115 protein-coding genes, 3 tRNA genes and 6 pseudogenes (2 of these 124 running past the window's edge) are annotated in these 110,584 nt (G+C 60.2%); 60 read left to right on the top strand and 64 right to left on the bottom strand.

The genetic code is table 11. From position 1 onward, the window contains the following. Positions 1–118, top strand: partial view of an RNA polymerase sigma factor SigJ gene (gene sigJ / locus V1278_RS18620; RefSeq protein ID WP_334363376.1) — the end only. It extends 770 nt beyond the left edge of the window; only the last 118 of its 888 coding nucleotides appear in the window; its start codon lies beyond the left edge, outside the window; it ends in the stop codon at positions 116–118. Between the two features lie 11 nt (positions 119–129). Here sigJ and V1278_RS18615 read toward each other — a convergent pair whose 3' ends face one another. Beyond that, positions 130–801 carry an O-methyltransferase gene (locus V1278_RS18615; protein ID WP_334381839.1) on the bottom strand — a complete coding sequence of 224 codons (672 nt, stop codon included), beginning with the start codon at positions 799–801 and terminating at the stop codon, positions 130–132. A 91-nt stretch (positions 802–892) separates the two neighbouring features. Between V1278_RS18615 and V1278_RS18610 the strand changes: the two genes are divergently transcribed. Then, the gene (locus V1278_RS18610) at positions 893–1,558 is read left to right on the top strand and encodes a TetR family transcriptional regulator (protein ID WP_334381838.1); all 666 of its coding nucleotides are present in this window, start codon (positions 893–895) and stop codon (positions 1,556–1,558) included. Here V1278_RS18610 and V1278_RS18605 read toward each other — a convergent pair. The 5 genes from V1278_RS18605 to secE all read right to left on the bottom strand — a co-directional run bounded on the left by V1278_RS18605 (position 1,531) and on the right by secE (position 4,619). Then, the gene (locus V1278_RS18605; RefSeq protein WP_334381837.1) at positions 1,531–2,490 is read right to left on the bottom strand and encodes a 2-hydroxyacid dehydrogenase; all 960 of its coding nucleotides are present in this window, start codon (positions 2,488–2,490) and stop codon (positions 1,531–1,533) included. The genes V1278_RS18610 and V1278_RS18605 overlap by 28 nt on opposite strands. A 128-nt stretch (positions 2,491–2,618) precedes the next feature. Then, positions 2,619–3,311 carry a 50S ribosomal protein L1 gene (gene rplA / locus V1278_RS18600; protein ID WP_057843562.1) on the bottom strand — a complete coding sequence of 231 codons (693 nt, stop codon included), beginning with the start codon at positions 3,309–3,311 and terminating at the stop codon, positions 2,619–2,621. Between the two features lie 6 nt (positions 3,312–3,317). Further along, complete coding sequence (gene rplK / locus V1278_RS18595; protein ID WP_028349072.1) at positions 3,318–3,746, bottom strand: 50S ribosomal protein L11; 429 nt, start codon at positions 3,744–3,746, stop codon at positions 3,318–3,320. Positions 3,747–3,876: 130 nt separating this feature from the next. Next, on the bottom strand, positions 3,877–4,407 hold the full coding sequence (gene nusG / locus V1278_RS18590; RefSeq protein WP_028349073.1) for a transcription termination/antitermination protein NusG: 531 nt from the start codon (positions 4,405–4,407) through the stop codon (positions 3,877–3,879). A 20-nt stretch (positions 4,408–4,427) separates the two neighbouring features. Beyond that, positions 4,428–4,619 carry a preprotein translocase subunit SecE gene (gene secE / locus V1278_RS18585; protein WP_028349074.1) on the bottom strand — a complete coding sequence of 64 codons (192 nt, stop codon included), beginning with the start codon at positions 4,617–4,619 and terminating at the stop codon, positions 4,428–4,430. A 359-nt stretch (positions 4,620–4,978) separates the two neighbouring features. Between secE and V1278_RS18580 the strand changes: the two genes are divergently transcribed. Next, positions 4,979–5,164, top strand: coding sequence for a hypothetical protein (locus V1278_RS18580; RefSeq protein ID WP_334381836.1), 186 nt, complete (start codon positions 4,979–4,981; stop codon positions 5,162–5,164). Positions 5,165–5,256: 92 nt separating this feature from the next. On the opposite strand, the gene V1278_RS18575 is transcribed toward V1278_RS18580, so the two are convergent. Continuing rightward, a tRNA-Trp gene (locus V1278_RS18575) sits at positions 5,257–5,332 on the bottom strand. Positions 5,333–5,480: 148 nt separating this feature from the next. Here V1278_RS18575 and V1278_RS18570 point away from each other — a divergent pair. After that, entirely contained in the window at positions 5,481–6,704 is a 1,224-nt protein-coding gene (locus tag V1278_RS18570) for a serine hydrolase domain-containing protein (protein WP_334381835.1), read from the top strand. A gap of 119 nt (positions 6,705–6,823) precedes the next feature. Here the strand turns inward: V1278_RS18570 and V1278_RS18565 are convergent. Beyond that, positions 6,824–7,535, bottom strand: a pseudogene (locus V1278_RS18565) (SDR family NAD(P)-dependent oxidoreductase). On the opposite strand from V1278_RS18565, the gene V1278_RS18560 reads away from it, so the two are divergent. Continuing rightward, positions 7,447–7,650: a hypothetical protein gene (locus V1278_RS18560; protein ID WP_334384340.1), complete on the top strand. Its 204-nt coding sequence runs from the start codon at positions 7,447–7,449 to the stop codon at positions 7,648–7,650. The pseudogene V1278_RS18565 and the gene V1278_RS18560 sit on opposite strands and share 89 nt — an antisense overlap. A gap of 31 nt (positions 7,651–7,681) precedes the next feature. Here V1278_RS18560 and V1278_RS18555 read toward each other — a convergent pair whose 3' ends face one another. Continuing rightward, positions 7,682–8,392 carry a histidine phosphatase family protein gene (locus V1278_RS18555; RefSeq protein WP_334381834.1) on the bottom strand — a complete coding sequence of 237 codons (711 nt, stop codon included), beginning with the start codon at positions 8,390–8,392 and terminating at the stop codon, positions 7,682–7,684. Positions 8,393–8,530: 138 nt separating this feature from the next. Here V1278_RS18555 and V1278_RS18550 point away from each other — a divergent pair, with 138 nt between their 5' ends. Then, positions 8,531–9,316, top strand: coding sequence for an SDR family NAD(P)-dependent oxidoreductase (locus V1278_RS18550; protein ID WP_334363386.1), 786 nt, complete (start codon positions 8,531–8,533; stop codon positions 9,314–9,316). Between the two features lie 17 nt (positions 9,317–9,333). Here the strand turns inward: V1278_RS18550 and V1278_RS18545 are convergent, their stop codons facing one another. The 3 genes from V1278_RS18545 to V1278_RS18535 are packed head-to-tail and all read right to left on the bottom strand — an operon-like array spanning position 9,334 to position 12,599. Beyond that, entirely contained in the window at positions 9,334–10,245 is a 912-nt protein-coding gene (locus V1278_RS18545; protein WP_334363387.1) for a DMT family transporter, read from the bottom strand. Between the two features lie 5 nt (positions 10,246–10,250). Next, the gene (locus tag V1278_RS18540; protein WP_334363388.1) at positions 10,251–11,309 is read right to left on the bottom strand and encodes a phosphotransferase family protein; all 1,059 of its coding nucleotides are present in this window, start codon (positions 11,307–11,309) and stop codon (positions 10,251–10,253) included. Between the two features lie 57 nt (positions 11,310–11,366). After that, positions 11,367–12,599 (bottom strand): acyl-CoA dehydrogenase family protein, encoded by a 1,233-nt coding sequence (locus tag V1278_RS18535; protein ID WP_334363389.1) that lies wholly within the window; start codon positions 12,597–12,599, stop codon positions 11,367–11,369. Between the two features lie 207 nt (positions 12,600–12,806). Between V1278_RS18535 and V1278_RS18530 the strand changes: the two genes are divergently transcribed. The 3 genes and pseudogenes from V1278_RS18530 (at position 12,807) to V1278_RS18520 (ending at position 14,283) form a co-directional block, all read left to right on the top strand. Further along, positions 12,807–13,499: a TetR/AcrR family transcriptional regulator gene (locus V1278_RS18530; protein ID WP_334363390.1), complete on the top strand. Its 693-nt coding sequence runs from the start codon at positions 12,807–12,809 to the stop codon at positions 13,497–13,499. 7 nt (positions 13,500–13,506) lie between these two features. Continuing rightward, positions 13,507–13,716 (top strand): annotated as a pseudogene (locus V1278_RS18525) (IS481 family transposase); the annotation flags it as partial. 240 nt (positions 13,717–13,956) lie between these two features. Further along, positions 13,957–14,283, top strand: a complete 327-nt coding sequence (locus tag V1278_RS18520; protein WP_334381833.1) for an antibiotic biosynthesis monooxygenase family protein — start codon at positions 13,957–13,959, stop codon at positions 14,281–14,283. A gap of 10 nt (positions 14,284–14,293) precedes the next feature. On the opposite strand, the gene V1278_RS18515 is transcribed toward V1278_RS18520, so the two are convergent. Both V1278_RS18515 and V1278_RS18510 read right to left on the bottom strand, forming a co-directional pair. Further along, positions 14,294–14,686 (bottom strand): RidA family protein, encoded by a 393-nt coding sequence (locus V1278_RS18515; RefSeq protein ID WP_334363392.1) that lies wholly within the window; start codon positions 14,684–14,686, stop codon positions 14,294–14,296. Between the two features lie 94 nt (positions 14,687–14,780). After that, positions 14,781–16,007 (bottom strand): CaiB/BaiF CoA transferase family protein, encoded by a 1,227-nt coding sequence (locus V1278_RS18510; protein WP_334381832.1) that lies wholly within the window; start codon positions 16,005–16,007, stop codon positions 14,781–14,783. A gap of 237 nt (positions 16,008–16,244) precedes the next feature. Between V1278_RS18510 and V1278_RS18505 the strand changes: the two genes are divergently transcribed. Both V1278_RS18505 and V1278_RS18500 read left to right on the top strand, forming a co-directional pair. Next, the gene (locus tag V1278_RS18505) at positions 16,245–16,502 is read left to right on the top strand and encodes a type II toxin-antitoxin system Phd/YefM family antitoxin (protein WP_334363395.1); all 258 of its coding nucleotides are present in this window, start codon (positions 16,245–16,247) and stop codon (positions 16,500–16,502) included. Continuing rightward, positions 16,499–16,882, top strand: a complete 384-nt coding sequence (locus V1278_RS18500; RefSeq protein ID WP_334381831.1) for a type II toxin-antitoxin system VapC family toxin — start codon at positions 16,499–16,501, stop codon at positions 16,880–16,882. Before V1278_RS18505 ends, V1278_RS18500 begins: the two co-directional genes overlap by 4 nt. A gap of 100 nt (positions 16,883–16,982) precedes the next feature. Here the strand turns inward: V1278_RS18500 and V1278_RS18495 are convergent, their stop codons facing one another. From V1278_RS18495 to V1278_RS18485, 3 genes are all read right to left on the bottom strand, one after another. Beyond that, positions 16,983–19,355 carry an ABC transporter substrate-binding protein gene (locus V1278_RS18495; RefSeq protein WP_334381830.1) on the bottom strand — a complete coding sequence of 791 codons (2,373 nt, stop codon included), beginning with the start codon at positions 19,353–19,355 and terminating at the stop codon, positions 16,983–16,985. A gap of 318 nt (positions 19,356–19,673) precedes the next feature. Then, positions 19,674–20,048 (bottom strand): YbaN family protein, encoded by a 375-nt coding sequence (locus V1278_RS18490; protein WP_334381829.1) that lies wholly within the window; start codon positions 20,046–20,048, stop codon positions 19,674–19,676. Positions 20,049–20,197: 149 nt separating this feature from the next. Then, positions 20,198–20,271: transfer RNA gene (locus V1278_RS18485), tRNA-Gly, on the bottom strand. Positions 20,272–20,644: 373 nt separating this feature from the next. On the opposite strand from V1278_RS18485, the gene V1278_RS18480 reads away from it, so the two are divergent. The 9 genes from V1278_RS18480 to V1278_RS18440 all read left to right on the top strand — a co-directional run bounded on the left by V1278_RS18480 (position 20,645) and on the right by V1278_RS18440 (position 28,647). Next, entirely contained in the window at positions 20,645–21,040 is a 396-nt protein-coding gene (locus V1278_RS18480; protein WP_334381828.1) for a YciI family protein, read from the top strand. 217 nt (positions 21,041–21,257) lie between these two features. Next, positions 21,258–21,992, top strand: a complete 735-nt coding sequence (locus V1278_RS18475; RefSeq protein ID WP_334363401.1) for a Crp/Fnr family transcriptional regulator — start codon at positions 21,258–21,260, stop codon at positions 21,990–21,992. Positions 21,993–22,370: 378 nt separating this feature from the next. Further along, on the top strand, positions 22,371–23,648 hold the full coding sequence (locus tag V1278_RS18470) for a tyrosine-type recombinase/integrase (RefSeq protein ID WP_334381827.1): 1,278 nt from the start codon (positions 22,371–22,373) through the stop codon (positions 23,646–23,648). A gap of 3 nt (positions 23,649–23,651) precedes the next feature. Next, positions 23,652–24,122: a hypothetical protein gene (locus V1278_RS18465; RefSeq protein ID WP_334381826.1), complete on the top strand. Its 471-nt coding sequence runs from the start codon at positions 23,652–23,654 to the stop codon at positions 24,120–24,122. Positions 24,123–24,300: 178 nt separating this feature from the next. Further along, positions 24,301–24,447, top strand: coding sequence for a hypothetical protein (locus V1278_RS18460; RefSeq protein ID WP_334381825.1), 147 nt, complete (start codon positions 24,301–24,303; stop codon positions 24,445–24,447). Positions 24,448–24,457: 10 nt separating this feature from the next. After that, positions 24,458–24,619, top strand: coding sequence for a hypothetical protein (locus V1278_RS18455; protein WP_334381824.1), 162 nt, complete (start codon positions 24,458–24,460; stop codon positions 24,617–24,619). Positions 24,620–24,802: 183 nt separating this feature from the next. Next, a complete protein-coding gene (locus tag V1278_RS18450; RefSeq protein WP_334381823.1) occupies positions 24,803–25,000 on the top strand; it encodes a helix-turn-helix transcriptional regulator in 198 nt (65 codons plus the stop codon). Positions 25,001–25,062: 62 nt separating this feature from the next. After that, positions 25,063–25,383, top strand: coding sequence for a hypothetical protein (locus tag V1278_RS18445; protein ID WP_334374551.1), 321 nt, complete (start codon positions 25,063–25,065; stop codon positions 25,381–25,383). Between the two features lie 3 nt (positions 25,384–25,386). Continuing rightward, on the top strand, positions 25,387–28,647 hold the full coding sequence (locus V1278_RS18440) for a bifunctional DNA primase/polymerase (protein WP_334381822.1): 3,261 nt from the start codon (positions 25,387–25,389) through the stop codon (positions 28,645–28,647). A gap of 137 nt (positions 28,648–28,784) precedes the next feature. On the opposite strand, the gene V1278_RS18435 is transcribed toward V1278_RS18440, so the two are convergent. Beyond that, the gene (locus tag V1278_RS18435; RefSeq protein ID WP_334381821.1) at positions 28,785–30,527 is read right to left on the bottom strand and encodes an adenylate/guanylate cyclase domain-containing protein; all 1,743 of its coding nucleotides are present in this window, start codon (positions 30,525–30,527) and stop codon (positions 28,785–28,787) included. Between the two features lie 268 nt (positions 30,528–30,795). On the opposite strand from V1278_RS18435, the gene V1278_RS18430 reads away from it, so the two are divergent. Then, on the top strand, positions 30,796–31,773 hold the full coding sequence (locus tag V1278_RS18430; protein ID WP_442894635.1) for a Bug family tripartite tricarboxylate transporter substrate binding protein: 978 nt from the start codon (positions 30,796–30,798) through the stop codon (positions 31,771–31,773). A gap of 461 nt (positions 31,774–32,234) precedes the next feature. Next, positions 32,235–32,789 carry a hypothetical protein gene (locus V1278_RS18425; protein WP_334381819.1) on the top strand — a complete coding sequence of 185 codons (555 nt, stop codon included), beginning with the start codon at positions 32,235–32,237 and terminating at the stop codon, positions 32,787–32,789. A gap of 276 nt (positions 32,790–33,065) precedes the next feature. Here the strand turns inward: V1278_RS18425 and V1278_RS18420 are convergent, their stop codons facing one another. After that, the gene (locus V1278_RS18420) at positions 33,066–34,508 is read right to left on the bottom strand and encodes a DUF1254 domain-containing protein (protein ID WP_334381818.1); all 1,443 of its coding nucleotides are present in this window, start codon (positions 34,506–34,508) and stop codon (positions 33,066–33,068) included. Between the two features lie 511 nt (positions 34,509–35,019). Between V1278_RS18420 and V1278_RS18415 the strand changes: the two genes are divergently transcribed. The 3 genes from V1278_RS18415 to V1278_RS18405 are packed head-to-tail and all read left to right on the top strand — an operon-like array spanning position 35,020 to position 36,282. Then, entirely contained in the window at positions 35,020–35,205 is a 186-nt protein-coding gene (locus V1278_RS18415; RefSeq protein WP_334381817.1) for a helix-turn-helix transcriptional regulator, read from the top strand. Beyond that, complete coding sequence (locus tag V1278_RS18410; protein ID WP_334381816.1) at positions 35,202–35,396, top strand: hypothetical protein; 195 nt, start codon at positions 35,202–35,204, stop codon at positions 35,394–35,396. The genes V1278_RS18415 and V1278_RS18410 overlap by 4 nt, the downstream gene beginning before the upstream one ends. Before the next feature lie 43 nt (positions 35,397–35,439). Beyond that, positions 35,440–36,282 carry a hypothetical protein gene (locus V1278_RS18405; protein ID WP_334381815.1) on the top strand — a complete coding sequence of 281 codons (843 nt, stop codon included), beginning with the start codon at positions 35,440–35,442 and terminating at the stop codon, positions 36,280–36,282. Positions 36,283–36,500: 218 nt separating this feature from the next. Here the strand turns inward: V1278_RS18405 and V1278_RS18400 are convergent, their stop codons facing one another. Both V1278_RS18400 and V1278_RS18395 read right to left on the bottom strand, forming a co-directional pair. Next, positions 36,501–37,436, bottom strand: coding sequence for a hypothetical protein (locus tag V1278_RS18400; protein WP_334381814.1), 936 nt, complete (start codon positions 37,434–37,436; stop codon positions 36,501–36,503). Positions 37,437–37,811: 375 nt separating this feature from the next. Continuing rightward, positions 37,812–38,090, bottom strand: coding sequence for a DNA -binding domain-containing protein (locus V1278_RS18395; RefSeq protein ID WP_334381813.1), 279 nt, complete (start codon positions 38,088–38,090; stop codon positions 37,812–37,814). A 513-nt stretch (positions 38,091–38,603) separates the two neighbouring features. On the opposite strand from V1278_RS18395, the gene V1278_RS18390 reads away from it, so the two are divergent. Both V1278_RS18390 and V1278_RS18385 read left to right on the top strand, forming a co-directional pair. Next, positions 38,604–39,401, top strand: a complete 798-nt coding sequence (locus V1278_RS18390) for a hypothetical protein (RefSeq protein WP_334381812.1) — start codon at positions 38,604–38,606, stop codon at positions 39,399–39,401. Between the two features lie 28 nt (positions 39,402–39,429). Then, the gene (locus V1278_RS18385) at positions 39,430–39,819 is read left to right on the top strand and encodes a hypothetical protein (protein WP_334381811.1); all 390 of its coding nucleotides are present in this window, start codon (positions 39,430–39,432) and stop codon (positions 39,817–39,819) included. Positions 39,820–39,941: 122 nt separating this feature from the next. Here V1278_RS18385 and V1278_RS18380 read toward each other — a convergent pair whose 3' ends face one another. Next, on the bottom strand, positions 39,942–40,622 hold the full coding sequence (locus V1278_RS18380; protein ID WP_334381810.1) for a hypothetical protein: 681 nt from the start codon (positions 40,620–40,622) through the stop codon (positions 39,942–39,944). 149 nt (positions 40,623–40,771) lie between these two features. Here V1278_RS18380 and V1278_RS18375 point away from each other — a divergent pair, with 149 nt between their 5' ends. Beyond that, the gene (locus V1278_RS18375; protein WP_334384209.1) at positions 40,772–41,134 is read left to right on the top strand and encodes a hypothetical protein; all 363 of its coding nucleotides are present in this window, start codon (positions 40,772–40,774) and stop codon (positions 41,132–41,134) included. A 624-nt stretch (positions 41,135–41,758) separates the two neighbouring features. Here V1278_RS18375 and V1278_RS18370 read toward each other — a convergent pair. The 5 genes from V1278_RS18370 to V1278_RS18350 all read right to left on the bottom strand — a co-directional run bounded on the left by V1278_RS18370 (position 41,759) and on the right by V1278_RS18350 (position 43,997). Continuing rightward, positions 41,759–42,214: a hypothetical protein gene (locus V1278_RS18370; protein WP_334381809.1), complete on the bottom strand. Its 456-nt coding sequence runs from the start codon at positions 42,212–42,214 to the stop codon at positions 41,759–41,761. Between the two features lie 7 nt (positions 42,215–42,221). Then, complete coding sequence (locus V1278_RS18365) at positions 42,222–42,659, bottom strand: hypothetical protein (RefSeq protein WP_334381808.1); 438 nt, start codon at positions 42,657–42,659, stop codon at positions 42,222–42,224. Continuing rightward, positions 42,656–43,390: a TIGR04255 family protein gene (locus V1278_RS18360; protein ID WP_334381807.1), complete on the bottom strand. Its 735-nt coding sequence runs from the start codon at positions 43,388–43,390 to the stop codon at positions 42,656–42,658. The genes V1278_RS18365 and V1278_RS18360 overlap by 4 nt, the downstream gene beginning before the upstream one ends. A 155-nt stretch (positions 43,391–43,545) precedes the next feature. Further along, positions 43,546–43,767: a hypothetical protein gene (locus V1278_RS18355; RefSeq protein WP_334381806.1), complete on the bottom strand. Its 222-nt coding sequence runs from the start codon at positions 43,765–43,767 to the stop codon at positions 43,546–43,548. Further along, positions 43,767–43,997, bottom strand: a complete 231-nt coding sequence (locus V1278_RS18350) for a hypothetical protein (protein WP_334381805.1) — start codon at positions 43,995–43,997, stop codon at positions 43,767–43,769. Before V1278_RS18350 ends, V1278_RS18355 begins: the two co-directional genes overlap by 1 nt. Before the next feature lie 669 nt (positions 43,998–44,666). Between V1278_RS18350 and V1278_RS18345 the strand changes: the two genes are divergently transcribed. Continuing rightward, the gene (locus tag V1278_RS18345; RefSeq protein WP_334381804.1) at positions 44,667–45,212 is read left to right on the top strand and encodes an ATP-dependent DNA ligase; all 546 of its coding nucleotides are present in this window, start codon (positions 44,667–44,669) and stop codon (positions 45,210–45,212) included. Here the strand turns inward: V1278_RS18345 and V1278_RS18340 are convergent. Together V1278_RS18340 and V1278_RS18335 are read right to left on the bottom strand one after the other, a co-directional pair. Further along, complete coding sequence (locus V1278_RS18340) at positions 45,125–46,423, bottom strand: AlbA family DNA-binding domain-containing protein (RefSeq protein ID WP_334384208.1); 1,299 nt, start codon at positions 46,421–46,423, stop codon at positions 45,125–45,127. The genes V1278_RS18345 and V1278_RS18340 overlap by 88 nt on opposite strands. 715 nt (positions 46,424–47,138) lie before the next feature. Beyond that, positions 47,139–47,224 (bottom strand) — tRNA-Tyr (locus V1278_RS18335). Between the two features lie 206 nt (positions 47,225–47,430). Between V1278_RS18335 and rlmB the strand changes: the two genes are divergently transcribed. Continuing rightward, positions 47,431–48,258 (top strand): 23S rRNA (guanosine(2251)-2'-O)-methyltransferase RlmB, encoded by an 828-nt coding sequence (gene rlmB, locus V1278_RS18330; RefSeq protein ID WP_065748092.1) that lies wholly within the window; start codon positions 47,431–47,433, stop codon positions 48,256–48,258. A gap of 56 nt (positions 48,259–48,314) precedes the next feature. Here rlmB and V1278_RS18325 read toward each other — a convergent pair whose 3' ends face one another. After that, on the bottom strand, positions 48,315–48,689 hold the full coding sequence (locus V1278_RS18325) for a hypothetical protein (RefSeq protein WP_334363404.1): 375 nt from the start codon (positions 48,687–48,689) through the stop codon (positions 48,315–48,317). Between the two features lie 32 nt (positions 48,690–48,721). After that, positions 48,722–49,168: a hypothetical protein gene (locus tag V1278_RS18320; RefSeq protein ID WP_334363405.1), complete on the bottom strand. Its 447-nt coding sequence runs from the start codon at positions 49,166–49,168 to the stop codon at positions 48,722–48,724. 258 nt (positions 49,169–49,426) lie between these two features. Here V1278_RS18320 and V1278_RS18315 point away from each other — a divergent pair, with 258 nt between their 5' ends. Beyond that, positions 49,427–51,067, top strand: a complete 1,641-nt coding sequence (locus tag V1278_RS18315) for an alkaline phosphatase family protein (RefSeq protein WP_334381803.1) — start codon at positions 49,427–49,429, stop codon at positions 51,065–51,067. Positions 51,068–51,189: 122 nt separating this feature from the next. Here the strand turns inward: V1278_RS18315 and V1278_RS18310 are convergent, their stop codons facing one another. Continuing rightward, positions 51,190–52,383 carry an alpha/beta fold hydrolase gene (locus V1278_RS18310; RefSeq protein WP_334381802.1) on the bottom strand — a complete coding sequence of 398 codons (1,194 nt, stop codon included), beginning with the start codon at positions 52,381–52,383 and terminating at the stop codon, positions 51,190–51,192. 219 nt (positions 52,384–52,602) lie between these two features. Here V1278_RS18310 and V1278_RS18305 point away from each other — a divergent pair, with 219 nt between their 5' ends. From V1278_RS18305 to V1278_RS18295, 3 genes are all read left to right on the top strand, one after another. Next, on the top strand, positions 52,603–53,583 hold the full coding sequence (locus V1278_RS18305; protein WP_334381801.1) for a Bug family tripartite tricarboxylate transporter substrate binding protein: 981 nt from the start codon (positions 52,603–52,605) through the stop codon (positions 53,581–53,583). Between the two features lie 92 nt (positions 53,584–53,675). After that, complete coding sequence (locus V1278_RS18300; protein WP_334363410.1) at positions 53,676–53,888, top strand: hypothetical protein; 213 nt, start codon at positions 53,676–53,678, stop codon at positions 53,886–53,888. 155 nt (positions 53,889–54,043) lie between these two features. Continuing rightward, the gene (locus V1278_RS18295; protein WP_334381800.1) at positions 54,044–54,319 is read left to right on the top strand and encodes a hypothetical protein; all 276 of its coding nucleotides are present in this window, start codon (positions 54,044–54,046) and stop codon (positions 54,317–54,319) included. A gap of 62 nt (positions 54,320–54,381) precedes the next feature. On the opposite strand, the gene V1278_RS18290 is transcribed toward V1278_RS18295, so the two are convergent. Then, positions 54,382–54,606 (bottom strand): hypothetical protein, encoded by a 225-nt coding sequence (locus V1278_RS18290; protein WP_334381799.1) that lies wholly within the window; start codon positions 54,604–54,606, stop codon positions 54,382–54,384. Positions 54,607–54,971: 365 nt separating this feature from the next. Between V1278_RS18290 and V1278_RS18285 the strand changes: the two genes are divergently transcribed. After that, entirely contained in the window at positions 54,972–55,721 is a 750-nt protein-coding gene (locus tag V1278_RS18285; RefSeq protein ID WP_334381798.1) for a hypothetical protein, read from the top strand. 147 nt (positions 55,722–55,868) lie between these two features. After that, a complete protein-coding gene (locus V1278_RS18280) occupies positions 55,869–56,825 on the top strand; it encodes an alpha/beta fold hydrolase (RefSeq protein ID WP_334381797.1) in 957 nt (318 codons plus the stop codon). A 13-nt stretch (positions 56,826–56,838) separates the two neighbouring features. Here the strand turns inward: V1278_RS18280 and V1278_RS18275 are convergent, their stop codons facing one another. From V1278_RS18275 to V1278_RS18260, 4 genes are all read right to left on the bottom strand, one after another. Then, positions 56,839–57,465, bottom strand: a complete 627-nt coding sequence (locus tag V1278_RS18275; RefSeq protein WP_334381796.1) for a methyltransferase family protein — start codon at positions 57,463–57,465, stop codon at positions 56,839–56,841. A 13-nt stretch (positions 57,466–57,478) separates the two neighbouring features. Continuing rightward, complete coding sequence (locus V1278_RS18270) at positions 57,479–58,531, bottom strand: NAD-dependent epimerase/dehydratase family protein (RefSeq protein WP_334381795.1); 1,053 nt, start codon at positions 58,529–58,531, stop codon at positions 57,479–57,481. Between the two features lie 33 nt (positions 58,532–58,564). Beyond that, a complete protein-coding gene (locus V1278_RS18265) occupies positions 58,565–59,077 on the bottom strand; it encodes an Mpo1 family 2-hydroxy fatty acid dioxygenase (protein WP_334363416.1) in 513 nt (170 codons plus the stop codon). A 331-nt stretch (positions 59,078–59,408) separates the two neighbouring features. Next, positions 59,409–60,386, bottom strand: coding sequence for an AraC family transcriptional regulator (locus V1278_RS18260; protein ID WP_334363417.1), 978 nt, complete (start codon positions 60,384–60,386; stop codon positions 59,409–59,411). A 151-nt stretch (positions 60,387–60,537) separates the two neighbouring features. Here V1278_RS18260 and V1278_RS18255 point away from each other — a divergent pair, with 151 nt between their 5' ends. Then, positions 60,538–61,611 (top strand): class I SAM-dependent methyltransferase, encoded by a 1,074-nt coding sequence (locus V1278_RS18255; protein WP_334381794.1) that lies wholly within the window; start codon positions 60,538–60,540, stop codon positions 61,609–61,611. 266 nt (positions 61,612–61,877) lie between these two features. Here the strand turns inward: V1278_RS18255 and V1278_RS18250 are convergent, their stop codons facing one another. The 6 genes from V1278_RS18250 to V1278_RS18225 all read right to left on the bottom strand — a co-directional run bounded on the left by V1278_RS18250 (position 61,878) and on the right by V1278_RS18225 (position 68,067). After that, on the bottom strand, positions 61,878–63,026 hold the full coding sequence (locus tag V1278_RS18250; RefSeq protein WP_334381793.1) for a CapA family protein: 1,149 nt from the start codon (positions 63,024–63,026) through the stop codon (positions 61,878–61,880). A gap of 24 nt (positions 63,027–63,050) precedes the next feature. Then, on the bottom strand, positions 63,051–64,058 hold the full coding sequence (locus tag V1278_RS18245) for a ribonuclease Z (protein WP_334381792.1): 1,008 nt from the start codon (positions 64,056–64,058) through the stop codon (positions 63,051–63,053). 134 nt (positions 64,059–64,192) lie between these two features. Next, positions 64,193–65,167: a Bug family tripartite tricarboxylate transporter substrate binding protein gene (locus V1278_RS18240; protein ID WP_334363422.1), complete on the bottom strand. Its 975-nt coding sequence runs from the start codon at positions 65,165–65,167 to the stop codon at positions 64,193–64,195. A 61-nt stretch (positions 65,168–65,228) separates the two neighbouring features. Further along, positions 65,229–65,924: a HoxN/HupN/NixA family nickel/cobalt transporter gene (locus V1278_RS18235; RefSeq protein ID WP_334381791.1), complete on the bottom strand. Its 696-nt coding sequence runs from the start codon at positions 65,922–65,924 to the stop codon at positions 65,229–65,231. A gap of 1,229 nt (positions 65,925–67,153) precedes the next feature. Continuing rightward, on the bottom strand, positions 67,154–67,456 hold the full coding sequence (locus V1278_RS18230; RefSeq protein WP_334381790.1) for a hypothetical protein: 303 nt from the start codon (positions 67,454–67,456) through the stop codon (positions 67,154–67,156). Further along, on the bottom strand, positions 67,456–68,067 hold the full coding sequence (locus tag V1278_RS18225) for a hypothetical protein (RefSeq protein WP_334381789.1): 612 nt from the start codon (positions 68,065–68,067) through the stop codon (positions 67,456–67,458). Before V1278_RS18225 ends, V1278_RS18230 begins: the two co-directional genes overlap by 1 nt. A gap of 81 nt (positions 68,068–68,148) precedes the next feature. On the opposite strand from V1278_RS18225, the gene V1278_RS18220 reads away from it, so the two are divergent. The 3 genes from V1278_RS18220 to V1278_RS18210 all read left to right on the top strand — a co-directional run bounded on the left by V1278_RS18220 (position 68,149) and on the right by V1278_RS18210 (position 68,968). Beyond that, positions 68,149–68,349 carry a hypothetical protein gene (locus V1278_RS18220; protein WP_334381788.1) on the top strand — a complete coding sequence of 67 codons (201 nt, stop codon included), beginning with the start codon at positions 68,149–68,151 and terminating at the stop codon, positions 68,347–68,349. Positions 68,350–68,360: 11 nt separating this feature from the next. After that, positions 68,361–68,651 carry a hypothetical protein gene (locus tag V1278_RS18215; protein ID WP_334381787.1) on the top strand — a complete coding sequence of 97 codons (291 nt, stop codon included), beginning with the start codon at positions 68,361–68,363 and terminating at the stop codon, positions 68,649–68,651. Positions 68,652–68,809: 158 nt separating this feature from the next. Then, entirely contained in the window at positions 68,810–68,968 is a 159-nt protein-coding gene (locus V1278_RS18210; RefSeq protein WP_334381786.1) for a hypothetical protein, read from the top strand. A gap of 31 nt (positions 68,969–68,999) precedes the next feature. Here the strand turns inward: V1278_RS18210 and V1278_RS18205 are convergent, their stop codons facing one another. After that, entirely contained in the window at positions 69,000–70,007 is a 1,008-nt protein-coding gene (locus V1278_RS18205) for a hypothetical protein (RefSeq protein WP_334381785.1), read from the bottom strand. Between the two features lie 179 nt (positions 70,008–70,186). On the opposite strand from V1278_RS18205, the gene V1278_RS18200 reads away from it, so the two are divergent. Together V1278_RS18200 and V1278_RS18195 are read left to right on the top strand one after the other, a co-directional pair. Beyond that, positions 70,187–70,555: a hypothetical protein gene (locus V1278_RS18200; RefSeq protein WP_334381784.1), complete on the top strand. Its 369-nt coding sequence runs from the start codon at positions 70,187–70,189 to the stop codon at positions 70,553–70,555. A gap of 14 nt (positions 70,556–70,569) precedes the next feature. After that, complete coding sequence (locus tag V1278_RS18195; RefSeq protein ID WP_334381783.1) at positions 70,570–70,878, top strand: DUF4236 domain-containing protein; 309 nt, start codon at positions 70,570–70,572, stop codon at positions 70,876–70,878. 98 nt (positions 70,879–70,976) lie between these two features. Here the strand turns inward: V1278_RS18195 and rhuM are convergent, their stop codons facing one another. The 3 genes from rhuM to V1278_RS18180 all read right to left on the bottom strand — a co-directional run bounded on the left by rhuM (position 70,977) and on the right by V1278_RS18180 (position 73,737). Beyond that, entirely contained in the window at positions 70,977–71,996 is a 1,020-nt protein-coding gene (gene rhuM / locus V1278_RS18190) for a RhuM family protein (protein WP_334381782.1), read from the bottom strand. 1,307 nt (positions 71,997–73,303) lie between these two features. After that, positions 73,304–73,507 (bottom strand): hypothetical protein, encoded by a 204-nt coding sequence (locus V1278_RS18185; protein WP_334381781.1) that lies wholly within the window; start codon positions 73,505–73,507, stop codon positions 73,304–73,306. Then, entirely contained in the window at positions 73,507–73,737 is a 231-nt protein-coding gene (locus V1278_RS18180) for a hypothetical protein (protein ID WP_334381780.1), read from the bottom strand. Before V1278_RS18180 ends, V1278_RS18185 begins: the two co-directional genes overlap by 1 nt. A 344-nt stretch (positions 73,738–74,081) precedes the next feature. Here V1278_RS18180 and V1278_RS18175 point away from each other — a divergent pair, with 344 nt between their 5' ends. From V1278_RS18175 to V1278_RS18150, 6 genes are all read left to right on the top strand, one after another. Then, positions 74,082–74,318, top strand: a complete 237-nt coding sequence (locus tag V1278_RS18175) for a hypothetical protein (protein ID WP_334381779.1) — start codon at positions 74,082–74,084, stop codon at positions 74,316–74,318. After that, positions 74,311–74,502, top strand: coding sequence for a hypothetical protein (locus V1278_RS18170; RefSeq protein ID WP_334381778.1), 192 nt, complete (start codon positions 74,311–74,313; stop codon positions 74,500–74,502). The genes V1278_RS18175 and V1278_RS18170 overlap by 8 nt, the downstream gene beginning before the upstream one ends. Positions 74,503–74,548: 46 nt before the next feature. Then, a complete protein-coding gene (locus tag V1278_RS18165) occupies positions 74,549–74,797 on the top strand; it encodes a DUF3551 domain-containing protein (protein WP_334381777.1) in 249 nt (82 codons plus the stop codon). Positions 74,798–75,650: 853 nt separating this feature from the next. Then, positions 75,651–75,797: a hypothetical protein gene (locus V1278_RS18160; protein WP_334381776.1), complete on the top strand. Its 147-nt coding sequence runs from the start codon at positions 75,651–75,653 to the stop codon at positions 75,795–75,797. A 249-nt stretch (positions 75,798–76,046) separates the two neighbouring features. Continuing rightward, positions 76,047–76,241, top strand: a complete 195-nt coding sequence (locus V1278_RS18155; protein ID WP_334381775.1) for a hypothetical protein — start codon at positions 76,047–76,049, stop codon at positions 76,239–76,241. A 636-nt stretch (positions 76,242–76,877) separates the two neighbouring features. Next, positions 76,878–77,111, top strand: coding sequence for a hypothetical protein (locus tag V1278_RS18150; RefSeq protein ID WP_334381773.1), 234 nt, complete (start codon positions 76,878–76,880; stop codon positions 77,109–77,111). Positions 77,112–77,210: 99 nt separating this feature from the next. Here V1278_RS18150 and V1278_RS18145 read toward each other — a convergent pair whose 3' ends face one another. Continuing rightward, a complete protein-coding gene (locus V1278_RS18145) occupies positions 77,211–77,675 on the bottom strand; it encodes a hypothetical protein (RefSeq protein WP_334381771.1) in 465 nt (154 codons plus the stop codon). A gap of 959 nt (positions 77,676–78,634) precedes the next feature. Here V1278_RS18145 and V1278_RS18140 point away from each other — a divergent pair. The 4 genes and pseudogenes from V1278_RS18140 to V1278_RS18125 all read left to right on the top strand — a co-directional run bounded on the left by V1278_RS18140 (position 78,635) and on the right by V1278_RS18125 (position 80,627). Further along, positions 78,635–79,411, top strand: a complete 777-nt coding sequence (locus V1278_RS18140; protein WP_334381769.1) for a BA14K family protein — start codon at positions 78,635–78,637, stop codon at positions 79,409–79,411. Positions 79,412–79,495: 84 nt separating this feature from the next. Beyond that, positions 79,496–79,654, top strand: a pseudogene (locus V1278_RS18135) (SOS response-associated peptidase); the annotation flags it as partial. Between the two features lie 520 nt (positions 79,655–80,174). Continuing rightward, complete coding sequence (locus V1278_RS18130; protein WP_334381768.1) at positions 80,175–80,351, top strand: hypothetical protein; 177 nt, start codon at positions 80,175–80,177, stop codon at positions 80,349–80,351. Positions 80,352–80,402: 51 nt separating this feature from the next. Beyond that, complete coding sequence (locus tag V1278_RS18125) at positions 80,403–80,627, top strand: hypothetical protein (protein WP_334381766.1); 225 nt, start codon at positions 80,403–80,405, stop codon at positions 80,625–80,627. A 487-nt stretch (positions 80,628–81,114) separates the two neighbouring features. Here V1278_RS18125 and V1278_RS18120 read toward each other — a convergent pair whose 3' ends face one another. Together V1278_RS18120 and V1278_RS18115 are read right to left on the bottom strand one after the other, a co-directional pair. Next, entirely contained in the window at positions 81,115–81,282 is a 168-nt protein-coding gene (locus V1278_RS18120; protein WP_334381765.1) for a hypothetical protein, read from the bottom strand. A gap of 101 nt (positions 81,283–81,383) precedes the next feature. Further along, positions 81,384–82,187, bottom strand: coding sequence for a DUF1236 domain-containing protein (locus V1278_RS18115; RefSeq protein ID WP_334381764.1), 804 nt, complete (start codon positions 82,185–82,187; stop codon positions 81,384–81,386). A gap of 100 nt (positions 82,188–82,287) precedes the next feature. Between V1278_RS18115 and V1278_RS18110 the strand changes: the two genes are divergently transcribed. Then, entirely contained in the window at positions 82,288–82,626 is a 339-nt protein-coding gene (locus V1278_RS18110) for a hypothetical protein (protein WP_334381762.1), read from the top strand. A gap of 44 nt (positions 82,627–82,670) precedes the next feature. On the opposite strand, the gene V1278_RS18105 is transcribed toward V1278_RS18110, so the two are convergent. The 5 genes and pseudogenes from V1278_RS18105 to V1278_RS18085 all read right to left on the bottom strand — a co-directional run. After that, positions 82,671–83,186 (bottom strand): hypothetical protein, encoded by a 516-nt coding sequence (locus V1278_RS18105; protein ID WP_334381761.1) that lies wholly within the window; start codon positions 83,184–83,186, stop codon positions 82,671–82,673. 14 nt (positions 83,187–83,200) lie between these two features. Then, the gene (locus tag V1278_RS18100) at positions 83,201–90,808 is read right to left on the bottom strand and encodes a beta strand repeat-containing protein (RefSeq protein WP_334381760.1); all 7,608 of its coding nucleotides are present in this window, start codon (positions 90,806–90,808) and stop codon (positions 83,201–83,203) included. A 167-nt stretch (positions 90,809–90,975) separates the two neighbouring features. Further along, positions 90,976–92,151, bottom strand: a complete 1,176-nt coding sequence (locus V1278_RS18095; protein ID WP_334381759.1) for a helix-turn-helix transcriptional regulator — start codon at positions 92,149–92,151, stop codon at positions 90,976–90,978. Between the two features lie 15 nt (positions 92,152–92,166). Continuing rightward, positions 92,167–93,315 (bottom strand): helix-turn-helix transcriptional regulator, encoded by a 1,149-nt coding sequence (locus tag V1278_RS18090; protein WP_334381757.1) that lies wholly within the window; start codon positions 93,313–93,315, stop codon positions 92,167–92,169. 1,133 nt (positions 93,316–94,448) lie between these two features. Further along, positions 94,449–94,767 (bottom strand): annotated as a pseudogene (locus V1278_RS18085) (methyl-accepting chemotaxis protein); the annotation flags it as partial. 319 nt (positions 94,768–95,086) lie between these two features. On the opposite strand from V1278_RS18085, the pseudogene V1278_RS36995 reads away from it, so the two are divergent. The 3 genes and pseudogenes from V1278_RS36995 to V1278_RS36985 all read left to right on the top strand — a co-directional run. Further along, a pseudogene (locus V1278_RS36995) lies at positions 95,087–95,242 on the top strand (SDR family NAD(P)-dependent oxidoreductase); the annotation flags it as partial. A gap of 1 nt (position 95,243) precedes the next feature. Beyond that, a complete protein-coding gene (locus V1278_RS36990; RefSeq protein WP_442894652.1) occupies positions 95,244–95,471 on the top strand; it encodes an SDR family NAD(P)-dependent oxidoreductase in 228 nt (75 codons plus the stop codon). Then, positions 95,420–95,686: an SDR family NAD(P)-dependent oxidoreductase gene (locus V1278_RS36985; protein WP_442894164.1), complete on the top strand. Its 267-nt coding sequence runs from the start codon at positions 95,420–95,422 to the stop codon at positions 95,684–95,686. The genes V1278_RS36990 and V1278_RS36985 overlap by 52 nt, the downstream gene beginning before the upstream one ends. Before the next feature lie 230 nt (positions 95,687–95,916). Here the strand turns inward: V1278_RS36985 and V1278_RS18080 are convergent, their stop codons facing one another. Then, positions 95,917–96,300 carry a YybH family protein gene (locus tag V1278_RS18080; protein WP_334381756.1) on the bottom strand — a complete coding sequence of 128 codons (384 nt, stop codon included), beginning with the start codon at positions 96,298–96,300 and terminating at the stop codon, positions 95,917–95,919. Positions 96,301–96,681: 381 nt separating this feature from the next. Between V1278_RS18080 and V1278_RS18075 the strand changes: the two genes are divergently transcribed. Together V1278_RS18075 and V1278_RS18070 are read left to right on the top strand one after the other, a co-directional pair. Then, positions 96,682–98,934 carry an adenylate/guanylate cyclase domain-containing protein gene (locus V1278_RS18075; protein WP_334381754.1) on the top strand — a complete coding sequence of 751 codons (2,253 nt, stop codon included), beginning with the start codon at positions 96,682–96,684 and terminating at the stop codon, positions 98,932–98,934. Positions 98,935–98,996: 62 nt separating this feature from the next. Then, on the top strand, positions 98,997–99,818 hold the full coding sequence (locus V1278_RS18070; protein ID WP_334381753.1) for an SDR family NAD(P)-dependent oxidoreductase: 822 nt from the start codon (positions 98,997–98,999) through the stop codon (positions 99,816–99,818). Positions 99,819–100,722: 904 nt separating this feature from the next. Here the strand turns inward: V1278_RS18070 and V1278_RS18065 are convergent. Genes V1278_RS18065 through V1278_RS18050 form a run of 4 tightly spaced genes read right to left on the bottom strand, consistent with a single transcriptional unit; the run spans position 100,723 to position 104,483 of the window. Next, positions 100,723–101,535, bottom strand: a complete 813-nt coding sequence (locus tag V1278_RS18065) for a methyltransferase domain-containing protein (RefSeq protein WP_334381752.1) — start codon at positions 101,533–101,535, stop codon at positions 100,723–100,725. An 18-nt stretch (positions 101,536–101,553) separates the two neighbouring features. After that, positions 101,554–102,366, bottom strand: a complete 813-nt coding sequence (locus tag V1278_RS18060; protein ID WP_334381751.1) for an ABC transporter ATP-binding protein — start codon at positions 102,364–102,366, stop codon at positions 101,554–101,556. Then, positions 102,360–103,343, bottom strand: a complete 984-nt coding sequence (locus tag V1278_RS18055; RefSeq protein WP_442894651.1) for an ABC transporter permease — start codon at positions 103,341–103,343, stop codon at positions 102,360–102,362. Before V1278_RS18055 ends, V1278_RS18060 begins: the two co-directional genes overlap by 7 nt. A gap of 51 nt (positions 103,344–103,394) precedes the next feature. After that, complete coding sequence (locus V1278_RS18050; RefSeq protein ID WP_442894650.1) at positions 103,395–104,483, bottom strand: ABC transporter substrate-binding protein; 1,089 nt, start codon at positions 104,481–104,483, stop codon at positions 103,395–103,397. 226 nt (positions 104,484–104,709) lie between these two features. On the opposite strand from V1278_RS18050, the gene V1278_RS18045 reads away from it, so the two are divergent. Continuing rightward, the gene (locus V1278_RS18045) at positions 104,710–105,750 is read left to right on the top strand and encodes a LysR family transcriptional regulator (RefSeq protein WP_334381748.1); all 1,041 of its coding nucleotides are present in this window, start codon (positions 104,710–104,712) and stop codon (positions 105,748–105,750) included. A gap of 71 nt (positions 105,751–105,821) precedes the next feature. After that, a pseudogene (locus V1278_RS18040) lies at positions 105,822–106,388 on the top strand (transposase); the annotation flags it as partial. A gap of 233 nt (positions 106,389–106,621) precedes the next feature. Here the strand turns inward: V1278_RS18040 and V1278_RS18035 are convergent. The 4 genes from V1278_RS18035 to V1278_RS18020 all read right to left on the bottom strand — a co-directional run. Further along, positions 106,622–106,939, bottom strand: coding sequence for a hypothetical protein (locus V1278_RS18035; protein ID WP_334381747.1), 318 nt, complete (start codon positions 106,937–106,939; stop codon positions 106,622–106,624). A gap of 96 nt (positions 106,940–107,035) precedes the next feature. Beyond that, a complete protein-coding gene (locus V1278_RS18030; RefSeq protein ID WP_334381745.1) occupies positions 107,036–107,386 on the bottom strand; it encodes a hypothetical protein in 351 nt (116 codons plus the stop codon). Between the two features lie 726 nt (positions 107,387–108,112). After that, positions 108,113–109,477, bottom strand: coding sequence for an HlyD family type I secretion periplasmic adaptor subunit (locus V1278_RS18025; protein WP_334381744.1), 1,365 nt, complete (start codon positions 109,475–109,477; stop codon positions 108,113–108,115). A gap of 22 nt (positions 109,478–109,499) precedes the next feature. Beyond that, positions 109,500–110,584, bottom strand: partial view of a type I secretion system permease/ATPase gene (locus V1278_RS18020; protein ID WP_334381742.1) — the 3' portion only. 736 nt of this gene lie beyond the right edge of the window; the window shows 1,085 of its 1,821 coding nt (coding positions 737–1,821); the start codon falls outside the window, past its right edge; its stop codon occupies positions 109,500–109,502.

Raw genomic sequence — 110,584 nt, 5'->3', positions numbered from 1 at the left:
CTATCTCGATGGCGAACTCGACCTCACCTTGAGCATGGCGATCGATGGCGAAAGAATCGCCGCGATCTATGTCGTCCGCAACCCCGACAAGCTGCGCCACGTGCCGCGCCCCAGTTGAATGCGGATCGGTCAGCAGGAACCGATCCGCATGGATAGCTCGACGTCCTCGCCGAATGGCGTGGACAGATAGCCGCCGGCCGACGCGCGCACGCGCGCCAGATAGTCGGGGCTGTCGTCGGCATTGTCGGCGACGATTAAGGCGCCCGGCCGAAGGCGGCTCTCGACCAGGCTCAGGATTTCCGGATAGAGCGCTTTGGCCCCGTCGAGCAGCAGCAGGTCGAGCGTATCGGGGAGCTCGACGCTGAGCGTCTGCAGGGCGTCTCCCTCCCGAATCTCCACGAGGTCGATGAGCCCGCCGGCCATCAGATTGTCGCGGGCTCGCGTCACCTTGGACTGCTCGAACTCACTGGTGATCAAGCGGCCACCGCCATTGTCCCGCAATGCTGCGGCGAGGTGCAGGGTCGAGATGCCGAACGAGGTCCCAAACTCGACGATCGTTCGCGCGCGAGAGCTTCGCGCCAGCATGTAGAGTAGCGCGCCGGTTTCTCGCGAGACGGCGAGCGGAGCATTCTTCAGGCGCCCGTAGAGGTCGCGGTAATCGGTCTCGCTGCGCATCATGCGCGCGCGAGCTTCGTGCGAGAGATCGGCCACGGCAGCCTCGGTCTCTGCTGAGGCCGCGTCGGCCTCTTCGAACAGGCGATCCAACAGGGGCGCAAGCGGGGTGGTGGTCAGCGTGGTCATGCAGGTCTCCGGTCTGGGTGAGCGCGTCGTTGCGCCGGACCAAAATACGACTAATCATTCGCGTTATCTAATCGCATTCCCGCCGCTCCTGATGACCGATCGTCGAAGTCCTTCAGTTTCCTCGCGAAAACAGCCCCAGCAGGCCCGCTCGACCGAGCTCGTCGCGGCGATCCTGGGTGCTGCTGTTCAGGTTTTGGAGAAGGAAGGCGCGCAACGCTTCACGACGGCGCGGGTGGCCGAGAAGGCCGGCGTCAGCGTCGGATCGCTGTATCAATACTTCCCGAACAAGGCGGCGATCCTCTTCCGCCTCCAGAGCGACGAATGGCGGCAGACGACCGAGCTGCTGCGCGGCATCCTTGAGGACGTCCGGAGACCGCCGCTCGAACGGCTGCGTACGCTGGTCCACGCCTTCATCCGCTCGGAATGCGATGAGGCCGCGGTGCGTGTCGCACTCGATGACGCTGCCCCGCTCTACCGCGATGCTCCGGAGGCGCACGAAGCGAGGGCGTCGGGGGACCGCACTGTCCAGCTCTTCATGCAGGAAGCGCTGCCCGAAGCCTCGGAGGCGACGCGTGCACTGGCCGGTGAGCTGATCACAACGACGCTCAGCGCGGTGGGAAAGCAGTTTTCGGAAAGTCCTCGAATCCCTGCCGAGATCGAGACCTATGCCGACGCCATGGCGGATATGTTTTGCGCCTACCTCAAAGGGCTCGCGCACCGCGGAGACGATCAGGCGGAGCTTGACGTCACGGGGTGAGCGAGCGGCTTACCGGCAAAGAACGCCTCAAGATTGGCCAACACGCAGTTCTGCATCGCCACATGCGACTCCAGCGTATGGCCGCCGATGTGCGGAGAGAGCACGACATTGGGCAGCGCCGTCAGGGCGTCCGGCGCATGCGGCTCCTTCGCATAGACGTCGAGGCCTGCGCCGGCGATGGTCTGATCGGTCAGTGCCGCAATCAGCGCAGGCTGGTCGATCACCGAGCCGCGCGAAATATTGACGACGTAACCATCCTTGCCGAGCTTGCGCAGAATATTGGCATCGACGACGTGATGGGTATCGGCGCCCGCCCGCACCGCGACCATCAGGACACTGCACCATTCGGCCAGCGCATCAAGCGTCGGAAAATATTGATAGGGAACGTCGTGCTGGCGACGGCTGAAATAGCCGACCTCGGTCTCGAACGCGGCCACCCGCGCCGCGATCTTGCGGCCGATTTCGCCCATGCCGTAGACGCCGATTTTTCGGCCAAGCATGCCCGCCTGCGGTCGCATCATGGGCGAAGGCTTTGCGGCCGCCCAACTTCCGCCCCGTACGTAATCGTCCGCCACCAGTAACCGCCGCGTAGCCGCCAGCATCAGCGTGACCGCGATATCCGCGACCGACGCCGCATTGGCGCCTGGGCTGTGACCGACGGCGATCTTCCGTTTCGCCGCCGCCACCAGATCGACGCCGTCATAACCGGTGCCGTAGCAGATGATCGCGCCCAGTTTCGGCATCATGTCCATCGCGTCGCCACGAAGCGGCGTGCCGCCCGCCGTGATCAGTGCTCTGATGTCCGCGAGTTGCTCGGCGGAGAACACCTCATTCGGCGCCTTGCCGGCGGCGTTCAGCAATTCAAAGCGTTCGCCAAAGCGCTCCATCTGGGCTTTCGGGAAACGCGAATAGATCAGGACTTTCTCGGGCATTGTTCTTCCTTCTTGCCAAGTCCTTGCCAAGTCCGACGGGGCGACGATTACGCAAAAGCGACATCAAACGCAAAGGGCGGAATCGGTTGCCCGATTCCGCCCCTGCAATTCACTTAAACCGCCACGAACTAGCCGAGCAGCGTGCCCGGCTCGACCTTGACGCCCGGGCCCATGGTGGAGGAGACCGCTACGCGCTGGATGTAGGTACCCTTGGCGCCGGCCGGCTTTGCCTTCGCCACCGCATCCGCAAGTGCCTTGACGTTCTGCACCAGCTTTTCTTCGGAGAACGACGCCTTGCCGACACCGGCCTGCACGATGCCGGCCTTCTCGACGCGGAATTCGACCGAGCCGCCCTTGGCGCCCTTCACGGCTGACGTGACGTCCATCGTCACGGTGCCGATCTTCGGGTTCGGCATCATGCCGCGCGGGCCGAGCACCTTACCGAGGCGGCCAACCAGCGGCATCATGTCGGGGGTTGCGATACAACGGTCGAAGTCGATCGTGCCGCCCTGGACCTTCTCGACCAGGTCTTCGGCGCCGACGACGTCAGCACCGGCAGCCTTGGCTTCGTCCGCTTTGGCGCCACGGGCGAACACGCCGACGCGCAGCGTGCGGCCGGTGCCGTTCGGCAGGTTGACGACGCCGCGAACCATCTGGTCGGCGTGGCGCGGGTCGACGCCGAGATTGATCGCGATCTCGATCGTCTCGTCGAACTTCGACGTGGCGCGTTCCTTGACCATCTTGATGGCATCCGCGAGCGGATAGAGCTTCTCGCGGTCGATGCCCTCACGGACCTTCTTCAAACGTTTTCCGATTGCCATGGTCCGTTACCCCGCAACTTCCAGACCCATCGAACGGGCGGAGCCCTCGACCATCTTCATGGCCGACTCGACGGAATCGCAATTGAGATCCTTCATCTTCTTCTCGGCGATCTCGCGCACCTGCGCGCGTGTCACCTGGCCCGCCTTGTCGCGGCCCGGAGCTTTCGAGCCGGACTGGATTTTGGCAGCCTGCTTGAGGAAGTAGGACATCGGCGGCGTCTTCATCTCGAAAGTGAAGGAACGGTCCGCATATATGGTGATGATCACCGGGATCGGGGTGTTCTTTTCTTCCTTCTGCGTCTGCGCGTTGAACGCCTTGCAGAATTCCATGATGTTGAGGCCGCGCTGACCAAGCGCGGGGCCGATCGGGGGAGACGGATTGGCCGCACCCGCCGGCACCTGAAGCTTCAGGTATCCGGTCACTTTCTTTGCCATGTATCGCTCCTGTTGTGCCGGCCGGGGCCGGCGGTTTCAGGGTCCGTGGTTCGGTTGAAGCGCGGTTGGCGACCGCCCTCATCCTCCCACGGCCTTAGTTGACGCGAAGACAAGCTTCGCGCCGCTCCGATCAGACCTTCTCGACCTGACCGAATTCCAGTTCGACGGGCGTGGCGCGGCCGAAGATCGACACCGCGACCTTCACGCGCGAACGCGCTTCGTCAATTTCCTCGACCACGCCGGAGAACGACGCGAACGGACCATCGGCCACGCGGACGTTCTCGCCGATTTCAAACGACACCGTGGCCTTCGGCCGCTCAACACCTTCCTGCACCTGCTGCAGGATGTGCATCGCCTCGGATTCGGAGATCGGCATCGGCTTGTTTTCGGCGCCGAGGAAGCCCGTCACCTTTGGCGTGTTCTTGATGAGATGGAACGCCTCGTCGGTCAGTTTCATCTTCACCAGCACGTAGCCCGGGAAGAACTTGCGCTCCGCATCGATCTTGCGGCCGCGGCGCACCTCGGTGACCTTTTCGGTCGGCACCAGCACCTGGTCGAACAGTTCCTCGAGGCCGCGCTGCTTCGCCTGCTCGCGGATCGATTCCGCCACCTTCTTCTCGAAATTCGAGTAGGCGTGAACGATATACCAGCGCTTGTCCATCGTAAGGGTTCCGGTGCTCATCATTGGACGCCCAGCAGGAAGGTGACGACGTAGCGGATGATCAAATCCGACAGGAAGAAAAAGATCGAAGCCAATGCGACCATCACGAAGACCATGATCGTCGTGATCGTCGTCTCGCGGCGCGTCGGCCAGGTGACCTTGGCGGTCTCCGAGCGCACTTCCTGCAAGAATTTGAACGGGCTGAAAGCCATCGTTGGTTACCGCGTCCTTCGTGAGACGATTGCGATTTAAAGCGAATTCAAACAGCCCTCTAGTGCCCAGCCCTCTCTCGAAGGATGAGCCGCCAAGCGGGCTCGATTGTTCGGGGGAATTCAAAGCCGCGCCGGATATCCGCATCTCAACGGGCCGGCAGCAGGTGGCGGGTATCTACTGCCGCCCGGGCAAAAGGTCAAGGTACGGGGTGCCGCGGCCCCTGTTCGGCTGGCTGAACGGGACGGAGCCATTGGTTAACCCGCCGGTACCGTGTCGGCTCAAATGCACCCAAGGCCGCCACCCTGATTTTAAAAGCTCCTGGATATCCTGTTTGCTCCACTGGGATAGTGAGACGACCATGGCACTGTTGGGCCAAGACTGCGAAAGACCTTCGGGCGAGACCGCCTGGACCATTCTCGACGCGGCACACGACCTCGGCGACACCGTTACCGTCGATGCCTGCCGGCGGGTGATCGATGCAGACCTGCGCGGCGACACGCCGGCCACCTCGGACATGGCGGTCCTCTCCGCGTTCTTCGGCTAATAGCCGGGCAGCGCCAGGGAAATCACCGCGGATTGATCGATCCGCGAAGGATCGCCGGCCTGTCGAAAATCAGCTTAAGTATTTGATTTAGCTGGCAGGAGTGGCAGGGCTCGAACCTGCGACCCCCGGTTTTGGAGACCGGTGCTCTACCAATTGAGCTACACTCCTGCAGGGAACCGCCGCATGCGTCGGTTCGTGCCGTTTCAAGCATAGGGCATGCCCCGATTGCAAGGGCGAAGCAGCCTACCGCCCTATCCAAAGCACGCCTTCTGCGCCAGACTTGGTCACCACAACAACAAGCGCAACGGGAGAGACCATGAACGCGCAGACCGCCGCCCGGCAGACTTCCGCCCCCCAGACCCCTTCGCTCCCGCAGGCCAAGCCCGAAACCATCGGCCTCTCGAGCGTCCGCCTGCAGCGGATGTCGGACGCTTTCAAGCGCGAGGTGGACAAGGGAACCCTGCCCGGCGCCACGGTGATGGTGGCGCGGCGCGGCCAGATCGGCTGGTTCGATGCGATCGGCCGCCAGAGCCCGGTAGCCAGCGCGCCGATGGCGCAGGACAGCATCTTCCGTATCTTCTCGATGACCAAGCCGATCGTCTCGGTCGGCATCATGATGCTATTCGAGGACGGCCACTTCATCCTTGGTGATCCCGTCGCCAAATTCATTCCGGAGTTTGCCGACCAGAGGGTCGGCATCGAGAATAACGGCAAGCTCGACCTCGTGCCGGTGGAGCGGCAGATGACGGTTCAGGACCTGCTGCGGCATACGTCCGGCCTGACCTACGACCACACCGGTAACGGCCTCGTCCAGCAGCTCTATCAGCAGTCGCGGCTGCGCAGCCGCAAGATCACCAACGCCGAGCACGCGACCATGATCGCCGGCATGCCGCTGATCTGCCAGCCCGGCGCGGAATGGAACTACAGCCGCTCGACCGACGTCCTGGGCCGGATCATCGAAGTCGTCTCCGGCAAGTCGCTCGGCGCGTTCCTGACCGAACGCATCCTGGCACCGCTGCAGATGGCCGAGACCGCTTTCCATACCTCAGAAGCCAACGCCGGCCGCCTCGCCGAACCGTTCGCGAATGATCCGTGGAATGGCGACAAGGTGCAGCTCTTCAACATGCTGGAGAAGCCCGCGATGGAATCCGGCGGCGGCGGGCTGGTCTCAACCACCATGGACTATGCGCGGTTCTGCCAGATGCTGCTTAACGGCGGCGCGCTCGATGGTAACAGGATCATCGGCCGCAAGACGCTGGAATTGATGGCATCGGATCATCTCGCCCCAGGCGTGAAGGTCTCTTCGCCGCTGATGCCGCCCGGTCATGGTTTTGGCCTCGGCTTCGCGGTCCGCACTCAAAGAGGCATCGCGCCGTTCCCGGGATCGCTCGGCCAGTTCTTCTGGAGCGGCATGGCCGGCACGTTCTTCTTCATCGATCCCGCGGAAGACCTGTTCACGGTCTTCATGATGCAGGGGCCCGGCCAGCGCGAATACATCCGCAACATGCTGCGGGATCTGGTGTACGCGGCGGTAGAGTGATTTCTCGTGCCCCGGACGCGATGCGTCGCTGAGCCGGGGCCTACCACCTTCGCCGCGGTTCGCATGGGTCCCGGCTCTGCGGAGCAGCGCTGGCGCTGCACCGCGTCCGGGACACGAGATCAACTGATCGTCGCGCCGCCGTCGATCACGATGGTCTGCCCCGTCATGAAGTCGCCGGCCTTCGACCCCATCAGCACCGCAGCGCCCGCGATTTCGTCCGGCACGCCGATGCGCAAGAGCGGCGAGCGCGCGGTGGAAGCTTTCAGCGTCTCCGGATTGTCCCACAGCGCTTTCGCAAAATCGGTCTTGATCAGGCCGGGCGCGATGCAGTTCACGCGGATATTGTGCTTGCCGTATTCGCAGGCCAGATTGCGCGCGAGTTGCATGTCGGCCGCCTTCGAGATCGCGTAGGCGCCGAGCACGGTCGACCCCTTCAACCCGCCGATCGAGGAGACGATGATGATCGAGCCGTCCTTGCGCTCGATCATCTGCGGCACCACCATGTTGATCAGCCAATTGTTGGCGACGATGTTGTTGTCCAGAATCTTGCGGAACTGTTCATCGGAGATGCCGCCGAGCGGGCCGTAATAGGGATTGGACGCGGCGTTGCAAACCAGCACGTCGATCTTGCCGAAGGCGCGGTTGGACTCGTCGACGAGATTTTGCAGGTTTGCCTTGCTGGAAATGTTCGCGGCGATCGCGACCGCCGTCCCCGTGCCGAACTTGTCGTTGATTTCCATTGGTGACCTGGTCGCAAACATCCTGCTTGCGCGAGGAGATCACGACCTTCGCGCCGTGCTCGGCCATCCGCTCGGCGATGGCGCGGCCGATGCCGCGCGTCGAGCCGGTGATGACGGCGACTTTCCCGGTCATATCGAACAAGCTCATGTCTCTCTCCCCGATGTTGATCCAGCGCGATGCCGGTTTCGTCTTCAATTCGAACTAAGCAGCCTTTGCGGTCCTCAACAACTTGAGGCTTACGCGAGTTTGGTCGACGGCGGCTCGACCTCCGGCCCGGCCGGCTGATGCATCGCGTTGTGCGAGGCATCCGCGATCCACGGCTGCTGGTTCACCATTGGCAGCCGCCAGGCATTGTGGCCCGCGGTTGAAAGATGATCGAGCCGCGTCACCGAGCAATTGTCGATATCGAAGGCGAGACCTTTCTCCGGCTGACCGCCGAGCGCAAACCCGACCGCAGCCCTGATCGTGCCGCCATGCGCAACCACGATGATGTCCCTGCCCGCCTGTTCGGCATTGATGCGTTCGATCGCGTCGCATGTGCGATTGTACAGGTCCATGAAACTCTCGCCGCCGGGCGGGACCTCGTCGATGTCCGCAAACCAGTGACTGCCAACAGGGCGGCCGGCAAGGAACGCCACGCGATTCAGGCCCTGCCACTCACCGAGATGCTGCTCGGCAAAGCCATTTACGTGCGGCATCTTCGAAGGCTTCGGAAAGCCGGCGGCCCAGATCGCATGCGCAGTCTGATGCGTGCGCTTCAGATTGCTTGCATACCAGACGGCGTTGCGCGGCAGGATTTTTCCGACCGCCTCGAACACGATGCGATCACTGCAGTCGCAGCCGAGATCCTTCTGCCCGTAAATGCAGCCGTTATCTTCGCGAACCGGCGCATGGCGGATCCACCACCATCGCGTCGTGACTGTCGTCGACTTGCCTGGATTGGACATCGCAACGTCCCTTCAATACTGTTCGTTGTCGCTGTACGTCAGAGCACGCATCGTCTCAAGTGACTTGGCGTTTGAAATCTTGTTTGAATTCCGCAACGCGGCACACGCCGACACGCATAACACTACAGGGAGAAGCTCATGGGCCGCCTCGAAGGCAAATCCGTCATCATCACAGGTGCCGGAAGCGGCATCGGACGCGCAGCATCGGTGCTGTTTTCCAAGGAAGGGGCGAAGCTCGTCATCGTCGACCGGACCGAGGGCGTAAAGGAAACCGCCAAGCTCGTCAGCGATGCCGGTGGCACCGTCGAGGCCGTGATGGCGGATGCCGGTTCGGAAGCCGATGTGAAGGCGTTCATCGACAAGGCGGTTTCGAAATACGGCCGGCTCGATGCGATCTGGGCCAATGCCGGTGTCAGCGGCGGGCTGGTGCCGCTGGCCGAGCAGACCGTCGAACACTGGCAGGAAGTTTTGCGCATCAATCTGATCGGGCCATTTCTCGCGATCAAGCATTCGATGCCGCACATGATCAGGCAGCAGTCCGGCTCGATCGTCTGCACCGCTTCCGTTGCAGGGCTTAAGGCCGGCGCCAGCGGTCATCCCTATGGCGCGAGCAAGGCCGGCGTCATCAGCCTGGTGCAGACCACGGCCTATTCGCTGTCCGGCACCGGCGTGCGCATCAACGCGGTCTGCCCCGGCCTGATCGAGACCGGCATGACCAAGCCGGTATTCGACCGCGCCAAGGAGCGCGGCACTTCCGACAAGATCGGCCAGCTCAATCCCCTGAAGCGCGCCGGCCAGCCGCACGAGCTCGCCGCGATGGGCCTGTTCCTCGCCAGCGACGAGGCTTCCTACGTCAACGGCCAGGCGATCCCAGTCGATGGCGGTCTCACCGCGTCGATGCCGTATACGGGGAAGCCAGTCTGATGTTTGTCGCATCATGATCACAACCCGTCGGGCGGCAGGCCCGATGACTCTGCTGCCAGCGCACGGTGACGGATGCGCTCGCGGTAGAAGGCGTAGAGGCCTGACAACACGATGATCGAGGCGCCCAGCACCATCATGGCATCGGGTACATCGCCGAACAGGAGATAGCCGAGCAGCATCGCCCACAGCAGCGCGGAGTAGCGGAACGGCGCCACCGCCGAGATGTCGCCCGAGCGCAGCGCCGAGATGATGCATTGATAGCCGATCAGCAGCAGCACCGCGGCCAGCGCCTGCAGGCCAAGGGCGCTCGCCGATGGCGGCGTCCAGCCGCCGAGCGGAACGAGGATGGCCCCGCCGGCCGCCGTCACCGTGACGGTCGTCAGCAAGGTGATGAACAGCGACGGAATCTTCGCCGGAATTTTCCGCGTTGCGAGGTCGCGCAGTGCGCAGAACGCCACCGACACCAGCGCGAACAGCGAGTACTCGCTGAAGCCTGCCAACCCCGGCCGCACGATGATGAGCACGCCGACGAAGCCTGCAACAATCGCCGACCAGCGCCGCCAGCCGACCGGCTCGCCAAATATCACTGCGGCGCCGAGCGTGATCGCCAGCGGCAGCGCCTGGAAGATCGCCGAGGTGTTGGCGAGCGGCAGATGCACGAGCGCTGCCATGAACGAGATCGTGCCGCCGATCTCGCCGATCACCCTGAGCGCCACCGGTTTTTGCACCAGCGTGCGCAGCGGACGCAACGCACCCTGATGCCAGGCGAACGCTGCGACCAGCACGATCGCGAACAGCCCGCGCACCAGCATCACCTGGCCGAAGTTCATCTCTGACGACACCGCCTTGGTGATGGAGTCGTTCATGGTGAACGCCGCCATGGACACCGCCATGAGCAGGCTGCCGCGGATATTCGGAGAGAGTGCCAATTCCGTTAGGTCGCGCCGGCTTTCTGAGCGTATTCCCAGGAAGACTTCGACAGCGGCACGGTGCGCGCCGCCGACTCCAGCGCCTTGGCGTTCGCAGCGGTGCCATCGCGAATACGTCCGGCGATACCCTGCGTAATGCCGGCGAGGCGGAACATGTTGTAGGCGAAATACCAGTTGAGATCGGGCACTTCCATGCCGGTGACGTTGCAGTAGATCTGCGCCGCCTCCTCCACGCTCGGAATGTTCAGCGCCTTGAGATCGGCTTTTTCCAAGCCCGGCATGGTCCACTGCATCAACAGATAAGTGAAGTCGGCCATGGGATCGCCGAGCGTCGACAGCTCCCAGTCCAGCACCGCCTGCACCCGCGGTTCCGTCGCGTGGAAAATCATGTTGTCGAGGCGGTAGTCGCCGTGAACGATCGAGACGCGCTTCTGTTCAGGTACAGTTCGCGGCAGCCATTCGGCTACTTTTTCGAATTCCGGAATGTGCTGGGTTTCCGAGGCGCGGTATTGCTTGGTCCAGCGGTCGATCTGGCGCGCGAAATAATTGCCCGGCTTGCCGAAATCGCCAAGCCCGATCGCTTCCGGATTGAAGACGTGGAGCTTCGCCAGCGTCTCGATCTTGCTGGTGAAGATCTTGCGCCGGTCGTCCGGCGTCTGGCTCGGCAGTGTCGGGTCCCAAAATACCCGGCCGTCTTCCATCGACATGATGTAGAAGGCGGCCCCGATCACGGCATCGTCGGTGCACAGCGCGTAGGCCTTCGCGACCGGAAAGCCCTGCTTGCCGAGCGCTGCAATGACGCGGAACTCGCGGTCGACCGCATGCGCTGACGGCAGCAATTTGCCGAACGGTTTTCGGCGCATCACGTAGGATCGGGCCGGCGTTTCGAGCTTGTAGGTCGGGTTAGACTGGCCGCCCTTGAACTGCAGGACCTTTAGCGGCCCCTGGTAGCCCTCGACATGCTCGCGCATCCAGCCGTCGAGGCTCGCCTCATTGATGCGATGGCGCTCTTCGACTTCCTTGGTGCCTGAGAACTCTTCGTCTTTCCTGACGCCGTCCGCCACGATGACGCTCCCTTGGATTCTTCTTGGACTTTGGGGAGCGCCATCGATGGCGTCCCGTTAGTGCGTAGCGTTTGCATACTTCCGAAGTTCAAGTCTGGCAATGGCGCGGTTATGCACCTCGTCCGGACCGTCCGCCAGCCGCAGCGTGCGCACATGCGCGTAGTCCACCGCCAGTCCGGCGTCATCGGAGACGCCGCCGCCGCCGAACGCCTGGATCGCGTTGTCAATGATCTTCAGCGCCATGTTCGGCGCCGCCACCTTGATCATGGCGATCTCGAGTTGCGCGGTCTTGTTGCCCACCTTGTCCATCATGTCGGCAGCCTTGAGGCACAGCAAGCGGTTCATCTCGATGTCGATGCGGGCTTCCGCGATGCGCTGCTCCCAGACCGAATGCTCGATGATCTTCTTGCCAAACGCGGTGCGCGACGACAGCCGGCGCACCATCTTCTCCAGCGCTTCCTCAGCCTTGCCGATGGTGCGCATGCAGTGATGGATACGGCCCGGACCGAGACGGCCCTGTGCGATCTCAAAGCCCTTGCCCTCGCCGAGCAGGATGTTCTCCTTGGGAACGCGGACGTTCTCCAGCAGCACCTGGGCGTGGCCGTGCGGCGCATCGTCGAAGCCGAACACCGGCAGCATTTTTTCCACCTTGATGCCGGGCGTGTCGAGCGGAACGATAATCTGCGACTGCTGCTGGTGACGCGCCGCGTTCGGGTCGGTCTTGCCCATCAGGATCGCGACCTTGCAGCGGGGATCGCCGACGCCGGACGACCACCATTTGCGGCCGTTGATGACGTAATGATCGCCATCCTTCTCGATGCGGGTTTCGATGTTGGTGGCGTCCGAGGATGCCACCGCAGGCTCGGTCATCAGGAAGGCGGAGCGGATCTCGCCGTCCATCAACGGACGCAGCCATTTGCGCTTCTGCTCCTTGGTGGCATAGCGCATGAACACTTCCATGTTGCCGGTATCGGGCGCGGAGCAATTGAAGACTTCGGACGCCCAACTGATGCGGCCCATCTCCTCGGAGAGCGGAGCGTATTCCAGATTGGTCAATCCTGCGCCACGGAATTCATCGTCCTCATGCGAGGACGGCGGCATGAACATGTTCCAGAGGCCTTCGGCGCGCGCCTTCTTTTTCAGATCTTCCAGGATCGGGATCACCTTCCAGCGCTCACCCTGCGCGTCCTGTTGCTTATAGATCGGCACCGCGGGGCGGACATGCGTGTTCATGAACGCGCGCACGCGGTTCAGCCATTCCTTTTGCTTGTCTGACATATCGAAATTCATGGGACGCTCCTCGGCTCTCGGCTTCTGAAAATCGCGTTTGGCCGCACTGTCTGCCCGCCACTCACGGCCGGCAAGCCGTTTTGCGAACCTGACAGTCCGGTCGGCTGGAGATGCGACACGTTCGCAAACGTTATTGACATTTCCAGCCCTTCAAACGATAGTTTCATACAACTGTTTGAATTGCAACTCCCCAAACGGGGGCCAGATATGTCGAGCGATCGGACCCGGTCTGCCATCCTTGCCGCCGCGGAAAAGCTTTACGCCGATCGCGGCTTCGGCGACGTAACGCTGCGCGACATCGTCGCGGAAGCCAACGTCAATCTCGCCGCGGTGAACTATCATTTCGGTTCCAAGGACGAACTGATCGCGGAACTGTTCGTCACCCGCAGCCTCGCCACCAACCGCGAGCGGCTCAACGAGTTGAAGCTTGCGGAGGAAAAAGGCGGTGGCCGCGCGCCGATCGACACCATCTTCCACGCGCTGGTCGGCCCTCCCCTGCGCGGCTGCCTCGGGCCCGACCGCGAAGGCTCGACCGCGGCGCGCTTCATGATCCGCGCCTCGATTGAATCGGTGCCGCCGATCCGCCGCATCAAGAACCGCGAGGTCGACCATCTGCGAAAATTCATCGCCGCGATGCGCCGCTCGCTCCCCGGCCGCGACGACGCCGAACTCTATTGGGGACTGCATTTCGCGCTGGCAATGTCGCATCATACCATCCGGGAAAAAGAACGGCTGTCCAGATTGTCGGAAGGACAATGCGACCTCAACGACGTCGATGCCATCATCGACCGCGTCGTTTCGGTCTCCGTGATGGCACTGACCGGCGGCGAGGCGCCGGCGAAAAAAGCGGCGGCGCGACCCGTGGTGCCGCACGGGAGACTGACCCGGCAAGACCTGTGAGTTGGACTCGTCAACGCGCAGCTATATCTCTTTCAAGGGGCAGTTCTGGAGAGTTCCGCAAGCCTTTGTCGGCGAGCGTCTCGCCATTCGACCGCTCGATCGCGACGGCAACTACGGTATCTTCTTTGCCAGCTGGCAAGTCGCATCGATCGACCTGACCAATGGCCAACCTGTCAGTGATGTGTCCGAACAGGTGTCAGCCATGTCTCCGGACTAAACACTTCGCGGACGATGACAACGGAATATGAGGCGACATGCTCGCGACGTACTTACGCGGGCGGCGAATCAGTTCGCCGTCGGTAGCTCCGGTCGTGCGGGATATCCAACCCACGCCAATGCGCGCGAGGTGAAGCTAGCGCACCTCGAATGGCTCGGAACGCTCGGGCTCGCTCGGCAGTTGTAGCGTTGAGGCAAGTGGACGCCTCACTACTGGCGAAGATCACCGAGAGGAATGCCGATGCCAACCCAGCCAACCATCGCCCGCATCTGGCGCGGCCGGACGCGGCCCGAAATTGCGGATAGCTATGAAGCCTATATCAAAGCCGAAGGAATCCCGCCGCTGGAGAAGACCGCGCTTGGCGTCCAGCTATTCCGGGAGGATCGTGAACATGAGAGCTGGTTCACGACCATCTCCTATTGGCCGAACCTCGAGGCGATGACGGCTTTCACCAAGGGCGAGCCGACGAAGGTGCACCATCTCGACCGCGATCCTGAGTTCTTGATCGAACTCCCCGAGTTCATCCAGATTCACCGGATCCTGGTCGACCGGCAGGGCCTGCGTTGATTGGAACGCCCTACATCACGGCGACACAATCAATCTCGATATCGAACGGTGCGAACCATTCGGGAACGCAAACGAAGATGCGCGCCGGGTGATCTTCCGGGAAGTAGCGCGCGTAGATCGCGTTGACCGTGGCGAAATGCGCTACCGAGGTGCAGTAGACGTTGCACTTCATGACATTTTGCAACGATGTGCCCGCGATCTCCAGGCACAGCTTCAATTGCTGAAGGACGAGTTCGGTCTGGCGTTCGATCGGGCCAGCGAAGAGCTCGCCGGTGTCGGGATCGAACGGCGGCAGGCCGGAGACGAACACCATGCCGCCGCCGCGCGTGACCGGCGATACCGGCGCGCCCCGCTTTGCAAGCCAGGACGAGATCGGTTCGACGCGAATGACTTCCCGTTTCATCGTTGCACCTCTCGAGCAGACCTGATCGAGGGTGCAAGTTAGCTCAATCCGATGCCACCATGCTTCGATTGAGGTGGAAGTATCGATGTCGAGATCAGACGATCTTCTTCTCCTTCAGCGCTTCCACCTTTGCCTCGTCATAACCAATCGTCGCCAGCACGTCCTTGGTATCCGCGCCGAGCAGCGGCGGCGCGCGATATTCCTTCACCGGCGTCCCGGAGAAAGTGATGGCATTGCGGATCAGCGACAGGTCGGACTGTAGCGGATGGTTGACCTTGACCTGCATGCCGCGCGAGCGGACATGCGGATCGGAAAACACCTGCGAGAAATCGTTGATAGGACCCGAGGGCACGCCGGCCTTCTCCAGTTCTTCCAGCCAGTAGGCGACCGGCTTATTCAGGAACAGCCCGGCGAAGATCGCCATGATCTCCTTGCCGTGGACGACGCGGTCGTTGTTCTTGACGAAGCGCGGATCGGTGGCGAGTTCGGGCGCGCCGAGCACGGCGCAGGTGCGCTGGAATTGGCCGTCATTGCCGACCACCAGCATCAATTCCCCATCGGTGCATCGGAACACGCCGGCCGGCATGCCGCCATTACCCCAGGTGCCGCGCCGCGGCGGGGTCTGGCCGTTGACGAGAAAGATCTGTGCGTAATGCGACAGCGCGGCGATAACGGTGTCGAACAGGCAGACGTCGACATGCTGCCCCTCCCCGCCATTAACCTTGCGGTGATAGAGCGCGGCCAGAATGCCGATCGATGAGTTCATGCCGGTCATGTAGTCGACGATCGAGGGGCCGACCTTCATCGGGCCGGCGCCGGGCTCGCCGTCGATATGGCCCGTGACGCTCATCAAGCCGCCCATTGCCTGCAGGATCGCGTCGTAACCGGCGCGCGGCGCGTAAGGGCCGGTCTGGCCGAAGCCGGTCACCGAGCAATAGATGATGCCGGGATTGATCGCCTTGATCGATTCGTAATCGAGCCCGTAGCGCTTGAGATCGCCGACCTTGTAATTCTCCATCATCACGTCGCAGCTCTTGGCGAGCTCGCGAATGATCTCCTGGCCCTCCGGGGCCGCGATATTGACGGTAAGGGATTTCTTGTTGCGGTTGGCGCAGAGGTAGAACGAGTTGTTATTGTTCTGCTTGCCCTCGGGATCCTTCAGGTAAGGCGGGCCGAAGGCGCGCGCGTCGTCGCCGCCGCCGGGACGTTCGATCTTGATCACCTCGGCGCCGAGATCGGCGAGCATCTGCGCCGACAAGGGACCAGCGAGCACCCGCGTCAGGTCGAGAATTTTGATGCCCGATAGTGGCAGAGCCGACATGAACGTCCTCCGAATTTTTGGCGTGGTGGCGCGGGAACAGAATCCGGCGCTGCGATGCTTGCCGATACACTATTTTGTGCGGCTGAGCCCTGCATTGTCGGCATGTAGGTATCCATCGCTGACTGGAGCTGCGACGAGGGCTCCGATCGATTGCGCTCCCTCTCGCACGCAACAATTGAATTGGACCACTAATTGGTCTATTCTTCCCAAGCCATCGATAATCGAACAAGACGCCTCATGCGCATCCCCGTCTCCGAAGCCAAAGGACAATTGACCGAGCTGGTGCGACGCGCCGAAGCCGGCGACGAAGTCATCCTGACCCGCCATGGCCTGCCGGCCGTGCGTCTGGTTCCGATCGCGGCAGCGCCGGACCGTAAGGCGCGTCGCGCCTTGCTTGAAGCCGCGCGCGCCAGCGGCGCGACAAAGGCCGCGGCCGGGCCCGACGCCGCCAGGAGTCAGGATTTCCTATACGGCGATGACGGCCTGCCCGGATGATCGCCGTCGATACGTCTGCTCTTATGGCTGTCGTGCTCGGTGAAGCCGAGGCCGACCCCTGCATCGCCGCGCTGGAAACAGAAGACGAGCTATTGATCTCGGCGGTAACCATCGCCGAGGCATTGATCGTTGCGGACCACCGAAACGTCGGCGACGAGATGGGAAGCCTGATTGACGGGCTTGGCCTCAACGCCATTGCCGTTTCGCTGGCCTCGGCACGAAGGGCCGCGCAGGCCTATGCACGATGGGGAAAAGGCATTCACGCCGCCGGACTCAACCTCGGCGACTGCTTCTCCTATGAGGTCGCGAAACAGCATCGCTGCCCCCTGCTCTTTGTCGGGAGCGATTTCGCGAAAACGGACATCAAAGGTGTTCTATGAACCGGACCATTCCAGTCACCCACCGCTAGCAGCGAAACGGGCGGCCCTGTGGAAGGAGCCGCCCGCTGCGATTGTCCAATCGTTATTGCCGATCGCCTGACTACCTGTTCGCGCCGGCCTTGGCGCGGCTGGCGCGCCATTCCAGGAATTCGCGGTACAGGGGATCGCGCTCCTGCGGGGAGAATGCGGCGGCGGCTGGCGCGGCAACCGGCGCCGGCACGGCACCCGATGCTGCCGATACGGCCGCGCCCGGAGGCATGTTGCGGTCGAGCCATTCCTGCGCCGCCTTGAAGCGGGTCCAGCCGGACACCGTCGCCCGCGGCGCCATTTCCCTCCACTTCGGATGGAACGGCGGACGCTGCAACTGCGCGACCTTGTCGAACATCGTGTCCACCAGCAGCGACAGGCGGCGGTAGCGATCGCTGTTCGGCGCCCAGTTATACGACGCCAGCACCGCTTCTGCCGCAACCGTCTCGACGTAGCCGCCATCCGGCACAAGGCCCGGGTAGTCCCCCGAAGAAAGCTTGGAAGGCAGATATTCCTCCTGCAGCGTCTTGGCGTAGTCGACCGGGACCAGATGCAGGTTGCGATCGTTGACCTGGTTCAGCCATTGCAACGGCTTGCCTTCGATCGCAACGATCGCGTCGACCTCACCCTTGCGCAGCATGTCCACTGCCAGTCGCGGCTCCTGGTAGATCAGATGCGGCCTGATCCCGAGCCGCTCGAATACGTTGATCGCGGTCACGAAGGTCGAACTGTCGGGCAAATCGACCACCACGGTCTTGCCGTCGAGTTCCCGCATGTTGGTGATCGTCCTCGGCGCGAGGACGTGCATTTCCTCGTTGAACATCTTGGCCACGTAGACGAACTGGTTGCGGATGTCCTTGGCGAAGTCCTTGCGGTCGAGATAGGCCAGCGTGTCCTTGCGCACGATGCCGGCGTCGACGCCCCGCAGCAGCAAAATGTCCGCCACCGCCTGCACCGATCCGCGGCCCATGACCGGCAGGATCCGCAGCGCCGTGCCATTGTCGAGCACCGAGGCGAGATCGGCGCCCACCTGAGCATAGGTGGAGCCGAACGAGCCCGTCATCAGGCTCACGGTATTGGCGTTGAGTTGGTTGGCCAGATCGCGCTTGGTGGCGGTGCCGTACTTGAAGATCGTCTTGAACGAATCAGAGACGGCGCCCGGATCGATGCCGCTTCGCACCGGGCCGAAGTGCTGCCAATTGCCATTGGTAAAGCGCATCATCCGCATCTGCTCGATCGGCGCATGATCCGAGGGGCTGGTGTTGATCAGGATGCCCTGCACCATCATGGGAAGCTGGATACCCTTGATCGCGCGAGCCTGCTTCATGATGTTTTCGCGTGAGAGATCGTCGCCGCAGTTCTTCAGCACCTCGACCAGAGTCCTGCTGACCAGATAGCCAAGGACGGCCTGGCCGTTGGTCTTGCTCACGCTCGGAACATAGCGCTGCATGAAGGCGCTCCACTCGCGGAACGCCACGTCACCGGCCGCCGCCGCGTCTTCGCCCTCCAGCCTGTATGCCGCCGACAACAGGCCTTCCGCATTTTGCGGGCCCGCCGGCTGAATCACCGCCGAGTACGAATTGGCGATGGACGCCACGAAATGGTTCGGCCGCCAGCCGAGTTCGACGCTTCGCCGGATCGCCATGATGGCGAATTTCGGCGTGGTGAATTCAATGAAGACGTCGGCATTGGACGCCTTCAGCTTGGCCATCTGCGCATCGATATTGGTGTCGGTGACCTTGTAGGGAGCCTCGGCAACGATCGCGACCTTGCCGCCCAGACCGTCCTTCAGGCCTTTCAAGTACTCCTTGCCCATGCCATCCTCCTGGTAGAGGACGGCGATCCGGCTGCGGGGATGGTTCTCCAGGATATACTGCGCAAAAATTTGCGCTTCAGCCGTGTAGGTCGGCAGGAAGCCCATGGTCCAGGGAAATTCGCGCGGCTGGTCCCAGGCTGCTGCGCCCGACAAGGCATAAAGCTGCGGGACTTTTTTTGAGTTCAGATAGGGCTGGATCGCCGCGTTGGTGTTCGTACCGATGGTCCCCAAGGTGAAGAGAACCTGGTCCTCCTCGACGAGCTTGCGGGTCATCTCCATGGTTTTGTTGGGGTCATAGGCGTCGTCATAGGTGATCATATTGACCTTGCGGCCATTGATGCCACCCTCGGCGTTGACCTTGTCCAGATAGGCCGAGATGACCTTGGCGATGACGCCGTAGGCGGAAGCCGGACCGGTATAGGGAGCGGTGTTGCCGATCCGGATTTCATTGCTGCCCGGAGGAGCCGCGTACGCCTGATCGCTCATCATCGAGCCGGCCATCGCGGCCAACACCAGCGCCGCTGCCGCGTTGCGCCGAGGGATGATGTTGAACCGGCGCATGGCGTCGCGGGCCGAAGCCCAGGACAATTGTTCCATTCGCCAGCGAGTGATGCCGATCGTAGCTCCCATTACAGTCCCCCTGTGAGCCCATACTCTGCAAAATAATAATCGCGTGATGCGAGCGGGCACCGTTTCAACCCTACTCGCCGACATTGTGTCTCAATCGGATTGATTTTGTGGCGAGTCCAGGCGTTCCGTAAGGCATGGTTACTGAGCGCGTATTTTCGCCCAAGAAATGCACGGAATTGCCGCCAACTCGCCACACGCGCAATCAGCGCGTGTCCGTGTAAGCCACAGATGCCTGCGGCGCATCAACTTGCGGACACGCTGTCAGGGACAATTTTGATTAAATTTTGACCGACGGAGCGGTGAACGGAATCGAACCCGCTAGATGCCGTCCCCATCGGCCATCGCCGGCCGTGAAACGACATAGACGGCACAAGCAAGGAACATGACCGCCACAGCTACGGCAAGCGGCAATGACGGCTCGACGCTGTACCAGAACACGAGAAACCCGATCGTCATTCCCGCGCAAGCCATGGCCTTGGCCGACCGTGGGATGGCTCCGGCAGCGCGCCAATCCCGCAGCGGTTTGCCAAATGTCGGATGGTCCAGCAGCCATGCCTCGAACCGCGGCGACGAGCGCGCAAAACACGCCACTGCAACGATCAGGAAAACCGTGCCCGGCATCAGCGGCATCACCAGGCCGATCACGCCGAGCGCAACCATCACCCAACCGAGGCTGAAGTAGATGATGCGCATCAGACCTGCCGCCTGTCCTTCCCGTCAAACAAAGACCGCTCGCTTCCCGTTCATGCCACGGCTTGCCTAGCCGTAGCTCGCGGCCACGAGCCCGCCTTCGCCCGCTGGGCTTCGGCGCGGCAGCCTTCCCTCGCTTTGCGAGCGAAGGCTGGAGCGGGTGAAGGGAATCGAACCCTCGTATTCAGCTTGGAAGGCTGCTGCTCTACCATTGAGCTACACCCGCGCTGGCGTTGACCTAACACGACGCGCAGGCGGCCTCAACCGCCCCGCCGACCCTGTCCGCATGTCCTGTGCAGACCTTTCGACCAGGTCCGCACCCCTTAACAGGGGCAGATTCGCCGCTTATATTCGGATTTCCATCAACAACGAAAGGAGGTGATCCAGTGTCTTATACCAAGCGCTGTCACCTCGCTGGGATCGCCCGCTAGGCATGTCTTTTGGCCTGGCATCGGGGCGCTCTCAGCCCTGGACCAGCGAGCACAACAGTTGGGGCGCGACGGGAGTTGTCCCGCCGCGCCTTTTTATTTCTTAAACGTCCTATTTCTTAAACGTCCTCGAAAGGCAGCCCAGTCCGGCCCGCCATAAAGGAGAAAGCGATGCTCTACGCCATGCTGGCCTATCACGTCGAAGCCGAGGTCACATCCTGGACGGCGGAGGAGGACGCGGCCCTGATGAGCGAACTGCTGGCAGTGCATGAGCGGCTCAACGCCAAGAAGGTGCTCGGGCCGGCGGCGCGGCTGGGCGGCACGGCGGAAGCCCGCACCTTGCGCGGACCGGGCGCGGGAATGGTCATCGACGGACCGTTTGCCGAGACCAAGGAGCAGCTATTGGGTCTGTACGTGTTGAATTGCGCCAACGAGGAGGAAGCGATCGCGATTGCCCGCGACCTGCGGCGCGCCAATCCATCCGCCGTCTACGAAGTCCGCCCGATCAGGCTCTATCTTCCCGGCGAATCCTTGCCGGAAACCTCGAGCGAACCCGGTCAGGGCTGACGTTCCTCGCTGGCGATGAGGCTGCGGATGCCTAGCGGCACTGCCATACCGCATCGCAACGGACCTTATCATCGCAACGGACCTTATAAACAAACATTATTGACTCGCTATCGGGGCGACCGACCCCCACATTGAATGCATCACCGACACAACCAGTGCTCGTAGGCGTTGGTGACTGAGAGTGTTGTGCTCCCGCCTGCAAAGGAAAGGAGATACGATGCCTCATTCAGCCAATCGTATTCTGTCCCGAGCAAGCCCTGTCGATCTCGAAGATCTCCGGCCGCATCTTCGCGTTATCGAAATGCAACGCGGCAAGGTCGTTGCGGAGAGCCGCGCGCGCGTCAATCAGGTGTACTTCCCGCACGGCGGCATCCTTTCCTGCGTTGTTGAACTGGAAGATGGTTGGACGATCGAAAGCGGCATGATCGGAAACGATGGGGTTTTCGGGGCTGCACAAGCGATCGATAGCAAGGCGTCGCTGCATAAAGTGGTGGTCCAGGTATCCGGCCTGGCGAGCGTCGTGGATGCGGAGCACCTCAAAGCGGTTGCCCTGTCTTCTCCTGACCTGCTCGCACTGCTCATCAAGTACGAACAATTCCTCCTCGGACAGGTGCAGCAGACGGCTGCCTGCAACGCGGTTCACAACGTTGAACAGCGGACCTGTAAGTGGCTGGTCAGGATGTGCGATCTGGTGGGCACCGAACTGCCGGTGACGCAGGAATTTTTGGCGCAGATGATGGGTGTGAGGCGAACCAGCGTCACCGGTGTTGCCAGCCAACTGCAAAAGGAGGGGCTGATCTCGTACAGCAGGGGCAAGCTAAGCATCCTGGACCAGGATCTCCTGCAGCGCCGCGCGTGCGAGTGTCACCAAACTGTTCGGGAGTTGTATGCTGCGGAGTTCGATGACACCGAACGAGCAGCGCTTCGGGCTCGACACAGCGCGTGTCCTTGAATTTCGGGGCTTGGCTTATTGGCGGCTGACGCGGCAGGATTGGAGTTCAGTCGCCAGGCATCTTGCTGTGGCTTGCCGAGCCGTAGTTCGCGGCCACAGCCCGCCTTCGCCCGTTGGGCTTCGGCGCGGCAGCCTTCTCTCGCTTCGCGAGCGAAGGCTGGTGGGGAAGGAAGGACTCGAACCTTCGAAGCCATACGGCGGCTGATTTACAGTCAGCCATCTCGGCAAAACTAACCGTCACATTCCATCCCTCAAAATCTTCTTTTTGTATTTATCTTCAATAGTTTGCTGGCTATAGTGACGCAATGTTACTAACTCTCGCCCCCCTACCCTAACGCCAATTTCCCATACCCCAGCCCATACCCCGGAAACAATCAGATGCCCGTAAAGCTCACGGACCCACACGTCCGTCATGCCTCCCCAAAGGACAATCGATATGAGATCGCTGACAGCCAACAACCGGGGTTGCGGCTGGTGGTCCAGCCATCTGGCGCGAAGTCCTGGGCATATCGTTACGAGCGTGAGGGCGGGAAACCTGTGAAGGTCACGTTGGGGCGCGCTGCTGGCCCGGGGGCGCTTTCCCTGGCCGAAGCGCGCAATGCGGCGAACGACGCTAGCCGGCTCCGCGCCACCGGAGGCGATCCGGCCGACCGACGCAGGGCCGAAAAGCGGGCTGAGGCCGCCCGGATCGCGGCGGACGAACGGGAGGCACGGCGGAGGGACGATACCGTCGAAAATGTGTTGACGAGGTACTACGCCGACCACGTTGATGGGTTGAAGTCTGGCCGTGAGGTGCGCCGGGTTCTGGATAAGGAATTGAAGGGCTGGGCCAAACGGCGAGTGGACGACATCCAGCGCGGGGACGCGATCCGCTTGCTGGACGCGGTGAAGGCGCGCGCGCCGGTCCAGTCGAAGCGGCTACGTGCCTATGGGCGCCATTTTTTTGCGTGGTGTGCGAGCAAGGAACTGACCGGAGCTAATCCGTTTGAGGGCACCGCCGTCGTGAAGGAGGTGCCGCGCGACCGTGTTTTGACGGACGATGAATTGCGGCTCTTGCTGCGCGCAATCGAGCGGCTGGAATGGCCCCGGCGGCAGTTCTTTCATCTGCTTTTGCTGACGGCGCAGCGTTTGAACGAGGTGGGCGCAATGGAATGGTCAGAACTTGATCTGACCAGCGACACGCCGACGTGGGTGCTGCCCGGCTCGCGGTCGAAGAACGGCCGATCGCATACCATCCCCCTGTCACCTAGCGCGGTCGAAATTCTGACCGGCATGGACCGGCTCGCGAACTCGCCGCGCGTATTCGCGTCGTTCTCGGCCGCTCGTGCAAAAACCGCGATTGACGACGCCATGCTTGCGGTGGTGCGCGAGGAAGCGGAGATGCGCGGCGACGATCCAGAGGCCACCACTGTCGCACCTTGGCGGTTGCATGACCTGCGACGAACAGCGGCCACAACGATGCCCCGGCTTGGTGTGGACGTGGTGACGGTCGAGCGCGTGCTGAACCACCAGATGCGAGGCGTGATGGCCGTCTATCAAAAATATAGCTTCGACCGGGAGAAGCGGCGCGCGCTCGAATTGTGGGCTGACTTCCTCAACAATCTGACCACGGCTCGCGAGTCGAATGTCGTTCCCCTCAAGAAAGCGGAGGCGTGATCGATGACGAAGCTGCCTTCCGCGCAAGAGCTTGAATTGAGCGAACTCACTGGCATCTTTTTGGAGACGTGCAATCCGGCAGCCGCGTGGCTCGCTTATCATCTCGCGAGAAAACACAATCTGCCGGTGCCAGACATCATCACCGCAGAGATCGACCGTTTCGCCGCCGAGGTGGCAAAGCCAGCACTGGCGGCTTGGCAAGGCGACCGCCGCGCGAAAATCGAGGCAAAGGCGGTTGCGCAGGCGTGGGGCTGTACACGCGGCAAAGAGCCTGCGGAAGGCCTGCTGTTGAGTCGTAGAAACGGCGACATCGTTTGCGACTATTGGGAAAGGTTGCGCGACGGTTCGCGCCCCACCGATGCGCTTGCCGCGTTAGCTGACGAATATAATTTAAGCCACAAAGAGATTGAACGAATCCTGACCGCATCGCGAAAGGTGTTCGGCAGAAACGATCCGGCGCGTTTCGACGGATGATCCGTCGCAAAGCCGGTTTTAAAACGTCTTGCGAAATCGCCGTTTAAACGAGGGCGACAATCACCATGGCGTAGGGTTAGCTCTTGTGCATCACTTAACAGCACAAAGGCTAACGCACGTGTCTAAACGTCTTCTGTCTTCAAGCGAAGTTTGCGCGATCTTTGGTGGCGCAAGCCAAATGACCCTGTGGCGTTGGCTGCATGACGCGGCGCTCGGCTTTCCGAAGCCGACCAAGATTCGGCAGCGGCGCTATTGGGATGCCGACGAAATCGAGGCGTTTCGTTCGCGTATGCTGAACAGCGCGATAGGCAAGCGTGCGGCGTGAGGTGATGGCGATGACCGAACTCGACCTGGACCAACCGACCTACGCAACTGAACTCGCTAAGGTTCTCGACCACGCCGAGACGACGGCAGAGATTACCCTGAGCATTACCGACGCTAAGCTCGCAGCTACGGCACTGCGGCACTATGCGGATTGGCTCGAAGCCAACACCTGATCGCCGTCCGGCGGCCCTACCCTCAACAATACCTCAACACCGACACGCGGTGCCTGCCGCGTGTTCGGCGACGTTTGCCTTGAGGAAGAGGATTTTCGTTAGGGATACCCAAACACCCCCGACAAACCCACCGTAACCCTTCAAGACTAATCACTGTCCCTCACAGCAGATCGGAGCAAGATCGTGGGCATCAATCTTCTGACCGAAGCCGAAGTCGCTGACTTCCTTGGAAAATCAGTCATCACGCTCGCACGTTGGCGACGCGAGGGCTACGGCCCTGCCTATGTTCGCATCGGACGCTCGCCGCGGTATCGGCGTGAAGACCTTGCGCTCTTCATGCAAGCCAACTCCATAGCGCCGGGCGGTGCGAGCGCCTCATAACCCACACATGCAAAACCCGCCGTTGGCGCGGCGGGCGATGCGAAACACGAAAGGAAAGTCCGATGAAGCCCGATTTTTATAGCCCCGACTCGAAGTGCGAGCAAGCATATAAGCGCTGGGTCGCGTCTCCTATGTACAAGCCGATCAACGCTGACGCCGTTCTTGCAGCGGCGCGGCGGCACGAAAAGTATATGCGCACCGCCTTGCACCGCGACTACGAAATGCGCGTATTCGAGGACGGCAGCGTGTTCTTCCGCAACACCGAAATTCCGGGTTTGGAACGGCTGTTCTCGTTCGAACAAATTCAAGAAGCAACGCGCGACCTGTTCTGGTCGGACCCCCACCGCTCACTTTGGCAGCATATCGCAGCGCTCTGGCTCTGAGCGATGGCCTCACCTTTTGCTCTGACGGCCCCTTGGCTGATCGCGCACGGCTATTCGCCGCTGCCGATTGGCGAGTGGGGTCCGCATGACTGGAATCCGAAAGGCAAGGAACCGGGCAGGCTCGACGTTAACCGTGACGGCGAGCCTGAGTGGTATCGCCTCAAGGGTTGGCATGTGTTCTGCGAACGGCAGGCGCATCCCAAGATCATCGAGCATTGGTCAAGGTGGTCGGGTGCGGGCGTCGGCATCGCCTGCGGATTCGGTGGTCTCGTTGCGGTCGATATTGACGACGACGCGCTGATTGCGCCCCTGCTTGAGGTGCTGCCGCTTGTCTTGGTCGGGAAGAAAGGCCGCAAGGGACTCACAGCCTTCTTTCGTGCCACCGAGCCGTTGCCGCCAAAGAACTACCGCACCACCGAAAAGCGCGGCTTGCTCGACTTCCTGGCCAGCGGCAAGCAAACCGTCCTGCCGCCTTCTGTCCATCCCTACACCGGTCGGCCCTATGAGTGGACCACCGAACGGACATTGCTCGACACTCCGCTTGCTGACCTTCCGGTGCTCACCGGCACGCATGTCTCTGCGATGGAAGGTGTATTGCGGCGGTTCGGTTGGGAGGCTCACGAGCGCGCGCAACCGCGTGGCGAGGCTGTAGAACAGTCTGCGCGGCCCCGTGATACGGCCGGCGTAGATCGTGACTTTGACCTTGCCGCGAGGGCCGCGCGCTACAAGTGGCTGCCGCTGCTTGGCCTACAAAGGTTGCGCCGCGTGTCGGGCGGCTGGCGGGCGGTGGCGAGCTTCCGCCAGTCCGGTAGCGGCAGGACGGGCAAGCGTGGTCTGAGCCTTTCAATCCGCGATAGCGGCGAAATCGTCGATCACGGCGGGCGAGGATACAACGATGTAACGCTTGTCGCAGAATGTCTCTTCAACCGCGATAACGCCAGAGCGTTCGTCTGGCTCTGCGAGCAGATCGGTTGGACCGATGCACCCGCCCCGGTGCCGGGGGTGCGGGCAACATATCGTGACAATCGGGTCAGTCTTGAAGATGCCACCGCGCGCCTTCGGACACTAACCGGCCCCGAGCTTGCCGACGCCATTTTGAACGGCATCGCTGTTAGGAATCAGGCGGTACTCAAGCCACCGCTGATTCCGCCGGTGCACCCGGTCAAGGTGGCGCGGTCCGAAGCTGGCATCGGGAAGACCAAAACCGCGATTGAGAACGCCGCGAAGCAAGCTCGGCTGGGTCGGCGCATCGTCTATGTCGTTCCACGCCACGATCTAGCGGAGCAGATCGCGGCGGACTTCGCCGGGCTTGGCGTCAAGGCCGAAGTCTATCGCGGCTATGAACGGCCCGATCCACTCGCACCTGATCATGTAATGTGTCGCAACCTACCGGCCTATAAAGCCGCGCGTGACCTGGGCGTCAGTGTCCGAGACTCTATTTGCGAGCGCAGGATCGATAACGAGATTATCCGCTGCCCGCTTGCCAATGTGTGCGGCGTGGAACGCCAGCGCGAGGCACGTCCGTTGGTTTGGGTGATCCCGGCGGCATTGCTGTATACTAAGCGTCCGGACTTCATTTTCCCGCCAGATGCAGTTGTGATTGATGAGTCGTTCATTGACGTCGCAATCGGCGATACGCTGCACATTGACGTTGCCGCGCTGCTCGAATCCAAGATCGAAGGCTGTAGTGACGGCGACCACGACGCAGTAACGCGCTTTCGGACGCGGCTTGCCGCTGCGATCAAGAAGAACGGTGACGGGCCGCTGTCCCGCGCCGCGCTGATCAACCACGGGATCGATGCTGAAGACGCCTACGCGGTCGGCTGGCTTGAACAACGCCGCGTCACTTCTTCGATCTTGCGCCCCGACATGCGGGAAAGCGAACTCAAGACCGTCGCCTATCGTCATACAGCCCGGAACAAGCTGGCACGGGATGCCGGGACGCTTTGGCATGAGATCGCGACTTTTCTCGAAGAATGGAAGATCGAGGCCACCATTGGCGACCGATCACACTCGGGGCGGATTAATGTGGCAGGCAGCAAGGTTTCCGTAACGCCGCTGCGGACGGTGCATTCGTCATGGCGTGATGCGCCGACGTTGGTCCTTGATGCCACTGCGCCGCCGGCTTCGCTGATCGCGATCGCACTCGGCGAGATCGAAACGCCCGGCTGTACTCCGGTTGTGACCGAACAGCCGGACGTTGCCGCCAAGTGGCCGGAGCACGTCCGGGTGCGGCAGGTCATCGGCGCCCCGGTCAGCATGGGAAAGCTCGGGTTGTGGCAGGGCCCCAAGCGGCGCAACGTGCTGGACGTTGTCCGGTTCATTCGGCTCCGGGCAGCATTGGCCGCACCTGACCGGATCGGGGTCATCACCTACAAGGGGTTGCTTGAGAGGATCGGCGGGCAGCTTCCGGCCAACGTTGTCGCGCGGCACTTTGGTGCGCTGGCCGGTATGAACGACATGCAAACGGTTGCCGGGCTGATCGTGATTGGGCGTCCCGCCCCCAAACGCTCTGCCGTTGAAGCCATGGCGTCGGTCTTTGCCGGTCGGCCGGTCTCCGGTGGCGAAGGTCATTTCTTCGACAAACATCCGGACGGTATCCAACTTGCCGATGGCTCGGTTGTCGCGGCCACGGTGGATCACCACCCTGAACCGATTGCCGAGGCGCTGCGGCGGCGGATCACCAATGGCGAGCTCAGTCAGGCCTATGGGCGTCTGCGGCCCCATAGGCGCGCTGAGTCGTGTTGGCTGGATATTGTCTGCGACGTGCCGCTGCCGATCCCGGTTCACGAGGTGGTGCAGTGGGATGAGGTGGCGCCTGGGGCGGACGCAGACATGGCAGCGGAAGGCGTGGTTCTGACGAACAGCCGGGACGCCGGACTGGCGTTCGGAACGACGGACTGGGGTGCGCGAGGAGTCGGTGGTTTCTCTATAGAGTCTCTTATTAGAGATTCCACCGACTCCTCTCCTGTCCGAAAGTTCACCTACCAGAAGGCCGGCCCCGGCCAGAAGCATTACGTTGGCTACTATCTCCCCGGTGTCCTGGCCGGCGGCACGGCCGCCCTCCGGGTGTGGCTGGAAGAACGGCTGGGGCCGCTGGCGAGCCTTGAAGTTGAGCGAATGCCGTCGCGCGCCGCCTTCGTCAAGATCGGTCGGGAGGCGGCAGGCCGCCTGAAGTTCGCAAACGTATTTTCACCGCCCTGGAAAACAATCGCTGCGTTCTTTGACGACCTCGGACGTGAACCCACGAATCAACCGAGCTGACGGCTCGCGAGAGTCCGCTATGCCCCCGTAGCGATCAAATTCCGCATCGCAGCGAAATGACGCGAGGGGCCACAACCGGATTCATGCGCGGCAGCAGAGTGCCGCCATTCGATCATCACCTCGTGGGCATTGGAGAGCTACTCGGGCAACCCCGCTTTCCGAAGACCCTCGATCTGCAGCTTCGCGTTGGATTGCCCACCGCGGGCGATGAACGCGGATATTGTAAACGCGGGATCAAGCTCAAGCAGTTGCGCCGCCGCCTCACGCGCCTCCGCGTCGCGTCCGACATGGGCGAAAGCGGGCGCGAGACAGCGGTAAGCTAGAGAGGAGGGGTTGTGGCGTTGGGCTTTTTTCGCTGCGACGATGGCCTCGTCAAAGCGACGAAGCTCAATAAAGGCCTGCGCCATCCCAGCAAGCGTTAGGTGTAACGCTGGGTCTACCGGGCTCATGCGGATGGCACGTTCAAAGCTCCTGACCGCCTCCTCCGGCAGCCCCGCAACTCTATAGACTTGGCCTCTGCAGGTCCAAGCACGAAATGAATTTGGGTTGAGCGCGACCGCCCGGTCCGCCAATTCGACACTACTTTCACTATCGCCAACCATGTACGCCGAGATTATGCCAGCCCATGCCAACGTGTCTGGATCACCATCGTCGAGGCTCAAGGCCAAACGAACAAGGCGAACTGCTTCCTTCCGGTCGAATTGAGGATCGACAGCATAGCCAAAAACGACGTTTTGCATGTGACAGATAGCTGCCAGAGCCGCAACGACGCCAGACCGAGGGTCTAGCTCCAAAGCGCGATGAGCCAGCCTGATCGCCTCGGCATTCCCTTCGCGGGTCGTCAGGTAATACTGTTGCATGGCCCGAAGATAAATATCATAGGCGGTGAGGTTCTCCGGTCGCCGCCGAGCCGCCATACCAATCTCTGTTTGAAACAACTTTGGTTGAATGACCGAGAGAACGGCGACCGTTACCTCGTCCTGGAGCGCAAACATGTCCGTCAGGTCACGCTCGAACCTGTCCGCCCACATGTGCGCGCCCGTCACCGCATCAATCAACTGCCCTGTGATGCGAACTTTCCCCGCCGCCTTGCGCACGGACCCCTCAAGGACATAGCGCACGCCAAGCCTACGTCCGACCTCCTTGATGTCGACGGCTTTGCCTTTGAACGTAAAGCTCGAATTGCGAGCGATCACGAACAACCATTTGAACCGGGAGAGCGCAGTGATGATTTCCTCCACCATGCCGTCCGCGAAGTATTCCTGCTCGGGATCGCCGCTCATGTTCTCGAACGGAAGCACGGCGATGGACGGCTTATCGGGAAGCCGAGGAGCGGCACTTAGCCCCTCCGTCGGCACGCTATGCTCGCCCGCGCGGACAGCGTAGGCGCGAACCGGCTTGGTGATGTTCTTGAGCTGCTGTTCGCCCCGGTCCTCGAAGCCAACGTCCAGCTTGCCTTGGACCTCACTGTACACCTTCTCGGAAATCAGGATGCCGCCCGGATCGGCGACCCCTTCTAGCCGGACCGCGATGTTGATCCCGTCGCCAAATAGATCGCCGTCAGCCCCGACGATGACCTCTCCGAGATTGACCCCGATGCGCAGCTTAAGGGAGCTTCGGCCTGACGCGATGCTTTCCTGTATCTCCACCGCGCATCGCACCGCAGCCGACGGACTCGCGAACTCGGCCAACGCGCCGTCACCCGTGGTCTTGATCAGCCGCCCGTCGTGGCGGGAGAGGCCAGGCTCAATTACTTCGCGCTTCAGCCGCTCGAACTCAGCGTAGGTGGCTTCCTCAGCCTGTTGCATCAACGCAGAGTAGCCGACCACGTCGGCAGCCAGAATTGCCGCTAATCGCCTTTGAACCCGCTGCTCGGTCACGGTGCCCTCGAAACGACCAGACTAACCACGCCGGAGGGGCGGAACGCAGCTTAGCACTTTGTTGCGCATCTGTGAGCGGTAATCGCGGGAGGGCCTTGTTGCCCCAAGCGGCATTTGCTGTGCCCGTGGCACGGCGGCAATAAGCGTGCGGCAACTCTGGAGGTCCGAGTTGGGCCAATAGGCGACATTGCCACTTCCGGGATAATAGGAAAGGGACTAGTCTACTCGCACCCTTCCCCGTCGGATCAAACGCCGCGGAGGAACTGGAATGAAACTTCCCCGCCGGAAATTTCTCCGTCTGGCCGTGGGCGCTGCCGCGCTGCCGGTCGTGTCGCGGATCGCAAGGGCGCAGACCTATCCGTCGCGTCCGGTCCGCATCATCGTCGGCGGTCCTGCTGGCGGTTCGGGGGACTTCCACGCTCGTCTGATAGGCCAATGGCTCTCCGAGCGGCTCGGCCAGCCATTCATCATCGAGAACCGGCCGGGCGCTGGCACCAACATCGGTACCGAGGCGGTTGTACGTGCGCCTGCCGACGGCTACACGCTCCTCCTGGCGTTAACGCCGAACGCAATCAACGCGACGCTCTACGAAAGGCTCAATTTCAACTTCATCAGAGATATCGCGCCGGTTGCAGGGATTGTGCATGGGCCTCAAGTCTTGGTCATGCATCCTGCCCATTCCAGCAAGAGCGTTTCCGACATTATCGCTTACGCCAAGGCAAATCCGGCAAAGCTTAACATGGCTTCAGGCGGTAACGGGACGCCGGGCCACATAGCGGGCGAGTTGTTCAAGATCATGGCGGGCGTGAACTTGACTCACGTACCCTATCGCGGCGAGGGACCTGCGCTCACGGATGCAATCAGCGGTCAAGTCCAGCTCATGTTCGTCAGCGCGTCTCCATCGCTTGAGTTCATCAGGGCAGGGAAGCTTCGCGCCGTGGCGGTTACCACTCCCGTACGCTCGTCCGCGCTGCCAGCCGTGCCGACCATTGCCGAAACGCTTCCCGGATATGAGGCACACGCTTGGGCAGGGATGGGTGCGCCGAAAGGCACACCGCCTGAGATCATCGAGAAGCTCAACGGTCAGATCAATGCGGGGCTCGCGAGCCCGGGAATCAAGGCGCGGTACGCTGATTTGGGCCTCACGCCGCTTATTCTATCGCCCGCTGACTTTGGAAAGTTTGTTGCTGAGGACACGCAAAGGTGGGCGAAAGTGATCCGCGCGGCAAACATCAAGCTGGAGTAATTTCGACCCGGCGATATTCCTTAGTGTCCTATAGGCGAATGCCGATCTGTCAATGACCGTTTAGGGTCATTCGCGACGAGGCCGGGCCAGCAGGAAGTCCGGCAATGTCCCTTGTGTCGCCGGAAGTGGAAGGAAATTCAGAGCATTAGCGGCACGGCCACGGGAGCGCTGAATTGTAGAGGAATAGTGGCATCGTTCGTTTGGTCGCTTTCTGTCCGCTCGTGAACAGCGTCTTTCTGTAGCGTTCTTTCGACTTGGGTCCTTCCAAGGCCCTCCCCCATGCGGGTGACGCGCGACCCCCCGCCCCCGGTAGATACAAAATTTCAAAAGTGACTTTTTGTTTTCGGACCGTCTCGTGGCTGCGATGCGGAGCCATGAGCAAGGGCGATCGCAATGGGCTGTAGCGCAAAAGCCCTTCGTCCGATCCTGAAGGCAATTCAGTTGCATCAGGATTCCTTCCAATGTCCGCTAGCCCGCTTTATCCGCCCGACTTCCGCACCGCGCTGATTTCGCCGCCCACCCGGAAGCGCCGCAAAAACCCCCGGACCGTTACGATGCCCGAGCACGTCGGGCCGCATGTGAAGCTGGTCTTCGCAGAGATGGCGCGACAATGCATGACGTATGACTCGCTGGAAGAGCGAAGCGGGGTCCGCCGGGCCACCACGAAGGCGTGGCGTCGAAAAAACCGACCTGGCCTCGAAAGCCTTGAAGCTGCGCTGGCAACGCTTGGGTACGGGTTTTGTCCGGTCCCCTCGCTCGAAGCACTACCCGCCGAACTCGCTGGCGAGCTCACCGCCCTCGCGCTCAAGCTGCGAATGAATATCCCACAGACGTGGGCTGCGCTGATCGATATCGGCATCGAGCAGAAGCTACTCCGCATGCGCGCAGATGACCGCGCTGTAGTGCTGGCTGAGCATGACACGCGTCGATTGCGCCACGACAACGACAACACTTCGCGACAGCGAGTCAGCCAAAGCGTGGCCGCTGGATCAAGGAAGCTGGCTCGGCTGGCGTGACCAGTTCGGCACTGAAGAAAATGGTCAACGGCGAGTTCGACCTGCGTCGCCTGAACGACATCACGCAACAGCTTCTTGAGTCCAAGCAGATCGAGCAGCGGTTCGCTTCGACGCCGTCCGGCGGTAGGCCGTCGCATCGGTGGTTCGCGCTACAACGAACCCCATGTCGGCGAAGAAGATCGGTTTGAAGTACCGCTAAGGCGACGCTGCACAGCCGCCCACCGTCAAATGAGGTGTTCGACGCAATTCTTTAGGTGACGCTCTCTTTCGCTCGCTCTATGTGACCCGCTTTATGCCAGGCGGCTGCCACGTCCCTTGGCCTGGAGGTAAGATCGAAGGTGCTTCGGTCTTCGGCCAGTAGAGCCGCATGACAAGGTAAATTGTGTCGTTTGGAGCAGGAAGCCAGTTGGCTTCCTTGTCGGCGCCCGGCGACTTGTTCTGGATGTAGAGCGTGAGCGATCCGTCCGCATTCTTTTTCATGTTCGGCAGCATCGGCGAGTTGATCAGATATCGGTTGATCGGATTTTCGATCAGGAGCTGGGACTTGCCGTCATACATGGTCAGCGACCAGAACGCGTTTACCGGCGGCTGCTGGCCCGGTGCGAATGTCAGGGTGTAACTGTTCTTGCTGCCGTCGAGCATCTGACCGTCGCTGTCAACGCGCGTAAACGGATAGGTCGCTTCCTCCGGGTCATTGCCATAAATGCCGGCCTGAGCGGCGACGGCACGCTTCAACCAATCGCCATTGTAGTGGGCACTATCGCCTGGAAGACCGCTAACCCGCCAGCCATTGATCGTCTTGCCGACATTGGCGACGGCCTCGTCGACCTTCCGCTGGCCTTCCTTCATGCCGAGGCCGACTTCGAGTTTTTGCTCCAGAGGAAGATCCTTAAAGTTGAAGGTCTTGCCGGGTCCCACGCCGATCTTTGCGAGCTGGGCGCGTATCTCCTTCTCGTTCTCCTGCGGCGGAGCGAACTGCAGCGCAAAGTCGAGGAACTCAAAGAAGTTCGTCTTCACGAGTTCCTTGTCGATCTTGGGGAAGTCGATGGTTGGCGCGGCTGGCGGCGGCGGCTGCTTCAGATAGGCCGAGAGCATCTGCACCTTGTAGCCAGCTTGCACCTTCTTGACGTTGTCGAGGTCATCCGGGCCGAAAAGCTGGGTGCGATAGCCCGCGAGGGAAAACTGTGTGCTCGAACGAAACACCTGTTTGATGCCCGCCGGGGTGTCGCCCTTCCAGTCGGGCCCGACCACCATGTAGTCGCCGGCCTCGCTCCCTGTGGCTCGGCTGCCGATATAGCCGTAATTGTAGGTATTGCCGTCGCAGAGCATGACCGAGTAGTAGCGCTTCGGGTCGATCGCCGGCACCGAGAGCACCACCGGCTCCGCCCGCAAATCCAGCCACACGAAGGAATAGGGCGTGTCGCTGTTTGGCGTGACGATTGCCGTATCTTTGTAGGTGAAGACGTTAGGTTCGTTCTTGATCTGATTGAACGGAGCCTTGAACTGCCCAGAACTCCGATCAATCGCATATTCATGCATGACAGCATAATTCATTACTATCGGCAGGCCGTAGATGAACCCTGCTTCGGCAATGTCTTTTGCCTGGAAGAAACCAGGGCGGTCGGCGTTGGTCTGTGCGTACGCGGGGACGGACTTCGCCGTTGTTGCAGTGATGGCTGCGAAGGCGGCCGAACGAAGAAGATCGCGCTTAGTATACATATTCCGCAATCCTTTCAGTAGTTTGTGCTCAGGTGCGTATGCGCGGTTCGCAGATCGGGTTGGCTTTGAGAAGCTTCGCACCTCCCGCGATGGTTGACAATGCAAAATCGGACATCCTAAGCCTGCCCGGAGGTCAGCTCTTGCCCAGACGCCCTCGTTTCCACCCGATCAAAAAAAGCCCGCTGCTAAGCGGGCTTCTTCATTTGCGGTGGCATGATCGGACGACTAACCATCGGCGGGGGCATACGCTGCGGCGAAGTGCGGCGACGTGTGAGCGATGGGCTTAACGTGACGGCGCACGGCTTCCTCGAACTGATGGACCGGCGCCTTCGTCGCCTCGCGCCAACGGGCGCACGGGTACCCGACCTGAGGGATACCGAATCGGGCCTGACGACTCTGAGCAGATTGCGCACATTGCTCGCGTCACCATCGCTCTGACAAAGCAAAAACAACAAGTGCAGCGGGGCGCTTCGGCGGCCGAACCCCGCTGTGACTTTTGCTAGAGGTCGAAATGTCTGAGATTTTTCTCTCCCGACGCAAGATCGCATCGCGCGGCGGTTTCTCGCCGAATACGCTCAAGAACTACGCCGAACGGGGGATTGGCCCTGAGTTCGTGAAGGTCGGTGGTTCTTGCCGCTACAGCGTAGCTGCATTTGATGCATGGCTTGCGCAACACAAGGTGGGAGTCGCCCGATGAGCCGCGCCAGACTTCTCGCAGATCTTAAGGCTGCGACCACCGACCTCGCAGCGGCTCGCCGAGCGCTCGCTGATGAACAGTTCCGTGCGCGGCATGGCATGGCGCACAATCTCGTATTCGCGGCGCACGTTGAGCACACGACTTACCATCGCTGGCTCCGCATCGGCGAAGCTCTCGCCAGCTATCGCTGATCCACCGCCCCCGCCCCGCACCATTTACGAAGGCTAACCGACAATGAAACTCCTGAATCACATCTTCGGGAAAAAAACTCCCACTTCCTTGGCCATCGCTGCCGAGATCGAAAAGGCGCGCGCTGAGCACGCCGCCGCCGTCGCCAAGCGCGGGGCCGCACTAGCTGACCTTTCGACCATGAGTGATGCCGAACACATCAAGGCGGAAGCCGAGTACCAAGCACAACGTCGGGCCGCCGACCGCGCCGAGGCTCGTGTTGCCGACCTCGAAAAAGCGCATGCCGAAGCGCTCGCGGCCGAAGCAGAAGCCGAGAAGCGAGCCGAGGCAGAGCGCTTTCGTGCTCGCGCTGAAGCCGCGCGCAACGCCGTCGAGGTTGAAGCCGCCAATCTTCTTCGCTCCTACGATGAACACGCCGCGGCGATTGCGGATGTGCTCACCCGCCTCGAAGAAATTAACGCTGAAGCGAATACGATCAACGAAGCTGGCCGACACACGCCGGGCTTCGAGCCGGTGCGCAACACCGACGCGGCACATCGTAAGCACCCGGATCGGCTCCCGAGTGAAGGGCGTGAGAAGCGGCTGTGCTGGGTCTATAAGTACCCTGCCAGCCCGCCCGACACCGAACGGGTGAAATTCCAGCGAGAAGCACTGCGCGAAGATTTTATTGAAGCGACCATAGGCGCAGATGGTAAGGCAATCCCGGTCACGCCCGAGCGATACAACTACTATGGCCGCGAGCTTATCATCAGGCCTACGCTTGAGACGCGGGAGATCATTATCGAGCGGACCAACTTCCGGCCCGGACGCATCGAGAATCCTCTGTCTGCAATCCATTTGCCGCCCGGCTTTGCTTTCGGCAAATCGCACTGGCCGCGTAAGCAATGACGCGCGCGGCGCTCGCCTTGCGCCATCTCGTCGAACTTGGTGGGATGGGGAAGCGCGGTCGTGACATGACCCATGCTGATCTCGAAAATAACGTTCGCGCGCACGCCTGACGTCGGCTTGTCCGCCAACAGCGGCGCAATAGCGGATGTCGCTGGAGGTCTCCAAGGGCCATCGCGTCGATATCTCCTAAGCGATTGCAGGAGAACCGCCTACGAGTTTCACACTTCCTTGTTCCGCCGGCCGGGCTTTGTCCGACGTAAGACGCTTCGTCGTAATCCCGCCCAGGAGGGCCTGAAATCATATTCCACCGCCAAGATTGGCAGCACAAAGTATACTCGAATTGACGGAACAAAGCTTTCGAGTAATTCGTCTCTGCTCTTGTCCTTTGGAGGTGACGTGAGTTCGACTTCTTGCGGTCTCTCAATGCTGGGGATTTGTTTCAGAGCATTGTATTTGCGTATGTAGGCGGAAAATCTATAGGCAGTCTCTTGCTGATGTTTAATACTGGACCGTAGCTGTTCTATCAAAAGGACGAAAACGCTGACGAGTACCAAGGTAAGAGCTATCGCTAGGATGTGCCATCGTGAATGATTGACAAAAATGCTCGGAAAAAACACTGCGCCGACAAAGAGAATGTATCCATAGGCTCTTAGATAGCTAATCAGTGAAAAAATTGTTCCATAGGTGTGGCTGGATAGCCGAGGGTCAAGGTCGTCGTAAAAGTCTCGAGCAATCATCCATTTGTATGTAGAGTAGTCATATACTCCGCTGACCTTCGTCCACTCATCAAATATCGCAGGCTCATTTTTAGTGAGAGGGTAATTTCCATGGAAGACAAGTGAGAACGTAAGTGGAAAGAATTTAGATATGAAGGTGAGTACCTTCATATGAATGTCCAACAAAGAGATGAGCACGAACAGGGAAAGAAAGGGGACTGTAACGTCAAGCTTGAACAACCCCAAGAGCTTGTCGTTAGAGAATTTATTGACGACTGTTGTCAGGTCACCATGGATGCGAGATGCAAACCCATAATAGTCAGGAGACCACGCGTAGCGATAAATCATATAGCACGAGAGCAGCAGTAGGATAATCCGAAGGCTGAAGTAGTCGGAAAAGCCAACTATTGATTTTGCAATTTTTTCGATATCCAACACGGTTGAATGACCATATATGTCCGATGACATCGACGCGTTGCGGAAACGCTTGCCATGAAATTAAATTATAACATGGCCGTCGGGCAAGTTATGGCTCGTGTTGACGCAATCGACGAAGTCTAGCTTCAAGGGTCCGGCCCGGCCAGCAGAACGATGATGCGGCTCGTGACTTTGTGTTACTAGGCCACCCCTAGTCCGAAGCAATCCGAGATGACCGCTGTGGGTCAAAAGCAGAGGTCCGGCCTGGGCAATGTTAATGTCAGGATTACCCTAGCCAGCGGACATGACAACGCTGAGAGGGTGAGACGCGGACCTTGGTCGCAGCGCCCCACGTCAGCTAAGTCGATAATTTGCCGGCGAATTGGCAGCGTCGCTTTAAGCCGACGTGCCACAACCAAGCAGTTGACGATAACCGAGCTCCGTCATCCATTTGGCGCGCGATAGATGGCTGTCGAACGCCTTCCGGACCCGATCACATTCATGATCCGGATCGAGATGCAACACCACTCGTGCGACTTCGCGCCAGTCCGCACCTTCCGCATGAGCGTCGAGCAGGCGCAGATACGTGACAAGGTGCTCCTTGTCGTAAGAGGTCAACGCGCTACCGGAGGGCGCAACATCGGCGACATCGGGATCAACCGGCGGCGTCTGCATGGGCGTTCCCGCATTGGTGCTGATTGACCAACTTTACTTCTAGCTCCTTGGCATATTGATGACCTATGCCGGCAAAGTCCGCTTTTTTCCAATGAAGGGATGTCACTGGTTCGAGCCGTTAGGCCAGAAAGGGCCAGAGGCGAACATTGACGGGGGCTGAATAGAAGAGGCCTCCAACTGAGGCGGCTTTACTCAGCTCCGAGTTCTTTGATCGTCAACTCGGATAGCCGTGGCGATGCCGATGGTTCAAAAATGCCTAGCCCCGCCAGCCGATTGCCAGCCAGCCACGGCAACTACAGATAGTTAAAAACTTCAGGTAGTACCAAAACTTCAAGTAGTAGCATTGGCTAGTGGCCCGAAGCGGTCATTTGCCTCGAAAGAGGTGTTCCGCTTTCCGGTTGAGGGTGGACGCGCAGCAGCAGAGGCCTAGATTTCCCCTAGTGTGCAAAGCGGAATCGGCCGCTTCGACCCCCTTGCAAAGCGGTCCCGGTTCGGGTGACCTACAACAGGCAGATGGGGCATTTCATTATGAAATTTACTTGTGCGTTTGTTGTCGTGACGGCAAGCCTTGCTAGTATTGGGTTCGCTTCGGCTCAATCACCTGATTATCCCTCAACAGGAATAGTCTACAACACGATAGAGGCGGCGTCTCTTACGCATTACTGCAAGTTGACCTCCGATAAATTCTCAATGGATTGCGAGTTCACGCAAACCTCAGTTAGACGCAAATTGAACGCTGACGACGCTATAAAAAAGCTGGCTGATGCCAAGGCAGAATTTATTTCAAAGCCGATGCAAATGAGCCAAAAGGAATGCGCCGAATACGAAACCCTGTCGATGATCCTACAAGGAAAGAAAGCTGCGCCTGACCCTCAAGGGATGTCAAAGATGAGCGAGCGGGAGAAAGCAGATGTTCTTGCTATTTCCAGCCAGATGGTTTCTTTCTGTCGCGCGCCCAATATCGATAGCTGGATGAAAATAGTGAGCACCGGCATCGAGAAAGATAAGCGAACCTGTTTGGTCTCATCTTATACTTTTAAACAAAAATTCCGCCGATCCGATACCAATGCTTGGATTGTGATTTCTCAAGCTGACGGTCCATGCGGGGTCGTTCAATTGAGTAGGTTTGAGCCTGACAAGACGAAATACAGCACATTCTGGAATTATTTTTCGCGAAAGGCAGTTACCAATCCGAACGCCGAGGCGGGTTTGATCTCGTGCAACATGTTGGATGAGCGAGAGTACAAATATCAATGGCAGCAACGGAACCCGGACCTGAACTGCGAGTACGTTGAGTTTAGCCCGATTTGAATGGGCTCAAGCAATTAGGTAACAAGCCATGACCATGCGCACATTGCTGATTGCCGCCTCGATGCTCACGCCAACCTATTCGCTTGCCGACGTGCTGAAATGCTCGATTGATGGCTACAAGGAAGAGATTTTCATCACCACGTCGCCCGACACCAACTCTAACGACAGTCAATACGCTCGGATTGGCATCTCACCCGGCATTGGCAACAGAGCCATCGTGGTTACCGACCGCATGGGCGCTACCGCATTTGTTGAACTGAATGTCGACGGCACGCCCGTTGGGCTGCTTACGGTGCAGAAAGATATGCGCGTGATCAAATCACGGCACGCAATCGATCCATCTGGCGCGGTTTTTGCGCCATCCCAAAATACAGGCGTGTGTACTCGATGCGCCGGGGTAAGGGCCTGTCTGCCATAGCTCTGGATTTCCCGAAAAGAGCGCCACCGAAGCGACGCTCTTCCCGTGCACAGTAACCGGCTGGCTCTCTCGAATCTGAAATAGCGAGAGGCGGAGGCAGCCGATCGGATCACTGCGCAACATCAATCGTATTTACGCAGTCCGGGGATCATTGGCTTTAGCGTGTCGATGATACGCTCGCAGGAGCTAGAAAGGCTTTGACATTGCTGGGAATACCACCGCAGGTATTCAGGCGGTCGACGAGTTTTTCTGTTGTTTGGTGACGCTTCAGAAAACTCTATCGTCCACTTCTCGTCCTTATGTTCAATGAGTTCCTCTTCAAGGCGAGCCAACATTTCTATGAGCACCGCGATGTCTGTAATTATGTTGTCTGGGAGCAAGTGAATTTTATTCCAGGCATCGGAAAGCTCCGGCGGATTGTAGACTTTCAGCTGCCGCGGGTCGAGAACCAACACTTCTGAGGGTGTTTCAGTTTCCTTCTCATCAATCAGATAAACGCACCCCGAAATACTCCCAATGACGGAATACAGAGAGGTGCTCAATCGCAAAAACAGACCAAGGCGCTCAATGTTTCGCTCTCGCTCAGCTTCCTCCCGATCTAAGCTCACTTTTGCCATAGCAGCTCGGTAGGCCAGCGTGGCTCCGCGGTACACCATGCTTGCGCCGCCCAACGCAATTAGGGCGGCTATCAAGGGTTGCCATGATTGCACTGAGAACCCTTTTGGGTCCGTCGCCATCGCACCGATCAGCGTGAGAGTGAGCATTAGCATGCAGATTGCCAACAGGTCGTACTCACGTCTCATACGAAAGCCTCTGTCCTTCACCTATATGCCATCATGGTCGCAAGCGATTTACCTCGGCGACTAGCCGAAAGGTAGTGGCGAACCCGATTGTCCACCGCAATCAGTAGCGTCTTGCCGCCGTCATGGGCGCGACGAAGATGGCGTTTGCCGTGACAACTAAGGGCCGCGAGCATCTCTTCGGCAGTTCCGTCCGCGCCGCAGCCGAGCGCGCGGCGGAAGCCCGCAAGGCCGCCGATCAGCTGGCGTGTAAAGCTTGGAACATGCGTATGCTTGGCTTCAAAGGGCCGGCGCAGCCGTCCCCTGCCCTCGGCGACGCTCTTAATGCCGGATACGGCTATCTTGAGGTCCGCTGCTTGGGCTGCGATACCCACCAGACTGTGGTGCTCGATGTCGTCCGGCGGCCAAAGACGACGCCGATCCAGGAGCTAGAGCGCTACATGCGATGCAAGGATTGCCCACGACTTCAAGGACGACCGTACAAGCGCAGATCGATCATCTGCGCCACGGATTAGGCGCTCTAGGGCAACTCGTTGCACCGCAGAGATAGGGTACTGCCAGCCACTCGTTTATCAGCGTTGCGCCAACATCGACCCCTTTAGCCTTTAGCGTTCCGCACAACCGACCGAAATTGCAGCCAAGCGTCCCTTCCGTCCCTGGCTGACAAGCGCAAGGCACTCTTAGGAAGTCCAGATCACCGCCATTCACCAGCTCTTGCAACCGGCTGGCAGCTTCCTTCCCCATCGTAGCTTCAATGTCGTTCTGCGCTCGTAGCGTTTCAGGCGCATTGAATCCGACAAGGCGATAATCCGGCTTCTTATGATCAATGCGGATAGTGTCCCCATCCAAAACTGTAATACGATTTGACGAGATTGGTTCTGCCCACGCGGTGCCAATCCAGAACAACGATATGAGCGCAATGAAAATGAGCCTCATGCCCTCCCCCCAAATGCCCGATTATGCGTCGGCATTTGGCGGTTTCAAGTGGTGTCATCCGACCCTCCTGGCTTTTTGGACCTGCGGCTCTTTGGGCATGTGAAAGACGAGCGCCACGCGTCGCGATCCGCAGCTAGGACACTTCAGCCTGCTCGCGAGGGCTGGCCTTCGCGCCGGTGAAGCTCGTTGGAATGCCTGAGACGCTATGGTGTTCCTGGCGCGACTACCCATCCATATTTGCTGGCTATCGCAGCAAGCGCCTCTTTCAGCCTCTTGAACCTATTGTCATTGTCCATCGTTGGATGGCATTCGACTTGACAATGGGCTGGGTTGTCCGGCTGTCCATCAGGATCGTCCTTTATCGGGCGATGAATAACATCGACGGAGTGTTCACCAGTCACGTTGCCCTTTGCATCCCGAATCGGAATGGCACGCGTTTTTCGAACTTCAGCGGCTGTAAGTTTTGCAACACCTTGGTCGGGTGAGCGGCGGCTTTCGCGCGGGTCATTTCTAATCGCCGAAGTATCGACCGAAGGTTTCCGGTCACGATCATTGAAGGCAGAAGCCGAGAAGGTAACCTTGCCGTTTAGCGTCGTATATTCCCCCTCTCTCATCGACCGGTAAAGATCGTGCGAGTCGTCGATATGGATCACGCTCATGGCTACATCACGAATACAACCACAGCCAAAGAGACGTGAGATTCCAGCCGTCAGTTAACGCACCGGAATCCATTTCATTGTCGATGTCGGTACCCCAAACCTTTATGTATTCAGGCTCGCCATCGCCAAAGTAGAGCGTGATTTTCTTGTTTCCGTGCCACCACTCAAAAACGATTTCGCTGTTCTCACTGAGTGTAATGTGAGGGCTTGACCACGATCCAAGTTTGACTGCTCTCCCAAACAAGAGTCCTAGAAAGTGGAGAGCGGTGTCTATTGCGCGATCCCTAGGCACTCCGGCATCCGACGAGAGCGACCGAATTTTTCGCGTTTCGCTTTCCAGCGGTCGATCGACGAAGACGCCATCAATCTCTGTCGCAATTGGTGACACACCGCCACTGCCAAACGTGTGTGCGTAGCTTGGATCTGACAATCTAATTGCGGTCACTGGATTGCCTTTCGAACCTTGTCTGTAATGCAGGACTCGAAGATAACGTCTTTTTCAATTCCAAACTTCTCAAGCGATGTCCAAATTTCGTTATCGCCCTCGAACACGCCCGTCGCAAACAGGTCGATATCCAAGACAAGATGGGGTCCGCTTTGGTCTGCCATACCACGAGCAACGTTTAATATCGCTGTCGCGGTTGGAAGAACTTTCGGCATCGCGAATTGCAGCCGCATGTAGGCAGCCGTGGCCGTGGCCGGAATTTGCGGCGGCACGACGGGATAAGTCGACAGATATTCCTCCAAGGCGATTTCCCCTTGTGGGACTGGAATCTTGTTTATAATGCGTACAGCGATCCTGCTGGCTGCTGACTGGCCAACATGGTCTCGAAATTTATTCCAGCATTCGCGAGCTTCATTCCGAAACGTGTCCCAATCCGTGTAGGGCGGAAGATGGCTATAGGTGAAACCGATTCGCTGTAGTTGCAAAACCCTGTTTTCAGCTTCGAGCCGCCATCCAAATTGCGATTGATTGTTCTTGGCTGCGCCCGCGGCGAAATCAAAGCCAAATTCAACATAATTAATTGGGTGCCGTACGGGGAAAGCGTTCCCCAACGCGTCAGCGGTGCTCGTCAATTGATCCAAAGTGACGGCGTCCGGTTGCATGACCCGAATATCGATCAAAGCCTCTGCTATAGGGGCATTTTGGTAGCGGGGGCGGACAAACTCGCTCATTGGATGCTTAATATAGTGCCTAAAGCGGTGCGCGGCGAATCTCAGGTTCCAGCATCTGAGATGGGCTTTAGCAGAGTGTTAAGGGGTCAACAAATGGACGTACGAACAAGTCTGCACAATAGGAACGATCGGCGAACGGCGTCGATTCATGGTGTTTAATTACCGTTTGTCGATCCGCCGATGCTATAGGGCTTGTTCAGGAAGTAGCTCCTATTGCCCAACGCGGCTTCCGCATACTGATCGATGGCAACCGTGATCGCCTGGACATGTTGAAAGCAGTAGCCCTCGCGCGTCGCCCGGTGACGCACTTCTGCTAGCACTCTGATCCACGGCGAATTGTCCGCCTTCTCATCGTACCACTTGAGCGACTCTGGCATCACCAACTCCGGCCGCCCAGCACGCGCCCCTTCGTCGGACCACCCTGCTCCTTCCTGAGCCGGTCCCGCTCGGCGCAAAGACCTTCGATCTTCGCCAGCATCCTCCCCAGCAAGAGCTCGGCCGATGCCGTCGCAATGCCGGCGCGCTGAAGCTGAAGGATTTCCCTACGCTGTTTTCCGACTTGGACGCGCATGTGCTCGATTTCGGAACGGACGCGATCTAGGTCCATAGCGCTCCTTCAACTCCCTCTGGATTGTTCCGCAAAGACCTTCGGCTCGGCGTCCTAACTGGTCGTATAGCGAAGGCGCCTGAACAGGATTTCGATTTCTCGGGGTGTTCTCATCTCACGATAGCACAAAACATGAACAAGATGACAAGCCGCTAGGAATAGTCTCTCCTGGGCCGGAACACCCAAGATCATTGCCTATCTCCCTGTCATTGCTGAGGCGCTAGCCCGCCCGTCAAAGTAGCATCACTTCACACGTGCTTCGTGGTAGATTTCCCCATTAGCTTAGAGTGGGGCGATATGGGCATACGATGGGGACTTGGCCTTTTCAGAATGTGGGCCGTTCTCGGGGGACTTTGGGTTGCGGTTGGCTGTCTGCTCTTTTGGCTAGATCGCCATGGCATCAAGCCGTGCGCTTACTCAATGAGCAATATGCCAAATGTTCCCCCATTTGAGTGCACCGAGCCAATGGGTATTACAGACCGGGACATCACGTTGTTGGTCGCGATTTTTGGGCCGCCCATTCTTGTGCTATTATTCGCCTGTGCTCTTAGATGGGCGCTGCAAGGCTTTAGGCCGGAGGAGAATTGATTGGGCGTTTTCAGGCGCTCCCTGACCGCGAGAAACCAACCCTAGTCCGCCGCGCTACCTCGTCCGCTAGCCTCCTTCGTCATGGCCTCCAGCATCGCCGCCTTCCGCGCGGTCAGACTAGGATTATTGCCCGCATTGCCTATATTTCCCGGCATGCGATGGCGATCGAGCGTACGCCCCGCTTCCGGCTTCATCGACCCGTGCATCCCGACTGTCGCGAAGCTCGCGCCGGTGGGGCCGGATTGGGTCTACGAAATCAAACACGACGGATACCGGCTCATGGTGCGCAAGCGCGATGACAGCGTGCGCGTCTTTACGCGCCGCGGCGCTGATTGGACCGCACGTTTTCCACGGATCATCCAGGCTGCGCGGAAGATCAAGGCTACGTCGTTCCTGCTCGATGGCGAGGGGATCGTGTATGACAGCAAGGGAATGCCGACTTTCGCGCTGTTGCACTCGCGAGAATACGACAATGAAGTTTCGCTCTGCGCTTTTGATCTGCTCGAACTAGCGGGGACCGAAGTGCGCAGTGCAATTGCTCAATGGGCAAAGGTGTTCCGCGACATCTCCTTCAGCTCCTCCTCAACCAGCCGCTTGGGCAACTTGAAGAAGTCGAAAAGCTCGTAGAGTGGTGCGAGCATGGAGAAGACCACCTCGGGAAGAGCATCCGGAAGGGAAGCCACTCCGACCGTCGCAGTGGCTTCATAGTGGTCTTGGCCGGTCCGGTACCCGTCGAACATGATCCTACGAGAGTTGCCATGGGAGACGAGAACCCGGCCAGCAAGCTTGGTCCACTTCGCCGATAGGATTAGATTTGCATTCGTTCCATGAAGCGCCTGGGCGATGTAGAACGCCTCGAGGATTGCCTCGCCCAGTCGCCAAGTTGGTGTAGTGATGTCGAGCGATGTGCCGGGCTTCACACCTTTCCATCCTCCATCTTCAGGATATCCTCGCCGCGTGAATAGCAAGCCCTCAGGCGAGATGCGCCAGAAGTCGTGGTGCGCCGGCTTGTCGAAAGACCCGTCATCGTCAGGGCCGACCCAACACTCGATAGCTCCGTCTGCCGGCTTTGGCCTAAAGGGGGCTCGACTGAGGTTCACGAAGGGTGGCCAACCCGAATGGTTCCGGACCGCTAAGCGTATGGTGTCATACAGGTTGGAAAGGGATTGGCGATCGAAATCGCCGTCAATGGCGATCGATAGATCATAGTGGCCATTCGGTAATGTCGGGGGCACGCCAGACGGCAGCGAAGCAACGAGCGCTTCCCAACGGGCAATCGCCTTCGCTTCAAAATCCTTCAACTGATCAAGTCGGGTGGGCGTTGCAGGACCGGCGTTTGGGATCACACCAGCCATGATCGAACGCATCGCGTCGAGCAATTCAGCTCGGCGGTTCTGGAGGCATCGCTCAAAAAAGCGGTCCCATTCTTCGGCGCTTTTGGGCTCCTCACCGGCAGGGCCGGGACGACGAATATACACGCGATGAGGTATGAGCTTCTTGCCGTCTGGTGAGCCAGCCTTTGCGCGGATTGGCACCCTATGGCCGCCGGGCACTACAATGACGGGATACTTCTCGGCTCCGCCGTTTCGAGACCGATGAAGTACGCGACACTGAACTCCAGGATCGATGTACTTAGCCACAATCGATTGGATGTTGTCCTGCGACCAAGCATCTAGGTTTGCGGGCCTACCAGCTGCCACGTCGAAAGTACCGTCAGCCTTCTCTTCAAAACCGACCACCAGAACGCCACCGCCATGATTTGCAAGGGCTATGATTTCCTTGGCTACGACGGCGCGGTGATCGTGGTCAGTAAGGTCAAGCCACTCCTTGACTTCCACGTCCAAGGTCTCTCGCGGCTCATTAACAAGGTCATCTAGATCGGCGTTCGGATCAGGCATTGGTGCTACGGGTGGGCAACGAATCGGCGGGAAGGCCGAAGCTAGTTTTAGCGCGAATTACCCGCTGATCTCCATCATAACGAGCATCATCGCACAGTCAGTGCAAGCGCGCCGGAGCGATCATATGTCAGCGGGTCCAGAGATCAGCTCGTGGCTTGTCAGGAACACGCGCGCCCGATCAAATCGTTACGCGATCGGCCGCGATCCGACGACCTACAGGGCAGCGAGCCCCGCCCATGCGCTAAAATGAACAGCGAGCTAGTCGGACAGCGCGGCGCCGCACTAACGCACCAGCGGAGCCGCCGCCAGCTTTTGTATTGCGTGGAGTTCACTATGCGTACTTCCAGCTGGACGCCATGCGTACTTCCAGCTGGACGTCATCGATCGTCCCCATTACAGCGACGAGAAGGTCTACCTGGTCACTCGGTGGCCCGCACGAGCGAAGCCATACTTGGATCGTAGGCCCTCAACATTAGGGTCCTAATTAGAACGAACGACCGAAGAACGGCGGTCAAGATCTCGCGTTAGAACGGACGGAGAAGGAAATCCCAGCGCATCAATCCCCGCACCCCAGCCCATACCCCACCGCGTGCGCAAACAAAAAGGCGCGCACGAAACTCCACAGCAAAACGAAAAATCCTGAATAATATCAGGATGGTGGGGAAGGAAGGACTCGAACCTTCGAAGCCATACGGCGGCTGATTTACAGTCAGCTCCCTTTGCCACTCGGGACACTTCCCCGTCCGACAGCGTCACCGAACCGACCGCCCGAGTGGCGGAGGACCGGACCCAAGGATGACGCTGAGGCCGAAAGCCCGTTTCGAACCGGCTGCGACCGGCGCGTTTATGGGCGAAGCGGGATGGCAAAGTCAACCAACGCGGACTACCAAAAATAGGTTCGATCAGACCAAATTGCCATATTCGGGCCCCCGTGACACAAGCTCCCCATGAGCGATCGCGACCGAAAACCGCCGTTCCGCCGCGGCGGCGGCAAACCCTTCGAAAAAGGGCGGAAATTCGCCCGTCCGCCGGGCCGGCGCGACCGGGAAACAAGCTCCGACGGGCCGGCGATTCTCTATGGCTGGCACACGGTCTCGGCTGCGCTAGCCAACCCGGAACGGCGGATCCGCAAGCTGTTCCTGACCGAAAATGCCGCCCGGCGGCTGGCGGACGAGAATATCGACACCCGCGTTGCCCCGGAAATCGTCCGGCCCAACGCGATCGACCAACGGCTCGGGCCGGACGCCGTGCACCAGGGGCTGTTGGCCGAGGCCGATCCCCTGCCCTCGCCCGATATCGACACGCTGCCGCAGGACGGCATCGTGCTGGTGCTCGATCAGATCACCGATCCGCACAATGTCGGCGCCATCATGCGCTCGGCGGCGGCCTTTGCGGTGAAAGCGATCGTCACCACCGCCCGCCACAGCCCGGAAGCAACCGGCGTGCTGGCGAAATCCGCCTCCGGCGCGCTGGAGCTGGTACCGCTGGTCACCGTGCAAAATCTCGCCCGCGCGCTCACCGAACTGAACGACCGCGGCTTCTTGACGGTCGGGCTGGACAGCGAGGGGACCGAGGACCTCGCCGCCGTGCCCTTGCAGCAACCGCTGGCGCTGGTGCTGGGCGCCGAGGGCAAGGGCCTGCGGCAACTGACCCGCGAAACCTGCCGCGCGGTGGCCCGGCTCGACATGCCCGGCGAGATCAAGAGCCTGAATGTTTCGAACGCCGCGGTGCTGGCGCTCTATATCGGCGCGAGCAGATTGGGCCTGATGAAATGAACAACGCCCGCTCGCGGAAAGCGAACGGGCGCTGAAGCTTTCAAACTACCGCTGGATCAGTAATAGCGGCGCAGTACGGGCCGACCGTGGTAGTAACGCCCCGTGTAACGGTAACCGTTCCGATGATAGCCGTACGAACGGTTGTAGCCATAGCCGTAACCGGAGATCGCGCCTTCGCGATAGACCGGATAGGGCGCGAAATTGCCCGGACCGGTATAGGTCGGGCCCTGGTTGACATAATAATACTGCTGCTCTGGATCGGGCAGACGCTCGCGGACCCAGCCGCCGCAGGGGCTGCAGCCGGCATAGCCGTAGGTCACGGCCGGGGCGACGTAGACCGGTGCTGCGCACGGGGCGTAACCGCAGGCCATCGCGGGTGCTGCAGCCATGACGGCCACTGCCGCCACTAATCCTTTAAGTATCTGACGCATTACTCTCTCCTGTTCGTATTTGCTTGGTCTTCTTAACGTGGAAGGTGATGCGGCCATCGCCTGTCATCGCGCGGTGCGTAGATGATTTCGGGCGGATCGACGGGCACGTTGGACTGCGCCGGCAACGGCGCCGACTGCGCCGACCAGGACTGATGGTAGCTCTCGGCCGGTTGCGGCAACCTTCGATTCGCCGGCGGCTCGATTTCCAGCCGCCCGTAACCGGGCATGCGGCCGGCGCTCGGATAATAATGACCGACGCGCGGGACCGGATCGACATAGCGGCCGCCGTAGACAGTCGGCTCGACATGGGTGCCCTTGCCGAGGCCCCAGTCACCCTCGACCACCGCATAGGATGCATCGACGCCGTTAATGATGACGGGAACGCCGGGACGGCCCGGAATCACGATCTCGAAGCCGCCGCCGGCAAAGGCGGTCGAATTCGTCGCGATGAAAAGTGCCAGTGTGACGCCAATGCGCATCGCTTGGGATCCGGTTTTTCTAACGTCCCAATTTAATCCAACATGCCGGTTCAGGGGTTAAGGCCTTTGGCCAAATTGCCGGTAAGGCTAACGCGCAACCATGGATCGTCATTCAATTGCGAGAAATGGCGCTATCCAAACGTTAACGCCTCCGGGATCGGAAGGCCGACCCGGTGGTTTGGCCGCCCGCTCGATTGTCATTTGCGCTGACATATCGCACCATCCAGCCCCCTCCCAACGCCAGCCGAAATGCCTGAAATGACGACCAAAACGCCTGCAAAGAACGTGCTCTGGATCATGTGCGACCAGCTTCGCTACGATTATCTCGGCTGTACCGGGCACCCTGTGCTGAAGACGCCGAACATCGACGCGATGGCCAAACGCGGCGTGTTGTTCTCCAACGCCTATGTGCAGTCGCCGATCTGCGGCCCGTCGCGGATGTCGTTCTATACCGGCCGCTACATGCGCTCGCACGGCTCGCACTGGAACGGCTGGCCGCTGCGCGTCGGCGAACCGACGCTCGGCGATCACTTAAAGAAGATCGGCATCCGCAACGTGCTGGTCGGCAAGACGCACATGGCGCCGGACCTCGAGGGGCTGAAGAGCCTCGGCATCCCCGCCGACTCGATCATCGGCGTGCATGTGTCGGAATGCGGGTTCGAGCCCTATGAGCGCGACGACGGCCTGCATCCGACGGGACGGCCGCGGCCGGCCTACGACAATTATCTGCGCCAGCATGGCTACGACGCGCCCAATCCGTGGGAGCACTGGGCCAATTCCGGCGCGGCCGAGGACGGTAGCCTGCAGAACGGCTGGCTATTGGTTCACGCCGACAAGGCTGCCCGCGTGCCCGACGAGCACTCCGAGACACCCTACATGACGCGGCGCGCGATGGAGTTCATCGCGGAAGCCGAGGACGACGGCCGGCCCTGGTGCTTGCATTTGTCCTACATCAAGCCGCACTGGCCCTATATCGCGCCGGAGCCCTACGCCAGCATGTACGGGCCGCAGGACGTGCAGCCGGTGATCCGTTCGCAGGAGGAACGCGCCAACGCACATCCGGTGTTCGCCGCCTATATGGACATGCGCTATTCGCGCAACATGTCGCGCAACGAGGCGCGCGAAAAAGTCATTCCGACCTATATGGGCCTGATCAAGCAGATCGACGACCAGATGGGCGTGTTGATGCAGTTCCTCGAAGCGCGCGGTCTGCTCGACAACACCATGATTGTGTTCACGTCGGATCACGGCGACTATCTCGGCGATCACTGGATGGGCGAGAAGGACCTGTTCCACGAGCAATCGGCCAAAATCCCGCTGATCGTGATCGACCCCTCGCCTGCCGCCGATGCCACGCGAGGCACGGTCAGCGATGCCCTGGTTGAGGCGATCGATCTGGCGCCGACCTTCATCGACTATTTCGGCGCCACGCCGCCGGATCATATCCTGGAAGGACGCTCGCTGGTGCCGCTGCTGCACGGCGCGCCGCCTGCCGATTGGCGCAAGGTGGTGTTCTCCGAATACGATTACGCCATGCAGGACGTCCGCGTGATGCTGAACCAGCCGATCGAGCGCTGCCGGCTGTTCATGGTGTTCGACGGCCGCTGGAAATACATTCACGCGTCCGGCTTCCGCCCGATGCTCTACGACCTCGAAACCGATCCGCAGGAATTTTGCGATCGCGGCGCCGACCCGGCCTGCGCCGACATCGTGGCGCAGCTGCAAGCGGAGCTATTCGATTGGGCGCTGCACCCGAAGATGCACATCACCACGCCGAGCACGAAGATCGCCGCCTATGCAGCCCAACAGTTGCAGGTCAAGAACGGCGTTTTGATCGGCATCTGGGACGAGGCCGAGCTTGGTGCGATCAGAGAGAAGATCGGGATTATCCGCAGTTGAATTTCAAGAGCGATCATCGGCCGCAGAGTCCGAACGACGAGAAATTTGAAAATAAAACCGACACGGGCGAGACGCGGCTTTGACCCAAATGCGGACGCTCGGATCGCTCGAAACAGTGAGTGTCAGACGTCCAACAAAAACGTCTCAACCTCGCCGATGAACTTTGACCAGGCGGGCTCGCCCGGTATGGGGACGTGGTTCTCTGAGTCCAAGATCACGAATTTGGCATTCGGGATGGACGTGGCGATACGACGCCCCTCGTCAAACGGCGCTGCGTTGTCGTGACGGCAGTGAAGGACCACGGTTGGGGCAGATACCTTCGGCAACAGATCGAGAATGTCGATATCGTCAACGGCGTATCGGTTCATGATCGCGTTTTCGATTGATGTCGAGAGGCGCAGCAGGTTTGCGTACCACTTGATCTGCTCGACCGAAGCGCCGGGAAGAAAGACAGAGCTGAATATCCTTAGCAGAGCGGAGTTATCGTCGCCCCATCCCTGTCGCATGATGGCAATCCACGCTCTCGCGATTTCCGCCTCTCTCGCAGAGGCGCGTTTATTGCGGCCTAGCGCGAAGCCGCCGTGAAGGATCAGTTTTGACACACGTTCGGGATAGCGGGCAGCATGAGCGATGGCAGTTGCTGCTCCCTGCGATATGCCCAAGATGGCGTAACGATGCAGATGCAAAGCATCAACGACAGCGTCCAGGTCGCGCTCGAACGTTGTGAAGGAAATGTCGGTGATGTCTCGATCGGACAGCCCAAAACCTCGACCATCGTACCGAACGAGCCGGACTCGGTCGGCGAGGAAACGGCAAAGCGGTCCGCGGATAGGACTCTGCCAGTCGTACTCGACATGGGTGGCCCAGGTGGGAATACACACAAGCGGCATGCCCTGGCCCACACATGCAACGGCGATGTTGACGCCATCTTGTGTTCGGCAGAATGTGAGGTCCTGACTAGGCGAGCCGATGGCCGGAGGTCGCTTGTCCAGTTCCTGGTCGGATAACTCGGCCGCGAACAGGTAGCCCCGGCGCGGGACGGTCTTGACGATCTCATGGGCATCGTCGGACAGCGCTTCGCGGATGTCCCTGATGCACTGCACGAGACAGTCATCGGATACGAACACGTTGGGCCAGTTTGCCTTGATCAGCTCTTCCTTGGAGACGAGCCTGCCGGCGTGCTCAGCGAGATAGCGTAGTACATCGAAGGATTTCGGCCGCAGTTGAAGCTCCCGCCCGCCGCGCACGACCGCGCAGCGCTGCAGGTCGAGGGCATAACCGCTGAAGCAGAGCACCTTGGAGGAGTTGGAATGCATCCTACCTCCACCGCGACCTTCAAAATGAATCTTACCACCTTCACCGATATTTCGGCGGAATTTCGTCGCGCGCTCGTTACGCCGCATGTCCGACGTGGCAGCGTCGGCCGGTGCGCGGGCGCGCCACTTGGGATTGCTTCGGACGCCTCGCAAAAAGCGCCAAACGCGTAGGCGTACAATGATACCGCGCGAGTACACGGATAACCGAAGGAGGCAGCCATGAAATTGCTGCGTCGATTGGTGTTGGTGCTTGCCACTCTGATCATGGCCGTCACAGGAGGGCCAGCTGCACTGGCGCTGGATTATCCCGCCCACACGGTTCGAATTGTCGTCGGTTTCGGCCCGGGCACATCTCCGGATATTGTTGCGCGCTTGCTCGGCGATAAGCTTTTCCAGGCATGGGGCAAGCCAGTCGTGATCGAGAACACGGTCGGCGCCAACGGCAATATTGCCGGGGAGCGCGTCGCAAGGGCTGAGCCGGACGGCCATACGCTGCTGCTCGCGGCCAACCCGGCGATCGTCATCAACCCCAGCCTGTATGAGAAGATGCCGTTCGATCCGGTCCGGGACCTTGTGCCGATCTCTCAGGTGTGTGCTTACGCAAACATCCTCATCGTCAACAACGACGTGCCGGCGAAGAATGTGCAAGAGCTTGTGGCACTCGCACGCGCGCAGCCGGGCGCACTCACCTATGGGTCCGCAGGATTTGGCTCAACGCTGCACCTCGCCGGGGAACTGCTGAAATCGATGGCGAAAGTCGACATCCTGCACGTGCCGTATCGCGGTGCTGTCTTTTCGCAGGAGCTGGTCGCTGGACGGCTCAGCATGGCGTTTGTTCCTCCTACCGGCGCGTTGCCCCTCGCGCGCGAAGGGAAAGTCAGGGCGCTCGCCGTGACGTCGTTGGAGCGCCATGCCGGCGCACCCGATCTCCCGACCATGGCGGAATCAGGCTTCCCGAGCTTCGATTTAACAGTATGGTTTGGCTTGATGGCGCCTGCCAGAACTTCACCGGCGATTGTCGAAAAGCTGCACCGCGAAACCGTGAGGATTCTCGCGATGCCGGAGATGCGCAAGCGATTCGATGACCTTGGAATCGAGCCGATTGGCAACTCACCCGCGGAATTCGCTGCCGCTATTGGCGGCGAGATTCCGAGATGGTCGAAGCTGATTAGAGAAGCGGGTATAAAGCTGCTCGATTAGATTGCGGCCGATCACGGAACCTGTCGCCGGCACCGCCGCCGCCCTTCGAGGAGAGCAATGAAGCCATATCGCGGCGACACCAGATTTGACCGGTGGTCATCCTTTCCCGACCGGGCATCGTGGCGCGGCTGCAGTTAGAGCTATTCGATTGGACGCTGCATCAAAAGATGCACGTCACAACGCCAAACGCAAAGATCGCTGCCTATGCCAACCAGCAACTGCAGGTAAAGAACGGCGTGCTGATCGGCATCTGGGACGAGGCCGAGCTTGGTGCGATCAGGGAGAAGATCGGGATCAAGCCATAAGACCAGTGATGCGCATTGCACGACGGATTAGCCCAGGCAAAAGACGTCCGGCGTTCTGTCTCGGCATCAAGTGAGCGTGAGGCGTGAGGCAGTTCACAGTCGAGAACCGCGAGTTGATCTAAGGCCGTCGCAAACCCGGCTTCGGGAGACGAGCCATGCCATTATTCAACAGCCAAATCGATTGGCAGGGAATGGGCACCATAGTGGTGGTCGGGCTTTTCACCCTGTTCGCCCTTACGTTCGCGGTTGTTAGTTACGTGGAATCGTCATCGAATGCCGACCTGGCCGAGTTTACGAGCACGACCGAGTCATCGGCATCTGATCCGAACCATTCCAACGAATCTGCAGCGCAGAACCCGTCCGCCAAGGACCGAACGAGCTGCCCCCTCGGTAAGAAATCGCCACCAACTCAACTACTGCCCTTGCAGTAGTCTACACTTCAGACCAATTCGGCCTCGAGCGCCTACGACGCATCGTGCGCCACGGGACGATTTCATCCACGGCCGACAAGGTCGACCGGAGTACGGTAGAGCTCGTTACAGTCTCCATCGGTGACACGCACAGCACATCCGGTGGAACACAGCTCGGGGCGAACGATGCAAAGCTCGCTCGCGAGGCTTTCGGCCTTATCGATCGCGTTTTCTGTGTTTTCGAGATACATGCCGCCCTGGTTTTTGAACTCCGCGCCTATGACGAGATCAAAGTTGAAGTATGGCATCAGTGCCCCCTGCCAAATTCAAGCTGCACGGAATCTAACTGAGTCTGGTGGGTTCCCTCATTTCAATTTCTGCCTTTGACATCTGATTGTAGTCGTCTGTTGCGCTTCGGTACCGCGACCGCACCATCGCGTGCACACCACGCGACGCGGCACCTGCTGGTCCGAGACCTGAGTGGTCGGACCGTCGCAATCGTGATTCTGCTCCGGGCTGCTAGCGCAAACCATTGAGGGGTTGGAAACTAGTGTTGCGGCGGAGACACGTCGGGTTGGTAAATTGCGGCCGCTCACGCCACGTTTATTGCAGTTCCGAGCACGCGGGCGCTACGGTCGCCTGCAAAGCACTTCGCAGCCCTTCGAGGAGCGCAATGAAGCCATATCGCGGCGATATCGGAACTGTCGGCTGGTCATCCTTTCTCTGTCTGGCATCGTTGCGTCGACTGCACGCGATAGCTATCGCGGTCTTGCTGCTCCTGGCGATCGGCGCAAGCCCCGCACAGGCACGGAGTTCCGCATCGGGAGCCTCGACTGCTCATGTCTATCTGCTCCGCGGCGTGCTCAATATCTTTTCTCTGGGGCTCGATGACATTGCGGTAAAGCTGCGGGCGCAGGGCATCCCGGTCACTGTCGCGAACTTTGCCTCCTGGTCGTCGCTCGCCGACGAAGCCGCCGCCGGATACAAGAGTGGCAGGATCAAGACGATCATTCTGGTCGGGCATTCCTCGGGCGCGACCGCGCTTCCCGACATGGTCGCCAAGCTGGATCAGCTTGGCGCTCCCGTTAAGCTCGCCATCGGCCTGGATTCGGTGTTTCGCACCAGCCTCTCGGGACGCGTGGGACGCTATGTAAACTTCTACATCGCCAACGGCGCCGGCACGCCGGTTCAGAAAACCGGACAATTCCAGGGCAAGCTCGAGAATGTGAACGTGCAGAACGTGCCTGGCGTCGGGCACATGTCCATCGAAAAGAACCTGATCATGCAGCAAAAGGTGATAAGCGAGATCGACGCGGTCGTCTTCGGCCGATCTGTACCAGCTTCGGCGGCGCAGAGGCCGCGGCAGCCTGAAGCGGCAAGCACGGCGAGACCCGGCACGGCAAGCACCGCGGCGGTACGTTAGTAGTTCGAATGCCGTCGCCGCAGCGACGAGCGCCGCAAATTCTGCCAATTCCTCGACGATAGATCACCCGCTAGAAGCGCCGGGTGGCGTGGCCCGCCGGCATTCAAGGTTCGGCACTTCTACGCCTAAATCGCGAGCGGAATGTACATGAAAAGTCCGACGCTGGTTGCAGCCGTGGTGATCCGTGCAGCCCTTTCCGTCTGCATCTTGTCGGCCGTTTGCAATCTGGCGGTCGCCGATCCGGTCGCACGCACGACCAATGCAGTCGCAACCGTCGCTCCCGACACGCCACCAGCCGCGGCCCAGCCGCAGGCGCGCGTCTACCTGTTCCGCGGCGCGCTCGGCCCGATCTTCTCGCGCGGGATGGATCGCCTGACCAATCGTCTCCAGGAAGCCGGTATCCGGGCTGACGTCTATGAATTCACGATTTGCCGGCTGATTGCGGATCAGGCGATCCGCGATTTCCGGGACGATCCTGCGCCGATCGTGCTGATCGGTCATTCGATGGGCGGACTGTGCGCCTTGACGTTCGCCGGGATACTGAAGTCTGAAAACATACAGGTAAGCCTGGTGGTCACCATTGATCCGGCTCAAGCAAGCCCGAAAGTGCCGCTGAACGTCGAGCGTTACATCAACATTTTCCTGTCCGACAGTATACTGGGCGGCGGCGATGTGGTGGCGGAGCAGGGTTACCAGGGTCACTACGCAAGTTTCGATTTGAAGCAGCACGGGGAAGTCACCCACATCAACATCGACAAGATGGATTCCATCCACGAGCAAGTGGTGACAGCAATTGCACAACTTGCGACGACGCCGGCCAAGGGAGAGGCGGTGCCGCTGCGCTACGTCGTTCCTCCTGATGCCCCGCTGGAGCTTTGGGACAGCGGCACGCAGCAACTCGCCCGCTCCGGCGATACCTTGCAGAGGCTAGCGGCACTGAACCATGTACCGCTGTGGTCACTTACCCAGGCCAATCAGCATTCCGACAGTGCACCGCTGTCAGTTGGCCAACGCGTCCTGGTTCCGCGCCGTCTTGCTCCACCTGTCGCGACATCAGCGGCGTCACCCGTCGCGACACCAGCGGCGTCGCGACGGAAACGGTAATGGCAGAGCGACGTCAGGTCCGCGGCAGGAACGGAATCAGCATCGGAACGCGACGGCAATACGATCCATAGGCATCCGCACCGAGTTCCGCCGTGAGGAAGCCCTCCTCCATGCGGGCCTTCAACCCCATCCCGAGCGAGATCAGCGCCGCCCCCAGCATCGCGGAAACTGTTCCGACCGCTATACCCGTCACCAGCATCCCGGCGATAAGCCCCGTATAGATCGGGTGGCGCACCAGCCCGTAGGGGCCGGTGTCGATGACCTGATGACCTTCCTTGTGCGTGATCGCGTTCGACCAGAATCGTCCGAGATGAATTCTCCCCCACCATGTGAATGAGATCCCCGCAAGGACAAGGCACGCGAGCACATAGATGCCCAGGCTGCCAAACTGCCAGAGCGGCTTTTCCCCCAGGACCTTGCCCGTCAATGGCAAGAAAAGAATGGCCCCTACGAGAATGGGGGAGCGGTATTTGAGCGACTCCCAAGTCATCACGTGTTTCTTCGTTTGACCGGACCAGAACGACGCCAAAACCCAGCTCATGACCCACAAGATCCAGATGATGGCGAGCAACTGTGTGGGCCAGGTAGTGGTCCAGCCACTCAAGGCGAAAGCCAGCCATTGACCAGGATCGTTGGGCATGTCGCGGACCATCTTAAGCGATTGGATCAACCGCCGAACAGGCGCTCGACGTGTAACGAGTGCTCGGCATTGAGTCCCATTCAGGTTGATTGTTGCCGGCATCAAGCAGATGCGCAATGGCCTCACGCAAAACGGGTTCGACGGGACCCGGCGCATAGCCCAGCTCTCGTTGCGCTTTTTCGATCGACAATGCCCCCGCCCGCAATGCGATACGAACGCCTTCGGCCGTACCGGACGGAGGCCGGCGCGTCACGTGATCGGCGATGAACTCCAGCGTTGCAGTGACCATTTCGGCGACCTTGCCGTTCACTTGAATGCAGCGGATGCGACGGCCGCTGATATCAGACATGAGTTCGAGAACCCGTCTTAGCGGCATGCTTTCGCCACCGAGAACGTAGCGATGTCCAGCCTGTCCGCGCTCCATGGCGAAGATCAGCCCTTCGGCGGCGTCGCGCACATCGACGAGGTTCACGACAAAATCAAGGTGCAATTGAAGACGCCGGTTGAGAAAATACCGGAGCATCGCCGTCGGCGGGGTAACATTGTGGTCATAAGGCCCGACGGGCATGGTGGGACAGCCGATAACCACCGGGTATCCGGATGCGGCCGCCTGCATAGCGAACCGGTCGGCGAGCATTTTCGAGCGCGTATATGGACCCGGCATCTCGTCCGGCAGGAGCGCATCGTCAGCGACAGGAACCGCCGATGGCGAGGCACGGAACAGAATGGATTCCGTCGAGCAGTGCAAGAAGCGCTCTATGCCGCGCTTGCGCGCCGTCTCAATGACGATCTCGGTGCCGCCGAAGTTGACGGTGTGAAAATCGGCCTTCCGCGGCAGCCACATCCCCGGCAAGCCAGCCAGGTGGTAGACCTCGTCGACCCCGTCCATCGCGCGGTCAACCAGGTCCCGATCAAGCACCGATCCCCTGACATACTGAACCTGCGGCAACGCGCGAGGGGGCGGCTGAAGATCGAGCACCCTCACCTGCCGACCTCGCGCGATCAGCGCCGAGACCAGGTGCTTTCCGATGAATCCGCTGCCGCCTGTGACCAGTATGCGCGTCATGCTGCCAATGAACTCAAGCTGAACTATTTGAGATCAAGATGCAGCGCTTTGCGGATGCACTTGGATGATGATGGCGAGATCGCGCCGAAAGCCCAGCGAGATAAACAGTTTTGCCATGACAAACATTGGGCCCAGCAACAGGTGAGTCGGATTGTCGACCAGCGCCGGCTGCTGCCGCTCGAACACGCGGTGCCCAATAATCTGCGATGCGACGCCGACGACAATCAAGATGGCCGTAAGTGTCCACATGCCGGCAATCGTCGCATGACCAACGATCATGCCAGCAGCCGAGAGCAACACAACCGCGGCTCCAAGGATTCCGGCGCCAAGCGCGAAATCGAGCAGGAACCAATAGACGAGCACCGGTATGACAGCGATGGTCGCCGCGCTGGTTTGGAACCCGAAGACGGTGATGGACCACAAGCTGAGCGGAAGGATGGCGGCCAGGAACAGGAACACGATGCCGAGTACATGCATTGCGCAGTTCCAGGGGTCGCGATGATACTCGACGTAATCAGCGAGCTGCCGCCGAAAATACGAATTCATGCGGTGCTTATCCCCCTGCTATCGGCAAACGCGGCCAGACGGGTCAACCAAAAACCCAGCCCACCTGCTTCGATGCCCCAACTTCCATCAGAGACAGTAGTTAAACTAGGAAATCATCATCAAGTCAAAACGCGGACGCGGCACGTTTGACACTCCCTCGAGGCCGCTGCCAATGTTGACAAATCATACAGTAGTTCAGACGATTAGCGTCGTACGGGGTCTCGGGAACCGCTGCGCGCAGCGATAATTTTCCGGCAAGTGTTGCCGTTCGGCCAACCTGTCACAATCGTTTCGTGAGCCCTTTACCCCAAGACGCTAAGCGCCAGCGCGCCTACTCCGGCGACATCTGCGTCTGCCGCCAGGCGGCCGGTGGCGTCCCTACCGTTCTGCGAAACGCACGATTGAAGGCGGCTTCGGAATCGTAGCCAACCGCCTCCGCCACGCGGGCGATCGGATCGCTTCCAGACGCCAGCAGACCGGCAGCGAGTTGCATGCGCCAGCGCGTCAGATACTGCATCGGCGGTTGTCCGATCAGGTGGGTGAACCGCTGCGCGAATGTCGATCGCGACAGCCCCACGGCCTTCGCGAGATCATCCAATGTCCAATCCGCCGCTGGCTTGCCATGCAAGAGATTCAGCGCTTGACCGACGTGTCGATCGGCCAAGCCGGCAAACCAGCCGGTCTGTTCGGGGCCAAGCGCTTCGATATGGCATCTGATCGCCTCGACAAAGAGCAGTTCGCCCAGCCGGGCCAGCACGCCCTCCCCGCCGGTCCGACGCCCCTCCGATTCAACCCGTGCAGCATTGATCAGGTAACCAAGTCCCGAATTCTCCCGATATGAACTTCCGCGCAGATGAAGGACGGCAGGCAAGGACTCCAAGAGTGGATTGAAAGGACGCGCGTCGCAGCCGAGAAATCCGCACAGGATGCGCGCGTCGGCGGGTCCGCTGTCGCCGAGGCGGACCTTGTGGGGAAGCTGGTCGGCGGTCGGCCGATGATAGTAACTCAGGTCAGGGGCCGCCTGCATGCCGGGCGCACTGGAAAGCACATGCGCAGCGCCTTGCGGAAATGCGATGATATCGCCCGCGTCGAGCCGCACAGATGGCTCATCGATTAGCCCGCCCCAGCAGCAACCATCGACAACGACGTGATATTCGATGACATGCTGCGCCCCCGGCAACACGGCTGAAGCGCAGGTGGACGATGCCGGCGCCGCGGCCACCCATGGTGCGCGAACGTCAAGATGGAAGAACATCGCACTGCAAAGTCGTACGGCGCGCAACACATCGGACAGGGCATCCGCCCCCATAGTCGCAGCTCCAATCGGACGCTCGGGCACGCTTCTCGGACGAATGGCAAAAATAGGAAGGATTCAGACGCACAGTCAAGCCATCCGGCAGTCTGGTCATTTGCCGCACCCTCGCGAGGACCTATGTCCCATCGCGCCAAAGGAGGCAGCAATGAACATTTTGGTCAGAGAATTAAACGAGCAGAAGCTGGAAGCATTTGTTACGCGGATATTGGGCGATCTCGGCGCCGCCATGATTGCGCCGCTGGTGCGCATTGGTGACGAGCTCGGACTGTACAGCGCGCTCGCCGCGTCAGGACCGGTGACGCCGGAAGAACTGGCGCGCCAGACCAGAACAGTCGAGCGCCTTGTGCGCGAATGGCTCAGCGCCCACGCCGCCGCCGGCTATCTGGACTATGACGCTACGACCAAGCGCTTCTCCATGAATCCCGAGCAGGCCATGGTGTTCGGCAATCCTGACAGCCCGGTCTACATGTTGGGCTCGTTCGAGGTTTGCCAGGCGGTGATGGTTGACCAGCCCAAGGTGAGCAAGGCTTTCCGCAACGGCGGCGGCTCCGGCTATCACGAGCGATGCAATTGCCTGTTCAGCGGAATGTCACGCTTCTTCGGCGTGAGCTACAAGGCCCATCTGGTGCAGGAATGGCTTCCCGCATTGGACGGCGTGGTCGAAAAACTCGGCCGCGGTGCGCGGGTCGCGGATATCGGCTGCGGCCATGGCATCTCAACCATCCTGATGGCGAAAGCATTCGAACGGTCCAGATTTTTCGGGATCGACAACCACGAAGATTCAATCGCCTGCGCCCGCGACGCCGCGAAACGCGACGGCGTAGCAGCCAGGACGGAATTTGATGTCGCCACTGCCAAGAATTTTGTAGGCGGCAATTTCGACCTGATCTGTTGTTTCGACGCGCTGCACGACCTGGGTGATCCCATCGGCGCGGCGAGCCGCATTCTGCAGGCTCTCGCTCCCGACGGCACGTTCATGGCCGTGGAGCCGCTAGCAGGAGACCGGCTGGAGGACAATATCAATCCGGTCGGCCGCCTCTATTATGCCGGCTCCACCATGATCTGCACGCCGGTTTCCCTGGCGCAGGAGGTCGGGCTCGCCCTCGGTGGGCAGGCAGGACCAAAACGGTTGGAAGCGGTTCTGCGCGAAGCCGGATTTAGCCGTGTCCGGATCGCAGCCGAGACACCCTTCAACATCGTGCTCGAAGCGCGGCGATAAGACTGACCGCGCTGTCGTTTCTTACGCCACCGGGAGCACTGCTCTCCGGTGGCAAAGGTGCCTAATCATGACGCAGACGTTACAAGCAAAACAAGGCAATCGAGGACTCGGCCAGGGAGGACTTGACCAGCAAGGACTTGGCCAGGCCGGCTGGATCCTCGATCATTGGATCGCCTGTTTCCTGGCAGCGGTAGAGCGCGCTGTCCGTCATCGACGCACGAAGCATCGGGACGGGACGCAGCCCGCGATATCTACTGCATCTAGCGTTAGGTCCCTGCCCGAGGCCCGATAACGACAAGCTGCTGTTCGGAATCAGGGATGACCCTTGTTCCGAACTGCTGACATCTCTCATCCAGTGTCTGCTGGATCCATTCGATGTCCTGCCGTGCTGGAATGGAGAGACGAAAGTTCTTGATCTGCAGGGGAACCAGTTTGAGCGCATGGAGGCTTCCGCTGGTCGGATCCAGGTCGGCGAAATACATCAAGGCAAGGTCATCACGGTAGCGCTCGTAACCACTGATGCCTTCATAGTCGTTCAGGAAATCACCGCAGCCATAGAGAATGAGGCGGTCTCGATAAATTTCGATCGCTCGCGGATGATGCGAAGAATGCCCGTGAACGATCGACACGCCTGCCTTGTCGATGAGGGCCCGGGCCAGAATTCTCTGCTCGTGCGGAATGTGATATCCCCAATTGGATCCCCAATGGATTGAAACGACGACGAGATCGCCGGGCCTCCTGAGCGCCATGACCTGTTCGGCGACCTCTGACGCACTCGCCTCGGAGAGTTCCGGCAGCAAGTTGACGCCCGGAGTGTCTGACGTCGCAGCCCATTCGAGCGGGGTGCCGCTCGATGTCGATCCAAACGAAAAGATCAAGAGCCGCGCTTTGCCAAGGTTCAGCACCGCGGGTGCGCGCGCTTCATGATCGTTGCGCCCCGCGCCCGTTGTCTTGACGTTGAGTTTTTGCAGAGTAGTCAGCGTCTCCAGCAAGCCGGCGCGGCCCCAATCGAGCACATGATTGTTGGCCAATACGCAGCAGTTGATCTCGGCCGCCGCGAGGCATTCTGCATTCTCCGGGCTCATGCGGTAGTTGATGCCCTTGTTCATGCGGTCGTTGCTGCGGGTCACTGCCGTTTCGAGATTGATGATCCGTGCGTCCGGCTGCATGCGCGCCAACTGGTCCAGCGCAGCGCCCCAAACGTAGGACGGCCCGTTCTGCCGCGGAATGGGTCCGTTCGCCTGCTCGGCGAGCCGCACGTACCCCTCCGCCGATCGCACGTAATGTTCGTAAATCTCAGGGCTGCAGGGGTGCGCGAGCACCTGGTCGATGCCGCGGCCGCACATGACATCTCCGCAGAGAAAGAGCCGTACCAATTTCCGATGCCCAGCCGGCAAACGTCTTTCCTCGAGCATGAAAATACCGCTCAGGTTGTTGCGTCAAATGTGGGCCCCCTTGAACGCCGTCATCACCTCGGCCAGCATCCGCTCCTCCTCTCCCGCATAGCGCGGAGAGAAGTGAAACGGCTCGACACGGCGCACATTAGCTTCCCGCGCAATTTCTCCGGCAGCCGTCGTTGTAAGATGGCCCCGCTCCCTCGCCAATGCGGCATCCGTCCCCGCGAATGCCGCCTCGATGAAGAGGATGTCCGCATTCTGAACGAGCGCTACGATGGCGGCGCGATTGGCTGGCGTATCAACAACATCGGTAACATAGGCAATTTTCTGGCCGGCAGTGACCGTCAGGAGGTCACGCAGGCTGCCGAGCGGCTCGAGGCGACCGTCTGAAGCCGCCGCCCCATCGATCCGTATCAAATGATCGTCCGGCCGGCCTTCCACAACCGCCTGCTTGAGCCACTGCAACCACGGACCGACCGGGAGCCCGCGCTCGGATAGTCGATTCTTCCAAATGTTGACATGGGCCGCTTCCTGCAGGGCAAAGCCGAGGCAGGGCGTGCCATGCTCAAGGATGGCGGCTGAAACCCGGCGGGTCCGCTCGTCAGACAGGACGCCGTCAAGAACTGTCTTCGACACCGGCGGTTCCGCGGCAAAGGCGTTCTTCAGCCGGAACTGCCTGGTCGCGATGGAGTTCGGCGTCTCAAATTCGCTGACAACGAAGATCAGATCGGCGCCGTAGCTCTCGACCAGATTCCATCGATAGGCCTGAAGCTTGTGAAAGACGCGCTCGGCAAAACCGGCCGGGCCGTAAAGATGTACAGTTTTCTCCAGTCCTACGTGCAAACGGAGCAGATGATCGAAGCCAACGAAATGATCGATATGCGCATGCGAGACAAAGATCTGATCGACGCGTCGTATCTTCCGCGGTGACAGTGAAGCGATTTCCCCGAGATCGAACAGTACGCTGCGCGTCTTGAACAGCGTCTCCACATAGACCGTCGGGTCGCCGTAGCGACCGTTGACCAGGTTCGGATGGAAGATCGGTCGCATGACAAACTATGCAGCAGGTTTTTCACACGGCGTGTGCGTCACTCTACTTTCACCGCCCAAGGAACCCTCCTTGTTTACCCGGTCAATGCACCCTGAACCTCCAGATTTAAGCAGACTTTTGGACTCCGCACCGGCTAGTTCGTGATCTTGTACCCGGTCTCTTTCACGATCGGCTGCCAGAAGGCGTTATTGGCAGCGAGCTCCTTCGTCAGACCTTCGGGCGTCGAACCGACAGGGATCAGGCCGATCGCTGCGAGCTTTTCCTTGACCTCCGGCTTGGCGAGCGCGGTGGCGACTGCCTCGCTCAGCTTTTTCGCAAGATCCGGCGAGGCGCCTGCCGGCAGCCACATGCCGTACCAGGCGTCCGCCACCAGATCGACGCCGCTCTCTCTGAGAGTCGGCGCATCGGGCAGGAACGGCGAGCGCTGCGCGCTGCCGACCGCGAGAATCCGGACGTTGCCCGCGCGATGCTGCGGGATGGCATCGGTCAAGGTGGAAATCGCGAACGGCATGTGGCCGCCGACGAGGTCGTTGATGATCGGCGCGCTGCCGCGATAGGCCACGCGGGTCAGCTTGACGCCCAGCGCCTGCTCGAGCCGCGAGCCGGTAAAATGCGGAATGGTACCGTTGCTCGGCACGCCGAACGTGGCCTGATCCGGATTGGCTTTCAGCCAGGCAACGAACTGCTTGAAGTCCTTGACCTCGGCCGGGACGGCCTTGCCGACAAAGACGCAGAATTCGAACCGCACGAGTTGGCTGACCGGAACGAAATCCTTTGCCGCGTCGAAGCTCGGCGTGGTCTCGACCATCGGCAGCAAATACATCGTCGGTCCCGTCGTCACCAGGATGGTCGTGCCGTCGGGATTGGCGCCCTTCACCGCCTTGATGCCGATCAGCCCGTCGCCACCGGTGCGGTTCTCGACGATGATGTTGCGATCAAGCAAGGGAGCGACGTGCTGCGCCAGCAGCCGGCAAAGTGCATCCCCGCCACCGCCGGCTGCAAAGGGAAAGATGATTTTGGTCAGCGGCCCGGCCTGCGCGAATGCCTTGCCCGTTATCGCCGCCAGCGAACACGCGGCGCTTCCGGCCAGAAAATCTCGGCGCTTCATTCTGTCTCCTCCCAGCACTTTATAATTGTTCATCGGTCCGCAACGCTAAGGCCACCCGACGTCAGGTCAGCACCGTCTCGACCACCGTCATAATTCCGATCGCGACGGTGGCAAGGCCGACTGCCCCTTGCAGGCTGCGATTGGCCCAGGTGAGCCAGCGCGCGGAGACCGCAAGCGGCACCGCGATCGCCGTCGACAGCGCGCCCATGCCGATCATCGAGCCGACGCCGAACAACGCGATATAGCCGAGCCCGACGGCGGGGCTGGAGGCCTGCGTGACCGCGAGCACCAGAAGTGCGGCCGAGCCCGCCATGCCGTGCATCAGGCCGATCAGCAGGGTCCGCCAGCGGAAACCATGTTCGTGGATGTGAGCGGCGCGGGCGTGCGGTGTGATTTCGCCGGCATGGCTATGGGCGTGGAAATGCACCGTGCCGTCGCCATGACCGTGTTGATGAAAATGCACCCGGTCGCGCCACAGCCGCCACAGCACATGCGCCCCGAGACCGACCAGCATCAGGCCGACGGCGGTCTCGAGCGGCCGGGCAACGCCGTCCGGGATCGCGCGGCCGAGCAGAATGGCGGCGCCGGCAAAGACGAATAAGGTAAGCGTATGGCCGAGCCCCCAGGTCAGCCCGTGCTTGACGATATCGGCGACACGGCTTCGGCGCGCGGCGATGCTGGAGACGGCGGCGATATGATCGGCTTCGAGCGCATGCTGCATGCCCAGCAGAAACCCCAGCCCCAGAATTCCGAACATACGCCCCCTGCTCGCTTGCCTGTTTGATAAAATACCACTTCGAAGCCTTTGTCAGGTCAAGACTTCATCACCGGAGTCGGCGGCGGCGCGCTGCGCACCGCCGCAGCCATCGTGACCACCCCAGTCGCCGCCGCCAGGGCCCCGATCGGCGGCGACGAATACGCCCGGCACAACGGCTTTGTCTGCACCCCCGGCACCTGGTTCCGCGGCGATGGACGGCCGCAGGCATATTTGCCAATAGGTCAGTGCAAATCTGCCAATAGATCAGTGCAAATCGAGTCCAGAAAAGGCGGCTGGAGGCCGCCTTTTTCATGCCTCGGGTGCGCTGGAGCGGTTCTTGAGGTTCTGGCCCTTTGCGACCAAGTCTGCTATTCGAGCCGCCGAAGATCGGCCCCACGCGGCGGGTATTTTCGCCGCCCACCGATCGCTTCAATTCGCCGGTTTAGCTCAGCGGTAGAGCAGCGGTTTTGTAATGCGCAAACCCGAGTGCCCATACGTACCGCATTGTATGTTTCAGTTAGGGTTTCCGAGCTCGGCGATCACCCGTCGGCCCTTCCAGTTACTGTGTATACTGGGCAGTTTGGGGCCAAATTTGGGACCAAAAAGCCGCCGGCGCTAGCCGACGCCATAGGGCCTTGTTGAGGAAGTTTTGCCCAGCGCCTTCTCCGCGTAACGACGGTGATCGCCTGGACGTGCTGATCCGGTGCCATGCGACCAGTCGGACCCCCGCTGATGGGCCTGACGTCAAGGCCAGCGCCCTCAGTTGAGATGTCGGCGGAGCTTTCCGTTGTGCCGCTATCGGACCCATAGGGCCACGAGGGCACACGCGAAACCTACCACCAGGATGCCCGCAGCCGTTACCGTGACTAGGTCAATTGACCAGGGGTGTCCTTTTCCACCGATCAAGTCGAAATGTCTGGAGCGTCTGTCGTCCCTGAATGTCTGAAGGCGCATGATACGCACCCCCTTGTGCGCGCGTTGGACGATCATTCAATCGGCGACAGCCCAGACAGTTCCTTGAAATGCGAAACGGACCGCGGGCATGGACGCGCAAGGGATACGGCCGACAGATGCCCCCGGCCCCCGCATGACACGGCGCCGATCTGACCAGAGGGCCCGCCAGCGTGAACCTGCGGTCCCCTCTCGTGCTACTCCGTCAAAGCCGGCCTAACTGATAGAAAAAAGGCCCGGCGGTTAGACCGGGCCCGTCTTAGTTGCAGTTCCCGAGGTCAGGCGCGTTTTGCCACTGATCCAGACCTCCGTCGGCCGATCCATTTCCCCCAGCCCGATGACACGCCCTGATGGATGGGCCTGCCTTCCGGCTCCGCCCGAGCTGGAAGAGCGTGCGGCGGCAGTTGCAGCCGGTCGTCACCGCCCGCAACGTCAGAAATCGCATTGAGGAAGAAGTGGTTCTCCGCGAGCGTTGCCCGCGCAATGCGAATTGAGAACACCGCGTGCGTCTCGTTGAGGGCGATCAGCGCAATGTCCGTCGATAACAGGCCTTCCGAGCATTCCATATCGTATTTCAGCATCAGACCAGCCTCCCCTCCTTGAGCGCCTCGGAGATGTTCTCCAGCAGAAAGTGCTGCCAGGGGCGCGCTTTGCCCTCGCTGCTTACCAGGTTCTCCGGCCACAAGTGTCCGGTAACATCGCTGGTTACGGCGTGCTCGACCAGGGCGCACAGGCCGGCAATTGTGGTGGGCGCGATGTTCAAGAGCTCGACCGCGGCGTCGTCTGCCGCGGCCGTTGTTCGGATTATCTCGCGCTCGCCTTCGATCCATCGCGGATCGTCTGTCTCGACAATCTCTTCACCCCAAACGGTGATCCGGGACTGACATTGTCCGTTTGGGAGCTGGGCCTCGAGATCGCCCTGACGGTCGACGCACGCGAGCCAGGTGGCAAGCGCCGCCTTGTGCGCCTCGATTGCCGCAAAGATCGGATCACGGGCCTGCACAGCGCCTGCGGCCGGTCCCGGCGCCGAGAGAGCCGTCGCGAGGGCGGCGCTCCCCGCGGTCACCGCGGCGGCTTGAGACAGGAATCGACGCCGAGAGGTATCGACTGCTTCGGTGGCGGTCGGCTCGGCGATGTTGTTTAGGGACGAGTTCAATCGTGGCGTGCTATGCACGCTGTCAGCCTTGAGCATGGTGTCGCTTCCTTGCTTGGGTTAGAGCCGGGGCGGAAGTTGGCGCTTCCCCTCGGCTTGTATTTTATGTAAACTAAAAATATGAAGAAGTCAATTTCAGTAAACAAAAAATCTAGAGGTCGCCCGAAGAAGAAGGGCGGCGTCGATCCGGTAACTGCAGTCCGTCTGCCAAAGACGATCTCCGACGCGGTCGACGCATGGGCCGCTAGTCAGGAAGACGAACCCGGCCGATCCGAAGCCATCCGCCGGCTGGTAGAGCTGGGGCTGAAGGCGAAGAAGTGATGAGGCAGTCGATGCAGCGCTTTGCGGCGTTGGTGCTGCTTTTCGCGCTTATCGGCAACGTCGGTAGCAAAGCGGACGACCTACTGCCGCAACTGAGGAAAAGCTACGAAGATTGCATACACCGCACAGTTCGTTTGCAAGGCCTAGGCAGCACTTCGGAGGCTATCGACTTGGCATTCCTAGCTTGTCAAAGCCAAGAGCAGGCTATCATAGAGCGCTTGGCTGCCCTCGGCATGGCGCCGGCTACAAGTTTTAAGGCCTTACAAGCGTTCAAGCTGAGGCTGCGGAAGGCGGTCAAATAGCTCGCGGAAGCCATCCGCCGGCTCGTGGAGCTGGGGGCTAAAAGGTGAAGAAGAATTTCTTGCTGTCGAGCCGGCGTAGCGTGTTACGGCCCGCGCCCGCCGGAACGTTTTAGCCCGTAGCGAGTCGTAAAGGCGTCGATCCCGCTTTTGGATCGAACATGGAAAAAGCGGCCGCCTATGCGATCTCGGCCCTCATCGTCGGCTTCGGTCTTTGGATCCTTATTGCCGGCTTAAGCTCCAGTGCACCTGCATTATGGATTTGCGCTGGTCTCATCCCCATAATGATCGGGCTCATCAGCGCTTTCGGCCCCAAGTGAATCCGTCCCCTTTCCGAGGCGCGCGGCGCGCCTATCCCCAAAGCCGATCGGCGTCAGTTTTCGTATCCAGCCAAGTCGCCCCTCCTTCATCGCTCAAAGGAATGTCCAAGCTAAAACGCTGGTCTCCGTAAACTCGGGGCCGGCGCCGGTGATCTCGCAAAAACTCATCGACGCGTGCCGAGGCTTCGGAAAGCTTCAGCCACCCTTCGCCGATTGCGATGTACATTCTCGACATGACGTCGCCTCGGTCGTGCTCATGCAAATGGGCAGTCGCTCGCCGCACGGCTTCGTAGGCGTCTTCTCCATTGTTTTGGGTCAACGATGGCGCGGCCGTGAGCCGCTTGGCCTGCCAAACCTCTCTCAGGCGTGCAGAAAGATTTGCTCGGGAGAGCGTATAAATACGACTTCCAATTTTCGGATTCTTTCTGAAAAAATTTCGAAGCGCTGGTTGCGATGATGCAGGCGCTGCTGCGGATAATGTTGCGCCGTGATGAAGCGCCACAACCACCGATCTCACCTGTTCTTCCGTCGGCATACGCGCGCGAATGGCCTTCTTGTTGCAGTCTTTGCACCGCCTCACGAGGCAATTTCGCTCATTCCGAACATAGAACGTATTTTCCAACGTGCGAACATGGCCGTTGGCGCAAGTCGCTGCGTTGCGGCGGCTCTCGGCAGAGCGCTCCCGTGCATGTTTTAGATTGACTGTCGTCGTTCGTATGCCGGCCGCCTTCTCGTTCTCCTTTGCCAATCGCAGGGCCTCAGCGCCCCATTCAGGATATGCTTTACAATGGTTGCGGAATTTTCCAGGAGTGACGATAATCACGTTCTCCTTGCTGCAGCCGAATATTCGCCTCAAGGTCGTTTTGTTTTTCAGAGCATCCATGCACCTCGTGGCCTGCGCTGGCGTCATTAGCCGGGAAAATCGGGCGTGGCTTATCGCGAGATAGTCTGCATTCACGTCGTCAAGGCAGGCGCCAACATTCCGGCAGTCGTTTTGATGAGGGCAGATAGCGCAGCATTGCAGTTGTTCGCTTGGCATCGGCATCTCCCGTGAGTGCGTGATTGCGCCGGCAGATGCAGGGCCTGAGTCGCGGCAGGTCAATGCTCCAAACGAGACAATCCCCGTCCATAGCGGCGGCTTTTCCGTTGCGATCGCCCTCCGGTTGCGGTTGGATGGACAAAGGATCTGGGGGAAGAAAAATGCGGAGTCTGGGAATCGTGGCGCTTGCCGTCGCGGTGAGTGGATGCGCGATCCAACGAGCTCAGGTTGCTCAAGATGCGCGCATTCAGATGGTCGGTATGTCAAAGGAGCAAATTCTAGCTTGCATGGGACCACCGGCGAACAAAGCCGCCGAAGGTCAAACTGAAGTGTGGGGTTACAACTCCGGCGATGGAACGGTGGTTGCTAGCGGATCAATTTCCGGCGGAAGCTTCTCCGGGGTTTCCTCAAGCCGGTTTTGCAAGATCAATTTAGTCTTCGCCGGAAGCGCCGTGAACTCCGTCAACTATCAAGGACCAACGGGCGGCCTGATCACAGCCGGCGAGCAATGCGCTTACGCGGTCGACGCCTGCGTCAAACCTCGATAACCGCGAGTAACATCATGGCGCTGCGTTTTCGAAAGACATTTTCGATCATCCCCGGCGTCAGGCTGAATATCGGCAAGAAGAGCGCGAGCGTCCGGATCGGCGTGAAGGGCTTCGGCTATACCACCGGGACCGCCGGAAAGACCATCTCCGCCTCGCTGCCTGGCACGGGCTTAAGCTTCTCCCACAAAATAAAAGACAACCCACCGATGACACCTGCTGCGGTGCCAGTATTGGATGTCCGACCGCGGCGCCCGTGGTTCCTGCTGGTAATTGTCTACGTGGTAGCAGGCCTGATCTGGTGGACGATCCTGCAACCTAAGTAGACGGACGACCTCGTCAAAAAGCGGCAAGAAAAAACCCGCCGGTTAGGGCGGGTCTCTGTCGTCGCGGTTAGTTGGCCACGCTACCTCGCTGACCAGGGCTACCTGATGGGTCGAACGTCGTCTTTCCGCAGCCGGACCAAGAACCGGGCATATTGCTCGGTCGCGTGCTCATCGGCGCGTTGCCGAGATACCCCGGACTTGTAACCACCAAAAACTTCGTAGTCATTGACCGCGATCAATTCGTCCAGCTTCTTGCTAAGATCAGCCATTGTCATGACCTTATTGCGGACTGCCTTCGACTGGACGTAAAGCAGGAACTGTTCGGCCAAGATGTGAAGAGCGAACAGTTCGTTTTCTTCAAGATAATTCTTTCCGACCTTGGCCTCCTGCACGGTCGGCAGGTTCCCCTCAAAAGTTTGAAGTCCCATGTTGGAGTGTTTGTGGTTGGCGCGATCAAGAATGATCTCTGCCGCGGTCATGGCACTTACCGCATAGTGAAACTTATCTTGGACCACAGCATAGAACGATTTGCAGGTCCGGCTAAGCGGGTCGTAGTCAACCGCCGCCTCCTTGAAGAAATCCCGGACGCTGGCGAACAGGTGCTTCTCCTCCGCCCTGATGGCGCGGAGCCTTTTGGCGAGGCTATCTGCGGCGGTAGGATCAGCCCGCAGGCGTTTCTCGTTGAGCGCGTAGCCATCTTGGAGATAGCCCTGCAGAATTTCGTTGGCCCATCGCCGAAATTCGACGGCCTCCGGCGATTTTGTCCTAAATCCAACCGCCAAAATCAAAGGCAGACTGTAGTGGATCACTTCGTAAGTCTTGCCGTCTGCGGCAGTAGAGGGGAATTTCCTCTCAACTGAAGAGGACGTTAATTCTCCATCCAAATAGACGTTTTTGATGTGCTCTCTGATGGTTGCCTTATCGCGGCCATAGAGGTCAGAGATTTGATTTTGGGTTGCCCAGACCGTGGCCGCCGTCAGGTCGATGTTAAACGGTATGTCCCGGTTGCCGGTCTTGTAGTGAACCGACTTCATTTCTATCACACGCGCCGTGGCATTGGTGATGCGAACGGTCTCCTTAGTTTCTTCGACGAGCTTCGTGATCTTCGGCGATTTCATTGGTCGCAATTCCTGTGCGGTGCGCCACGAATCGCTGGACATTCTGTCCTGCCGCTGTAAAACGACTCTTGTTAAGGGAGGCCGTGTCACAACATCGTGGCATTGGGTTTCAAATTTGAAGAGCGGGCCATTGTCGCGATGGGCCGCTCTTCGGCTTTTGGTGACGAATCACCAGTTCCCAATCTAAGGCCGATTGAGATTCCCCGGAACAGATTCCTGCTCCGTTCCCCATGTTTTACACATAGGGAAATCAGGTACTTGAGAGGATGGCGGCGGGCGGCCGGGGGCCTCTACCGCTCCTCGTCCGGATGCACCCATTGAGGGCGTGATCTCCTGCCGCTCGGTCAGTTTGATCATGCGCATGGGCGCCGAGCGACCTTTCCGACATGACCGGCATTTCAGCGAGGCTTCCAACTTCCATATCGGGGTGTCGCGTGGCCGGCGATTTGACTCCCATGGTCGCTCATTACAGCGCCACCAGCCCGAACTCGCAATTCACGAGAGCCGCTTCTTCTTGGTCAAGCCAGCCCCGCTACCGTCGGGAAAATGTTTGCAATCGCTGGAACCGCGGGCCTGGCAAGGCGTCGACTCCCGCTTCCGGCCGATGCCCCCAAAGCCCCCTGGCCGGAAGAAAACCTGCCTACAGGTTGGCGGCCCCAGCCTGAAAACCTGGGGCCGTTTTGGCTCGCTGGATCGTGGAAGGCGCCTATGCACTTCAGCCGCGTTGGTCCTGCAACAGGGGACTTAGAGATATGGAGCGCGAGCGAGCGCGGCTTCTCATTCGTAATCAGTAATGAGAGTACGAGTGGTCCTGGACTCCACGGGAAGCCTGGCTTTGTAGCCTCTTGGCGCTCCATCAATTTCAACAAGCCCGCCATCAGGGTAGGCGGATCACCATTTAAGACGTTTGCCGAAGCCGAGAACGCCTGTGAGGCCATGCTTGCGCACCTGACCAAATAGCTTCGGATTCCCAGGCCCGTCCGCCGGAGTCGTGCAAGGTCCAGTGCCCCTTGAGGGGCGCGGCCTGGTCCATCTCCCCCGCTTGGACTTCACCCGAGTAGCCCGCCCTTCCCTGCCCCCGAACACGAGCGCGCCGGGCGCGCGGACGTCGATGCTATCCAGGATCGCCAGCGACGGCGCGGGGAGCGGATTTAGCGTGATCCCGCCTCTCCTAATGCGTCCGCGCACCCAGGCGGCCCGGCGCGCGATGCTTCCGGACGACACGCGGCAGCCCCTCGCCACTACGGTCACCCCCGGAATGGCTAATTCAAGCTGGGTCCGATTCTTGGCAGAATTGGGCGCATGCGCTAGCCGACGCTGTAAGGCTTGTTGAGGAAGTAGTCGCGGTTTCCGAGCGCCTTCTCTGCGTACTGGTCGATCGCGACTGTGATCGCCTGGACGTGCTGATAACAGTAGCCTTCACGTGCAGCCCGCTGGCGCACTTCAGCAAGCGCCCTGATCCATGGCGAGTTGTCCGCCTTCTCGTCGTACCATTTGAGCGGCTCCGGCATCACCAGCTCCGGCCGCCCAGCACGCGCCCCTTCGTCGGGCCACCCTGCTCTGCCTTGAGCCGGTCCCGCTCGGCGCACAGCCCCTCGATCTTTGCCAGCATCCTGCCAAGCAAGAGCTCAGCCGCCGCTGTGGCGATGCCGGCGCGCTGAAGCTGCAGGATCTCCTTACGCTGTCTTCCGACTTGGACCCGCATGTGCTCGATTTCGGAACGGACGTGATCTAGGCCCATAGCGCTCCTTCAATTCTCTCTCGATTATTCGGCAAAGACCTTCGGCCCGGCGCCCAAGCTGGTCGTAGAACCGGAGCCGCCTGAACAGGGTCTCGATTTCACGATCGGTCGTCATTTGGAGATAGCACAAAACACGAACAAGATGACAAGCCGCTACCGATAGTCTTGGATAAGATGGAACACCCAAGATCATTGCCCGAGTAGATTTTATTGCCTTGGTCCGCCTCGTTTGAGGATCCAATACCGCTTCCCGATGGTCGGCGGCTCCTCACGTTGAAGGATGCCGTTACCTACATCATGAATCTGCCGAAGGCCGAGCACTCAGCGCAGAATGGCAGGCGGCGATGGAGGCGCTAATCTTGGTTGCGGAGAGCGGCGGGCCGACGATGCTGGCCCGTATCGGCGTCATTCAAATCCGATCGCAAAAGTCATCACTGGGGCAGGCGCAAACTGAAGAGAGACCAATGACCGTCTTTGTCTACATCGACACCAGCAAGCAGGTTGGCGATCCCGAGCACATCAAGGTGTTCGCCACAGGCTGCTGCTTTCCAATTCCAACTAGCGGAGAGCGAAATGGCTGAAAGGATCGATGCTGAGGGTACCGGCAAATCGCAGTTTGAAGTCGCCCACGAAATGGCGAGGTTCATTCTCATCAATATGGAAGGGCTTCAGGTGAAAAGCATAAAGCGGCATGAGTTCTTGCATTTGGTAGCTGACTGCATCGAGGCCTTGCGGGGCATCAAGGTCAAGGAGATTATCAGCTAAAGAGTGAGGCTGGCACTCCTTGGGCTGAATGCAGAAGGAGGCTCTGATGCGCATTCTGGCCTTGGCGATTTTGACGATCGGGATGGTCTCTCCGGCGACTGCCCAGATGTACGATCCGGCTTATCCGGTTTGCCTGCGCCTGTACGACCGGACCATCTATTACGAATGCAGCTACACGTCGCTGCCCCAATGCAACGCGTCGGCATCGGGCCGATCGGCACAGTGCGTCGTCAATCCATATTTCGCGAGAGCGCAAGAGCCCGCTGGCTATCGGCGGCATCGCCGGGTCTACTAAAGTGAACCGCATTGGCCGCAGGACCGCTTATGCAATGCTGGCGACCTTGGTGCTGGCGATCGACTGCCAGGTGCTGGTGTCGCTGTAGGACCGCCAACTGAGGCCAGCCTTACTTCTCCTGATCCGACAGCAAGTTTCCCAATGAGGTAGGGGGTTGCAGTCCGGGCGATCTCAGCCACTCATTGATGTGAACGGCCGTCTCAGCCTGGCGAGCCCGCCGTAGAAGTAGTTCCCGGGCCGGGCCGTGAGGGAGCTTATCTGCTGCCTCTTTAAAGCGTCGGGCCTCTTCCGCCAGTCGCTCTTCAAACGTCTTCTCGTGTTTGATGCGTCCCCGCTTTCCCATGGCGCTGCCTCCCTATGAGGCCATTTAAAATTCCGCGCTCTTCATCCGTCTATCCGGTACCGGACTCTACATCGAGTTTCGGGAAAAACCGGAACGGGAGCAGCCGAAATGCGTTTTAGGTACGCGCCGGCTCTGCCGTCTGGCGCATTGGAATGACGGCCCCCAGCCATCAACCCGTGCTGGGGCCGTTTCTTTTCTTAAACGAAAGCCCGGCTTTGGGCCGGGCGATTCACAAGTATTCCGAACATGATGAAACGCGAACACCTTAGATCAGAATAAACACAAACGTCAGTTCGCATTGTTACCTAGGAATCGGAATTTGGTCCCGTAAGAGTACGGATCAGCGCAGATTAGCCGCCCACGCGCGCCCAAAGGAACGGCCCCAGCGGGGAAGGGCTAGGGCCGTCAGTGTGTGCCTCGGGGGCAACGGTGGGATCAAAGGCACACGCCATAATTCGGGAATAGGTGGCAACGTTCCCGCTCAGGCGCATCCCTTCAGAGGATCCAGCGATGACAGTTTTTATCTACGTCGACACCAGCAAGGAAGTTGGCGACGTTGATCCGTCAAGGTCTTTTGCGACCCAAGATGTTGCCGAAGCTTGGTTCAAGGAGAACGACCCGGAAGGAGTTGCCTTCGAGTATGAGGTACTTGAGTGAAAGAGGACCCAATAGTGCAGCCTCTCAAAAGCTAACGGAAATGGGTGGTTACTATGAAGCGTGCTGTTTGATCACATTATATGACGCTTCGGAACCGCGTTTATTTGGGGGCGTCCAGCCATTTCGAGCTGCCATAATTGCTTTCGCTCATATTTGTCCCGCCATGTGTAGCACAGCGGATAGACCTTCACGCTCCCACGGGAATAACTTGAAAGGTTCTGAGTGGTGCGTTGGTAGGAGGATTAAAAGATGGATCAGTTTATTTCAGGGGAGCAGCGTCTCTCGCAGATAGACCTCGATCTTTCCCATCGCATGGCCGAACTTCAAAAGCTCAGAGAAGCGGTCCATATTGCAGAGGCGCTGCAAGCGTCAACGGCGCAAAGGCGTCCCCGACCTTCACCGAGCGACACCGCCTCGTACACCGAATCTCGATTGGCGGTTTAGTTAGGTCGACGGCTTCACCCGTCGAGTGGGCTTCGCGCTTGCTGCATCGCTCCGCGGCTGGTTGAGCTGATGAAATCGATCTTCCAGCGCTGCGCTTTTGGCGAGCAGTTTTTCGCGGAGAACTGACTGCATCTGTTGGTGCAGTTCGAACAGTTCCTCAATCGACATTTGCTCCCACTCATTCCGCATGACGCACCCCGGCGATCATGAAACCATTTGAATTATCGCTCACGAAGAAACTTCAGAGATATGGGAGAGAGGCTCAGCCTCAATGCACTGAAGAAAAATTTAATGATGATGGCGGACGATCCTGACCGCGTAGCCCGTCATAAGAGATGTCTGTCGTGAATAAAGATGGCCCCAGCGCGGGGTCCGCGCCGAGGCCATACAAGTATTCCCATTTTCAAACAGCCAGACAGCGTAGTGGGTACCCGTCTGGTGCCCCGACAAAAGCAGGAACAACTGGCAACGTCTGCACGATAGTGAACAGAGCGGGAAGCTAAAGGAAACCTCGAGCCAGTTTCGCCGCTTGTAGACTCGGGGTTGAAGGGCGCCAAATGATCGCCTTTGGAACGGCTCGGCGGTCTCCAAGTTTCTACCCTGTGTTATTTGTTTGACTTTGCACGAGGGCGTTTGATGAAGGAGCTCTCTGCGCTCGAGTTGGCCATAGCTTCAAGCCTGATGGCCAGCGCCATGCAAGCGGCAATGATTCAGTCGATGATCCGCAACCATCTCATTACCGACGAGGAAGGCCATGAGATCTACGAGCAGGCACTTTTGATGCTTGAGACTAACCAGACCATGACTTCCTCGCCAGACGTGTTCGAGGCCGCTCGCGAACTGATCGAGCAACATCTTCGGAGTCCATAGTCAAATCGGCTGCGCGAAGATCAACCGTCACTGGTTGTGATAATACTACGCTGGCCGACCACGACGAGGACGTCGCGGTCAGACCAAAACCCCCAACAACTAGGCTTCGATAGCGCCGTTAGATATTTTTTTCTTGAGCGCTTCGCAGACCGCGCGCACCTCGGACGTCGTTAGCGAACACTCCTCGATCTGCAAGAAGTAGCGCTTGCCCTCCTCGCGATAGCTTGCCGCCAATGCCTTGATCTCGCTGACCGTCGTATGAACGCCAGCAACCGTGGCCTCGCACTTCTTGGCAGCCTCTGTCAGTTCGGCACCGAGCGCTTCGATCTCCTTTACGGCCGCATCGTATTCGCGAACGACCGCTTCGGCGGATAGTCTGCCGACCTGATTGACGCCCTCCTTGTGCTCGACGTAGTCGGGCAACGGGCCTTTCGGGAGCGGATGGTCGTCTTTCGGAACGATATGGATTGAAGGTAATGCGCGATTGCTAGTTTGGACGATGTCTCCAATATCGCGTTCAATGTCGTCAAACTTCGATGCGAGCAGTTCGTCAGTAAAACTCATTTTACAATGCTCCAAACTGTTGCGGGGCTATCAAGCGCCGTAACGGTCAAGCAAAATGTTCCGGCTGTCCACAGCTAAGTCGGCGGCTATGTATTGTGGCCGACATTGGAACCCTCGCTCCCTTCATCGCACCCTCACGCTCATCGGAGCGAGGTCCGAGGCCAGGTATTTTCGGTCAACGCGCGCGTCGGCATGCGCCAGCAGGCCTTGGTGCGTCTGGGGAAGTTCGGGTAGGCCTCCCGGCGCTTTAATCCTAAATCGGTTAGCCATCGCCAATGTGGTTTGCTCGTTCGCCTCTAACGCTCCACGGCGTGCGAACTCCAATTGTCGCGCGAGCGCGGATTATCTCGGCACCATTGATGCACTCGCCCGCCGAGATTCTGGTCTCAAGCTTCCGACGCTCTCCCTCCGATCTTACTGACGACGCCAATTCTATTAGTGCGTGCCACCTGACCTTGCAAAATATCTCCGGCCGGTCACCATATCGCCGAGCCACGCGCATCATCTCGGTGACGTCGCTTGAAACGTCAATGTCGAACTGCTTGCGAACGGCTGATTGTCGGCGAGGACATAGGCCTTCTTCTGCGCTTGACCGCACTGGTGGCGTTCATTCTGGTCGAGCTAGGCGTCGTAATCGCGGTTGCCGCCCTACTTTTCAATGTCGCTGTCGGTATCGATTGGTCGGCTTCGAATGAATAGAAAAATAACTCGCGAAATCCGCGATCTTCTGGTCACGATGGCAGGGCGATGAGGTGGGGAGCCACCGCCGCCGAAGCTCGACGGTCCGCCGGTCACCAACATCAGGAACGTCTCGCAGCCCTTACGAACTGCGTGCAGCCGGAACCATCACCAAAAAAGAGTAACTTGAGGCCCGCCACGGGTGGGAATAGGCTTCCTGGATTGGCGAAGTGAAGAAGAAGGAATGGCCTGATAACCCGTCAGAATTGGCGGTGGTTTACATGCGCCATACGATTGAGGCCGCACCGAACGTCGTCATCCTCGAGGCGTCACACGCGCGGCGGGGATTTGCAATTTCCTGGATCGCCCAAACCCTCAGCACGGCGGCGCTCATCGGAATCTGTCTCCACGCCGGAGTCGTCGCCTATGTGACGCGATACGCCAGTCAGCAGGAGATATCTAAGCTCATCACGATCGTCTCGCCGGTCATGGCGCAACAGACGCCATTGCCGAAGGACGACGAGACGGCGCAGCTCAAGCAGGCAGTCGACAACGCGACGGCGGAACTGCGGCAGGCTCTGCAGCAGAAGCACGATCGGGCCGAGGCGCTCGAAGCCGAACTGGTGAAGGCGTGGCGGTACGTCGGCAAGCTGTTGTCGATGCGCGACGGCGAGGCGGACCAGTTCAGCCAGGCGGTCGACAGCGCGACGGCGGTACTGCGGCAGGCTCTGCAGCAGGAGCACGACAGGGCCGAAGCGCTGGCAACCGAACTGGCGAACGCACGGCGCGCCATAGAACAGATACCCGCTGCCGTGGACGGGAGGCCCGGTGTCTCCTTGCCCGCCTGGGCAAACAGCTACGGCCTCGTGAAGCCCGCCCAGACCGCAGTGCAACCGGACGTGGCCAGGGAGAACGGCAAATCGGCAATTAGACCGGGTGAACCAGCTCGCGTTGAGCACAAACCGCGCGGAGGCTACGGCTGCCATCACTTCCGGACCTATGATCCGGCATCCGGAACCTACAAGGGCTATGACGGACGACGGCATTCCTGCCCATAAGTTCGGGCGGCGTTTTTGGAGACAAGCCTAGCTGACCTGCCGCTATGGGCAACAAAATGCACCCGCCCTCACCTCGGCTGCTGCGGCTTCCCAACGACGTCGCCGAACGCGATCGTCGAGCCGATCCACCCAAAGGCGATGCCGGTGATCCTGACGACCGAAGAGGAGCGCGATGTCTGGATGCGCGCGCCGTGGGATGAGGCGAAGTCGTTGCAGCGGCCGTTGCTGGATGATGCCTTAAAAGATTGTGCTGTGGTGCGGAGAAAGGAAAGATCAGGCGGCGGCCTGAACTATTGCGCCTTGATCGGTTTTGTGTTTGCTAGGATACCGTTGATGATCTGTCTTGCGGTATGCGGGCCACTTGCGCCGTCTCTGGCGAAATTCCTGGCAGCTTGTAGTCGTCGGTCAAATCAAGCAATGCCTTTCTCACATCGGACCGAAACCCATCAGGATTCTCTGCCATATCGCCAAGATGCCATCAGCATAAAATTGTTGGCCATATCGATGCCGAGCTGCTGGCCTTGTGTATTCATCTGACCTCTTATAGTCGCGAGAACCCTGTTTCCTTTAGGCTATTTCTTCTCGCGCCGCACGCCTTGAGTTGACCACACAGTGCCGCCGGGCAATGTTTTTCGATACCAGCGGGCCCGGCGATGTTCGACCGGCTCGGCGTCATGCGGGCATTGAACCGTCACCACGTTCGGGAGTTTAACCCATCTCGGAAGAGCCCCCACTGGGGACGCCGCAAGCTGGCGCGAGATCGATGAAGACGGTCTGGATTTACGTTGATACCAGCAAGGATGTTGGCGACCCGGATCACCTCAAGGTGTTTGCGAGCCCTGAGGCTGCTGATGCATGGTTTGAGAAGAACGACACCGAGGGCGTTGCATTCGGGTACGATGTTCTGGATGAGGCCGACGTTGCAGGCGGCGGAGAATAGGAACTAGTCCACCGGCCCGCGCTTGAGTTCGCGTCCGTAGAGTGTGGAGCGATGAATAGCCCCGACCAAGATACGCTGGTTCGCGCCGTCGAGGACGCCAGGCGTATTCTTGGGGAGTACATCGAGCCGGGACCGCGTGATGCAACGCAAACCGTAGAGCGGCTTCTGGTCGTGCTCGACCGGGATGACCTGGTTCATGCGCTCGACAGGATCAATCGGCGCAGATCGATACGGCTGATCGAGGCGACGATCATACCGAAGAACCCGCCGGTGTGAACAGCAGGCGACGCGGCAGCGGCATTATTGCTTCGTCGGTTTGTCGACCATCACCTTGATCGCCTTATCAATAGCCATCTCCGCGAAACGGTTTGCGCCCAGTCGGTTGGAAGCCGTCCCGGACTTTGGCTGCTTACCGGGAACGTACACGGTCCACCTCCAGCCCGTGGGATTGGCCGTCTGGACTACACTATGGGATGCCCTTGTGCTCCATGAGGAGACAACGGTTGAGCGTTTCCCCTGGTTCAGACTCGGGGTCCGGTGGAGCGGCCTTAACAGTCTCGCGTGCTATCCTAATTGGGCCACCCGCAAATTCAAACGAGGCCCGAAACCAATTGCTGATTGCCCAGTTTTCCCGATACTTCCATGGAAGCCACAGGATTGGTCCCAGCTTTGCTCCTGTTGCCACGAAGCTGGGGCCGTTCTGTTGAACGAGGCCGCCAACGGAGCGGCCCGACTCGCTGGGAGTTGGACCCGCTCAGATGTTTTATTCTTCGCTGGACTTCCCGGAACCGGCGGTTCCGAGCAGCTCCCATGCCGTGTCGATTTGTTTCAGCAAGCGCTCTGTCTCTTCGCGCTCGTTCGGACCCATATCTCCCTGCATCCGATCCAACAGTTGCTGTTTGCGGGCGAGGAGGTTTGCCAGAGCTGTCATGTTGATGACCAGCGTTGAGGAGCTGCGCGACGGCTACAAGTGATACAGGCGAGGCGGGCATTTCTGCCCGCCTTATACTTTATTTTGCGAAAAGCCCGCTGTTAAGCTTCCAGAACTGCCACGATCTCGTAGGTGTTCGGATCGACGATCACGATCTGCTCCTTGACGAGGATATATTTGTACCTACGCCACTCCGGATAGATCGTCACCACTCGCTCCGGCAGCGTGTGGAAGGTCACGTCGCGCGGTACCTTAGTGCCGACCGAAATCGAGAAGTTCACGTTCGTCACCGGCTGAACGCGGGTCTCCTTGATCGCGCTGGTGATCTGGGTGCGTTGCTCGGTCGAGAGCTTCGCTGCTGCGCCAGCCTGGCCCGTAGTCGTGCTCTCGCCCGCTGCTCCGCCCTGCGTTTGAGTCTGCATGCGGTCTTCCTTGCCCTGGGCCTTCTGGTCCTTCTGCGGCATGGTCTGGTCGCGATCCTTAGTCGTGGTCTGGTCACGATCCTTGGTCGTGGTCTGCTCACGCTGCTGGGTCGTGCCTTGCTCACGCTGCATCGTGCCCTGGCCCGTCGTCTGACCCTTCTGGTCGGCCTTCGTGCCGGGGCGGTCCTCCTTGCCCTCGGCCTTCATGTCCTTGTCGCCCTTCATTTTGTCTTCGGCGCGCTGTTTCGTTTCACCGCCCGTCGACTTCTCGGACTCCGCACCCTTCATACCTGTCGTGCCGCCGTCATCGCGTTGCATCGCGCCGCCGGACGCACCACCACCGCGATCGGAGGGCGCGCTCTGCTGCGTCGTGGAACCTGGTGAACCTGCATCGCGGCCCGTTCCGGTACCCTGCGCATTCGCAAAACCGGTTCCAGCGATCAGGGCCGCAGTCGCGGCCGTAATCAAGAAACGATTGGCCATCGAATTGTCTCCTCAGTGTCTGCATTGCCCACGCCGACAACGAATAGGAATTGCCGGATGTTCCCGGTCTCTTGCTGTTCCGCGCGGACTTTGTTCGTGAATGCGTGATGAACTTGCGCGCCGCAGAAAACCTAGCAAGCGGCTAATCGCTATTTATACGGACGATGCTGAAGGCGTACCGCCTCACCGTGCAAATGCCAGCGTGGTGCACGATCTGCGCGACGGCCTTGGTGCTGCCCTCGGTCACCGGCTCATGCTGACCTTCGGCACCTATGGCGAGGTGCTCGGTGATCGCGGTGGGTATGATACGCTCGCCTTCGCCGGTCTCGGTGAGCGCGTAGCCGGTTTGGTAAAGCTGACTCCGGTAGGCACTCCAAGAGCACCTGCCTCACGCACAGCCAGTGACAAGAGAGGTTACGGCTTCACGCGCTCGTTTTAATCGCGGACCTCGCGTGGCACATAGCCGCGAAGTTCAGCCGGGTCTCAGTTAGTCTTGAGGAACTTGTACGTTCCTTTCTTATAGCCAATTACTTGATTGATGCCGTCGAAGTTGCCCTTGAGCGGGTTGATGGTAATGACGAGCGCCGCCTGGAGACCTTCGAATTTGCCGGTGCCGCCAGTGATTTTGCAATTGTTGGGTTGCCCCGGCAGGAAATCGCATTGTTCGAATGATTGATCGCCGTCCTTGTCGACGTAAGTGCAGTACCCGCGCACTTCCATCGTATTCGCCGACGGATCCCTGAGCCGGCTAAACTGGCAGCGTCCACCCATGTTGTTGAGCACAGGATTTCCCGCGTCGTTCGTTGCCGTCATCGCTTGATTCAGTAGGTCAAACTCCCTGCCGCCGCCGACCGGCATCGGCTTGGGGGGCGGAATTGGCGTCGCCGTAAATGTGACGGAGACAGGTCCTTCCGGTGGAATGCTCTGAGCCTGGGCGTTACCAGCGATCAGAACGGCAGCAACCGAAGACAATGCGAGAAGTACGTTAGTGATTGCCATTGTTCCCTCCCGTTCTAGAGTATGAAGTCTCCTGCCGAAAGTATGTGACGGCCGACCAGGTCGATCTGAAATTCCGCCGCCGCGTCGGCGTCGATACTGCCCTCCACGATTGTGTGCTCGATGCCGTTTGCGTCCGTCTCGTAGTGATACCCGAGCTGGCCTCGCCCGAGCTGGCCCACACCACCGACGACGTTGATGAGTTCGCCGACAAACACGAACTCGGGGTTGCCGGCCTGGCCGCCATTGGCGTCGATTCCGCTCAGATCGAAGCGATCGGCCGCAGGCACAAAATCGGTGATGATATCCCGATTGGCGTCAATGCCAGCGGCATTGGTGCTTGCGAATACGAAGGTGTCATTGCCTGTTCCGCCACTAAAGGTGTTGTGCGCATTGCTGGCTGTGATCGTGTCTTGGCCGGAGCCCCCCACCACATTTTCTATGGTCGTTAGGGTATCGGTGCCGATCTCGCTGCTGGACGCTGTCCCTGTTACCAGATTGATGGTCGCGTCGGCAGCGAGTCCAGCAAGGCTATAAGTATCGCTCCCGCCATTGCCAGCGTAGCCATCGTTGCCATCACCCGCCGTGGCGATGAACGTATCGTCGCCAGCTCCCCCACCCAGTATATCATTGCCACCTAGGCCGACGATCGTGTCGTTCCCGCCAGCGCCCGACAGCGTATCGGCGTTACCGCCGCCGGCGATTGTGTTGGCCAAGCCGTTGCCGGTACCATTGAAGTTTCCGGTGCCCACGTAGGTCAGGTTCTCGGTACTCGCTGACAAAGTATAGGCCGCGCTCGCCGCCATCACGGTGTCCGTGCCTGCGTTCGCAACTTCGACGACGACATCCGACTGGTTGTCGACAGAATAGGTATCGTTGCCGCCGAGGCCGACCAGCCGGTCGACGCCTCCCGCGCCATCGAGCGTATCATTGCCGGCACCGCCCGTGATCGAATTGGCGAGTGCGTTGCCGGTACCCGTGAAATCGCCGCTGCCGACGAACGTGAGGTTTTCGACGTTGGCGATCCCGGCGAGCGCAAACACCGCGAGTGCCGTCCGGATCGTGTCCGTCCCCTCGCCGGCATTCTCGACGACGATATCCTCAGAACTGTCCACCACATAGCCATCGTTGCCTGCACCGCCGGTCATCGTATCTCGACCTGTCCCGCCATCGAGCACGTCAGCGCCGGCGCCGCCAATGAGCACGTCGTTTCCTGTAAGCCCCAGCAGCGTATCATTCCCACCCTGACCATTGAGCGTGTCTTCCTCGGCTGTTCCGGTCAGAGTGTTAGCGGCGCCATTGCCCGTTAGGGATGTGCCGGCCGTATTTTGGACCGTGACCGCAATCGCCTGCGTATCCATTCCGCCGTTGCTATCAGATACTTGGACGATGACGTCGTAGACGTTATCGGTTCCGGCATCGCTCGGTGTCTCAAAATCAGGCGCTGTGACGAATGAGAGCGCGCCGCTGCTCCCGTCAATCTGGAATAGCCCCGCATCGGCGCCGCCGCCGATTGTATAGGTCAGCGTCTGTCCGGGGTCCGGGTCTGTCGCCACCACGGTCGTGACCACCGTCACGTTCTCAGACACCACGCGAGCCGCCGTTTCGCCGCCGCCGTCGGAGGTGATAAAGGGCGACTGGTTAATAAGTTGGGCGGCCGGAATAATTCCATCGGCGAAGGCGAAGAACTCTACGTTTCGCACCGTATCGGTCGCATCGGGGGAGCCGGCGCGAAGATCAGTGATGGTAACGCTCCCGTCTCCGTTCAGCTCGATCGAATAGTTCGCCCTCATACCTGAATAGACAGCGGTGTCGATATCCGTACCGCCGTCGATGTTATCGATGCCTGCACTTCCCTCAAGTGTGTCGTCACCACTATTTCCGACCAGAATGTCGTCGCCACCCTGCCCACCAATGACGTCCGATTGCGAGGACCCCGTCACCGTGTCGGCTCCCGCGGAGCCATTGACGGTGACCGTGTCTTCTCCCGTATTCCAGTCGGCAAACGACCAGCCCGACAGGTCGAGCGATCCGGACGGCGTCATATTGATGGCAACGGCGTCCGTTGAGCGGCCATAGGCTGCAGGCTTGCCCGACACAATCAACGCTGACAGTGCAGCCTCTCCGATCTGATCGGAGTTGAAGACCACAGTGTTTGTTGCGCTGCCTCCCAGAAACGTCAAGGCTTCGATGGACGCTATGGTAGTACCGGAAAAATCCGTCGGCGCCGGTTCCGCGTGCTGTATTCTGATTATGTCGAAACCCGCACCACCATCGTAGGTTTCGCCAGCAACGACTTCTCCCGCCTGGAAAATTCGGAAGATATCGGTGCCGTCTCCGCCTGACAGATAATCCTGTCCCATTCCTCCGCCCAAATATTCGTCTTGTGCCGACCCCGAGATCGTGTCGTCCCCGATGGTCCCGCCAAGAAAGATCTGCTTGGACGGATTCCAATTGAGGAACGTCCAGCCGGAAATGTCGACGACAGGCCCGCCTATGGACAGAACAGCGAACCCTGCATTCCCCGTTACCACGAGGTTCGGCGAAAGCCCCGCTCCAAGGTGATCCGAAGTAAAGCTGGGGGAGTCAAAACCGGACGTGTAGGTGAGGGCCTCGATGGAGTTCAACGTGACCCCTTCGAACTCCATGAAGCCGGCAATTTGCAGGGTGTCCAGCCCGCCTCCACCATCGTATATCTCCCCACCGACAACATCGCCCGCTATGGCCAGAAGCGTATCGTCCCCCTCGCCCCCGAGCAGGCTGTCGACACCACCCCGTCCGTCGAGCGTGTCATTGCCGGCAAGGCCGCTAATCGTGTCCTCCTCGTTCGTTCCTACCAGGTTATTGTCGCCCGCATCTCCAACAATGCTGCCCGAAACGTTTGTTACGGTGATTGCGAGCGCCTGCGTGTCGGTTGCTCCGCTGCCATCTGAAACGCTGATCGTCAGATTGTAGACGTTATTGCTCCCCGCGTCGGCCGGCGCCTCGAAGTTCGGCGCAGAGACGAACGAGAGCGCGCCGGTATTGGCGTCAATCTCGAACTGCCCGGCATCCGCTCCGCCTGCGATGGCATACGTCAGTGCCTGGCCCGCATCCGGATCGGAGGCGACGAAGGTCGTTGCGGACGCGGTGTTTTCGGCAATCGAGATTGCCATCACATCCGGAGTGCCAAAGGTGCTGTCCAGGCTGCCGTCGGTATTATAGCGAACGAGCGCGAAATCGGCATTCACTCCGTTGCTGCTATATCCCGCGAGCAAGATTCTTCCGTCGGGCTGCAATTTGACGCTATAGCCTTCGTCCGAGCCAGCACCGATCTGCGTCGTGAGCTTGCCGCCGTCGCCGAACGACGTATCGAGGCTGCCGTCGGTATTGTAACGGACAATGGCAAAGTCGGTGTTCGCCCCATTAAAGCTGCTGCCCGCCACCAGGATCCTGCCGTCGGCCTGGATCGTGACGCTGCTCCCGACGTCGTTGCCCGCCGCGATACTGGTCGTTACCCTGCCGCCGTCGCCGAACGACGTGTCGAGACTGCCATCTGCGTTGTACCGCACGACCGCGATGTCGCCCTGACTGATTCCTGCGACGACGATCCTGCCGTCGGCCTGAACGGCGACGCTCTGACCAACATCGTTTGTGTGGCCGAAGTCGGTCGTCACTCTGCCGTCTTCACCAAAATCCGTGTCTAGCGAACCGTCCGCGTTGTAGCGGACAACGGCGATATCGTTCGTCCCAAAAAACAGACTATGACCAGCGGCGAGGATCTTGCCGTCCGGCTGCACCACGACGCTGTAGCTTGCCTCATGCGTGCCGATTCGCGTTGTGACCCGTCCATCACCGTTGAACGAAAAGTCGAGGCTGCCGTCGGCATTGTATCTGACGAGCGCAAAATCGAAACCAGAGATGTTAGCATTGAAGCTGTAGCCTGAAACCACGATCTTTCCGTCGGGCTGCAGCCCGACGCTCTGGCCAAAGTCGTCGACCAGCAGATCTGTAATGACCTTGCCGCCGTCGCCGAAACTGGTGTCCAGGCTGCCATCGGCGTTGTATCGCACGATGGCGAAGTCGGATTCCGCGCCCGACCCAGTATAGCCCGCAACCAGAATCTTGCCGCTAGGATCTACGACAACACTGTATCCATTGCCATCGGCGCCGCCAAAATCGGTGATTACCTTTCCATCGCCACCAAAACTCGTGTCTACATGGCCATCGATCTCATAACGAACTAGGGCGAAGTCGATACCCGTGCCGTTGAAGCTGCTGCCTGCCACCAAGATCTTCCCGTCAGGCTGTATGGCTAGGCCTCGACCGAAGTCATCACCGGGTCCAATAGCCGTCGTCGTCATGCTGTCGCCGACGAATGTTGGCGCCTCGTTGACGTTGCCGACCGTCACGGCAATCGCCTGCGTATCGGTGCCGCCGTAGCCGTCGGAGACCTGGACGGTGACGTCGTAGACATTGTTGGTGCCGGCGTTGGCCGGCGCCTCAAAGTCCGGCGCGGTGACAAAAGCCAGCGCGCCGGTATTGGCGTCGACAGTGAAGAGGCTCGCATCTACGCCCCCGACGATCGTATAGCTCAGCGTCTGCCCGGCGTCCGGGTCGGTGGCCGTCACCGTCGTGACGGCGATCGTGTTCTCTGCCACCGACACAGCCGCGGTATCGCTCCCGCCGTCCGACGTGATCGCCGGCGCGGTGCTTTCGGTCACATCGCTCACCGCGATCGTGAAGGTCTCCTCGCGCGTCAGCCCGCCCAAATCGGTGACGCGCACGATGAGGTCATGTGAGGTCGCACTTTCGAAGTCGAGGCCCGTTCCCGTGGCGACGATCTGATTGCCGTTGGCGAACGCAAACCGGCCCCCGGCGTCATCGACGAGATCAAAGCTGGTGGTGTCGTCATTGTCGACGTCGGTCGCCGACAATGTGCCAACAACCGTGCCGGCCGCCGCATTCTCGACGACTGTGTCGCCCGCGAGGGCGACGTCTGTCGGCGCGTCGTTCGTGCCGGTGACGGTGATGGAGACCGTCTCTGTATCGATGCCGCCTGCACCGTCCGATACACGGATCGTGAAATCGTCCTTCACCGTCTCGCCGGCAGCCAGCGCCTGTACATTGGCCTGGCCGTTGTCCAGATTATAGGTCCACTGCCCAGCCTGATTGATGTTAAGGGTGCCGTAGATGCCGGTGAGCGCAGAGTCAGTAATCTGCGGCGCGTAGCTGACGATCTGGGCAAGCGTCCAGTTCTCGTCATCGCCGGTGAAGCCGGGGGTCTCCGTGCCGAAAATGCGGCCAATCTCGCTGAAGCTCTGCGTGCCGACAACGACGCCGCCCGCGAGGTAATCAAACGATGCTTGGATCGCACCCACGTCGGCCGTCGAGTGCGACAACCGCAACACAATCTGGTCGGCACCGGGCGGGGGATTCAGCAATATCGACTGGATGATGGTCACTGTGTCCGCAGCGAAATCGAGCTCCAGCAGCTGAGCAATGACGACTCCGTTCAGTGCGCGACGCACGACCAGTTCTATTGCGTCATCACCTCGCTGATCGGGCGGCGTACCGCTGCCTCCTTGCAGGCGATCCGACAGCCGGATGCCGTAGGCTTCACGCGAACTGTCCGGAAGGATCAGGTCGAACCGGCCTTCGACAGTGAAATCATCGTCGCTCTTGAGACCCTGCGCCAAGTTGGCGGGATCAATGTTAGTCCGAAGAGTGGCAAACTGGCCTACGAAGGGATCTGGCGTGCCGACGCCCACACTAGGCACGGCGCCGCTGTCGTCCATGAAGAGGCGTCCGCCGTTTTCGGTGAAGGTTCCGTTCACCCCATAAGACGGTGGACTGCTGCCGGCAGGCACGCTGGGAGGCGGCGTCCCGTCGTCGAACTCATCAGTAAATATGGTGGCTCCGTTCTTGGCGATGTTCAGGCTATCCATCGAGAACGTGTAATCGGCGCCGCTGGCTGCGTTGCCGCCCACGACCGACCAGAGCTGGATCGCTCCTGCGTCCTCATCGGTAGCGGCCATCGTGCCCGATATTGACAGTGTCACGTCTTCCTGGACCGCGCCGACAACTGGCGGCGTCGTGATCACGGGCGCCTCGTTGGCGTTCGTCACGGTGACCGCGATCGCCTGCGTGTCGATGCCACCGTTACCGTCGGAAACCTGCACCGTGACGTCGTAGACGTTGTCGCTGCCGGCGTCGGCCGACGCCTCGAAGTCGGGTGCCGCGTTGAAGGATACTGCGCCGGTGCTGGCATCGATGGTGAAAAGACCTGCATCCGCCCCGCCGGCGATCGCATAGGTCAGCGTCTGTCCGGCATCCGGGTCGGTGGCTGTCACCGTCGTGACGGTCGTCGTGTTCTCGGCGAGCGTAATGAAAGCATCGTCGCCGCCGCCGTCTGAGGTGATGGCGGGCGCCTGGTTGTCGGGCACGACCTCGAAGATCTGCGCCCGCACGGCAATCAAGGACGTGTCGTCGCCCGTCTGACTCCTATCACTCCATGCGATGACGAAACGCCCGTCGCTCAGGGAGGTGATGGTCGGCCCAGCCTGGTCACTTATCGTTGTGGTATTGACCAGGAACTCAGAACCGGAGGGTGTGCCATCGGCGTTGAATACCTGCGCCCGCACGGCGGCGCCGGACGTGTCGCCGCCCGTCTGGCTCAAATCAGTCCACACGACGACAAAACGTCCGTCGGCCAGTGCACTGATGGTAGGCGACTCCTGGTGGGATGTCGTCGTGGTGTTAACCAGAAGCTCGGAACCGAACGGCGTGCCATCGGCGTTGAACACCTGGGCCCGCACCGCAGCACTGGAGGTGTCGCCGCCCGTCTGACTAAAATCAGTCCACGCGACCACAAACCGCCCGCCGGCCAAGGCGGTGATCGTAAACGCAACCTGGCTGCTTGCCGTTGTGGTATTGACCAGGAACTCAGAACCGGAGGGTGTGCCATCGGCGTTGAATACCTGCGCCCGTACGGCAGTACCGGACGTATCGCCGCCCGTCTGGCTCAAATCAGTCCACGCGACCACAAAACGCCCATCAGCCAAGGCGGTGATAGTAGGTAGATCCTGGACCCTTGCCGTGGATGTGGTGACCAGAAGCTCGGAACCGGACGGCGTGCCATCGGCGTTGAACACCTGGGCCCGCACGGCCCAATAGCCGCTCCCACTACTAACATCCACCCAGGCGACAACGAAACGCCCACCGGGAAGAGCGGTGATGGCAGGATCCCGCTGGGATGCCGCCGTTGAATTGACCAAGAACTCGGAGCCGGACGGCGAGCCATTGACATTGAATATCTGCGCACGCACGGCATAAAGGGTCTGCCCGGGGCTGTTATCCGTCCACGCGATGACAAAACGCCCGTCGGCCAGGGCGGTGATGCTAGGGTCAAACTGGTTGCTTGCCGTAGTTGTATTGACCAAGAATTCGGAACCGGACAGCGAGCCATCGGCATTGAACATCTGCGCTCGCAGAGCGTCTCCATCCGTGTCGCCGCCCGTCCGACTGGCATCAGCCCACGCAACGACAAAACGTCCGTCTGCCAGGACGGTAATGGTCGGGTCGACTTGGTTGCCTGCCGTCGTGGTGTTGACCAGGAATTCGGAGCCGATGAATTGGACGGCCATTTGCTGCCTCCTCCAAGACAGCGCGCCGTTGACCTGGTTTTTGGGGTTCTTGCGCCGGCTCCTCAGCGCGCCTAGTGAAAGAATTCTAGGCAACCCGCGACCGGCGGGAATGATACAAATGTACCAATCCCCCTACCTCGTTCGAGTAGGTCAGACGGGAAGAAGATCTACCGAACCCCGAACATGCCGAGCGTACGGACGATCGTTGTCACGAGTTCGGCTTGTCGCCGCGTGTTGGTCTTCTCGAAAACAGACGCGATCTGGTTGCGTACGGTGTTGCGCGAGTGCCCGCTGTCTCGGGCATACTCCGCCAGCGTCCGGCCCGCGATCAGCGCGCTGACGAGCCGCGCCTCGGCGGCGGACAATTTGAAAGCTGCCTGGATCACCTCTGCGGGAATGGACAGCGTATACTCGGCCGCTACCACGAGCACGAGAGCGGTCGCCCCGGCGCGGAGATCGAGCATGAATTGCGAGCGATGATTTGCTCCGTTTGCTTGCCCCGACTGCATCGAGACTGCCCAAGCGACGAAAGCTCGTCCAGATGCGCGCGAAGTCAAGCGCACGGGCTGCGTTGCTGGTGCCATTGGCGGGCACAAGGCGTGTGTGATGGCGGCATCGAACGCTGCGTTCTCCGTACAATTGGCAGCACATAGTCGCTTGGAATGATCTGTGCGCAGCACACTTTCACGCCGCAACAGGTCTTCGGCCTTTTGATTGGCAAGCAAGAGCCGCCCGGCCCCATCGACCACGAACGCGGCGAGCCTCAGCGCATCAAGTCCGGTCCCGAGCGTTCGCTCCGCCGTGCGCGCAGCCGCCATGACGCGATTGATCTCGACGGCACGCATCAGGTGCGGCACCAGCAGCGCGAACCGGCGTTCGTAAGTTTCCCTGTCGTTGCGATACACCGATTCGTGCGGACAGATGGCCAGAAGCGTCACGCCGTGCCCATCATTGTGGAGCGATACACCCAGATGATCTGTGGTGATACCCTGCGGTTTCATGAAGTCGGCGTAAAACTCGGTACGTCTGGCGATCTCGGACGGGAGAAGCTCGCTCGCGTGAACTACCCTACCAACTGGGAGTGTTTCGAGTCGTGCGGGTGGGTAAGGATTGATGCTGTGGAAATGATTTGCATACGAGACGTTAAATGCGGGATCGTCCCCGAAATGTCGGAATGAAGGTGTCGCTGCCGTAGCCACATCATAGGAGTGCAAGACGCCGCACGCGCCACCAAATGGGCTAGGCAGCGCATCGAGGAACGCCTGCCATCGTTCGGGATCGAGCGCCGCGTCGTAAAGAAGATCGAGCAGTCGCGGGAGCTCTCTCTCATGAAAGGTCCGCATGGCACCGCTCCCCAGTCACTCGTCCGGGCCGAGGCGCAGACGCGGCGTCAGCGCCGCCACGACGCCAACCAGCTCCGCTTGCCGATGCACGCTGAGCTTGGTCATGGCGGCCGCCAACTGGTTGCGCGCGGTGGCGTGACAAACGCCAAGCCGATCGGCAGCTCTCTGCACGCCGTCGCCCTCGGCGATGCGCAGAACGACATTCGCCTCGGCATTTGACAGGCCATAGAGGCTCTTGAGCATCTCGCTCGGCAGCGTTGGTGCGCGTCGCCCGTCGCTGATCAACACGAGGGCAAGCCCGGGATCCGCGCCTAGAGTCGCGAGCGGCCTTGAGATCGTGAACGGCAACACGAGAACCGGGCAGCGCCCGCTGCCCCCATTCGTCACCATGAAGGTCGCCGGAGGCGGCGCCTTCGCCGTCACGAAAGTACTTTGGAGCGCGCGACGAAATGCTTCGTCGGCCTGATGCGCGATGAACGTTAGCTCAGATGCCGGCGAGATGCGGACGAGCCGATGTTGTTCCAGCAAAACGACGGCGCGCTGACTGGCGGCCACCACCTTGCGTGGCGGACGCACCAGGAATGCGGCCCCGGAGATTCGATCGAGCAGCCCCTGCAATCCCGTCTCGGTAGCCCGCGCCGCGCGCAGGCGGGAGGTCACTTCGAGCGCCCGCGCAAAGTGCCGGCCGACGCTGTGCAGGAATTGCGCGGCGGGCGCTTCGAGATGCGACAGGCGCTCCGGGATATCGCAGCTGAGCCGCGTCAGGGAGCCGGGCGATCGCTTGAACGTCAAGTTGGCGCCGTGTGTATAGTCGCCGGCGGGTTTCAGCCATTCGTGATAGAAGGGCTGCCGGTCAAGCCATTGCCGTCCGAACATCTGGGACGCGCGCGCCACCTGTCCCGGCGCAACGCACCGCAACAGATCGTTGTATGGATTCAGCTTATAAAAATGCGCGAGGTACTGCCTGATCGATTCCGGGTCCCAACCGGCTGTGGTTGTCGGCGGAAGATGGCCAACGCCGTCCATGCAGATGAACAGACTGAAGGCCGTCCCTGGAAACAGGCTCTGGCAGCTCGCCACCACCTCCGGCCAGCGTGCAGGATCGCAGCCAGCCTGGTAGATCTGATCAACTGTCTCGAGCAGAGCTTTGGTGGAAACAGCCATCCCCGCGCCCAATCAATAACTATTCAGAAAAAGCAATACCCAAACCATTTGCGCCCACCGGCTAACCTCCCCGCGGCCTTGGCGTCATCTCGAAGCCTATGCCACAGGGCTGTGTCCGGTGGTCGCACTTTCCGTCGCGCCGATCTGGCTAGGATTGTAAGCACTCGAAACAGTGCTAAGCGCCGACGAATTATCCAAGGTCAATTTTCAGCCGCAGGAATGCGAATTCCGACGCCGTCACTGCGGTACCTGCCGATGGCATCGACGCTGCCAGTTAAGAAAACGGAGAGTTCGGCGTGCGTCGCCGTTTCATGAGCAGCTGTCAGGCGCCCAACGCGCCTGCGTCATTCTGGCGTTTTTTCGATCTGGAAGGCAAGGCCATGCTCCCGCTGGAGGGCGCACCCCGTAGTCCTACGGTGCTGGCCACAGGCCGGATGTTCGATGCAGCACATCACAAACCTGCCGCCAGAATAGTACGGTTTCGAGTCTGACGCGATAACGTGCTTGCAGTCGGCTCTGTCCCCGATGCGCCACCGAGGAAGCCGTCTCAGCGCTGGTTCTTTACCTCCCCTTCACATGTCCGTTGTAGATCATGCGGCACCTACGCGGCGGGCATGGGGCGCACGGCACCAACATTGGCGGCCGACGGCAATGCGATGTCACTCTCGAAAGCTCGGTGGCCTTCGCTTCGCCTTGCGCGCCATCGGCAACGCGGACGTAGCCAAGCCGCTTGAGCACCGCCGCATCAGCGTGCAGCGTCTCGCGGTAACTAAGCGACAATCTTGATCAGGACTCGGGCTGCGTGCGTGCAACAGCCTCCAGGGCTTCGACGTCGTGCTGCTGCCAGATGGCGGCGAGATCGGCAACGAAGCTATCAGCGAGCCTGTTGCGCGATCTCGCGGCCTTCCAGCGGGATTGCCCGATCGTCCTTTCTCGAATGGCCTGCGACAACTCGCTGTTGCTCTGGATAAAAGACCGGTGGCCGGATATTCGCCGGGCGGGTTCGGGGCCCTCGCCCCAGTTTCGGACCTGATCTCGCGTCACGTTGGTAACGCCGCGCGGCGGCGTCAGGCCTCGACGGGCTGACGCTTCGCAATCCTAGCGACGGTTGCGCGGCTAATCTGCCTCACTACTCAGGGAAACGCCATTAAAACGGTACGAACGGATTCGAGGAATTTCGCCACCTCGACGCCGGTTGCTGTCACCGGATAGCATCTGCGCCGCCAACAGAACTTGCGAGGAAGCCGATCCCGTCTCGCCGGAGCCGCGCTCAACGTCGCTGACGTTAGACGAGACCTGCTGGGTCCCCTGCGCGGCCTGCTGCACGTTGCGAGAGATTTCCTGCGTCGCCGCGCCCTGCTCTTCAACCGCCGCCGCGATGGTGGAGGAGATTTCTGACAGGCGCTCGATGGTGCCAGAAATTGCCCTGATTGCGCCGACCGACGCCGCTGTGCTCTCGTAAGCGGACATCGACATCCTGAACGCTCAGGTCCGAAAAGTGCCAACAGCTGACTCACGTCTGCCCAATCCGAACTCAACCACCTCGTCGACCCGGCGAGGAGCGACGCCGGCATCGCCGAAGAGAATCCTGGGGCGGTGGCAGCGTCGTCAGTGGCAGGCGCCGAGCCGAGCCTCGCTGAGTCGAATGAGATCTCGCGGAGCGACTTGGTCCGCGCCGGTTGGGACGACGTCAGGTATCCGGCCAGCTCCTGTATCTGTCCCTGACTTTCAATCTTTGATAAAGTCTCCTGGTTGACGCGAAGAGGGGCCAATGGATCCCCCAATTTCGTCAGTTCCAGATGCGGGTTTAAAGGCTTCCGGTGCGAAGGTGCACGGAGTGCTGTGGGACGTCAGTGACCGAGATTCGGTTCAGCGCGCTGCAAACGAAACGCTTGCCATCGTCGGTAAAGTTCACGTCGTTTGCAACAATGCCGGCGTTGGCGTCGGCGGGCAATTCGAAGCGATTGCGCCGAACGACTGGGAATCGGGTCATCGGAGTAAACCTCATGGGCGTCATCCACGGGATTCGGGCCTTCCTGCCGCACGTCAAGGCGCATGGCGAGGACGGTCACATCATCAACACTGCATCGTTGGCCGGGCTCGCTTGTGTCCTCCGGGAACTGCACCATACAATGCATCAAAATTCGGGGTCATAGCTCTCTCCGAAACGCTTGCTGCCGAATTGGCCGGCACCGCGATCGGCGTCAGCGTCCCATGTACGTCATTTGTCCGTACGCGGATTGCTACGTCTGCCCGCAACCGCCCACCGCGCTTCGGTGGCCCGCTTAATCAACCTTCAACCGCGCCAATGCACAACGGGCAGCACTCGTGGACACGGGATGGGAGCCGCAAACGGTTGCGCGCAGCGTGATGATCGCATTACGTGACAACGATCTCTATATCTTCACGACCCTGAGCTGAGCGGTATTATTGAGGAGCGATTTAGCAAAATTCTCGCCGCTTTCGACAAAGCAGCGGCGATGCAGCACGCCACATTCCGCGGTGAGAGTCGCGGACCCACTCGCTGTCGAGGGCTCCCGCAGAATTGGCTGAGCCCGATCCTGCAGAGCGTTGCACCGCACGATTATCCCATTCGATGGGTCACTGCGTCGTCGGGTTGACGCTCCACGTATGCGCCTTGATACGCAAAGCGGGCCCGTCCTTCTCCGCTACGAGCAAGAAGTTTCCGCTGATGTCCGCTGTCTGCTTGTCGGGCAGGTTGATATTTCCAGTCCAGGTACCTTGCTCCCACACGACATTTCCATCAGCCGAGCAGCGCCCCTGCTGGATCTCCAGATGATTCCAGACCTTGGTTGCAACTTCGCCCCATTGTTCAATCCCATCCCGGCCGCTGACACTCTGCTGTCCGGCCGGCACGAGAACGGCGTCGTCAGAAAACAAAGCCGCCCAACGGTGCGCGTCGTGAGCATTGACCGTCTCGACGAACCTAGAGTTCAAGTCAGCAAACGCCTGCGAAATATCCATAGCCGCCTCCTGAACGTGCGATGAGACTTGCAGTACTTGCCAGATGCTCGGTGACGATCTCACCATCGCGTTCCGCACGTAGCGAACTGCGTTTGTGATTAGTCACTCGCCGGCAGCCTACTCCTTCTGAGCGGCGCCGTCAGCTTGCATTGTCCAACCATTAGCTGAAAGCAATCGTAGGTGGCGGCTAAACGCGCCGCAGTTTGCAGGTGCGGCGCAGCCATCAGAAGCCAAAGGCGGCCTCGGGTTCACTTCCGGGTCCAGGTCGTCATCGACCCATGAAACCTTCCAAATGACGACGGCCCTTGGGCAGAGATATCCTGACCTGTATTTGAGATTTTGGTAAAGTCCTGAAGTTCAGGTTCGCATGAAGGGGTCCAGATGCCCCACCCAACGTCGGTTGCAGAGTGGTTGACGACCGTCGGAATGCCTGAGTACGCGGTCCGTTTTGCCGAGAACGATATCGACCTCTCCGTCTTGGTCCATTTGACCGATCAGGATTTGAAGGAGCTCGGTGTCTCGCTCGGTCATCGCCGAAAGCTGCTGGCGGGGATTGCCGAACTGCCAGGTGCCATTCGCGCCGGATCCCCTTGCGCGCCGTTCGGGCCGATGCGGCATGACGATGCCGAGCGCCGCCAGATTTCCATCATGTTCTGCGACCTGGTCGGGTCCACCACGCTGTCGACGCGACTCGATCTCGAGGACCTGCGCGCGGTCATCGGGACGTATCACCGATGTTGCGCGGAGTTGATCGGACGACACGGCGGTTTCATCGCGAAGTACCTGGGGGACGGTGTACTCGCTTATTTCGGCTATCCGCACGCGAGCGAACACGACGCCGAGCGCGCCGTCCGAGCGGGCCTCTCACTCATAGAGGCCGTGCCGAACCTTCAGACCGCCGCCGGCGTGCCGTTGAGCGTAAGGATCGGGATCGCGACCGGGTTGGTCGTGGTCGGCGACCTCATTGGGACGGGCGCGGCTCTAGAGCAAGCGGTCGTCGGCGAGACCCCGAACCTCGCGGCCCGGCTCCAGGCGTTGGCGGAGCCGGGCACCGTCGTCATCGCGTCGACTACCCGCGATCTGATAGGTGGCCTCTTCGAGTACCGCGATCTCGGCGCCGTTCCGCTGAAGGGCTTCGACCAGAACGTCCAGGCCTGGCAAGTCGTGGCGGGCGAGGCGGCGGACAGCCGGTTCGAGGCGCTGCGCGCCGTCGGCACGCCGCTCATCGGTCGCGAGGACGAGATCGAGCTTCTCGCGCGGCGTTGGGAGCAGGCAAAGGCGGTAGAAGGTCGCGCAGTCCTGTTGTCGGGAGACCCGGGCGTCGGCAAGTCGCGGATCACCCAAGCCCTGCTGGAACGATTGGCTCACGAGCCGAACGCGCGCCTACGATATTTCTGCTCACCCCACCATCAGGACAGCGCACTATACCCGATTATCACGCAGTTGAAGCGCGCAGCGGGCATTCGCCGAAACGACACCGATGAGCAGCGCCTCGCCAAGCTCGAAGCAGTGCTCGCGCGCGCAACCCTCGATTTGGGTGAGTCCGTGCCTCTATTCGCCGAATTGCTGAGCGTACCGATCGGCGACCGCTATCCACCCCTCGAACTGACGCCACTGTCGCGCAAGGAGAAGACGCTTCACGCGCAGCTTGCCCTGACAGCGGGATTGGCCGCGCAGCAGCCGGTGCTGATGGTCTTCGAGGACGTGCACTGGAGCGATCCGACCACGCGAGACTTGCTGGAAATCCTCGTCGACCGGATATCGGGCTTGCGGGTACTCTTGATCGCCACCTTCCGACCGGAGTTTGCCCTACCGTGGGGCAATCGTCGGCACGTGGATCTGCTGAGCCTTGGCCGGCTGCCGCCCGAGCAATGTGCAAAGATGATCGGTCATCTGACGGGCGGCAAGGCGCTGCCGAAGGAGATCGCCGATCAGATTCTGGATCGTACCGATGGAGTTCCGCTGTTCGTCGAGGAGTTGACCAAAACGGTCCTGGAGAGCGGCCTGGTCAGGGAAGCCGGGAAGGCCTACCTCGCGACCGGTCTCGTCGGCTCGACGGCGATCCCGACGACGTTGCACGCGTCCTTGCTCGCCCGTCTCGACCGGCTGGCGCCGACGCGCGACTTGGCGCAAATCGGCGCCGCACTCGGCCGCAATTTCTCGTACGACCTCATCAGTGCCGTCGCGCAGCTTGCGAAGCGGCAACTGGACGAGTCGCTGATGCAGCTTGAGCGCGCCGAATTGATCTTCCGGCGGGGAACGCCGCCGGAAGCGGAATACACCTTCAAGCACGCGCTGGTGCAGGATGCCGCCTACAGCACGATGCTCCGAGAGAAACGGCAGCAGTTGCATGAGCGCATCGCCGCGGTCCTCGAGCTCGACTTCCCCGAGATACGAAGGACCCAGCCCGAAACCCTCGCCCGCCACTGCGCCGAAGCGGGTCTGACGGAAAAGGCAGTGGAGCTGTACATTTCGGCGTCGCAATGCGCGACCGCCGCGTCGAACAATATAGAGGCGGCGGCGCATCTCAAAAGGGCCCTCGCCCTAGTCAAGACGCTTCCGCCTCTGGCCCAGCGCACGATCGAACTGCGAAACCGGATCATGCTGGGTGGATGGTGGTGGTGGTCAGCCTGACGGCGCTCAAGGCACGACTTTCACGTCTCAGTATTTGAGTAATGGAGAGGCAGGAGGGAGAGATGATCGGAGATCTTGAAGGAAAGGTAGCCTTCGTGACCGGCGGGGCCAGTGGCATTGGCCTCGCCTTAGCGCGTGTCTTTGCCGAAGCAAAGCTAAAGGTAATGCTCGCTGATATTGAAGAAGACGCCCTGTATGCCGCGCTGGAGAACCTAAAGGCTTCCGGTGTTGAGGCACGCGGAGTCGTATGCGACGTGTCAGATCGCTCATCGGTGCAGCGCGCCGCAGGCGAAACGTTCGCAGTCTTCGGCAACGTTCATGTCGTATGCAACAATGCGGGTGTCGGCGTAGGGGGACCCATCGAGTCGATAGCCCCGGCGGACTGGGATTGGATGATCGGCGTCAATCTGATCGGTGCAATCTACGGCGTTCAGGCGTTCCTACCACATATCAAGGCGCATGGAGAGGGCGGCCATATCGTTAATACCGCGTCCATGGCAGGTCTAATTGGTCCGCCCGGAATAGCACCGTACAATGCCTCAAAGTCCGCGGTGATCAGCCTGACCGAGACGCTCGCTGCCGAGTTGGCCGGCACTGAAATCGGGGTGAGCGTGCTGTGTACGGCGTTCGTGCGTACGCGAATTGCGACGAGCGCTCGAAACCGCCCGCCACGCTTCGGCGCTCGCCTCGACGAGCCAGCCAACCCGCAAATGGCCGCCCTGGTCGACGCCGGGTTGGATCCAACAATTGTGGCCCGCCGCGTTTTAGCGGCAATCCGAGAAAATGATCTCTACATCCTTACGCATCCGGAGTTGCGCAGCGCAATTGCGGGACGTTTCGACCAGATACTTGCTGCTTTCGACAAATCCTCAATCCAAGTGTGAAACCGGTAGTCTGCCGCGCGTCTGCTTAGCCTTCGGTAGCGGTGCAAAACGGCGAATCGCCTGATGTCCGAATCGGTAGAGTCGAGGATGGGCGCGGTAGCTTGGGGCCTATGGCCAACGCCCCGTTTCCCATCCCCGCTCATCAAACCGGGCGTGCCGATTTCCGGCACCCGGCTTTCCGACTGGCTTCACCGCAAGGCACACGGAGACAAACTAACCGCACGCGGCTTCGGCACGGTGAGTAACTCTCCTTCGCCCCTCGACACAGCAATCTCCGGCGGCGCCTGTCATTGATGGTGTTTGCAGGCTCATCGCCAATCACCACGACCTCGCCATCTTCAAAAGCGCACCAGAAGTCGGGGCCCTTTGCTCCGCCGGCATTACCCGGCATCAACGCTCTTATTGCCCCGTCCGACTCCCGCCGTGACCACCGCCTATTGCGATGCTGAGGCCGCTACCCTCGTCCGCGACGGGTCTCCCCCTGTAACTGCGAACCACCCTTCCGACGTGCCGTGCCCACTACCCCGGCGGATCGCGTGGGTGCGCGTGTCGATTACTTCCCCACGCGTGCGGCCTTCCCCAAATGACCGGAGGGTCGGCATCCGCATTCGAACTTTCGAGGCCTGCTCGGGCTTCACTTTGTTACGGCCCATCGGATCGCTCAGCGGCCCAAGGCCGCCTTCGTCGCAGGGCTTCGACCCAGCCAGTTACCCGGCCGTGCCGCCTGCCAGCTTCCGGACCAATCGACAATTATCCGGGTGAGACCCTCCCTCACTGGTAGTTCGCGCCCTCGGGGCGCACGGTCATTCGCGTCGGTTTGGCCGGTGATCCGCAACTTCCAGTCTCCCCCCATGAGCAGACGTTTTCAGGCTCCGTCGGCATGTCTCAAAGATGCCAATAACGGTCATCCCGCATCGTCGGTTTTGCGCGCGGTGAGGCTTAGGAACAGCATCGCTCCGTAGAATGTGCCGCTTGCAACGCGCCGCTCCGCCTCCCGCTCGAAGCCTTCGACCAGCACCTGTCCGATCTCGCCGGCCCGGCAAGCAGCCGTGGTGCCGCGCGAGACTAGAGTCAACAGGTAGTCAGGACTCGTCGTCTGCACGTAACCGTGCGGCTGAAGCGACTCCACACGAAATCCCGCTGCGCTGGCGAGAGCGGGAAGCTGTCGCATGATGTAGGGTGCGTGCACCAAATTTCGCAGCACCGCACCTACAGCAGACTGCATCGGATCGTCGTCAAACAGTGCCACGGTAAGGGTTGCGAAGTCGCCGTCGAAAATAACGAGCTGTCCGCCTGGCTTAAGAACCCGCCAGGCTTCAGTCAACGCGCTCTTCGGGTCAGCCAAATGGGAATAGACGGTGTGCGCGATAACAAGATCAAACGAAGCATCCGGCTGCCCAGTCGACGCCGCGTCGCCAAGTGCGAAGGATACCTGCGGGTCGCCCTTGAACGCCTCGCGTGCCATGTTGACGAACAAAGAACACGGGTCGACTCCCATCAGCCTAGCCGGCTTCACGTGCTGCATGATGAGCTTCGTCGCAGCGCCATTACCGCAACCAACCTCGAGCGCGTTGGCGCCCCGGATAACAATCTCCCCCATATAGCGCGCGCAGATCGACTGGATGGCCGGCTCGGCCGCCCGGACGTTCATCGACCTCGCGATTGCGTCAAGCACCTCAGGCGGCTGCGCTTCAATGTGCATGAGCAGATCAGTCAAAGCGACGCCCTCTGTCCCTCACCAATATCCGGCAAGGCCAAGATGCACGAAGACCTCGCGCCGAAGCTCGGCCAAATGTGGATCGCCGCGATGTCGCGGATACGGTCGGGTATTCACGACCTCGGCCCTGATGCACGCGGGGCGCTCGCTCAGCACGATAACTCGGCTGGCGAGGAACACGGCCTCTTCCACGTCATGGGTAACCAGAAGCGCGGTGAAGCCCGCCTGCTGCCAGAGCGACACGAGTTCGCCCTGCATGGCGATCCGTGTCAGCGAGTCGAGCTGGCCCAAGGGCTCGTCGAGGATAAGAAGCTTCGGATCGTTAACCAGCGCCCGCGCTAGAGCCGCACGTTGCGACATGCCCCCGGAAAGCTGGCGTGGATAAGCGTTGGCGAAACCAGTCAGGCCGACCAGGCGCAAGGCATCATTGACGCGTTCGCGATGGCTCCGAAGCAGTCCGCGCGCTTCCAGCCCTACCGCAACGTTGCTCCATACCGTCCTCCACGGATAAAGCGTTGGATCCTGGAAAACGACGATGCGTGCCGGATCCGGCCCTTCAATCGCCTCGCCGTCCATGAACACGCGGCCGACTGTGGGAAAGTCAAGTCCGGCAACCAGCCGCAACAAAGTTGATTTACCGCAGCCGCTCGGCCCCAAAATCGCAACGAACTCTCCAGAGCCGACGCGCAGGCTGATGCGCTCGAGCACCGGCAGCGGCTGCCCTTCCAGCTCGAAACAATGGCTCACCTCGCAAATCGAAAGGGTTGCCCCGCGGACCTGACGATGATCGGTTGAGCGCACTTTTTCGGAAAAGGCGAGAGGGGCTACCATCGCACAAGCCCTTTCTGCCAAGCCAACAGCCGGTCGCGCAGGCGGAACAGTAGGGTGATCAAACCCGAGAATATCAATGCCATGATCAGCAGCGCCGCGTACATGTTGGCGTAGGCGGCCCACCCCTGGGCCCATTGCAGGTACCAACCGAGGCCGGCCTTCACACCGAGCATCTCGGCCACCACCAGGACAGCGACCGAGTTGCCGAGACCCATGAAAAGTCCGACAAACACATGCGGCATCGCCGCCGGAATGGCGACTTTGAGAACGAGAAAGCGTTGGCTTGCACCGAGGGTACGCGCGATGTCGTAATAGGCGCTACTCACGCTGGCGACGCCTGACCAAGTGAGAACAGTGACCGGGAACCCGGTGGCGAGCGCAATCAGAAACGTGCTGGCGCTGTGGCTCGAAGGGAAGGCGAAGAACGCGATCGGCAGCCACGCGGTCGCCGGGAGCGGACCGATAAGTCGCAAGATCGGGTGGATCCAATAACCGACGGCGGGCGACCACCCCATCCCCACGCCGACAGCGAAGCCAATCGCAGCACCAAGAAAAAAATAGCCGCCAGCCAGCAGGTGTAACGAGGCGAGGATGCCTTCGCCGAGGCGAGCCCAATCCTCGATAACGACTTCCAGGATAGCCTGTGGCGGAGGAAAAAACGGCATCGGAAGGAGGCCGAGTTTTGCCGTCACCGCTTCCCAAGCGCCGAGAAACAGTGCGAGCACGAGCGCCCAAGGTACAAGCCGTCTTGCGGGCCGGAAGCCGGCAAATCGAACGTCGGCAAAGGAAACGACTGCCAGCGCGGCCGCGAGGGCGCCGAAGCCAGCAGCGAGGTCGCCGGTGTAGGCCCAATCGGTCCCAGGCTGGTCGGACCACAACGCTGTGAGCACGGCGACTGCGAGCCATGCCGTCGCCGCCATTAATCCACCAATCCATGGTCTATCTGCTGCACGCGGACCCGCAACGAAAGCCCCCATTGACACGCGGCTCACTTTGTCGATGGCGGAACTCATCCCAGCCGCCTCCGGTTAACTCAGAACGTCGACACAGATCCGTTCGGCAAACTTTGCAGGATCACTGCTCCGCTTGATCACGCTCACCTGCCTGAGTTCGTCCGCGTAGAGCGAGATTTGCTCCTTGAGCGCTGCTCCAACCGGATGATTATGGTGTGTGTGGCTTGCGAGCATGGCGGCGAGATCTTGCACCGAGCCTTTGCCACCATAGCCAGAGTACACTGCGGCGGCGTCGGCCGGGTCGCCAGCGACCAGGTCGCCAGCCTCGAGCACCGATCGTGTCAACGCGCTTGCCGCCGCGCGTTCATCACGGATGAGACTCCCGCGGATGGCGAGCACGCAGCAGATTCGGTCGGCGAATGCCCCGGATAGGTTGGTGGCAACTTCGTTCAGCTTTCCGCCCTTGAGCCAGAGATAGGTGCGCGGGTCATTATCGGCGAGCGCGTGCGCCTCGCCCTTCTCGACAGCGAGCGGGAGCAGATCGGCCGGGTATTGGCGCCAATCAACGTCCTTGATCGGATCGATGCCCCCCTTGGCCAGCATGATGGAAAAGAAGTTCTTCGCCGGGCTTGCTTGGTCGCTAATGGCGATGGACTTGCCGCTCAGCGATTCTAGCGTGGTGATCCGGGCGGACTTGGACCCGAGAAGTCGTATGCAGCCGCCGTGCACGCCAGCACTGATGCGAACATCGAATCCCTGCTCTAATGGCTTGAGCCAACGCAGGGCCATGCCGATGCCGGCATCCGCCTTGCCAGTCGCGATAGCCTCGAGCAGTTGTTCGGTCGAGCCGCCGAAGTTGATGAAGTCGACATCAAGATTATGCTTCGCAAAAACTCCCCGCTCCTTCGCTACAGGCGCCGCCGCAGTGCAGACTGAGGTCGCATTCCAGGCGAGCGTGAGCGCACGCTGAGGGCCCGATAGCCCTTGCCCGGTCATGGCAGCGCGGCAAAGAGGGAATTCCCTGAGAGGGTCGGGAAGAGACCCGCCCCAAGCCGTCAGCGCGCGGGCCGCGCTGATCATCGCGAACGGCGCTGTGGCGCCGAAGGCGCCGGCAAAGGCGAGCGCCGCGCGGCGGGAGAGGCGCCGTTGCGCCAATTCGGCCATCTCGTTCGTCAATTTCCTGCTGTTTTCGCCCGTTTCCATTATCGTGCTCCAGGAACTCATCCGTTCAAATGGACGCGGAGACACTAGGCTGTTCGGTCGGCGATTTTGCTTCGGATCGCCCGTCGTTGCGAACACGTCAACGCGACATAACCGACTTTCCGAGTTTGTTACAAAAGACTGTCGCGTCGGCGCACTGATGTCCAATGCATAATTCTTCTAGAATTCCATGCCGATTAGACATACATTGACACCCATGGACCTGAGGCGCCTACGAACATTTGTTGCCGTCGCCGAGTTGGGCACGGTGTCGAAAGCTGCGGTGCGCCTGCGCATAGGGCAGCCGGCCTTATCGCGGCAGCTCGGCGATCTTCAGCAAGAATTGGGCCTCACACTGTTTGACCGCGTTGGGCGCGGTCTCATCTTGACAGCAGCAGGCGAGCAGTTCCTTGCGGACTGTCGCCACGTATTGGCCCACATCGACGCGGTCCGCGAACGGGCCGAAGTCCTCCGCCGTGGAGACAGTGGGGTGCTGAAGCTTGCCGCTCCGCCGCACACCATCGAGAGCGTCTTGTCAACGTTTCTGCCTCGATACGCTGAGCGCTTTCCCGACGTCCATGTGAAACTGAGCGAAGCTCTTGGTCCCGAGCAGACGCCCTTGCTCGAACGCGGCGACGTTCATGTAGGCATCAGACATGATCAGGGCGACCGCCGCTTCGAGAGTCGGGTCTTGCCGCCAGATGAGGTCTTGGCCGCTTGCGCAGCATCGTTCGAGCTTGGCCAAGCCGGCCATATTGATATCGGCCGGCTCGCGTCTTATCCGTTGCTATTGCCGGATTCGGGCTACTCCATCCGCAGGCTGTTCGACGCAGCCTGCCGCCTTGCGGACGTTAGGCCAAATGTTCTGCTCGAGAGTCGTGCACCGCACACCCTGCTTGCGCTGGCGGAGGCTGGACAAGGCGTGGCAATCATCACATCGCTCCTGCGAACGGATCGCTACAAGCTGCGAATTCTTCGCGTGACGCATCGCCGCAAGCCAATTCGAGAACGATTTGCAATCCAATGGGACAAGCGTCGCCCCTTGCCGCCCTACGCCGAAAGCTTTTGCGAGGCGCTTGCGGAGTATATTCGTGAAGTCCTGCCGATCACACATCCGACCGAGAGCAAAATGGGCGGCGCGCGGAAACAATCCGCTATTCGAAAATCTCGCCAACGGCGAGGTAGTTCAAGGGTGGGCACGCGCGGAAAGCTGGGGGCCTACGAACAATGACCGGTTTGGTCCAGACTGTGTGAAAACCCCGTCGATGCTATGATTCTCTTGCTGAATCGGCGGGGGAAGTGATGCGGGGTTTCGTTCAAGGGGCGGATCGGCAGCAGACGACGCTGTTGCCGGAATGCCTTGATGATTGGGTCGACGAGAGCAATTCTATTCGCGCGGTCGATGTGTTCGTGGATGCGTTGGAACTGCGCGACCTCGGGTTCGATGGCGTTGATCCTGCGGCGACCGGCCGGCCGGCGTACCATCCTTCGCCGATGCTCAAGCTCTACATTTACGGCTATCTCAACCGGGTCCAATCGAGCCGGCGGCTGGAGCGCGAGGCTCGCCGCAATCTCGAGGTGATGTGGCTGACCGGACGGCTCGCGCCGGATCACAAAACCATCGCCGACTTCCGCAAGGACAATGGCCCGGCGATCAAGAACGTTTGCGCGCAATTCGTCGAGTTGTGCCGCAAGATGGGCCTGCTGACGAAGGCCAGCGTTGCCATCGACGGCAGCAAATTCAAGGCCGTGAACAGTCGCGACAACAACTTCACGCAAGGCAAGATCCAGCGCCGCCAGAAGCAGATCGAAGAGAGCGTGGCGCGCTACTTGAGCCAGCTGGACACCGCCGACCGCCAGACTGCCGCAGGAGAAGAGCCGTCGGAAACGGTGCTGCTGACCAAGACGCGGCTTAGGGGAAAAAGCTGGCGAAGCTCGAAGAAGAAGAGCTAATGGCATGCCCCACCGCGGCAAGGTTTGTTAATCATCCGCAGCATAACCGCGTCAGAACGAAGTTGGGTTTATCTGATCAGTCCGGGCCTGAGGTCATTGGAACAGAATCAGATCATCTGCCTGGCAAGAAGCATCGGATTGTCAGGTGCTTAGCCCACAGCGGCCACACCATCGTCCGGCCGAATTTGTTGGGCTGCCGAAATAACGGCATCGTCGGGAACTTCAACCCACTCATTCTCAATACGGACTCGATAATGACCATTGCTCGATTTCCACTCGGGATCTTTGACCACATATCCGTCAGCGAACGAGCAACATAGAGTCTTTCCGCTCGCGTGATGATTAAACCATTCCTTCAGTGGCGAGTTCGCCCCGGCCGCCGTCATCCCGTGCGAGCGCTGGTCCGCAGAACAGTAAAAGGAAAAGCAGAAGCCGATCATCGCCTCCGGCTGCTCCTGCTCCAGCACGCCTCAACAAGTAGCGAAATCACGATTACGCAGAGTTTACAGGCAATTCAGCTGTGCTGCTCGCGACCGCCTGCCTGTCCCAATTGAAGTCCGCCCTCACATCAGCGCCCCGCTTGCCGCAAACCCGGTGTGGCTTGCAACAAAGTTCCTGACGTGTTCGGGTACCGGTACGCTATCGATATCGCAGCGGGCTTGAATTTCTTCGGCTACTTGGTTGGAAACATCCTCGATCCAGTGCTCAAGTGTGTTGAAGGCCACGACGCGAACCGGAGCGTTGAATTGGCCGGTTAGGAGATCGGAGATGATCGTTTCGAGGTCGTCCCGCTCGATCTCTTTTTCAGGGCAATCACTGCGTGACGCGCCGAAACTATCGAACACAAGGTAGACTGTCTGATCAGCGCCGTAAGGCACTCCCGTCAGCAAACAATTTGGCATATGCACCGCCATGTTGCTCTCCTTCGATCGAGGTTACTATAAGGTCTGCCATGCTACTTCTAGTCGGAAGCCGACAATCTGGATGCACTGTTGCGCAAATTTTGTACGGCATTTGGCCCGCCTTTTAGCGCCATGCAGCCGGGCATGATTGCCGAGTCGCGCGCCCGGCGCCATCCTTATGAACCCGAGGATCGGCGCCAAATTCGCCGTGGATCGTTTCTCTGCATCGGCTTTGTCCGTAACGGGAAAAGATCAGCAGCTTCGGTGAGAGCGCGCCCTCGCCGTTCGCGGCTGACGCAGTCCGGCCCACGCGATTGGTCCGGTAAGGCGCGGAAGCGCATCCAGATAAGCGCAGAGCGGTACCTTTTCATTGTCCTTGCCAGAATGCAGCGCGTTGAGTCTGAGACGCCGTCGACGCCGAGACCACGGCCGCCACTCGTTAGCGCATGGGTGCACACGCCTGCGTAGCTCCACGCGCCGATCTGCTTCTCACGTAGAGGTCGTGACGTTGGTCAGCATGATTCGGTCAAGTGGTGCGGCGCGTGTCCAAGACCTGACCGGAGATCCGCGTTCCATCCCCTGATCGACCTTCCTTGGGCGGATTCACTTTCCGTCGATCCGCAAGCCAATAGCAGAAGCATTGGACAAGCAAGATTGCGAATCGCACCAATCGCTCGAACTCCGTTAACCACGGATACTCGCGGTGCTCGGGATTGACGACCAAATTGCTCGTTTCATTCAGGTTTCGCGGAAAGCGCGGGAAAAGCTATCGAAGGCCGGCTTCATGATGTACTCGAAAAACGTACGCTCTCCGGTCTTGATGTAGATGTCGGCCGGCATGCCGGGTGTCGGGATGAATTCAGGCATGCGCTTGAGAATATCGTCTTGGTCTAGACGCACCCGAACCACATAGAATTCCCGACGCGTGTCACTCGCAGGGCGTGTATCGGCCTTGACCTGTACTTGCTCCGCCAATGCGTCCGCTGACACGTAGATGACGCTCGCGCCGACCATGGGCGTGATGCGCTGGTTGAGCGCCGACAGCCGCACCAGCGCCTCCTGACCTACGCTCACGTGCGAAATGTCCTTGGGACTCACATGTGCCTCGATGACGCGCTCTTCGCCTATCGGTAGGAGCTCAAGCAGCACGGCGCCAGGAGAGACGACGCCGCCCGGTGTATGGAAGTTCCTCTTCACCACGATGCCCCGGACCGGCGAGCGAACGTCGACCCGGTCGACGACATCCTGCGCGGCGCGAATCTGCTCCTCCACGTCATCCAGGTCCGCTTCGGTCTCGCGCAGCTCCTTGATCGCATCCCGGAGCGCCGTCGAGTGGAGCTGGGCTATTCTTTCGTTCGCCTGAGAGATCCTCTCCTTCGAATCGGCGATGCGGCCAAGATACTCGCCGAGCTCTCCCTCGAGACTCGCCTCGGAGCGTTGCAGCGCCAGCACATCCGACTTGCGGACCAACTGCTGGCGAAGAAGCGAATTCTTGTCCTTCAGCTCTTCGGCGAACAGCGCAATACGCTGTTGGGTGGACTGCACTTGAGCCTGATATCCGCGGATGCTTTCCTCCAGCCCGGCGATTTGCTTCATGAGTACGCTTTCCTGGGTCACGAGACTAGTCCGGCGTGCCCTCAGTTCGGTACGTTGCCGCTCAAGGACCGCTTTGATTTCCGGATCACGTGCGCTCGCGCTGAATGCTGCGGGAGTTTCGATTGTCTCTGAAGAGCTCATTTCAGCTTCGAGACGCGCCTTCATGGCGAGCAGCCGATACTTTTTTAAGACCAACCGCCTCAGCTTGGAGTTGGCAGCGGTGTCGTCCATGCGAACCAGCACCTGGTTCGCCTCCACGGCATCACCGTCCTTTACCGCAATCTCGCGTATGATGCCGCCCTCGAGGTGCTGGACCAGCTTGTTCTGTCCGGTAGCCACGAACGTGCCCGAGGTGACGACCGCACTGTTCAGTGGTGCGACTCCGGCCCAAACACCGAAACACCCGAGCCAAACGACCAGCATGGCGAGGCCGGTGAAGATGGGCCATTTGGCGCTCAGCGGAACGCCGCGGTACCACTCACCGGTGCTGTCCTTTTTTGCTTTCATGCTGTCCTCCCGCGCGGTCACCTCACGGGCCAGAGGATTCGATGCGTTGCGGCTGCTCCGGCTTACCTGCGGCGGCCCCACCGGGCGACCGAACCAGGCGGTGCAGCACGTCGCTCGGAGATCCGAATGCTTCGGCCCGTCCGGCCCGCAGGATGAGCACTTTGTCCACGCTGTTCAGCAGCGCAGGGCGCAGGGTTACCACCACCGCGGTGACCCCCCGCTTCTTGGCGCGCTGCAGGGTCTCGGTTAGAGCCAGCTCCCCCGCCGCGTCGAGATTCGAGTTGGGCTCGTCGAGGACGACGAGGCACGGATCACCGAAGAATGCCCGGGCGAGCGCGATGCGCTGCTTCTGTCCCCCGGAGAGCGGTCCGCCGCCGCGGTCGAGCACGGTCTCGTATCCTTGCGGCAGCTGACAGACCATGTCGTGGATGCCCGAGAATATCGCCGCCTCATAGATGCTCGCGTCGGGCAGGTCGTCCCGCATGCGGCAGATGTTCTGCTTGATCGTCCCGGGAAATAGCTCGACCTCCTGCGGCAGGTAGCCGGTATATTCGCCAAACTGGCGGCGATCCCAGTTGCGCAGCTCTGTTCCGTCCAGCCTGACCTTGCCGGCGGTCGGCACCAGACAGCCCACCAGAATGCGCGCGAGGGTCGACTTGCCCGACCCAGACGGTCCGACAATGGCAAGAGACTCTCCGGGCGCGAGCTCGAGCGACACGCTATTGAGCACCGGTTCCTTCGAGCCGGGCGGCAAATACAAGACCCGATCCACGGTCAGGCGCCCTTGCGGCTTGGGCAGGCGCAGCTTCGGCGTCTCGCGCTGGAATGACTCGACCGCCTGCTTGACACGCGCATAGGCCGATCGCGCCTGAACGCAGCTGCGCCATCCCTCGATCAGCCCCTCGAGCGGCTGCAGCGCGCGGCCGACGATGATTGCGGCCGCGATCATCATGCCGCCGGTGATCTCGGCGTTGAGGGCCAGATAGGCGCCCACGCCGAGGATCGTGATCTGGGTCACGAGCCGGACGAACTTCGACGCACCGCTTATCCAGAAATTCCGGTCAAGGGCTTGGCTCTGCACCGTCAGGGCCGGCGCCTGCCGGCGAC

The organism is Bradyrhizobium sp. AZCC 1577 (assembly GCF_036924575.1).
In the GTDB taxonomy this organism is placed as follows: domain Bacteria; phylum Pseudomonadota; class Alphaproteobacteria; order Rhizobiales; family Xanthobacteraceae; genus Bradyrhizobium.
Note: the sequence above shows the minus strand (reverse complement) of the source record. Positions and strands in the feature narration are given on the sequence as shown.

Excerpts from the sequence above, each read along its gene's own strand:
- V1278_RS18615 (WP_334381839.1), bottom strand. The coding sequence starts at position 801 with ATGACCACGCTGACCACCACCCCGCTTGCGCCCCTGTTGGATCGCCTG.
- V1278_RS18610 (WP_334381838.1), top strand. The coding sequence starts at position 893 with ATGACCGATCGTCGAAGTCCTTCAGTTTCCTCGCGAAAACAGCCCCAG.
- V1278_RS18605 (WP_334381837.1), bottom strand. The coding sequence starts at position 2,490 with ATGCCCGAGAAAGTCCTGATCTATTCGCGTTTCCCGAAAGCCCAGATG.
- rplA (WP_057843562.1), bottom strand. The coding sequence starts at position 3,311 with ATGGCAATCGGAAAACGTTTGAAGAAGGTCCGTGAGGGCATCGACCGC.
- rplK (WP_028349072.1), bottom strand. The coding sequence starts at position 3,746 with ATGGCAAAGAAAGTGACCGGATACCTGAAGCTTCAGGTGCCGGCGGGT.
- nusG (WP_028349073.1), bottom strand. The coding sequence starts at position 4,407 with ATGGACAAGCGCTGGTATATCGTTCACGCCTACTCGAATTTCGAGAAG.
- secE (WP_028349074.1), bottom strand. The coding sequence starts at position 4,619 with ATGGCTTTCAGCCCGTTCAAATTCTTGCAGGAAGTGCGCTCGGAGACC.
- V1278_RS18580 (WP_334381836.1), top strand. The coding sequence starts at position 4,979 with ATGGCACTGTTGGGCCAAGACTGCGAAAGACCTTCGGGCGAGACCGCC.
- V1278_RS18570 (WP_334381835.1), top strand. The coding sequence starts at position 5,481 with ATGAACGCGCAGACCGCCGCCCGGCAGACTTCCGCCCCCCAGACCCCT.
- V1278_RS18555 (WP_334381834.1), bottom strand. The coding sequence starts at position 8,392 with ATGTCCAATCCAGGCAAGTCGACGACAGTCACGACGCGATGGTGGTGG.
- V1278_RS18550 (WP_334363386.1), top strand. The coding sequence starts at position 8,531 with ATGGGCCGCCTCGAAGGCAAATCCGTCATCATCACAGGTGCCGGAAGC.
- V1278_RS18535 (WP_334363389.1), bottom strand. The coding sequence starts at position 12,599 with ATGAATTTCGATATGTCAGACAAGCAAAAGGAATGGCTGAACCGCGTG.
- V1278_RS18530 (WP_334363390.1), top strand. The coding sequence starts at position 12,807 with ATGTCGAGCGATCGGACCCGGTCTGCCATCCTTGCCGCCGCGGAAAAG.
- V1278_RS18520 (WP_334381833.1), top strand. The coding sequence starts at position 13,957 with ATGCCAACCCAGCCAACCATCGCCCGCATCTGGCGCGGCCGGACGCGG.
- V1278_RS18515 (WP_334363392.1), bottom strand. The coding sequence starts at position 14,686 with ATGAAACGGGAAGTCATTCGCGTCGAACCGATCTCGTCCTGGCTTGCA.
- V1278_RS18510 (WP_334381832.1), bottom strand. The coding sequence starts at position 16,007 with ATGTCGGCTCTGCCACTATCGGGCATCAAAATTCTCGACCTGACGCGG.
- V1278_RS18505 (WP_334363395.1), top strand. The coding sequence starts at position 16,245 with ATGCGCATCCCCGTCTCCGAAGCCAAAGGACAATTGACCGAGCTGGTG.
- V1278_RS18500 (WP_334381831.1), top strand. The coding sequence starts at position 16,499 with ATGATCGCCGTCGATACGTCTGCTCTTATGGCTGTCGTGCTCGGTGAA.
- V1278_RS18495 (WP_334381830.1), bottom strand. The coding sequence starts at position 19,355 with ATGGGAGCTACGATCGGCATCACTCGCTGGCGAATGGAACAATTGTCC.
- V1278_RS18490 (WP_334381829.1), bottom strand. The coding sequence starts at position 20,048 with ATGCGCATCATCTACTTCAGCCTCGGTTGGGTGATGGTTGCGCTCGGC.
- V1278_RS18480 (WP_334381828.1), top strand. The coding sequence starts at position 20,645 with ATGCTCTACGCCATGCTGGCCTATCACGTCGAAGCCGAGGTCACATCC.
- V1278_RS18475 (WP_334363401.1), top strand. The coding sequence starts at position 21,258 with ATGCCTCATTCAGCCAATCGTATTCTGTCCCGAGCAAGCCCTGTCGAT.
- V1278_RS18470 (WP_334381827.1), top strand. The coding sequence starts at position 22,371 with ATGCCCGTAAAGCTCACGGACCCACACGTCCGTCATGCCTCCCCAAAG.
- V1278_RS18465 (WP_334381826.1), top strand. The coding sequence starts at position 23,652 with ATGACGAAGCTGCCTTCCGCGCAAGAGCTTGAATTGAGCGAACTCACT.
- V1278_RS18460 (WP_334381825.1), top strand. The coding sequence starts at position 24,301 with ATGACCCTGTGGCGTTGGCTGCATGACGCGGCGCTCGGCTTTCCGAAG.
- V1278_RS18455 (WP_334381824.1), top strand. The coding sequence starts at position 24,458 with ATGACCGAACTCGACCTGGACCAACCGACCTACGCAACTGAACTCGCT.
- V1278_RS18445 (WP_334374551.1), top strand. The coding sequence starts at position 25,063 with ATGAAGCCCGATTTTTATAGCCCCGACTCGAAGTGCGAGCAAGCATAT.
- V1278_RS18440 (WP_334381822.1), top strand. The coding sequence starts at position 25,387 with ATGGCCTCACCTTTTGCTCTGACGGCCCCTTGGCTGATCGCGCACGGC.
- V1278_RS18430 (WP_442894635.1), top strand. The coding sequence starts at position 30,796 with ATGAAACTTCCCCGCCGGAAATTTCTCCGTCTGGCCGTGGGCGCTGCC.
- V1278_RS18425 (WP_334381819.1), top strand. The coding sequence starts at position 32,235 with ATGTCCGCTAGCCCGCTTTATCCGCCCGACTTCCGCACCGCGCTGATT.
- V1278_RS18420 (WP_334381818.1), bottom strand. The coding sequence starts at position 34,508 with ATGTATACTAAGCGCGATCTTCTTCGTTCGGCCGCCTTCGCAGCCATC.
- V1278_RS18415 (WP_334381817.1), top strand. The coding sequence starts at position 35,020 with ATGTCTGAGATTTTTCTCTCCCGACGCAAGATCGCATCGCGCGGCGGT.
- V1278_RS18410 (WP_334381816.1), top strand. The coding sequence starts at position 35,202 with ATGAGCCGCGCCAGACTTCTCGCAGATCTTAAGGCTGCGACCACCGAC.
- V1278_RS18405 (WP_334381815.1), top strand. The coding sequence starts at position 35,440 with ATGAAACTCCTGAATCACATCTTCGGGAAAAAAACTCCCACTTCCTTG.
- V1278_RS18395 (WP_334381813.1), bottom strand. The coding sequence starts at position 38,090 with ATGCAGACGCCGCCGGTTGATCCCGATGTCGCCGATGTTGCGCCCTCC.
- V1278_RS18390 (WP_334381812.1), top strand. The coding sequence starts at position 38,604 with ATGGGGCATTTCATTATGAAATTTACTTGTGCGTTTGTTGTCGTGACG.
- V1278_RS18385 (WP_334381811.1), top strand. The coding sequence starts at position 39,430 with ATGACCATGCGCACATTGCTGATTGCCGCCTCGATGCTCACGCCAACC.
- V1278_RS18380 (WP_334381810.1), bottom strand. The coding sequence starts at position 40,622 with ATGAGACGTGAGTACGACCTGTTGGCAATCTGCATGCTAATGCTCACT.
- V1278_RS18370 (WP_334381809.1), bottom strand. The coding sequence starts at position 42,214 with ATGAGCGTGATCCATATCGACGACTCGCACGATCTTTACCGGTCGATG.
- V1278_RS18360 (WP_334381807.1), bottom strand. The coding sequence starts at position 43,390 with ATGAGCGAGTTTGTCCGCCCCCGCTACCAAAATGCCCCTATAGCAGAG.
- V1278_RS18355 (WP_334381806.1), bottom strand. The coding sequence starts at position 43,767 with ATGCCAGAGTCGCTCAAGTGGTACGATGAGAAGGCGGACAATTCGCCG.
- V1278_RS18350 (WP_334381805.1), bottom strand. The coding sequence starts at position 43,997 with ATGGACCTAGATCGCGTCCGTTCCGAAATCGAGCACATGCGCGTCCAA.
- V1278_RS18345 (WP_334381804.1), top strand. The coding sequence starts at position 44,667 with ATGGCCTCCAGCATCGCCGCCTTCCGCGCGGTCAGACTAGGATTATTG.
- rlmB (WP_065748092.1), top strand. The coding sequence starts at position 47,431 with ATGAGCGATCGCGACCGAAAACCGCCGTTCCGCCGCGGCGGCGGCAAA.
- V1278_RS18325 (WP_334363404.1), bottom strand. The coding sequence starts at position 48,689 with ATGCGTCAGATACTTAAAGGATTAGTGGCGGCAGTGGCCGTCATGGCT.
- V1278_RS18320 (WP_334363405.1), bottom strand. The coding sequence starts at position 49,168 with ATGCGCATTGGCGTCACACTGGCACTTTTCATCGCGACGAATTCGACC.
- V1278_RS18315 (WP_334381803.1), top strand. The coding sequence starts at position 49,427 with ATGACGACCAAAACGCCTGCAAAGAACGTGCTCTGGATCATGTGCGAC.
- V1278_RS18310 (WP_334381802.1), bottom strand. The coding sequence starts at position 52,383 with ATGCATTCCAACTCCTCCAAGGTGCTCTGCTTCAGCGGTTATGCCCTC.
- V1278_RS18305 (WP_334381801.1), top strand. The coding sequence starts at position 52,603 with ATGAAATTGCTGCGTCGATTGGTGTTGGTGCTTGCCACTCTGATCATG.
- V1278_RS18295 (WP_334381800.1), top strand. The coding sequence starts at position 54,044 with ATGCCATTATTCAACAGCCAAATCGATTGGCAGGGAATGGGCACCATA.
- V1278_RS18290 (WP_334381799.1), bottom strand. The coding sequence starts at position 54,606 with ATGCCATACTTCAACTTTGATCTCGTCATAGGCGCGGAGTTCAAAAAC.
- V1278_RS18285 (WP_334381798.1), top strand. The coding sequence starts at position 54,972 with ATGAAGCCATATCGCGGCGATATCGGAACTGTCGGCTGGTCATCCTTT.
- V1278_RS18280 (WP_334381797.1), top strand. The coding sequence starts at position 55,869 with ATGAAAAGTCCGACGCTGGTTGCAGCCGTGGTGATCCGTGCAGCCCTT.
- V1278_RS18275 (WP_334381796.1), bottom strand. The coding sequence starts at position 57,465 with ATGCCCAACGATCCTGGTCAATGGCTGGCTTTCGCCTTGAGTGGCTGG.
- V1278_RS18270 (WP_334381795.1), bottom strand. The coding sequence starts at position 58,531 with ATGACGCGCATACTGGTCACAGGCGGCAGCGGATTCATCGGAAAGCAC.
- V1278_RS18265 (WP_334363416.1), bottom strand. The coding sequence starts at position 59,077 with ATGAATTCGTATTTTCGGCGGCAGCTCGCTGATTACGTCGAGTATCAT.
- V1278_RS18260 (WP_334363417.1), bottom strand. The coding sequence starts at position 60,386 with ATGGGGGCGGATGCCCTGTCCGATGTGTTGCGCGCCGTACGACTTTGC.
- V1278_RS18255 (WP_334381794.1), top strand. The coding sequence starts at position 60,538 with ATGAACATTTTGGTCAGAGAATTAAACGAGCAGAAGCTGGAAGCATTT.
- V1278_RS18250 (WP_334381793.1), bottom strand. The coding sequence starts at position 63,026 with ATGCTCGAGGAAAGACGTTTGCCGGCTGGGCATCGGAAATTGGTACGG.
- V1278_RS18245 (WP_334381792.1), bottom strand. The coding sequence starts at position 64,058 with ATGCGACCGATCTTCCATCCGAACCTGGTCAACGGTCGCTACGGCGAC.
- V1278_RS18240 (WP_334363422.1), bottom strand. The coding sequence starts at position 65,167 with ATGAAGCGCCGAGATTTTCTGGCCGGAAGCGCCGCGTGTTCGCTGGCG.
- V1278_RS18235 (WP_334381791.1), bottom strand. The coding sequence starts at position 65,924 with ATGTTCGGAATTCTGGGGCTGGGGTTTCTGCTGGGCATGCAGCATGCG.
- V1278_RS18230 (WP_334381790.1), bottom strand. The coding sequence starts at position 67,456 with ATGCTGAAATACGATATGGAATGCTCGGAAGGCCTGTTATCGACGGAC.
- V1278_RS18225 (WP_334381789.1), bottom strand. The coding sequence starts at position 68,067 with ATGCTCAAGGCTGACAGCGTGCATAGCACGCCACGATTGAACTCGTCC.
- V1278_RS18220 (WP_334381788.1), top strand. The coding sequence starts at position 68,149 with ATGAAGAAGTCAATTTCAGTAAACAAAAAATCTAGAGGTCGCCCGAAG.
- V1278_RS18215 (WP_334381787.1), top strand. The coding sequence starts at position 68,361 with ATGCAGCGCTTTGCGGCGTTGGTGCTGCTTTTCGCGCTTATCGGCAAC.
- V1278_RS18210 (WP_334381786.1), top strand. The coding sequence starts at position 68,810 with ATGGAAAAAGCGGCCGCCTATGCGATCTCGGCCCTCATCGTCGGCTTC.
- V1278_RS18205 (WP_334381785.1), bottom strand. The coding sequence starts at position 70,007 with ATGCCAAGCGAACAACTGCAATGCTGCGCTATCTGCCCTCATCAAAAC.
- V1278_RS18195 (WP_334381783.1), top strand. The coding sequence starts at position 70,570 with ATGGCGCTGCGTTTTCGAAAGACATTTTCGATCATCCCCGGCGTCAGG.
- rhuM (WP_334381782.1), bottom strand. The coding sequence starts at position 71,996 with ATGAAATCGCCGAAGATCACGAAGCTCGTCGAAGAAACTAAGGAGACC.
- V1278_RS18185 (WP_334381781.1), bottom strand. The coding sequence starts at position 73,507 with ATGCCGGAGCCGCTCAAATGGTACGACGAGAAGGCGGACAACTCGCCA.
- V1278_RS18180 (WP_334381780.1), bottom strand. The coding sequence starts at position 73,737 with ATGGGCCTAGATCACGTCCGTTCCGAAATCGAGCACATGCGGGTCCAA.
- V1278_RS18175 (WP_334381779.1), top strand. The coding sequence starts at position 74,082 with ATGGAGGCGCTAATCTTGGTTGCGGAGAGCGGCGGGCCGACGATGCTG.
- V1278_RS18170 (WP_334381778.1), top strand. The coding sequence starts at position 74,311 with ATGGCTGAAAGGATCGATGCTGAGGGTACCGGCAAATCGCAGTTTGAA.
- V1278_RS18165 (WP_334381777.1), top strand. The coding sequence starts at position 74,549 with ATGCGCATTCTGGCCTTGGCGATTTTGACGATCGGGATGGTCTCTCCG.
- V1278_RS18160 (WP_334381776.1), top strand. The coding sequence starts at position 75,651 with ATGACAGTTTTTATCTACGTCGACACCAGCAAGGAAGTTGGCGACGTT.
- V1278_RS18155 (WP_334381775.1), top strand. The coding sequence starts at position 76,047 with ATGGATCAGTTTATTTCAGGGGAGCAGCGTCTCTCGCAGATAGACCTC.
- V1278_RS18150 (WP_334381773.1), top strand. The coding sequence starts at position 76,878 with ATGAAGGAGCTCTCTGCGCTCGAGTTGGCCATAGCTTCAAGCCTGATG.
- V1278_RS18145 (WP_334381771.1), bottom strand. The coding sequence starts at position 77,675 with ATGAGTTTTACTGACGAACTGCTCGCATCGAAGTTTGACGACATTGAA.
- V1278_RS18140 (WP_334381769.1), top strand. The coding sequence starts at position 78,635 with ATGCGCCATACGATTGAGGCCGCACCGAACGTCGTCATCCTCGAGGCG.
- V1278_RS18130 (WP_334381768.1), top strand. The coding sequence starts at position 80,175 with ATGAAGACGGTCTGGATTTACGTTGATACCAGCAAGGATGTTGGCGAC.
- V1278_RS18125 (WP_334381766.1), top strand. The coding sequence starts at position 80,403 with ATGAATAGCCCCGACCAAGATACGCTGGTTCGCGCCGTCGAGGACGCC.
- V1278_RS18120 (WP_334381765.1), bottom strand. The coding sequence starts at position 81,282 with ATGACAGCTCTGGCAAACCTCCTCGCCCGCAAACAGCAACTGTTGGAT.
- V1278_RS18115 (WP_334381764.1), bottom strand. The coding sequence starts at position 82,187 with ATGGCCAATCGTTTCTTGATTACGGCCGCGACTGCGGCCCTGATCGCT.
- V1278_RS18110 (WP_334381762.1), top strand. The coding sequence starts at position 82,288 with ATGCGTGATGAACTTGCGCGCCGCAGAAAACCTAGCAAGCGGCTAATC.
- V1278_RS18105 (WP_334381761.1), bottom strand. The coding sequence starts at position 83,186 with ATGGCAATCACTAACGTACTTCTCGCATTGTCTTCGGTTGCTGCCGTT.
- V1278_RS18100 (WP_334381760.1), bottom strand. The coding sequence starts at position 90,808 with ATGGCCGTCCAATTCATCGGCTCCGAATTCCTGGTCAACACCACGACG.
- V1278_RS18095 (WP_334381759.1), bottom strand. The coding sequence starts at position 92,151 with ATGCGGACCTTTCATGAGAGAGAGCTCCCGCGACTGCTCGATCTTCTT.
- V1278_RS18090 (WP_334381757.1), bottom strand. The coding sequence starts at position 93,315 with ATGGCTGTTTCCACCAAAGCTCTGCTCGAGACAGTTGATCAGATCTAC.
- V1278_RS36990 (WP_442894652.1), top strand. The coding sequence starts at position 95,244 with ATGCCGGCGTTGGCGTCGGCGGGCAATTCGAAGCGATTGCGCCGAACG.
- V1278_RS18080 (WP_334381756.1), bottom strand. The coding sequence starts at position 96,300 with ATGGATATTTCGCAGGCGTTTGCTGACTTGAACTCTAGGTTCGTCGAG.
- V1278_RS18075 (WP_334381754.1), top strand. The coding sequence starts at position 96,682 with ATGCCCCACCCAACGTCGGTTGCAGAGTGGTTGACGACCGTCGGAATG.
- V1278_RS18070 (WP_334381753.1), top strand. The coding sequence starts at position 98,997 with ATGATCGGAGATCTTGAAGGAAAGGTAGCCTTCGTGACCGGCGGGGCC.
- V1278_RS18060 (WP_334381751.1), bottom strand. The coding sequence starts at position 102,366 with ATGGTAGCCCCTCTCGCCTTTTCCGAAAAAGTGCGCTCAACCGATCAT.
- V1278_RS18055 (WP_442894651.1), bottom strand. The coding sequence starts at position 103,343 with ATGGGGGCTTTCGTTGCGGGTCCGCGTGCAGCAGATAGACCATGGATT.
- V1278_RS18050 (WP_442894650.1), bottom strand. The coding sequence starts at position 104,483 with ATGGCCGAATTGGCGCAACGGCGCCTCTCCCGCCGCGCGGCGCTCGCC.
- V1278_RS18045 (WP_334381748.1), top strand. The coding sequence starts at position 104,710 with ATGCCGATTAGACATACATTGACACCCATGGACCTGAGGCGCCTACGA.
- V1278_RS18030 (WP_334381745.1), bottom strand. The coding sequence starts at position 107,386 with ATGGCGGTGCATATGCCAAATTGTTTGCTGACGGGAGTGCCTTACGGC.
- V1278_RS18025 (WP_334381744.1), bottom strand. The coding sequence starts at position 109,477 with ATGAAAGCAAAAAAGGACAGCACCGGTGAGTGGTACCGCGGCGTTCCG.